This window comes from Pseudomonas sp. MF6751 (assembly GCF_016613265.1).
Lineage (GTDB): Bacteria > Pseudomonadota > Gammaproteobacteria > Pseudomonadales > Pseudomonadaceae > Aquipseudomonas > Aquipseudomonas fluorescens_BV.
Map to the genome: position 1 here is coordinate 1 of NZ_JAENSV010000010.1, position 114,189 is coordinate 114,189.

111 protein-coding genes and 2 pseudogenes (1 of these 113 only partly in view) are annotated in these 114,189 nt (G+C 58.2%); 54 read left to right on the forward strand and 59 right to left on the reverse strand.

The features are described 5' to 3' along the window. The first annotated feature begins 148 nt into the window (after positions 1–148). Positions 149–1,420, forward strand: coding sequence for a Gldg family protein (locus tag JJD66_RS10975; RefSeq protein WP_200648201.1), 1,272 nt, complete (start codon positions 149–151; stop codon positions 1,418–1,420). On the opposite strand, the gene JJD66_RS10980 is transcribed toward JJD66_RS10975, so the two are convergent. The 3 genes from JJD66_RS10980 to JJD66_RS10990 form a co-directional block, all read right to left on the reverse strand. Beyond that, on the reverse strand, positions 1,407–1,715 hold the full coding sequence (locus JJD66_RS10980) for a class I SAM-dependent methyltransferase (protein ID WP_198716447.1): 309 nt from the start codon (positions 1,713–1,715) through the stop codon (positions 1,407–1,409). The genes JJD66_RS10975 and JJD66_RS10980 overlap by 14 nt on opposite strands. 259 nt (positions 1,716–1,974) lie before the next feature. Then, the gene (locus JJD66_RS10985) at positions 1,975–2,409 is read right to left on the reverse strand and encodes a DoxX family protein (RefSeq protein ID WP_003189852.1); all 435 of its coding nucleotides are present in this window, start codon (positions 2,407–2,409) and stop codon (positions 1,975–1,977) included. Positions 2,410–2,512: 103 nt separating this feature from the next. Further along, positions 2,513–3,934 carry a transglycosylase SLT domain-containing protein gene (locus JJD66_RS10990; RefSeq protein WP_105226243.1) on the reverse strand — a complete coding sequence of 474 codons (1,422 nt, stop codon included), beginning with the start codon at positions 3,932–3,934 and terminating at the stop codon, positions 2,513–2,515. 236 nt (positions 3,935–4,170) lie between these two features. Here JJD66_RS10990 and JJD66_RS10995 point away from each other — a divergent pair, with 236 nt between their 5' ends. From JJD66_RS10995 to JJD66_RS11025, 7 genes are all read left to right on the forward strand, one after another. Then, positions 4,171–4,977, forward strand: coding sequence for a TatD family hydrolase (locus tag JJD66_RS10995; protein ID WP_054897912.1), 807 nt, complete (start codon positions 4,171–4,173; stop codon positions 4,975–4,977). 96 nt (positions 4,978–5,073) lie between these two features. Next, positions 5,074–6,543, forward strand: a complete 1,470-nt coding sequence (locus JJD66_RS11000; protein WP_200648137.1) for a methyl-accepting chemotaxis protein — start codon at positions 5,074–5,076, stop codon at positions 6,541–6,543. A 198-nt stretch (positions 6,544–6,741) separates the two neighbouring features. Beyond that, the gene (locus tag JJD66_RS11005; protein WP_200648138.1) at positions 6,742–11,442 is read left to right on the forward strand and encodes an RHS repeat-associated core domain-containing protein; all 4,701 of its coding nucleotides are present in this window, start codon (positions 6,742–6,744) and stop codon (positions 11,440–11,442) included. After that, positions 11,439–11,849 carry a DUF6896 domain-containing protein gene (locus JJD66_RS11010; RefSeq protein ID WP_105226239.1) on the forward strand — a complete coding sequence of 137 codons (411 nt, stop codon included), beginning with the start codon at positions 11,439–11,441 and terminating at the stop codon, positions 11,847–11,849. Before JJD66_RS11005 ends, JJD66_RS11010 begins: the two co-directional genes overlap by 4 nt. 291 nt (positions 11,850–12,140) lie before the next feature. Then, positions 12,141–12,482, forward strand: coding sequence for a polymorphic toxin type 47 domain-containing protein (locus JJD66_RS28480; protein ID WP_442800175.1), 342 nt, complete (start codon positions 12,141–12,143; stop codon positions 12,480–12,482). After that, positions 12,482–12,871, forward strand: coding sequence for a hypothetical protein (locus tag JJD66_RS11020; protein WP_200648140.1), 390 nt, complete (start codon positions 12,482–12,484; stop codon positions 12,869–12,871). The genes JJD66_RS28480 and JJD66_RS11020 overlap by 1 nt, the downstream gene beginning before the upstream one ends. Before the next feature lie 117 nt (positions 12,872–12,988). Continuing rightward, a complete protein-coding gene (locus JJD66_RS11025) occupies positions 12,989–13,351 on the forward strand; it encodes an Mpo1-like protein (RefSeq protein ID WP_003189844.1) in 363 nt (120 codons plus the stop codon). Between the two features lie 9 nt (positions 13,352–13,360). Here JJD66_RS11025 and JJD66_RS11030 read toward each other — a convergent pair whose 3' ends face one another. The 3 genes from JJD66_RS11030 to JJD66_RS11040 form a co-directional block, all read right to left on the reverse strand. Then, positions 13,361–14,158 (reverse strand): acyl-CoA thioesterase, encoded by a 798-nt coding sequence (locus tag JJD66_RS11030; protein ID WP_200648141.1) that lies wholly within the window; start codon positions 14,156–14,158, stop codon positions 13,361–13,363. 89 nt (positions 14,159–14,247) lie between these two features. Continuing rightward, complete coding sequence (locus JJD66_RS11035) at positions 14,248–15,009, reverse strand: CHAD domain-containing protein (protein ID WP_105226236.1); 762 nt, start codon at positions 15,007–15,009, stop codon at positions 14,248–14,250. Positions 15,010–15,050: 41 nt separating this feature from the next. Beyond that, on the reverse strand, positions 15,051–15,329 hold the full coding sequence (locus tag JJD66_RS11040) for a hypothetical protein (protein WP_200648142.1): 279 nt from the start codon (positions 15,327–15,329) through the stop codon (positions 15,051–15,053). A 216-nt stretch (positions 15,330–15,545) separates the two neighbouring features. Between JJD66_RS11040 and JJD66_RS11045 the strand changes: the two genes are divergently transcribed. Beyond that, the gene (locus tag JJD66_RS11045; RefSeq protein ID WP_003189836.1) at positions 15,546–16,583 is read left to right on the forward strand and encodes a patatin-like phospholipase family protein; all 1,038 of its coding nucleotides are present in this window, start codon (positions 15,546–15,548) and stop codon (positions 16,581–16,583) included. Between the two features lie 115 nt (positions 16,584–16,698). Here the strand turns inward: JJD66_RS11045 and JJD66_RS11050 are convergent, their stop codons facing one another. From JJD66_RS11050 to kdpF, 6 genes are all read right to left on the reverse strand, one after another. Beyond that, complete coding sequence (locus JJD66_RS11050) at positions 16,699–17,388, reverse strand: response regulator (protein ID WP_003189833.1); 690 nt, start codon at positions 17,386–17,388, stop codon at positions 16,699–16,701. 140 nt (positions 17,389–17,528) lie between these two features. Continuing rightward, positions 17,529–20,171, reverse strand: coding sequence for a sensor histidine kinase (locus JJD66_RS11055; RefSeq protein WP_127882127.1), 2,643 nt, complete (start codon positions 20,169–20,171; stop codon positions 17,529–17,531). Positions 20,172–20,298: 127 nt separating this feature from the next. Next, the gene (gene kdpC / locus JJD66_RS11060) at positions 20,299–20,844 is read right to left on the reverse strand and encodes a potassium-transporting ATPase subunit KdpC (RefSeq protein ID WP_198715176.1); all 546 of its coding nucleotides are present in this window, start codon (positions 20,842–20,844) and stop codon (positions 20,299–20,301) included. 27 nt (positions 20,845–20,871) lie between these two features. Then, complete coding sequence (gene kdpB / locus JJD66_RS11065) at positions 20,872–22,935, reverse strand: potassium-transporting ATPase subunit KdpB (protein ID WP_096144402.1); 2,064 nt, start codon at positions 22,933–22,935, stop codon at positions 20,872–20,874. A gap of 9 nt (positions 22,936–22,944) precedes the next feature. Then, positions 22,945–24,639, reverse strand: coding sequence for a potassium-transporting ATPase subunit KdpA (kdpA, locus tag JJD66_RS11070; RefSeq protein ID WP_105226232.1), 1,695 nt, complete (start codon positions 24,637–24,639; stop codon positions 22,945–22,947). A gap of 9 nt (positions 24,640–24,648) precedes the next feature. Then, positions 24,649–24,738: a K(+)-transporting ATPase subunit F gene (kdpF, locus tag JJD66_RS11075; RefSeq protein WP_003218754.1), complete on the reverse strand. Its 90-nt coding sequence runs from the start codon at positions 24,736–24,738 to the stop codon at positions 24,649–24,651. A 400-nt stretch (positions 24,739–25,138) separates the two neighbouring features. Between kdpF and eat the strand changes: the two genes are divergently transcribed. Both eat and JJD66_RS11085 read left to right on the forward strand, forming a co-directional pair. Then, positions 25,139–26,503: an ethanolamine permease gene (eat, locus tag JJD66_RS11080; protein WP_200648143.1), complete on the forward strand. Its 1,365-nt coding sequence runs from the start codon at positions 25,139–25,141 to the stop codon at positions 26,501–26,503. Positions 26,504–26,613: 110 nt separating this feature from the next. Next, positions 26,614–26,781 (forward strand): DUF2897 family protein, encoded by a 168-nt coding sequence (locus JJD66_RS11085; RefSeq protein ID WP_003172675.1) that lies wholly within the window; start codon positions 26,614–26,616, stop codon positions 26,779–26,781. Positions 26,782–26,840: 59 nt separating this feature from the next. On the opposite strand, the gene JJD66_RS11090 is transcribed toward JJD66_RS11085, so the two are convergent. The 26 genes from JJD66_RS11090 to mtnA form a co-directional block, all read right to left on the reverse strand. Continuing rightward, positions 26,841–27,689, reverse strand: a complete 849-nt coding sequence (locus JJD66_RS11090; protein WP_198715172.1) for an urea carboxylase-associated family protein — start codon at positions 27,687–27,689, stop codon at positions 26,841–26,843. Between the two features lie 14 nt (positions 27,690–27,703). Further along, positions 27,704–28,348 carry a GntR family transcriptional regulator gene (locus JJD66_RS11095; protein ID WP_200648144.1) on the reverse strand — a complete coding sequence of 215 codons (645 nt, stop codon included), beginning with the start codon at positions 28,346–28,348 and terminating at the stop codon, positions 27,704–27,706. A gap of 143 nt (positions 28,349–28,491) precedes the next feature. Next, positions 28,492–28,824 carry a ComEA family DNA-binding protein gene (locus JJD66_RS11100; RefSeq protein WP_120247699.1) on the reverse strand — a complete coding sequence of 111 codons (333 nt, stop codon included), beginning with the start codon at positions 28,822–28,824 and terminating at the stop codon, positions 28,492–28,494. Positions 28,825–28,937: 113 nt separating this feature from the next. Continuing rightward, positions 28,938–30,932 (reverse strand): polysaccharide biosynthesis protein, encoded by a 1,995-nt coding sequence (locus tag JJD66_RS11105; protein WP_198715181.1) that lies wholly within the window; start codon positions 30,930–30,932, stop codon positions 28,938–28,940. A gap of 97 nt (positions 30,933–31,029) precedes the next feature. Then, a complete protein-coding gene (locus tag JJD66_RS11110; RefSeq protein ID WP_198715170.1) occupies positions 31,030–32,049 on the reverse strand; it encodes an MraY family glycosyltransferase in 1,020 nt (339 codons plus the stop codon). Then, complete coding sequence (locus JJD66_RS11115; RefSeq protein ID WP_198715169.1) at positions 32,046–33,008, reverse strand: UDP-glucose 4-epimerase family protein; 963 nt, start codon at positions 33,006–33,008, stop codon at positions 32,046–32,048. Before JJD66_RS11115 ends, JJD66_RS11110 begins: the two co-directional genes overlap by 4 nt. Before the next feature lie 15 nt (positions 33,009–33,023). Then, positions 33,024–33,944, reverse strand: coding sequence for a glycosyltransferase (locus tag JJD66_RS11120; RefSeq protein WP_198715168.1), 921 nt, complete (start codon positions 33,942–33,944; stop codon positions 33,024–33,026). After that, on the reverse strand, positions 33,944–34,531 hold the full coding sequence (locus JJD66_RS11125) for an acyltransferase (protein WP_325167104.1): 588 nt from the start codon (positions 34,529–34,531) through the stop codon (positions 33,944–33,946). Before JJD66_RS11125 ends, JJD66_RS11120 begins: the two co-directional genes overlap by 1 nt. A gap of 13 nt (positions 34,532–34,544) precedes the next feature. Continuing rightward, positions 34,545–35,549 carry a glycosyltransferase family 2 protein gene (locus JJD66_RS11130; protein WP_198719323.1) on the reverse strand — a complete coding sequence of 335 codons (1,005 nt, stop codon included), beginning with the start codon at positions 35,547–35,549 and terminating at the stop codon, positions 34,545–34,547. Continuing rightward, a complete protein-coding gene (locus JJD66_RS11135; RefSeq protein ID WP_200648145.1) occupies positions 35,549–36,580 on the reverse strand; it encodes an EpsG family protein in 1,032 nt (343 codons plus the stop codon). The genes JJD66_RS11130 and JJD66_RS11135 overlap by 1 nt, the downstream gene beginning before the upstream one ends. Positions 36,581–36,744: 164 nt before the next feature. Then, positions 36,745–37,767: a polysaccharide biosynthesis protein gene (locus tag JJD66_RS11140; RefSeq protein WP_198716879.1), complete on the reverse strand. Its 1,023-nt coding sequence runs from the start codon at positions 37,765–37,767 to the stop codon at positions 36,745–36,747. 23 nt (positions 37,768–37,790) lie between these two features. Continuing rightward, positions 37,791–38,648, reverse strand: coding sequence for a dTDP-4-dehydrorhamnose reductase family protein (locus JJD66_RS11145; RefSeq protein ID WP_198716878.1), 858 nt, complete (start codon positions 38,646–38,648; stop codon positions 37,791–37,793). Positions 38,649–38,688: 40 nt separating this feature from the next. Further along, the gene (locus tag JJD66_RS11150) at positions 38,689–40,209 is read right to left on the reverse strand and encodes a hypothetical protein (RefSeq protein ID WP_198719296.1); all 1,521 of its coding nucleotides are present in this window, start codon (positions 40,207–40,209) and stop codon (positions 38,689–38,691) included. Between the two features lie 2 nt (positions 40,210–40,211). Further along, the gene (locus JJD66_RS11155) at positions 40,212–41,423 is read right to left on the reverse strand and encodes a glycosyltransferase (protein ID WP_198719299.1); all 1,212 of its coding nucleotides are present in this window, start codon (positions 41,421–41,423) and stop codon (positions 40,212–40,214) included. Between the two features lie 346 nt (positions 41,424–41,769). Beyond that, a complete protein-coding gene (locus JJD66_RS11160; RefSeq protein ID WP_198714838.1) occupies positions 41,770–43,074 on the reverse strand; it encodes a Wzz/FepE/Etk N-terminal domain-containing protein in 1,305 nt (434 codons plus the stop codon). Between the two features lie 408 nt (positions 43,075–43,482). Beyond that, on the reverse strand, positions 43,483–43,725 hold the full coding sequence (locus JJD66_RS11165) for a LapA family protein (RefSeq protein WP_200648146.1): 243 nt from the start codon (positions 43,723–43,725) through the stop codon (positions 43,483–43,485). Positions 43,726–43,749: 24 nt separating this feature from the next. Further along, positions 43,750–44,046, reverse strand: coding sequence for an integration host factor subunit beta (ihfB, locus tag JJD66_RS11170; protein ID WP_003189779.1), 297 nt, complete (start codon positions 44,044–44,046; stop codon positions 43,750–43,752). A 130-nt stretch (positions 44,047–44,176) separates the two neighbouring features. Continuing rightward, positions 44,177–44,461: a hypothetical protein gene (locus JJD66_RS11175; protein ID WP_197882956.1), complete on the reverse strand. Its 285-nt coding sequence runs from the start codon at positions 44,459–44,461 to the stop codon at positions 44,177–44,179. A 160-nt stretch (positions 44,462–44,621) separates the two neighbouring features. Further along, positions 44,622–46,307, reverse strand: coding sequence for a 30S ribosomal protein S1 (gene rpsA, locus JJD66_RS11180; protein ID WP_003189774.1), 1,686 nt, complete (start codon positions 46,305–46,307; stop codon positions 44,622–44,624). A gap of 120 nt (positions 46,308–46,427) precedes the next feature. Beyond that, complete coding sequence (cmk, locus tag JJD66_RS11185) at positions 46,428–47,117, reverse strand: (d)CMP kinase (RefSeq protein WP_003189772.1); 690 nt, start codon at positions 47,115–47,117, stop codon at positions 46,428–46,430. Continuing rightward, positions 47,114–49,324, reverse strand: coding sequence for a bifunctional prephenate dehydrogenase/3-phosphoshikimate 1-carboxyvinyltransferase (locus tag JJD66_RS11190; RefSeq protein WP_234452214.1), 2,211 nt, complete (start codon positions 49,322–49,324; stop codon positions 47,114–47,116). The genes cmk and JJD66_RS11190 overlap by 4 nt, the downstream gene beginning before the upstream one ends. Before the next feature lie 28 nt (positions 49,325–49,352). Then, entirely contained in the window at positions 49,353–50,465 is a 1,113-nt protein-coding gene (gene hisC / locus JJD66_RS11195; RefSeq protein ID WP_200648148.1) for a histidinol-phosphate transaminase, read from the reverse strand. 9 nt (positions 50,466–50,474) lie between these two features. Continuing rightward, the gene (gene pheA, locus JJD66_RS11200) at positions 50,475–51,569 is read right to left on the reverse strand and encodes a prephenate dehydratase (protein WP_200648149.1); all 1,095 of its coding nucleotides are present in this window, start codon (positions 51,567–51,569) and stop codon (positions 50,475–50,477) included. Then, a complete protein-coding gene (gene serC / locus JJD66_RS11205) occupies positions 51,569–52,654 on the reverse strand; it encodes a 3-phosphoserine/phosphohydroxythreonine transaminase (RefSeq protein ID WP_200648150.1) in 1,086 nt (361 codons plus the stop codon). Before serC ends, pheA begins: the two co-directional genes overlap by 1 nt. Before the next feature lie 242 nt (positions 52,655–52,896). Next, positions 52,897–55,551, reverse strand: a complete 2,655-nt coding sequence (gene gyrA / locus JJD66_RS11210; RefSeq protein WP_010211963.1) for a DNA gyrase subunit A — start codon at positions 55,549–55,551, stop codon at positions 52,897–52,899. Between the two features lie 423 nt (positions 55,552–55,974). Then, entirely contained in the window at positions 55,975–57,045 is a 1,071-nt protein-coding gene (gene mtnA / locus JJD66_RS11215; protein WP_198714833.1) for an S-methyl-5-thioribose-1-phosphate isomerase, read from the reverse strand. Positions 57,046–57,154: 109 nt separating this feature from the next. Between mtnA and JJD66_RS11220 the strand changes: the two genes are divergently transcribed. The 4 genes from JJD66_RS11220 to JJD66_RS11235 all read left to right on the forward strand — a co-directional run bounded on the left by JJD66_RS11220 (position 57,155) and on the right by JJD66_RS11235 (position 60,843). Further along, positions 57,155–58,486 carry a TRZ/ATZ family hydrolase gene (locus tag JJD66_RS11220; RefSeq protein WP_200648151.1) on the forward strand — a complete coding sequence of 444 codons (1,332 nt, stop codon included), beginning with the start codon at positions 57,155–57,157 and terminating at the stop codon, positions 58,484–58,486. Between the two features lie 64 nt (positions 58,487–58,550). Further along, positions 58,551–59,249 carry a bifunctional 2-polyprenyl-6-hydroxyphenol methylase/3-demethylubiquinol 3-O-methyltransferase UbiG gene (gene ubiG, locus JJD66_RS11225; protein WP_003189760.1) on the forward strand — a complete coding sequence of 233 codons (699 nt, stop codon included), beginning with the start codon at positions 58,551–58,553 and terminating at the stop codon, positions 59,247–59,249. Between the two features lie 4 nt (positions 59,250–59,253). Continuing rightward, positions 59,254–59,925, forward strand: coding sequence for an N-acetylmuramic acid 6-phosphate phosphatase MupP (gene mupP / locus JJD66_RS11230; RefSeq protein ID WP_034135125.1), 672 nt, complete (start codon positions 59,254–59,256; stop codon positions 59,923–59,925). A gap of 177 nt (positions 59,926–60,102) precedes the next feature. Then, positions 60,103–60,843, forward strand: a complete 741-nt coding sequence (locus JJD66_RS11235) for a YciK family oxidoreductase (protein WP_014717613.1) — start codon at positions 60,103–60,105, stop codon at positions 60,841–60,843. Between the two features lie 134 nt (positions 60,844–60,977). Here JJD66_RS11235 and JJD66_RS11240 read toward each other — a convergent pair whose 3' ends face one another. Genes JJD66_RS11240 through JJD66_RS11265 form a run of 6 tightly spaced genes read right to left on the reverse strand, consistent with a single transcriptional unit; the run spans position 60,978 to position 67,138 of the window. Continuing rightward, complete coding sequence (locus tag JJD66_RS11240) at positions 60,978–62,492, reverse strand: ABC transporter substrate-binding protein (RefSeq protein WP_014717612.1); 1,515 nt, start codon at positions 62,490–62,492, stop codon at positions 60,978–60,980. A 32-nt stretch (positions 62,493–62,524) separates the two neighbouring features. Continuing rightward, positions 62,525–63,496, reverse strand: coding sequence for an ABC transporter ATP-binding protein (locus JJD66_RS11245; RefSeq protein ID WP_200648152.1), 972 nt, complete (start codon positions 63,494–63,496; stop codon positions 62,525–62,527). Then, the gene (locus JJD66_RS11250) at positions 63,493–64,449 is read right to left on the reverse strand and encodes an ABC transporter ATP-binding protein (RefSeq protein ID WP_200648153.1); all 957 of its coding nucleotides are present in this window, start codon (positions 64,447–64,449) and stop codon (positions 63,493–63,495) included. Before JJD66_RS11250 ends, JJD66_RS11245 begins: the two co-directional genes overlap by 4 nt. After that, positions 64,446–65,303, reverse strand: coding sequence for an ABC transporter permease (locus JJD66_RS11255; protein WP_054898622.1), 858 nt, complete (start codon positions 65,301–65,303; stop codon positions 64,446–64,448). The genes JJD66_RS11250 and JJD66_RS11255 overlap by 4 nt, the downstream gene beginning before the upstream one ends. Beyond that, positions 65,300–66,247, reverse strand: coding sequence for an ABC transporter permease (locus JJD66_RS11260; protein ID WP_105226200.1), 948 nt, complete (start codon positions 66,245–66,247; stop codon positions 65,300–65,302). Before JJD66_RS11260 ends, JJD66_RS11255 begins: the two co-directional genes overlap by 4 nt. 3 nt (positions 66,248–66,250) lie before the next feature. Continuing rightward, a complete protein-coding gene (locus JJD66_RS11265; protein ID WP_200648154.1) occupies positions 66,251–67,138 on the reverse strand; it encodes a proline iminopeptidase-family hydrolase in 888 nt (295 codons plus the stop codon). A gap of 183 nt (positions 67,139–67,321) precedes the next feature. Here JJD66_RS11265 and JJD66_RS11270 point away from each other — a divergent pair, with 183 nt between their 5' ends. Together JJD66_RS11270 and JJD66_RS11275 are read left to right on the forward strand one after the other, a co-directional pair. Then, the gene (locus JJD66_RS11270; RefSeq protein WP_200648155.1) at positions 67,322–68,086 is read left to right on the forward strand and encodes a LuxR family transcriptional regulator; all 765 of its coding nucleotides are present in this window, start codon (positions 67,322–67,324) and stop codon (positions 68,084–68,086) included. Between the two features lie 94 nt (positions 68,087–68,180). Next, complete coding sequence (locus JJD66_RS11275) at positions 68,181–69,113, forward strand: proline iminopeptidase-family hydrolase (protein WP_200648156.1); 933 nt, start codon at positions 68,181–68,183, stop codon at positions 69,111–69,113. Between the two features lie 92 nt (positions 69,114–69,205). On the opposite strand, the gene JJD66_RS11280 is transcribed toward JJD66_RS11275, so the two are convergent. Then, positions 69,206–70,708: a nucleobase:cation symporter-2 family protein gene (locus JJD66_RS11280; protein ID WP_105226197.1), complete on the reverse strand. Its 1,503-nt coding sequence runs from the start codon at positions 70,706–70,708 to the stop codon at positions 69,206–69,208. 158 nt (positions 70,709–70,866) lie between these two features. Between JJD66_RS11280 and JJD66_RS11285 the strand changes: the two genes are divergently transcribed. Further along, complete coding sequence (locus tag JJD66_RS11285; RefSeq protein WP_057975712.1) at positions 70,867–71,700, forward strand: hypothetical protein; 834 nt, start codon at positions 70,867–70,869, stop codon at positions 71,698–71,700. Positions 71,701–71,828: 128 nt separating this feature from the next. On the opposite strand, the gene punC is transcribed toward JJD66_RS11285, so the two are convergent. Next, the gene (gene punC, locus JJD66_RS11290) at positions 71,829–73,013 is read right to left on the reverse strand and encodes a purine nucleoside transporter PunC (RefSeq protein WP_200648157.1); all 1,185 of its coding nucleotides are present in this window, start codon (positions 73,011–73,013) and stop codon (positions 71,829–71,831) included. A gap of 122 nt (positions 73,014–73,135) precedes the next feature. On the opposite strand from punC, the gene punR reads away from it, so the two are divergent. Beyond that, the gene (gene punR / locus JJD66_RS11295) at positions 73,136–74,050 is read left to right on the forward strand and encodes a DNA-binding transcriptional activator PunR (RefSeq protein ID WP_198714827.1); all 915 of its coding nucleotides are present in this window, start codon (positions 73,136–73,138) and stop codon (positions 74,048–74,050) included. A 34-nt stretch (positions 74,051–74,084) separates the two neighbouring features. Here punR and JJD66_RS11300 read toward each other — a convergent pair whose 3' ends face one another. Further along, entirely contained in the window at positions 74,085–75,254 is a 1,170-nt protein-coding gene (locus tag JJD66_RS11300; RefSeq protein ID WP_200648158.1) for an aspartate aminotransferase family protein, read from the reverse strand. Between the two features lie 102 nt (positions 75,255–75,356). Here JJD66_RS11300 and JJD66_RS11305 point away from each other — a divergent pair, with 102 nt between their 5' ends. After that, positions 75,357–76,262, forward strand: a complete 906-nt coding sequence (locus JJD66_RS11305; RefSeq protein WP_200648159.1) for a LysR family transcriptional regulator — start codon at positions 75,357–75,359, stop codon at positions 76,260–76,262. Here the strand turns inward: JJD66_RS11305 and JJD66_RS11310 are convergent. After that, entirely contained in the window at positions 76,259–76,882 is a 624-nt protein-coding gene (locus tag JJD66_RS11310) for an HAD family hydrolase (protein ID WP_200648160.1), read from the reverse strand. The two genes, JJD66_RS11305 and JJD66_RS11310, sit on opposite strands and share 4 nt — an antisense overlap. Positions 76,883–77,187: 305 nt before the next feature. Next, positions 77,188–78,381, reverse strand: a complete 1,194-nt coding sequence (gene fabV, locus JJD66_RS11315; protein WP_200648161.1) for an enoyl-ACP reductase FabV — start codon at positions 78,379–78,381, stop codon at positions 77,188–77,190. A gap of 276 nt (positions 78,382–78,657) precedes the next feature. On the opposite strand from fabV, the gene JJD66_RS11320 reads away from it, so the two are divergent. The 4 genes from JJD66_RS11320 to JJD66_RS11335 all read left to right on the forward strand — a co-directional run bounded on the left by JJD66_RS11320 (position 78,658) and on the right by JJD66_RS11335 (position 81,827). After that, entirely contained in the window at positions 78,658–79,482 is an 825-nt protein-coding gene (locus JJD66_RS11320; RefSeq protein WP_032900476.1) for an aspartyl/asparaginyl beta-hydroxylase domain-containing protein, read from the forward strand. 148 nt (positions 79,483–79,630) lie between these two features. Then, on the forward strand, positions 79,631–81,004 hold the full coding sequence (gene ppnN, locus JJD66_RS11325) for a nucleotide 5'-monophosphate nucleosidase PpnN (protein ID WP_032892811.1): 1,374 nt from the start codon (positions 79,631–79,633) through the stop codon (positions 81,002–81,004). 173 nt (positions 81,005–81,177) lie between these two features. Further along, the gene (locus JJD66_RS11330; protein ID WP_014717595.1) at positions 81,178–81,435 is read left to right on the forward strand and encodes an AbrB/MazE/SpoVT family DNA-binding domain-containing protein; all 258 of its coding nucleotides are present in this window, start codon (positions 81,178–81,180) and stop codon (positions 81,433–81,435) included. Next, positions 81,432–81,827: a PIN domain-containing protein gene (locus tag JJD66_RS11335; protein ID WP_032892813.1), complete on the forward strand. Its 396-nt coding sequence runs from the start codon at positions 81,432–81,434 to the stop codon at positions 81,825–81,827. Before JJD66_RS11330 ends, JJD66_RS11335 begins: the two co-directional genes overlap by 4 nt. A gap of 130 nt (positions 81,828–81,957) precedes the next feature. Here JJD66_RS11335 and JJD66_RS11340 read toward each other — a convergent pair whose 3' ends face one another. Both JJD66_RS11340 and mqo read right to left on the reverse strand, forming a co-directional pair. Further along, on the reverse strand, positions 81,958–82,287 hold the full coding sequence (locus JJD66_RS11340) for a YXWGXW repeat-containing protein (RefSeq protein WP_200648162.1): 330 nt from the start codon (positions 82,285–82,287) through the stop codon (positions 81,958–81,960). 189 nt (positions 82,288–82,476) lie between these two features. Continuing rightward, on the reverse strand, positions 82,477–84,123 hold the full coding sequence (mqo, locus tag JJD66_RS11345) for a malate dehydrogenase (quinone) (RefSeq protein WP_200648163.1): 1,647 nt from the start codon (positions 84,121–84,123) through the stop codon (positions 82,477–82,479). 481 nt (positions 84,124–84,604) lie between these two features. On the opposite strand from mqo, the gene JJD66_RS11350 reads away from it, so the two are divergent. Then, positions 84,605–85,792, forward strand: coding sequence for an MFS transporter (locus tag JJD66_RS11350; protein WP_198714824.1), 1,188 nt, complete (start codon positions 84,605–84,607; stop codon positions 85,790–85,792). 591 nt (positions 85,793–86,383) lie between these two features. On the opposite strand, the gene JJD66_RS11355 is transcribed toward JJD66_RS11350, so the two are convergent. The 4 genes from JJD66_RS11355 to JJD66_RS11370 all read right to left on the reverse strand — a co-directional run bounded on the left by JJD66_RS11355 (position 86,384) and on the right by JJD66_RS11370 (position 89,125). Continuing rightward, on the reverse strand, positions 86,384–86,602 hold the full coding sequence (locus JJD66_RS11355; RefSeq protein WP_200648164.1) for a hypothetical protein: 219 nt from the start codon (positions 86,600–86,602) through the stop codon (positions 86,384–86,386). A 146-nt stretch (positions 86,603–86,748) separates the two neighbouring features. Continuing rightward, complete coding sequence (locus JJD66_RS11360; RefSeq protein WP_200648165.1) at positions 86,749–87,114, reverse strand: DUF6124 family protein; 366 nt, start codon at positions 87,112–87,114, stop codon at positions 86,749–86,751. 194 nt (positions 87,115–87,308) lie between these two features. Continuing rightward, positions 87,309–88,358 carry a DUF262 domain-containing protein gene (locus tag JJD66_RS11365; protein WP_198844913.1) on the reverse strand — a complete coding sequence of 350 codons (1,050 nt, stop codon included), beginning with the start codon at positions 88,356–88,358 and terminating at the stop codon, positions 87,309–87,311. A 2-nt stretch (positions 88,359–88,360) separates the two neighbouring features. Continuing rightward, complete coding sequence (locus JJD66_RS11370; protein ID WP_200648166.1) at positions 88,361–89,125, reverse strand: FRG domain-containing protein; 765 nt, start codon at positions 89,123–89,125, stop codon at positions 88,361–88,363. Between the two features lie 236 nt (positions 89,126–89,361). Here JJD66_RS11370 and JJD66_RS11375 point away from each other — a divergent pair, with 236 nt between their 5' ends. The 4 genes and pseudogenes from JJD66_RS11375 to JJD66_RS11390 all read left to right on the forward strand — a co-directional run bounded on the left by JJD66_RS11375 (position 89,362) and on the right by JJD66_RS11390 (position 92,016). Beyond that, a complete protein-coding gene (locus JJD66_RS11375) occupies positions 89,362–89,604 on the forward strand; it encodes a CopG family ribbon-helix-helix protein (protein ID WP_200648167.1) in 243 nt (80 codons plus the stop codon). Next, positions 89,594–89,857: pseudogene (locus JJD66_RS11380) on the forward strand (type II toxin-antitoxin system RelE/ParE family toxin). The gene JJD66_RS11375 and the pseudogene JJD66_RS11380 overlap by 11 nt, the downstream one beginning before the upstream one ends. A 331-nt stretch (positions 89,858–90,188) precedes the next feature. Continuing rightward, on the forward strand, positions 90,189–90,395 hold the full coding sequence (locus tag JJD66_RS11385) for a hypothetical protein (RefSeq protein ID WP_122484446.1): 207 nt from the start codon (positions 90,189–90,191) through the stop codon (positions 90,393–90,395). An 895-nt stretch (positions 90,396–91,290) separates the two neighbouring features. Beyond that, complete coding sequence (locus tag JJD66_RS11390) at positions 91,291–92,016, forward strand: hypothetical protein (protein ID WP_200648168.1); 726 nt, start codon at positions 91,291–91,293, stop codon at positions 92,014–92,016. Here JJD66_RS11390 and JJD66_RS11395 read toward each other — a convergent pair. Next, entirely contained in the window at positions 91,995–92,201 is a 207-nt protein-coding gene (locus tag JJD66_RS11395; protein ID WP_200648169.1) for a hypothetical protein, read from the reverse strand. The two genes, JJD66_RS11390 and JJD66_RS11395, sit on opposite strands and share 22 nt — an antisense overlap. An 82-nt stretch (positions 92,202–92,283) precedes the next feature. Between JJD66_RS11395 and JJD66_RS11400 the strand changes: the two genes are divergently transcribed. Continuing rightward, positions 92,284–92,964: an SOS response-associated peptidase family protein gene (locus tag JJD66_RS11400; protein ID WP_200648170.1), complete on the forward strand. Its 681-nt coding sequence runs from the start codon at positions 92,284–92,286 to the stop codon at positions 92,962–92,964. Here JJD66_RS11400 and JJD66_RS11405 read toward each other — a convergent pair. From JJD66_RS11405 to JJD66_RS11415, 3 genes and pseudogenes are all read right to left on the reverse strand, one after another. After that, positions 92,961–93,188: pseudogene (locus JJD66_RS11405) on the reverse strand (DNA adenine methylase); the annotation flags it as partial. The gene JJD66_RS11400 and the pseudogene JJD66_RS11405 overlap by 4 nt on opposite strands. 659 nt (positions 93,189–93,847) lie before the next feature. Continuing rightward, on the reverse strand, positions 93,848–94,900 hold the full coding sequence (locus JJD66_RS11410; RefSeq protein ID WP_200648171.1) for a phage portal protein: 1,053 nt from the start codon (positions 94,898–94,900) through the stop codon (positions 93,848–93,850). Next, complete coding sequence (locus JJD66_RS11415; protein WP_124357565.1) at positions 94,900–96,657, reverse strand: terminase ATPase subunit family protein; 1,758 nt, start codon at positions 96,655–96,657, stop codon at positions 94,900–94,902. Before JJD66_RS11415 ends, JJD66_RS11410 begins: the two co-directional genes overlap by 1 nt. A gap of 152 nt (positions 96,658–96,809) precedes the next feature. Between JJD66_RS11415 and JJD66_RS11420 the strand changes: the two genes are divergently transcribed. The 24 genes from JJD66_RS11420 to JJD66_RS11530 form a co-directional block, all read left to right on the forward strand. After that, positions 96,810–97,688, forward strand: a complete 879-nt coding sequence (locus JJD66_RS11420) for a GPO family capsid scaffolding protein (RefSeq protein WP_080520522.1) — start codon at positions 96,810–96,812, stop codon at positions 97,686–97,688. Between the two features lie 45 nt (positions 97,689–97,733). Then, complete coding sequence (locus JJD66_RS11425; protein WP_200648172.1) at positions 97,734–98,741, forward strand: phage major capsid protein, P2 family; 1,008 nt, start codon at positions 97,734–97,736, stop codon at positions 98,739–98,741. A gap of 11 nt (positions 98,742–98,752) precedes the next feature. Then, entirely contained in the window at positions 98,753–99,472 is a 720-nt protein-coding gene (gpM, locus tag JJD66_RS11430; RefSeq protein WP_200648173.1) for a phage terminase small subunit, read from the forward strand. 100 nt (positions 99,473–99,572) lie between these two features. Continuing rightward, on the forward strand, positions 99,573–100,034 hold the full coding sequence (locus tag JJD66_RS11435; protein ID WP_169867512.1) for a head completion/stabilization protein: 462 nt from the start codon (positions 99,573–99,575) through the stop codon (positions 100,032–100,034). After that, entirely contained in the window at positions 100,034–100,246 is a 213-nt protein-coding gene (locus JJD66_RS11440; RefSeq protein ID WP_169867511.1) for a tail protein X, read from the forward strand. The genes JJD66_RS11435 and JJD66_RS11440 overlap by 1 nt, the downstream gene beginning before the upstream one ends. Positions 100,247–100,273: 27 nt before the next feature. Then, a complete protein-coding gene (locus JJD66_RS11445; RefSeq protein WP_019818195.1) occupies positions 100,274–100,627 on the forward strand; it encodes a putative holin in 354 nt (117 codons plus the stop codon). A 1-nt stretch (position 100,628) separates the two neighbouring features. After that, positions 100,629–100,907, forward strand: coding sequence for a phage holin family protein (locus tag JJD66_RS11450; protein WP_065932284.1), 279 nt, complete (start codon positions 100,629–100,631; stop codon positions 100,905–100,907). Beyond that, positions 100,904–101,749 carry an N-acetylmuramidase domain-containing protein gene (locus JJD66_RS11455; RefSeq protein ID WP_200648174.1) on the forward strand — a complete coding sequence of 282 codons (846 nt, stop codon included), beginning with the start codon at positions 100,904–100,906 and terminating at the stop codon, positions 101,747–101,749. Before JJD66_RS11450 ends, JJD66_RS11455 begins: the two co-directional genes overlap by 4 nt. Continuing rightward, positions 101,746–101,949, forward strand: a complete 204-nt coding sequence (locus JJD66_RS11460; RefSeq protein WP_200648175.1) for a hypothetical protein — start codon at positions 101,746–101,748, stop codon at positions 101,947–101,949. The genes JJD66_RS11455 and JJD66_RS11460 overlap by 4 nt, the downstream gene beginning before the upstream one ends. Further along, positions 101,946–102,389, forward strand: a complete 444-nt coding sequence (gene lysB, locus JJD66_RS11465) for an Rz-like lysis system protein LysB (RefSeq protein ID WP_200648176.1) — start codon at positions 101,946–101,948, stop codon at positions 102,387–102,389. The genes JJD66_RS11460 and lysB overlap by 4 nt, the downstream gene beginning before the upstream one ends. Beyond that, entirely contained in the window at positions 102,295–102,489 is a 195-nt protein-coding gene (gene lysC / locus JJD66_RS28010; RefSeq protein ID WP_303198959.1) for an Rz1-like lysis system protein LysC, read from the forward strand. The genes lysB and lysC overlap by 95 nt, the downstream gene beginning before the upstream one ends. Then, complete coding sequence (locus JJD66_RS11470; protein ID WP_200648177.1) at positions 102,486–102,968, forward strand: phage tail protein; 483 nt, start codon at positions 102,486–102,488, stop codon at positions 102,966–102,968. Before lysC ends, JJD66_RS11470 begins: the two co-directional genes overlap by 4 nt. Continuing rightward, a complete protein-coding gene (locus JJD66_RS11475; RefSeq protein ID WP_127882324.1) occupies positions 102,958–103,416 on the forward strand; it encodes a phage virion morphogenesis protein in 459 nt (152 codons plus the stop codon). Before JJD66_RS11470 ends, JJD66_RS11475 begins: the two co-directional genes overlap by 11 nt. A 61-nt stretch (positions 103,417–103,477) precedes the next feature. After that, on the forward strand, positions 103,478–104,056 hold the full coding sequence (locus tag JJD66_RS11480) for a phage baseplate assembly protein V (protein ID WP_200648178.1): 579 nt from the start codon (positions 103,478–103,480) through the stop codon (positions 104,054–104,056). Further along, the gene (locus tag JJD66_RS11485) at positions 104,053–104,397 is read left to right on the forward strand and encodes a GPW/gp25 family protein (RefSeq protein WP_014717558.1); all 345 of its coding nucleotides are present in this window, start codon (positions 104,053–104,055) and stop codon (positions 104,395–104,397) included. Before JJD66_RS11480 ends, JJD66_RS11485 begins: the two co-directional genes overlap by 4 nt. Next, positions 104,394–105,305, forward strand: a complete 912-nt coding sequence (locus JJD66_RS11490; RefSeq protein WP_200648179.1) for a baseplate assembly protein — start codon at positions 104,394–104,396, stop codon at positions 105,303–105,305. The genes JJD66_RS11485 and JJD66_RS11490 overlap by 4 nt, the downstream gene beginning before the upstream one ends. Beyond that, positions 105,305–106,006: a phage tail protein I gene (locus JJD66_RS11495; protein WP_200648180.1), complete on the forward strand. Its 702-nt coding sequence runs from the start codon at positions 105,305–105,307 to the stop codon at positions 106,004–106,006. The genes JJD66_RS11490 and JJD66_RS11495 overlap by 1 nt, the downstream gene beginning before the upstream one ends. Further along, complete coding sequence (locus JJD66_RS11500; RefSeq protein ID WP_200648181.1) at positions 106,003–107,889, forward strand: phage tail protein; 1,887 nt, start codon at positions 106,003–106,005, stop codon at positions 107,887–107,889. The genes JJD66_RS11495 and JJD66_RS11500 overlap by 4 nt, the downstream gene beginning before the upstream one ends. A gap of 10 nt (positions 107,890–107,899) precedes the next feature. Continuing rightward, on the forward strand, positions 107,900–108,289 hold the full coding sequence (locus JJD66_RS11505) for a phage tail assembly chaperone (RefSeq protein WP_234452210.1): 390 nt from the start codon (positions 107,900–107,902) through the stop codon (positions 108,287–108,289). Between the two features lie 105 nt (positions 108,290–108,394). Continuing rightward, the gene (locus JJD66_RS11510; protein ID WP_200648182.1) at positions 108,395–109,564 is read left to right on the forward strand and encodes a phage tail sheath protein; all 1,170 of its coding nucleotides are present in this window, start codon (positions 108,395–108,397) and stop codon (positions 109,562–109,564) included. 57 nt (positions 109,565–109,621) lie between these two features. Continuing rightward, the gene (locus JJD66_RS11515) at positions 109,622–110,137 is read left to right on the forward strand and encodes a phage major tail tube protein (RefSeq protein ID WP_122484427.1); all 516 of its coding nucleotides are present in this window, start codon (positions 109,622–109,624) and stop codon (positions 110,135–110,137) included. Positions 110,138–110,188: 51 nt separating this feature from the next. Next, positions 110,189–110,524: a phage tail assembly protein gene (locus JJD66_RS11520; protein ID WP_200648183.1), complete on the forward strand. Its 336-nt coding sequence runs from the start codon at positions 110,189–110,191 to the stop codon at positions 110,522–110,524. Between the two features lie 8 nt (positions 110,525–110,532). Further along, complete coding sequence (locus JJD66_RS11525; RefSeq protein WP_082430453.1) at positions 110,533–110,652, forward strand: GpE family phage tail protein; 120 nt, start codon at positions 110,533–110,535, stop codon at positions 110,650–110,652. Further along, positions 110,642–114,189: the 5' portion of a phage tail tape measure protein gene (locus JJD66_RS11530; protein ID WP_234452211.1), read on the forward strand. Its footprint extends 133 nt past the window's final position; the window shows 3,548 of its 3,681 coding nt (coding positions 1–3,548); the start codon lies at positions 110,642–110,644; the stop codon falls past the right edge of the window. Before JJD66_RS11525 ends, JJD66_RS11530 begins: the two co-directional genes overlap by 11 nt.

Sequence of the window (114,189 nt, forward strand, 5' to 3'; positions counted from 1 at the left end):
CAGGCTGAAGCCTTGAGCTTGACTGAGTTGAATGATGGCGCGCTCTTCGACGCTGAGTTCGGAATAGGACATAGGGGCAGCACCGTACCGGAAAGGTCAGGTGTTGCACTCAGTTTTCGCGGCCGCCAGCCACCTGATCTACAAGTTGATGCACCCTGACCGCCCCACTGTTGGCCTACTGTCGGGACTGCCCTTGGACAAATCGGCCGGCGGGTTACTGGAGTTGATGCGCGAGCAATTCAATGTGGTGGAGTTGGCAGCGAACATCACCCAAGTACCGCCCTCCGTGAACACACTGATGGTTGTACAGCCACACGCTCTATCTGGTCGAGCCCTATATGCCCTTGAGCAATGGGTACTCAAAGGCGGCAAGCTGATGATGTTCATCGACCCGGTGAGCGAGATAGGCGCCGACGCCGTATCGACAAACGCCAGGCTGGATGCGCTGCTGACCGCATGGGGCATCCAGATGCCTGCGGACAAGTTGCTGGTCGATAATCTTTATGCCTCATCAGCAACGCCCGGCACCGGAATGCCCGCGGTACTGCACCCGGCCAGGCTACATCTGCCAAGGCAGGCAATGACCAGGACGGATATCAGCACCTGGGGATTGCATTCGGTCATCGTATCGAGCAGCGGCGCGCTCTCCTTGGCCCCCAAAAGCCGCTCGCTGTTGACCCCGCTTCTGCTGAGCTCACGCCACTCGGCATTGGTGGACGCAGAACGCTTTGCTTCCGCTACTACGTTCGATTCACTCATAGATGAATCAGCGACTTCAGGGCAGCGTCATGTCATCGCCGCCCGCCTTGACGGGCCCGCTTATTCAGCGTTTCCCGACGGCCTGGGGGGCCAGCCGCCCGGGCTGCAGAGGGCAGAACAGATCCATATGGTGATCGTGGCCGACACGGACTTGCTCGCGGACACGCTCAACAATGCCCTACCCAACGGCAACGCGCAGTTTGTATTGAACATATTGGATAATCTGGCGGCGCCCGAGGCACTCAGAAGTATTCAATCTCGTGTCATGCGCCAACCACTGCACAGGCTAGAACACATGCGCGACGAAGCCGCACAGGCTTATCGCAAAAGTGCGACTGCGATGGAGCGACGACTTGAGCAGACAGAACAAGCATGGCGCAGGTTGAACCCACCCCACACCAGCCTCATGACCCAAGCCGTGGATACCACTACCCAGTTGCAGGCACTCAACAAAGAGCGCCTGCAATTGCCCATCGAGTTGCAGGCGCTCAAGACCCAGGCATACGCCCCGCTGCTGCGTTTCGAACGATATCTGCAATGGCTGATGGTCGCCACAATACCGCTGCTGCTGTGCCTGATTGCCTGGGTACTTTTCCTATACCAGCGCCGGCGTCGAACATTTACGTTGGCGGCCTATCACCACTCGCTCAGCGACGGGTAATCAGGCCTTGGCGGGCAATGCGTGTCAGTTGATGGATCACCTCAAAGGCGTTGCTGGCATTCGGTGCCTGTATCACTGCCAGGTCGAAACTATCGCTGGCAAAACGGGCCAGGGAATCGCCGTCTTCAACAAACTGGATCAGGAACGCCGAAGGCCGACCGGAACGGCGTGGCCAGCCATCCAGATAACGCAGCAGCGTCGGCTGGTGCTTACCGCCCAGGAGGATCTTCGGATTGCGTTGGGTCAGGTCCGCGGTGATCGGGGCCAGGCGTATGAGAGGGCGTAGTGCATTCATCGTGTCGTGTCTCTGCCTCAAAAGTCTGCGGGCAGGTGAGAGGCAACACCGAACCAGCGCTTTAGCGGTATTTCGAAGAACGCCCTGCGTGAGCAAGCGTGCTTCTGTCGGGCTGCATTGAGTCCCAGTGGCGCCCCGCAATTAGCTGTTTAAATCGGCGCATGAGCAGCATCCTAGAGAAGCCGGTGGGGCAGTGTCAAGAATCCCGGGCAACGAAAAGGCCCGCATCAGCGGGCCTCCTGTACAGCTTGCTAAACGATCAGTGAGTGATCGCGCGGTCGACAGACAATTTGCCCGCACCTTCCAACAACACCGCCAACGCGCCGCCGAGCAACGCCAGTGCGAACTCGTAACCGTTGTTGGCCATGAACAGCCCGTTGTGGATGTGTACAGAGAAAATCGCCACCAGTGTCAGGAAGGTCAGGCCCAACGCGGCAGGGCGAACCAACAAACCGATGATCAGGGCCAGGCCGGCGAAGAACTCGGTACCGCCCGACAGCAGCGCCATCAGCGTGCCCGGCGCCAGGCCAATGCTTTCCATCCATTGTGCGGTGCCCGCCAGGCCACCACCGCCAAACCAGCCGAAGAGTTTTTGCGAACCGTGGGCAGCGAAGATGATGCCGACGAAAATGCGCAGAATAGTCAGGCCATAACCGGCGCGGGTGGACAGGACACGGGTAATCATTGGGCTCATCGGGTAAATCCTTTTCCAGGTAGGGGTTGGTTGGCCGCTATATTAATCAGTTTAAGCAATGATAAAAGCCGAAATATTGCCTAATAAACACCCAAAAATTCGATTATTTGCGCGAGGCGACTTTAGCCGTTGGCGGCTCCAGGGTCTCCCGCTCTCGATCGAACGCCAGATAGTACTTGTTGACGCTATTAACATAGCTGACGCCGCCCATCCCTACCTGCTCCATGGCAATGCGTTCAACCTGGAAGAACCACTGATTGGGGTTAAGCCCACGGCGCTTGGCCTCGGTGCGCATGCCCTGTACTCGCTCCGGCCCCATGTTGTACGCCGCTAGCATAAAGGCCATGCGCTCACGCTCATTGAGCTTGGGGCTGGCGAAAAACTTGCGGCGGATCATCGCCAGGTAACGTGCCCCCGCTTGCACATTATTGTCGAGCGTCTCGATATTGTTGACCCCCACCCGTTGGGCCGCCGACGGCGTGATCTGCATCAGGCCGGTAGGGCCGCCGCTGTTGCGTGCGCCTGGGTCCAGGGAAGACTCCTTGAACGCCAACGCCGCCAGGTTCAGCCAGTCCATACCTTGCTCACGTGCATGTTTTTGCAGGACCGGGCGCAGTTTTTCCAGGCGCTGGCGGTCAGCCCGCGCCAACGGGTTACGGACCTGGTAGAGGCGTCGATAGATACGCTGGAATGCCACATCCTGGTCGGAAGGCGTGTGATAGGTCTTGAGGAACCGATCAATGCTGGCGCGCAGCATCGAGGCATCCTGGCGCACAAACCAGAACTCGTCGCCTGGCTCGCTGATCACCACCTGCTTGTCAAAGCGCAACCTGGGCAGGATTTTCGACCAGCGTTGGGCAATGGGTTTTTCCACGATCGTCAGGTGAAAAATCCCGGCCTGCACCATCTCCAGGACGTCTTCCACCGCCAGGCTGGGGTCAACCCATTCGACTTTCACGGGGGGGCGCTTGTGCAGGGCCAGTTTTTGATTGACCTGACTGATGGCATCCGCCGCCGCACTGCCCGTGGTCAGCGTCAGCGTGCGACCTGACAGTTGCTCCAGCCTGGTAAAGCGTCGTTCACCCTTGACGCCCACCAGCCACAACGGCACATCGCTGACAATCGGGTCGCTGGCGCTGACCTTGTGCACGCCCTTCACGTCCAGCAACTCACCGGGCGCCACCAGGTCGCCCTCGCCACGGGCCAGCGCGCCGAGTAACTGGTCCTTGGCCTTGGGGATGATCTTGAGGTTGATGGCCTGCCCATCACGGGCATGGCCATTGAGGTACTGCTCGAAGGCACGCAACCGATGGTATTCGACACCGATGGCCTGGCCCTGCACTTCACCGGAACTGTTGCGGCTCTGGTTGACCAATACGCGCAGGGTGCGGCTGGAGCGAATTTGCGCGAGGTCGCGGACCTTGCCGGGCTTGGCCACTTGCAGCGGCCCATCCAGACGTGCGACCGCCGCCATGGGCAGCAGCAACGTCAGGCACAACATAAGCAACGCCGAGGGTCGGATCATCCGCTCTCCGAAAAGAAAACTGGCCAGCACCTTCGCGAATAACGACGTGCTGGTGGTCAGAAACAGAGCGCTTTATGCGCTGGCAAGGCGTGCAACGGCGCCACGGTGGTAGGCAATCGGTCCACCACAATGTCGCTTGCGACGTTCAAAGACAGCGTTAACGTGTTGTAGTTCTTGGTTTTTCTTATCAATCTACAGCTCTGATATGCTTTCCGGCCGCAGGCGGAGATAGCACCATGCAACTCATTGATATTGGCGTCAACCTGACCAACCCCAGTTTCGACGAGAGGCACACGGCCGTTCTCGAACGCGCTTACGCCGCTGGCGTGCAGCAATTGGTGCTCACCGGCACCAGCGTCGAAGGCAGCGAACAGGCCCTGCAATTGTGTGTAAAACTCGACGAAAGCGGCCAGCGCCTGTTCAGCACCGCCGGCATTCACCCTCACTCTGCCAGCGACTGGAACAGCGACAGCGCCCAACGCCTGCGCAGCTTGCTGGGCGACAGCCGAGTGCGCGCCGTGGGTGAATGCGGGCTGGATTTCAACCGGGACTTCTCCCCTCGCCCCCAGCAGGAAAAAGTCCTCGAAGAACACCTCGCCCTGGCCGTCGAGCTGCAACTGCCGGTGTTTCTCCATGAGCGCGATGCCAACCAGCGTCTGCTGGAGATCCTCAAGGACTACCGTGACCACCTGCCAGCCGCCGTGGTGCACTGCTTCACTGGCGAACAGGCAGCGCTGTTCAGCTACCTGGACCTGGATTTACACATTGGCATCACGGGTTGGATCTGCGACGAACGCCGTGGCACCCACCTGCATTCACTGGTCAGGGACATTCCCCGAGGCCGTCTGATGCTGGAAAGCGATGCGCCCTACCTGCTGCCACGCACGTTGCGCCCCAAACCAAAGAACGGTCGCAATGAACCGGCTTACCTGCCCGAAGTACTGCGCGAAGTGGCCTTGCACCGTAACGAAACAATGGAAGACCTGGCGCTGCACAGCACCGCGTGCGCCCGGCGCTTTTTCGGCTTGCCTGCCATCGATTGATGCGGCGCATTGACCCATATCAAAAGCACTGTTCTGAATAGCGGCACAATAATGGCACCTTGCCAATACCGTTTCCGCTATCAGAGAAAACCTTCCATGGGTGCCTGGCTTAGCAATATCTCGCTCAAATACAAATTCTGGGCCGTCAATGCGGTCGCCTTCATCACCACCCTGCTGCTGGTGCTGTACGCGGTACAGCTGGAACAACAGGCGCGTAGCCAGGCGTCACAGGCATCGGCCCAGGCTCAGGGACGCTTGCTAAGCGCCTGGCCAGCCGACAGAGCCTTGCCCACTGGTGAGCACTGGCTCGCATTTTCCAAAGGCCAGATCCCCCAGGACCTGCCCGCCCTGAGCACTGCCAACGGCTGGACTGAACTCAACCCCATGCCGTTGTTCGGCGAAAACCCGCTGATCGGCGCCGAGGTGATCAGCCGGGCCGACGGCCAGCAGGTCGCAGTCCTCGCCTACGCGCCGAGCCTGAGCCAGGTGTTCAGTGAACGCTTCGCCAATTACGCCGTTGCCGTGGCAGTCCTGATGCTGGCCATGCTCGGCGCCTCGCAGTTGTTGATCCGCTTCCTGCTCAGTCAGCTCAACACCCTCAAGGACGTAATGCTGCACGTTGAAAAAACTGGTGACCTGTCGGCGCGGGTGCCGTTGGCCTGCAAGGATGAAGTCGGCCAGATGGCCAGCGCCTTCAACGCCATGCAAGCCGGTTACCAGCGCGTGGTCAATACCGTGGCACGCACCGCCCGGCAACTGGACGACGGCGCCGCACGCCTGGCCAGCAGCATGAACGAGGTGCAACACGGCATGCTGGGCCAGCAAAGCGAAACCGGCCAGGCCGCCACCGCCATCAACGAAATGACCGCCACCGTCTACCACATCGCCCAGCACGCGGGCGCCACCCGTGACTTGTCGCAGTCCGCCGACACCCTCGCCGGCAGCGGCCAGGCCGTGGTCACCCGGGTACAGCGTTCGATCGCCGGGCTGTCCAGTGGGGTACAGCAGACCGCCGAAATGATCCAGAAACTGGCCGAAGACAGCCAGAAAATCAACGGCGTGGTCGGTGTGATCCACAGCATCGCCGAACAGACCAACCTGCTTGCCCTCAACGCCGCCATCGAAGCCGCCCGCGCCGGGGAAATGGGTCGCGGTTTCGCGGTAGTCGCCGACGAAGTGCGTAACCTGGCCAAGCGTGTGCAAAGCTCCACCGACGAAATCACCCGCATGGTCTCGGCGCTGCAAGCCGGTACCCGCGACGCCGTGGACTTCATGCAGGAAAGCTCATTCAAGGCCGATGACTGCGTCCAGCAGGCCCAGGAAGCTGGTGTGGCCTTGGCTGAAATCACCGGGGCCGTGGCACAGATGCGCGAAAGCAACACCCAGATCGCCGTGGCCGCCGAGCAGCAAAGCCATGTTGCCGAAGAGATGAACCGCGCCGTGGTGAGCATTCGCGATGTGACCGAAAACACCGTACATCAAACCGTGGCGTCGGCGACTACCAGCAATGAACTGGCGACGCTGGCCGGGGAGTTGAGCAAGGCGATTGGGCAGTTGAAGCTGTAAGACTGTTCCAGCTGTAATCCGACTCCTACGACCAAGCCTCGGTTTACCTGAAGTTAAGACGAAATTTCCTCGCTATTTCCGCGCATAACGCCGACTTCTTTTACCTGACAACCGCTGCAAAGTCCCTCGCCTGATCAAACAGTGCGAGGGATTGCAGATGGTGGTGTTCGCTAGAGCCCTGATGAATGGGGCTGTCTCGTGATCTCGGTGCTGGCCAACCTGGTGCTGGTGCCCATGGATCCCGCAGCGCCGAACATCGAGCGCGTATTTGCGGATTTCCGCACCTGCCTGAATACCTTTGATAAGTGGGCCGACAGCTTTTCAAGTGGGTCGGCACTTAGCGTGGAGCAGGTGTTCAAGGTTGGGGAAGACGTCGCACTGGTCGCGCCAATTTCCTCCAAAAAACCCAGTCGCACGGTCGCTCAATGCAAAGCCCAGGGCGGGTTGACCCTGGTGCACCTGTTCGAAAGCACACAGTTCGTGCCTATCGGCAACACGCCCGTGATGCTGCAAGCCGTTGCACAGGACGGCAGCCCGGTAGGCGCGCCACTGCATCGGACCATTGGCCCCAGCGGCATTCTTGAAGTCAACGACTGTACCCGCGACCAACCGTACCAAATCACCTTTTACCCCACTGTTTCCAAGGCTCACGTCCAGGCGCTGTATGCGTCCTATGAGACCGTGATTGCCGGGCTGGAAGCGGATTTGCGCACGGCATGGGCCGAGCACTTCAAGCCTCGATGGGCAGACTTTGCCAAAGCGCCTGCTTACAAGCGCAGTGCGTTACAGGGCATGGCCTTTGCTACCGGGATCGGCAATGCGCTTTACAACCTGTGGGACAACATCACCGAGCTGTACGACCTGCTCGCCAACCTCAAGTCCAACAGCGAAACGTTGCTGAAATACCTGTCCGAGGCCGAGCTGAATGCGCTGCTCAAGCTGGGCAAAGACACGCTGGCCGAGGGGTTGCTGGTACTCAGTGATGAGCCGCTGTTGTTTATCTTTCTATCGGCACTGGTGGCCTGGATACGCATGCTGCCGCCGCCCGACATGTATGAACTGCTGGGTGAAATCACCGGCGAAGTGCTGATCAACTTGCTGCTGATCTGGGCCACGCGGGGCATTGGGGTGCAGCTGCGCCTGGGTGCTCAGATGCTTAGTGGCGTCAAGTCCGGGCGGGCGCGGGCGTTGTTGGAATTGCTGGCCAAGCAGGTGACGGGGCCTCGGCTGGAAACCCATGTGGAGGCCGCAAAGCCGGTGTTGCTGAGCAGTGCGGCGACGCCGGTCAAGGCGGTGCCAGTGGTGCCGTTGAAGGCAGGCGACACGCTGGTTTCGAACCCGGTGTCGATGGTGCGCGGCAAGACCCAGCGCACCACGTTGGTCCGTCAGGAGCCTGTCGATGATGTGCCGGCTGTGGCGTCGAACCCGAAGGGGGATGCGGCGGCGCCAGCGGACAAGACCGTTACCAATGGTTGCCCGGTGTCGATGGTCACCGGCGAGGAATTGCTGACCCTCACCGATGGCGCGCTGGATGGGATTTTGCCGTTTGAGTGGACGCGGTTGTACCGCACCAGTGCTGTGGATGTGGATTGTGGGTTGGGGTTTGGCTGGAGTCATGGGCTGGCTCATCGGCTGGTGGTGTCGGGCGATTCGGTGGTGTGGACTGACCATGAGAACCGCTCGACTACCCTGCCCTTGCCGACTTCAGCTCGACCGGCGATTACTAACAGCCTGGCCGAAGCGGCGATCTACTTGGGTTCGGCGCCTGATGAACTGGTGCTGGCCCAAGCCTCGCGTTTCTACCACTTTCGCGACGGTGTGCTGACAACCATCAGCGATGCGTATGACAACCGGCTGCGCCTTTGCCGGGATCGTTCAGGGCGGATTGAGCGGCTGGATAACGGTGCGGGTCGCTCGTTGCTGTTGCGTCATGAGCGGGATCGCATCGTTGCGGTGGATTACCAGGTGCATCGCGCCAAAGGGCGTGAGCCTTACGTGTGGGAAACCGAACAGAACCTCGTTTCCTACGCCTATGACGAAGCTGGACGACTGGTGTGTGCGACCAATGCCGTCGGTGAAAGCGAGCGTTATCGGTACGACGATCAGCACGTCATTGTCGAGCGGCAGTTAGCCGGTGGGGCGAGTTTCTTTTGGGAGTGGGAACGCGCGGGCAAGGCGGCGCGCTGCGTGCGGCATTGGGCGAGTTTTTCGCAGATGGACACGCGCTATGCCTGGGGGGATGACGGGCGTGTCACCGTGCATAACGCCGATGGTAGCCAGGAAGTGTATGTCCATGACCAGCGGGCGCGGCTGGTGCAGAGGATTGATCCGGACGGCGCCACGCACTTTAAATCCTACGACGACCAGGGCCGGCTGACCGTCGAGCAAGACCCGATGGGCGCGGTGACGGCCTATCAATATGACGACGCCGGACGCTTGGTGGCGCTGTTTCCGGGGGATGATGAGCCAACGTCCTACGAGCATGACAACGGTTTTGTACGGGTTGTCAGGCGTGGGGAGGCGGTCTGGAAATACGAGCGTAATGAGCAAGGCGATGTTACGCGTAGGACCGATCCCGATGGTGAGGTTACTGACTACAGTTACACCAAGCACGGGCAACTGACTGGGATTTGGTACCCGGATCACAGTTGCCATCGACTGGTGTGGAACGAACGTGGGCAACTGCTTGAAGAGCAATTGCCCCATGGTGGGATCAAGCGTTATCGCTATGACGATCTGGGGCGGCAAGTTGCCTGTGAGGATGAGCACGGCGCGCAGACAGCCTATGAATGGGACAGCGTCGGCAGGTTGATTCGCCTCGTCTTGCCAGGCGGCGCCACACGAGAATTTAGCTACAACCCCTACGGCAAAATCATCGCCGAACGCGACGAACTCGGCCACGTCACCCGCTACGAATATGCCGACGGCCTGCACCTGATCAGTCGCCGCATCAACGCCGACGGCACCCAGGTCAAGTACCGCTACGACAACGCCCGGCTGCTGCTCACCGAGATCGAAAACGAAGCCGGCGAAACCTACCAACTCGACTACCACCCCAACGGCCTGATCCGCCAGGAAACCGGCTTCGACGGCCAGCGCACCGCCTATGCCTACGACCTCAACGGCAACCTGCTGGAGAAGACCGAATACGGCGACGATAACAGTCAGCTAATCACCCGCTACGAGCGCGACCACGCTGGGCGCCTCGTCCGAAAAACCCTGCCCGATGCCAGCGTTGTCGACTATGCCTACGACCGCCAAGGCAACCTCCTCAGCGTCGAAGACGGTCACTGGGCGCTGGCCTACGAATACGACCGCCAAAACCGCCTCACCGCCGAACACCAGGGCTGGGGCACCCTGCGCTACGGCTACGACGCCTGCGGCCAGCTGAAAAACCTGTGCCTGCCGGACAATAACCGCGTCACCTTCACCCACGATAAAGGCGGCCACCTCGCTACCGTCGAACTGAATGGCACGCTGCTGACCTCCCACCTTTTCCGTGCCGGTCGCGAGCACCAACGCCAACAAGGCCAACTGCTCAGCCACTACCACTACGACGACCAACACCGCCTGCACGCCCATGCGGTAACGCAGCAACAAAACCACCTCTACCAACGCCAATACGACTACGACAAAACCGGCAACCTCACCCGCCTGCTCGACACCCGCAAAGGCGAACACCTTTACCGCTACGACCCGCTAAACCGCCTGACCCACGCCGATCACTCCCAGGACGTACAAGAACGCTTCGCCCACAACCCGGCCGGCAACCTGCTGATGCAAGACCGCCCCGGCCCGGACATCGTCGCGGCCAACCGCCTGATGATCCAAGGCGACCGCCATTACGACTACGACGCCTTCGGCAACCTCATCCGCGAACGCCGCGGCAAGGGCCAGCAACTCGTCACTGAGTACCGCTACGACTGCCAGCATCGGTTGGTCGGGGTTACAACGCCCAACGGCCAAACCGCCAGCTATCGCTATGACCCATTTGGACGCCGCATCAGCAAAACCGTGGACGACAAAACCACAGAGTTTTTCTGGCAAGGCGACAAGCTGATTGCCGAACACCATGCAGAGCGCCATCGCAGCTACCTCTACGAGCCCGACAGCTTCCGCCCATTGGCACTATTGGACGGTTTCGGCCCAAAAGAAACCAAGCCCTACCACTACCAACTCGACCACCTCGGCACCCCGCAGGAACTGACCAACCCCGAAGGCGAAATCATCTGGTCCGCCCACTACCGCGCCTACGGCCAGATCGCCCGGCTCGACGTAAGCAACATCGACAACCCGCTGCGCTTTCAGGGTCAGTATTTCGATGCGGAAAGCGGCCTGCACTACAATCGCCATCGCTACTACAATACGGATATTGGTCGCTATCTGACGCCGGATCCGGTGAAGTTGGCGGGTGGGATCAATGGGTACCGGTATGTGCCCAATCCGACGGGATGGGTAGACCCGCTAGGCTTGAATTCATGCCCAGGCGATGATGGGTGTAAAAAGCAAACGAGTGCTGACGATCCATCCTACAAGTCGAGCGTGGATGATGGACAGCCTTCAGCTCCTCTTGTTCACGGAGTAGACGCAACCTTCTTAAATAGAACACACAGCATTGAAGGGAAGCGGTCAACCAAGCGTGTGGAAGAAATTGCTCGCAGTATGCGAAACGACGGATACGATAAAAATACGCCAATAGACGTTTTTGAGTATAACGAGCAACGCTATATTGTTGATGGGCACCACCGAGCTGCCGCTGCAAGACAAACAAAGACGCCAGTCACCATAAAACTAATCCAGAATATAGGTGACCATAACAGCTCGTTCAACAGCACCCAGGACGTAATAGACGCTTCAAATGCAGTAGGACTGGATAGACTGGAAAGGCCTAGACGATGAGAGTTCAGACGCTAGAACATTTGATCACAGAATACTTGGAACAAGTAAAAAAGGCTACCGACTTACTTGAGCAAGTGTTTGGAACCAAAAATATCATTGGTCTGTGGCGATCCAAAAAAATCCCGCAGCGTGGGACGGTCGCTGCAAATGTCACCTACGAGCTGCACGGTATTGGTTGCAGTGTTTACTTATCTGAAATATGTGTCGACTTTGATTACGGCCCGGACGATAGGGTCGACGGTTTCGACTCGTGGAGGCTGTATATGTACGCATGCGAAACACCCAGCAAGTATAAAAAATATACAGATAAACAAGCCTTGGAACGTGAGTTCAATGCGTACCTAAAAAAGGGCAAAGCCAAGAAAATCGAAGGGTCCACATCTAATTTGTACTTCATACAGTCTTGATGCCGTTCAGGTAAATCTCCTTACCCTAGACACTCTGAATATCGAATATGGGATGGGACTTGACCTCGATAACTGTGAACCAGCCAATGCATATGCAAACTGACCCAACAACATCGGAGGTAAGCCTTGGTGCCGATCAGTCAAGCGAACGCAATACTCAAAGCAACGAAGATCAAAAGTGGGAGCTGGCTTGCCTGCGAAAGCGGTAGTGCAGTAACAGAGGCAGTGACTGACACACCGCCTTCGCGGGCAAGCCCGCTCCCACAGGGGATCTGCGCTTAACAGACTGGAATCCTTCCCACATTCACACCCACGGCGCCACTCTTTCCCACCGATGGTTTGGATGAGGCTTTTCGCAGAACGGGTATACCCAGGTCCGAATACAGCGTATCGAAATGGGGCAAAGACCAATATGGCAAATCATTTCCAACAGAATGGCGAGTACAAACCGGTCCCAATAGAGGAGCGGAAGTGAATATTGACGATCCTATGCTCGTGCCAAGTAAAGAAGGCCCGAAATCACCTCATATTGGCTATCAAACACCTGGAAAGAGAGGCGACGGAGGAGCCAAAAGAGGCCATATACTGCTCCAACTGGTTCCTGTCAGCCGGTCCAGAATAGATGTCCCCTGATGAGTTACCTGGAAGACGAAATAGACGAAGCCTGTAATGCGCTGAACCTCGACGCTGGAAAGCTTGATTCGAGCGAACTCAACTTGTTGATAAGCTCTCTGACGAGAGAATTCTTCAAAGCGCAGAGCAATGTGCTTGATCCCATCGAACTGAACGAGAAAAGCACCGAACACAACCCTGACTTTTGGAAGGAGATGCCGCATCGCATTAGCGGGAATGGCCTGGTTCTGCTGGTATTTGACTCAGCGTATAGCGCCTGGAGAATGGAAAACGCTCGAGTGCTAGCCTCTGTGTTAGGCGAAACCACCGGATATCCGTTTTGGATAACCGATAAAGAGCTGACGTTCTTGGTACACATGGATGATCATGACTGTGTCATTTGGGCATGAGGGTCACTCCGCCTAAATTGCAGCCTATGACCCCCATAGCCAGCCCCAATTCGCCACCCTGCCCACCTCAACCTAGACTCTGTTCAAGTTGTTTCAACGGACAGAGGATTCACCACCATGGGCAAACGTCACCCCAATCTCCCCGCCTGGCAATGGCGTCAGTACCCACAGAACCATCAGCACCCAACCAACCTGGCGTTGCACCTGATTGCCGTGCCGCTGTTTATCGTCGGTTTCCTGCTGATCGTGTCGGGCGTGTTCAGCCTTAGTCTGGCCAGCTTCGCCGTCGGCGTGATTGGTATTGTCGCGGGCCTGGCGTTGCAGCGTCACGGCCATAGCCTGGAAGCCCAGGCCAGTGAGCCGTTCAGTGATCGCAAAGATGCGGTGCAGCGCCTGGTGGTCGAGCAGTTCGTGACCTTCCCCCGCTTTGTGCTCAGCGGTGGCTGGTGGCGCGCCTGGCGGCAGCGGCACCACCACTGACCGGCGGGTTCAGGCGAACACCACCACAGTCTGACGGCTGAGGGCGATCAACTCGCCGGTCGGGCTCCACAAGGCAGCGGCAGCGTGGCCATAGCCGTCGCGGGCGTGTTCGATATTGACGTGGTACTTGCACCAGTCGAGCGTGGTCAGGTCTTGCAGCGGCTGGATGAACTCGATGGTCCAGGTCAGGGTGCTGCCCGGCGCGGGCTTTTTCAGGTGTGGCAGCAACGCCGGTGGCCAGGCGTCGACCAGGGCGAGGATATGCGCCTCGGTCAGTGGTTCTTCTTTCACATCCCCCCGCAACCGTACCCAGCCACCCATGTCGCGGGATTTATTGCCGGTAAACGGCAGGCCGCCGACACTCCAGCGCATTGCCAAATGACGCATGAATTCGGGGGTAACACCCTTGATATAGGGCAGTTCATGGCACTCATCCCAATGTTTGAATACCGGTGGCGGCTCACTTGCCACGTCAATTTCGGAGGGGCGAGAGGCGCCAAAACTGGCCTGGACCAGGGTCGCCACTTCACCGTTCTGCACCACGCGCCCGAGCAACTGGCTGACCGCCTTGCCTTCGCGCAGCACTTCGACTTGATAACTGGCAGGTACATCCGGCGCTACCGGGCCGACAAAGGTGATGGCCAGCGAGCGCAGCGGTCGATCCGCCGGCACCTGGGCGCGCAGCGCCTCGTACTGCAAGGCAGCGACCAAGCCGCCAAAGGTGGCCCGGCCCTGGGCCCATTCGGCAGGAATGGTGACATCCAGCGGATTGCTACGGGCAGCGTCGAGCAAATCACTAAAGCGCATGGCGACCTCACATCAAGAAAATCCTGGAGGAATCTTAACCATCGAATTGCGCAGGCACAGCGCCCATTCCGGCCAAAAACCGGACCGGTTTAAAAACACTCGGCGCTGAGCGTGTCCAGCACGCGGTCGGCCTTGCCTTGCGCCTTGAGCATGGTGCGCTGCCACACCGCTACGCAGGGTTGCAGGTCCGGCTCGTGCCCGGCCTGGGCCAGCCACTGCCAACAGTCATGCCAGTCACCCAGCGCGCTCTGGGCTTTCTTCAAGTGCGACAGGGCCTTGGTGGGTAATTTGTCCAGCTCGGGATACGCCTCGGCGGCATAGCGCACGCGCTTGATCAGCAACCGTAGTCGATGACGGTCATGATCGGGATCCTTCAGCGCCTCATCGAGTCTCTGCGATTGCTTGGCCAGGCGCTTCTGGATGCGCGGGCGCAAGCCCTTGAGCAGTTTCTGATGCTGGGACGCGCGGATAAACCGTGGGAACGCATCCAGGATCAGCAGCAAGTGCGCCAGCTCCGGGCTTTGCGCCACCTGGCGATAAGCCTCGGGCTGCAGACGCAGGCGACGATCAGCCGCGTCGTGATAGCCGTGCTGATGCAAATACGCCGCCAGCACCTCTCGGTCGCGTAGCGGCGTAGTCAGTTGGCCAACCGTGCTGGCGGCCAATTCAAGCTGTTCGACACCGGGCAGCCCGCGCAAAGGGCGCAACAGGCTGCGCAGGCGGCGTACCGTGGTGCGCAAATCATGCAAGGCTTCATCGTCAGTGACGGCGGCGAGGCGAGCCTGGCAGCTCAGTAACCCTACTTCCAGGCCAATGACCTGAGCGACTAACTGATTGACCAATGCTGACATCCTGCCCTCACTTTCCGATGAAAAATCCTATCCGCCCTGGGTTATCGCCCGGCGCGAGACTCACGAATGTAGAACCGCGCCTTTTCGGCCTTGTTGGAGCAACCCTCGAACGCCTCGAACTGCTGCTGAGTCTTGGCGCCAGTCAACAGCGACAACGCCTTCGAATAGCTGACAGTGCCGGCAAAACCTTCGGCCTTGGCCAGGTCCAGCTCTTTCCAGGCGGCGTCCAATTGCGAGCCACAGCTGTCGCGATACGCGGTTTTCCCGGCACAGCCAGCCAAGGCCAACATGATCACAGGCACACAGATCCAGGCTTTCATTGATGACACCTCAAATATACAAATTCAGTCGTAGCCTGTAGACGTTGCCTACAGGGAAAAGTGCCTTGTCCTTAGCCTGAAATCAGTAGTACCTATTGCCAGAGCATACCCGAGCCTGATCGCCAGCCTGGAAAAATATTGCGCGCTGTCAGCAAGGATTGAAGCAGGCCCCTTGATGGGTGCATTGTGGGCCCCTGTTTTGCGAAGGATCTGGCCATGAAGAAACGTGTTGCCTTAGTGCTGGGCTCCGGTGGTGCCAGGGGCTACGCCCATATCGGGGTGATCGAGGAAATCGAACGACGCGGCTATGACATCGCCTGTATCGCCGGCTGTTCCATGGGCGCCGTGGTGGGTGGGATCTACGCCGCAGGCAAGCTCGACGAGTACCGCAACTGGATCGAAAGCCTGGACTACCTCGACGTATTGCGCCTGGTAGATGTGAGCTTTCGCCTGGGAGCGATTCGCGGTGAGAAGGTGTTCGGGCAAATCCGCAAGATTGTCGGCGATATCAATATCGAGGAGCTGCGCATCCCCTACACTGCCGTCGCCACCGACCTCACCAACCAACAGGAGATCTGGTTCCAGGAAGGCTGCCTGCACCAGGCCATGCGCGCCTCGGCGGCCATCCCCAGTTTGTTCACACCGGTGATGCAGGGCAACCGCATGCTGGTGGACGGCGGCCTGCTCAACCCGCTGCCCATCGTTCCGGTGGTGTCGAGCCATTGCGACTTGATCATTGCGGTCAACCTCAATGCCACCAACCAGAAACACTACCAATTGCCGGTGATCCAGCGCCCGCCGGCGTTCAAGAGCCGCTTCAACAGCCTGGCCAAGTCACTGGGCTCCCACCTGCCATTTCGCCGCAAGCAGGCCGAGCAGTTGATGAAGCTGGAACAAGAAGCCTTGCAGGCCCAGGCCGCCGAAATCAACCCGTGGCTGGAGTCTGCCGAACCCGAAGCCCAGCAACCTGCCGCGGCGCCGGAGAAAGCCGGCGCACCGAAGTCGGCCACCGGCTCGTTCATCATCGACAACGTCGGGCCTGCCTCGTTGCTGGACCTGATCAACCAGAGTTTCGAGGTGATGCAAACCTCATTGGCACAATACAAGATCGCCGGGTATCCGCCCGATGTGCTGATCAACGTGCCGAAGCGGGTGTGCCGGTTTTTCGAGTTCTATAAAGCGCCGGAGTTGATCGCTTTGGGAAGGGAGATTGCCAGTGATACGTTGGATCGGTATGAGAGTGAGCAGAGTTGAGCGTGCGGGTGTTGCTGATGGCCTCATCGCGGGCAAGCCCGGCTCCCACAGGGGAATGCATTTCAACTGTGGGAGCTGGCTTGCCTGCGATGGCGCCAGCACAGGCACCAAAGGTTCAGGCACCTAGCAACCGATACCCCACCCCCGCCTCAGTCACGATAAACCGTGGCTGGGTAGGGTCATCCGCCAGCTTCTGGCGCAGGTGCCCCACCACGATACGCAGGTAGTGGCTGTCCTCGGTATGGGTTGGCCCCCAGATGTCCTTGAGCAACTGCTGTTGGGTAATCACCCGCCCCGGGTGGCGTGCCAACTGCGCCAGCACTGCGTATTCCTTGCGGGTCAGCGCCACTTCAGCACCGTCCAGCAAAACGCGGCGATAGGCCAGGTCGACCGTCAGCGGGCCAAAACTCAAGGCGGCTTCCTGGGCCTCTCCGGCCGGTGCCTGGCGCAACAGCGCACGCACACGGGCAAGAAACTCCTGGATGCCGAACGGTTTGGTCACGTAGTCATTGGCGCCACCGTCGAGGGCCTCGACCTTCTGACCTTCGCTGGCCCGCACCGACAGCACCAGCACCGGCACGCTCGACCACTCGCGAAACTCGCGCAGCACCTGTTGGCCGTCCATGTCGGGCAGGCCCAGGTCGAGTACCAGCAGATCCGGTTTGCTCAAGGCCGCTTGGGCCAGGCCTTCGTTGCCGGTGCCGGCTTCGATCACCTTATAGCCCTGGGAGGCCAGGCTGATGCGCAAGAATTTGCGGATCTGCGGTTCGTCATCAATGACAAGAATCGTCGCGGTCTGGCTCATGGTGTCTCATTAAAACCCATTAAAAAATCACCCCCCTGTAGGAGCGAGCTTGCTCGCGAAAAACCTCTAGGCACCGCGTACATTCAGGACGCCATCTTTATCGTTAACGACCTTCGCGAGCAAGCTCGCTCCTACAAGGTTTACTCCAGGGCGGGTTGTGTGGGTAGCGGTAAAAACAAAGTGATGCAGGTGCCCCGCCCGTCAATGCCATCGGCCACGCTGATATGCCCACCGTGCGCACCGACCATGCCCTGGCAGATCGCCAAGCCGAGGCCGGTGCCCTGCCCGCCTCGATCACCGCGGGCAGCGGTGTAGAACATGTCGAAGATCTTCGCACGCTCCTCCTCGGGAATCCCCGGCCCTTCATCCGCTACGGCAAAAAACAACTGCTCATCCTGCACGCCCGCGCGCAACTGCAAGCGGCCCTGGGGCGGCGAAAACCGTGCAGCGTTTTCCAGCACATTGACCAGGGCCTGCTCAATCAGCGCCGCATGCACATACAACAAGGGCAGTTCCGGCGGCACATCGGTGCTCATCTGCAACGGCGCCAGCACGGCGCGCAATCGCCCAAGGGCACTGCCGACAATATCGCCGGGCGACACCCAATCGCGTGCCAGTTTCAGCGCACCGTGGCCCAGGCGTGTCATGTCCAGCAGGTTCTGGATATAACGGTCCAGGCGCTCGGCCTCATCGCGAGTGCCTTCGAGCAATTCGCGGCGATCCTCCAGGGGGATGGCTTCACCAAGGGCCAGCAGGCTGTCGATGCTGCCGCGCATGGAGGTCAATGGCGTGCGCAAGTCGTGGGACACCGAAGCGAGCAAAGCGCTACGCAGTTGTTCGGTTTCGCCGTGCAGGCGCGCCGATTCCAACTCCTGCCCCAATTGTGCCCGCGCCAGCGCCTGGGCCAGCGGTTGACTCAACGCGGTGAGCAAGCGACGACGTTGCCCGCTCAATTCCAGGCCAGGCTTGGCACTGACACCCAGCAACCCCAAAGGCCCCTCTTCACCCGACAGCGGCCACCACCACCAACGCCCAAACGGCAAGGTGCCGGTGCCCATGCCGGCCGGCTGATCATGCTGCCAGGCCCAATCGGCGGCGGCGCGTTCGGCTTCGGTGAGGGTCAACGGGCCACCGGTCTCAACCTTCCAGCCGCCCTGTCCGTCGCGATTGACCAGGCACAGGTCGAGCTCGTTCCAACCTTGCAGATGGTGGGCGGCGGCGCTGATGACGGCTTGGCGGTCGGTGGCAGCGGTGAGCTTGCGCGACAGGTCGAGCAGCTCGCTGGTTTCTTCCTGGGTATCGCGCAACGCCTGCAACTGACGGCGCTGGCGTGCGGCGAGGTTGCCGGTCAACGCTGCCATCAATAGAAAGAACAACAGGGTCAGCACGTCTTCTTCGCGCTGGATGGCGAAGGAAAAATTCGGCGGAATAAATAGAAAATCGTAAGTCAAAAACGACAGTGCCGCGCACACCAGGGACGGGCCCAGGCTGCTGCGCACCGCCACCAACAGCACGGCGGCAAGAAACACCAACGAGATGTTCGGCAGCGCCAACGCGCTGGACACGGCCCAGGCCACTGCGGCAGCGACAAAGGTGGCCACCACCGCCAAGGCGTAATCGAACCACACCAACCCGCGTACCTCCGGCAGGCGTGGCGGTGCAGGCATGTCATCGCTGTCGAGGACGTTGATTTCCAAGCCGCGGGCATTGCGCAACAGGCGTGCCGCCAAGCCGCCACCGAACAGGCGCCGCCGCCAGCGCATCCGTGACTGCCCCACCAGCACTAAACTGGCACGGCGTTCGGCGGCGTGCTGGATCAGGGTCTTGGCCACTTCCCCGGCGCGCAGCAACACCACTTCCCCGCCCAGCCGCTCTGCCAGTTGCTGGGCGTTTTGCAGGCGCAGGCGCGATTGCTCATCCCGCGCACGGCCGTTGTCGATGTGCACCAGGCTCCAGGGCAAATGCCGACGCTGGGCCACGCGGCTGGCATGGCGCACCAGGCGTTCGGCTTGGGCATCGCCATCCACACCGACCAACAGGCGCCCACGCACCGCCGGCGCAGCCTGGCCGAGTTGGCGGTAGCCTTGGGCCAGGTCGTCGTCGACGTGGGCGGCGGCGGTTTGCATGGCCAGTTCGCGCAGGGCCATGAGGTTGGTCTGGGTGAAAAACGCATCGATGGCCGCACGCGCCTGTTCGGGCACATACACCTTGCCGTCACGCAGGCGCTCGAGCAGCTCGCGAGACGGAAGGTCGATCAGCAGCAGTTCGTCGGCCTCTTGCAGCACCCAGTCCGGCAGGGTTTCGCGCACTTGCACGCCGGTGATGCCACGCACTTGGTCGTTGAGGCTTTCCAGGTGCTGGACGTTGACCGTAGTGAACACGTTGATGCCGGCGGCGAGCAGTTCCTGGATGTCTTGCCAGCGTTTTTCATGACGACTGCCGGGAGCGTTGCTGTGGGCCAGTTCGTCCACCAGCACCAGCTTTGGCTTGGCGGCGAGCAGGCCGTCGAGGTCCATTTCTTCGAGCATCACGCCACGGTATTCGCTACGCAACAGCGGTTGTTGCGGCAGGCCGCTGAGCAAGGCTTCGGTCTCGGCGCGGCCGTGGGTTTCAACCACCCCAGCGATCAGGCGCACGCCCTGGCGCAGTTGGGTATGGGCCGCCTGGAGCATGGCGTAGGTCTTGCCCACACCGGGCGCGGCGCCAAGGAAGACTTTGAGCCGGCCACGGCCGTCCCGGGGCAGATCGGCTAACAGGGCATCGGCGCGGCCGGCGTCGCTCATGCTCGGGGGTTCCTTCAGGTATTGATAGAGAGTCTTCAAGGCCGCCATCGCGGGCAAGCCCGGCTCCCACAGTGGAATGCATTCCAAATGTGGGAGCCGGGCTTGCCCGCGATGGCAATCGTCTTGCTTACAACGCTTCCAAAGCCATGTTCAAGGCCAATACGTTTACTACGGGCGGGCCTACCAGAGGGCTTTGGATGTGTTCATCCAGCAACCGCTGCAAGGTCGACACCGGCATATTTCGCGCCGCCGCCACTCGCGCCAGTTGATAGGCAATCGCCTGCGGTGGCAAGTGTGGATCAAGGCCGCTGCCGGAGGTTGTCAGCGAGGCCAGTGGCACCGGGCCCTGGCCAGGCACTGACTGTTTGCCGGCATCCTCGATTATGCGGGTCGCCAGGGCAGGATTGCTGGGGCCCAGGTTACTGGCACTGCTGGACACCGTCGCAAAAGCACCGGCTGACGGGCGTGGGTGAAACCAGCGGTCACCGGTAAAGTCCTGGGCGATCAGGCTGGAGCCGCGCACCTTGCCGCTGGCGTCGCGCACCAGGCTGCCATTGGCCTGGTCGGGGAACGCGACCTGTGCCACGCCAGTGACCACCAGCGGGTAGGCGACGCCGGTGATCAGAGTCATGAGCAACAGCAGACTCAGGGCCGGGCGAATGATGTTTGTCATGGTCAAATCCTCAATAAATCAGACAGGTCAAACCAGGTGCAGCGCCGTCAGCAGCATGTCGATGGCCTTGATGCCTACGAACGGCACCAACAGCCCGCCCAGCCCGTAAATCAGCAGATTGCGCCGCAACAACGCCGCCGCACTCGCCGCCTGTACGCGCACACCGCGCAGGGCCAGCGGGATCAACACCACGATAATCAGCGCGTTGAACACGATGGCCGAAAGGATCGCGCTCTGCGGGCTCTGCAAGTGCATGATGTTGAGCACGCCCAGTTGCGGGTAGATCGAGGCGAACAGCGCCGGCAGGATCGCGAAGTACTTGGCCACGTCGTTGGCGATGGAAAAGGTCGTCAGCGCGCCACGGGTCACCAGCAGTTCCTTGCCGATCTGCACCACGTCCAGCAGCTTGGTCGGGTCGCTGTCGAGGTCGACCATGTTGGCGGCTTCGCGCGCGGCCTGGGTGCCGTCGTTCATCGCCATGCCGACGTCAGCCTGGGCCAGCGCCGGGGCGTCGTTGGCGCCGTCGCCGCACATCGCAACCAGACGACCATCGTTCTGCTCATGGCGAATACGCGCGAGTTTCTTCTCTGGCGTGGCTTCGGCCAGCACATCGTCCACCCCTGCTTCAGCGGCAATCGCGGCGGCGGTCAGCGGGTTGTCGCCAGTGACCATCACGGTGCGAATCCCCAACTTGCGCAACTCGGCAAAACGCTCACGGATACCTGGCTTGACCACATCTTTGAGATGGATCGCCCCCAGTAACTTGCCATCGGCGCACACCAGCAAGGGCGTGCCGCCGCTTTGGGCGATCTTGTCGATTTCCCGCGACAACGCAGGCAGCAGGTCGCTGCGTTGCTGGCCGATAAACGCCAGCAGCGAGTCCACCGCGCCTTTACGGAACACACGGCCCTGATAGTCGACACCGGACAAACGGGTCTCGGCGCTGAAGGGCACGGCGGTCAACGCATCCAGGCTCGGCTCGGCCTGGGGGTGCAAGGCGCGCAGGTATTCAACGATGGATTTGCCTTCCGCCGTATCATCGGCCAGGGACGCCAGCAACGCGCCTTCGGCCAATTCGCGGCCACTGACGCCAGGTGCAGCGACCACGGCCGAGCAACGACGGTTGCCGAAGGTGATGGTGCCGGTCTTGTCCAGCAGCAACACATGCACGTCCCCCGCCGCTTCCACCGCGCGTCCAGACTTGGCGATCACGTTGAGACGCACCAGGCGGTCCATGCCGGCAATACCGATGGCCGACAACAAGCCGCCAATGGTGGTAGGAATCAGTGTCACCAGCAGTGCGACCAGGAACACCAAAGGCAAGCTGCCATTGGCGAAGTGGGCGAACGGCTGCAAGGTCACCACCACCAGCAGGAAGATCAGGGTCAGGCCGATCAGCAGGATATCCAGCGCGACTTCGTTGGGGGTCTTCTGGCGTTTGGCGCCCTCCACCAGCGCGATCATGCGGTCCAGGGTGGACTCGCCCGGGTTGGCGGTGATGCGGATCAGCAGCCAATCCGAGACCAACCGCGTGTTGCCGGTAACGGCCGAGCGGTCGCCGCCGGACTCGCGGATGACCGGGGCGGACTCGCCGGTGATCGCTGCTTCGTTGACCGCCGCAATACCTTCGACGACTTCACCATCACCGGGGATCATTTCCCCAGCAGCCACACGCACCACATCACCCTTGCGCAGGCTGGTGGCCGGCACCACCTTGAAGCTGCCATCAGCTTCCTGGCGACGGGCACTCAAGCCTTCGCTGCCAGCCTTGAGGCTGTCGGCGCGGGCCTTGCCACGGCCTTCGGCCAAGGCTTCGGCGAAGTTGGCGAACAGCACGGTGAACCACAGCCACACCGCGATTTGCACCGCAACAAAGGTGGGCACGGTGGTATCGGGCACAAAGCACAACACGGTGGTGAGGATGGCGGTCAGCTCCACCACCAGCATCACTGGCGAGCGTTGCAGTTGGCGTGGGTCCAGCTTGACGAACGCCTGGACCAGTGCCGGGCGCCACAGGGCCGAGATAGCGGTTTTGGCGGGCTCCTGGGGTTTGACCGGGGCCGCGTTTTTTACAGGCATATTCATTTTCATATCCCTTAACTAGAAGCCCATGCTCAAGTGTTCAGCGATGGGGCCCAACGCCAGCGTCGGCAGGAAAGTCAGGCCGCCCACCAACAAAATGGTCACGGTCAACAAGGTCACGAACAGCGCGCCATGGGTGGGGAAGCTGTTCTGGCCAATCGGCGCGGTCTTCTTCATCGCCAGGCTGCCGGCCAGGGCCAGTACCGGGAGGATGTAGCCAAAGCGGCCGATCAACATGCCCAGGCCGAGCATCAGGTTATGGAATGGGGTATTGGCGCCGAGGCCGGCAAACGCCGAACCGTTGTTGGCACTGGCCGAGGTATAGGCGTAGAGCAACTGACTGAAGCCGTGTGGGCCAGGGTTACTGATAGCGCCCGCCGGGCCCGGGAGGCTGGCAGCGATGGAACTCAGCACCAGCACGCCGACCGGCATCACCAGCAGGGTCACTACCAGCAATTGCACTTCCTTGGCCTGGAGTTTCTTGCCCAGGTATTCCGGGGTGCGGCCGATCATCAGGCCGGCGAGGAACACCGCGATCAACACGTTGAGCAACATGCCGTACATGCCGGCACCCACGCCGCCGAAGATCACTTCGCCGACCATCATGTTGACCAGCGCCACCATCCCACTCAGGGGACTGAGGCTGTCCTGCATGCCATTGACCGAACCGTTGGACGCCGCGGTGGTGGTCACCGACCACAGCACGGTACCGGTGGTGCCGAAGCGTGTTTCCTTGCCCTCCAGCGGCGCGGTCTGTTCCACGGCCGGGTGGTTCAGGGTCGGATTGGGCTGGTATTCGGACCAAAGCGACGTCGCGCCGCCGATCAAGAACAACGCCAGCATGCACGCGAGGATCGCCCGGCTCTGACGCAGGTCCTTGACGTAATGGCCAAAGGTAAACACCAACGCCACCGGGATCAGGATGATCGAGGCCACTTCAAACAGATTGGCCCAGGCTGTCGGGTCTTCAAACGGATGCGCCGAGTTCACGCCGAAGAAGCCACCGCCGTTGGTGCCCAGTTGCTTGATCGCAATCTGGCTGGCGGCCGGCCCCAGCGGAATCACCTGGTCCACGCCCTGCAGCGTGATGGCATCCACATAGTGAGCGAAGGTTTGCGGCACGCCCTGCCATACCAGGAACAGCGCGAGCACCAGGCACAACGGCAGCAGGCCGTAGAGGGTGGCGCGGGTCATGTCGACCCAGAAGTTGCCCAGGGTCTGGGCAGATTTGCGCCCGATCCCACGGCATAAAGCGACCAGCACGGCTAGGCCAGTCGCGGCACTGACGAAGTTCTGCACCGTGAGGCCGGCCATCTGACTTAGATAACTTAGGGACGCTTCGCCGCTGTAGTTCTGCCAGTTGGTATTGGTCATGAAACTGACGGCGGTGTTGAACGCCAGGGTCCATTCCTGGCCCGGCAGTTTCTGCGGGTTCAGTGGCAGGGAGCCCTGGAATAACAGGATCGAGAACAACAACAAGAAGCCCGCCAGGTTGAATGCGAGCAAGGCCAGCATGTATTTCTGCCAGCTCTGTTCCTGCTGCGCATCCACGCCCGAGAGGCGATAACAGGCTTTCTCGACAGGCCCCAATACGGGCGTGAGCCAGGTGCGCTGGCCTTCCATCACCTTGTAGTAGAACCGCCCCAAAAAGGGTGCTGGCACCAGTACCACGGCAAAGAAGGCGATGATCAGCCAATAGTCATAACTGTGCATAGCCCGCTCCTAGTTCCGATCCGCGCGTAACAGCGCAACCAGCAGATAAATGAACAGCGCCACGGCCAATAGCAGTGACACTCCGTCCAGAACGCTCATGGAAATTTCCCCGTCTTGCGGCGATTGCCGCGTGTGGGGGCATTGTCCGCAGGAGCGGTGTAAAGGAACGAGAGCGAGGCGCCGGGTGGGGCGTAAAGATGGCGTAAAGAGTGGGTTTATGCGGGGTTTGCCGTGGCTGGGAGGGCCTCTTCGCGGGCAAGCCCGGCTCCCACATTCGACTGCGTTCTTTCAGTTAACACTGGTCAAGTGTGGGAGCGGGCTTGCCCGCGAAAGCGCCCGCCAAGTCACCACCGCACTTATGTGGTGCAACTCATGCCGCATTCAAACGCCAAACCGTCCCTTCGGCGACATAGGCATTGCTTTACGACATAGTTCTGAGGCTTGGCATAGCCACTGCAACACCTTGAATCATTCCAAACAGTTCAAGGAGCGCAGCACAATGAACACACAACTCAAGCCCACCTTGGGCACCTTGCATCTATGGGGCATCGCCGTGGGGCTGGTGATCTCCGGCGAGTATTTCGGCTGGAGCTACGGCTGGGGCGTCGCCGGTACCTTGGGCTTTCTGGTGACCTCGTTGATGGTCGCCGCGATGTACACCTGCTTTATCTTCAGCTTCACCGAACTGACCACTGCGATTCCCCACGCAGGAGGCCCCTTTGCCTACAGCCGTCGCGCCTTCGGTGAGAAAGGTGGCTTGATTGCCGGCCTGGCCACCTTGATCGAATTTGTCTTCGCCCCGCCCGCGATAGCCCTGGCCATTGGTGCGTACCTGAACGTGCAGTTCCCGGCACTCGACCCCAAACACGCCGCCGTCGGCGCCTATATCGTGTTCATGGGCCTGAATATCCTCGGGGTAAAGCTCGCCGCCACCTTTGAGTTGGTGGTCTGCGTGCTGGCCGTCGCCGAACTGTTGGTGTTCATGGGCGTCGTCGCCCCGGCGTTCAGCTTCAGCAATTTTGCCCTCAATGGCTGGGCCGGTTCCGACACCTTCGGCGCCCCGGCGATTGCCGGGATGTTTGCAGCCATCCCCTTCGCCATCTGGTTCTTCCTCGCCATCGAAGGCGCTGCCATGGCCGCCGAAGAAGCCAAGGACCCCAAGCGCACCATTCCGAAGGCCTACATCAGCGGTATCCTCACCCTGGTGATCCTGGCCATGGGCGTGATGTTCTTCGCTGGCGGCGTAGGTGACTGGCGCGCGTTGTCGAACATCAACGACCCACTGCCCCAGGCGATGAAAACCGTGGTGGGCGACAGCTCCGGCTGGCTGCACATGCTGGTATGGATTGGCCTGTTCGGTTTGGTAGCAAGCTTCCACGGCATCATCCTCGGCTACTCGCGCCAGTTCTTCGCCCTGGCCCGCGCCGGTTACCTGCCGTCTTTCCTGGCCAAACTCTCACGTTTCCAGACACCGCACCGGGCCATCCTCGCCGGCGGCGTGGTGGGTATCGCCGCTATCTACAGCGACGGCCTGATCAACCTGGGCGGCATGACCCTGACCGCCGCGATGATCACCATGGCGGTGTTCGGTGCCATCGTCATGTACATCATGAGCATGCTCAGCCTGTTCAAACTGCGTAAGACCGAGCCGTTGCTGGAACGCACCTTCCGCGCGCCGGGCTACCCCATCGTGCCAGGCATTGCGCTGGTGCTGGCGGTGGTATGCCTGGTGGCGATGGCCTGGTTCAATGCCTTGATCGGGCTGATCTTCCTGGGTTTTATGGCAGTGGGCTTCATCTACTTCCAGCTGACCGCACAAGACCGTGTCGATGCGCCGGCAGATGCGATGTTGACCGGACAATAGCGCCTATGAGGCAGAACGGGCCTACACTGAACTACTCAGAAAGCCCGTGACTCAAAGCAGTCATTACCGTGGGAAGCTTTCCCACGGACATCTGCCTCAAGGAGAGCCTTATGCCGTGGTATGCGTGGTTGATTATGGTAGTCGCGATCGGGTCGATCGTCGGAGGGCTGATGATGCTGCGCGACAGCGCCAACAAAGTCGAACTCACCGACGAACAACGCAAACGCGTGGCCGAGCGAAATGCGCAGGCGGATGCCAAGGATGCACAAGACAGATAAATCGCGTGTAACCCCGTGGCGAGGGAGCTTGCTCCCGCTGGGCTGCGAAGCAGCCCCCCCTACTCCCAATCCGCCTTGGCAATATGCAACCCATGTTGCCCCTTATAGGCCGCACGCTCGGGCTGGCTCCAGCCACTGAGCAACTCATCCTCCAGCCTATAGATCTCCACCCCCAACGGCCGACACACCGTCAACGGGTCCTGCGCCTCCGGCCCCCACATCGGTAGCGACAAATCCCCGCCTGGGCACGTCGACAACGCACACAGCAAATCAATCTCGGCAAAGAACTCCAGGTAATCGCCCTTCTGCGCCGGACAGGCCTTCATAAAGTACATGTCATCGTGATTGAGCCCGGTGCACTGGAAAATATTCAACACGTCATGCACATCGAACTCCGTCAGCCCATGGGGCAATACCGCACGGGTCAGGTTCGAGTGGCAATGGTGATGAAAGTCCTCCCCCGTCAGCATACGGTTCACATAGGGGTCGCACCGCGTGCCCAACAAGTCATGCAAACGCCCACCGTGCTCATCAATGCCGTAGCTGGCCAGGCTGTCATCGGTGATCGTGACCAAGGGCCTTAAAAAGGGCAGGTTCGACCACAACCGATCATGGGTGCTGACATGAGCGCCTTGCAGCTGACGAGTGCGCGCAGCCCACAAACGTTCGCGCGGATCATTGGCGCTCCAGACATTAAAGTCCCCCACCTGCGGCCCCACCGGCGTGGTCACACGAAACACATGCCCGGCCGGCACCTTCCACGCCCTCCCCGTACGGATCGGCACCTCGAACTGTTCGATCAACGTGCGCTGGGTTTTCTGATCACGAATACGCTCATAGAACGCCGTATCCACCTGCAACGCCGAACCTTTGCTGACCTGGTAAGCGGCGGGATAGTCTTTGTACATGGGGCAATCCTCCATCAAGGGTGATCAAACAAAGCAAGGGAAAGGTGTTCTGAATAGTCCAGATACAGGCTCATCGCATCGCTGGCGGCCTGGGTTTGGTTGCGGGTTAGCAATGTGTATATCTCATGGTCACGCTCCAGCCAGGGTGACTGGAAACGCTGCTCGTCAGGCGCGGCGCAGAACGCCAGGCGCAACTGGGCAATCACCTGGGCGAAGAACTCGTCGAACAACGGGCTGCCCATCAACGCGACGATCTGTTGGTGAAACGCCAGGCTGTGAGTCGCCACAGCCCGCCAGTCTTCGCGCTCCCGGGCCAAGTGTGTGGCGTCAATGGCGTTTTGCATATGTGTCGATTGAGCGTCCGTCAGCGGGCCGCTTTGGGCTATGGCCTGCAATTCCAGGGTGCGGCGGACGACGAAAAGGTCGCGCACTTCTGCTCGCTCCAATCGCCGAACCATGACGCCCTTGTTGCGGACATAGCGAGTCAGACCCTCCTGGCCCAGACGATGCAGCGCCTCGCGAATCGTATTGCGTGATGCGTTGTAGGCCTTGACCAGATCGACCTCGATCAACGGCATGCCAGGTAACAGCCGGCCGCCGATGATGTCGGCGCGCAGTTCCAGAGCGATCTGGTCGGCTAAAGATAAAGTGAGTGGCATTGTTACCTCGAGATTGTTGAACAATCACTGAGGAAGAGGTAACCACGTTTCGTGCCAATGCTGCGTCAGTGAGGAAATCGCAAGGTCGGTTAGTTAAAGGAAAGGCCGGTGTATGACCGGCCCTCCGCGCTGTTTTCAGATCCTCAATTAATAACCAGCCTGTCGCGATTCTTTTCCAGCAATGCCTTGCCGATGCCTTTCACTTCCAGTAACTCATCCACCGCCGTGAACGGGCCGTTGCTCTCGCGATAGGCGATGATTGCCTTCGCCTTGGAAGCACCAATGCCGAACAGATCGCGACGCAGGGTTTCGGCGTCGGCGGCGTTGAGGTTGACCTTGGAAGATTGTTCGGTCTTGGTCATCTGAGTGGAGATGGGGGTTGGGGGCTCTGGCTTGATGGACGGCGCAGCGGTGGTGGCGATGGAGAAGCTGGTGAGGAAGGCGAAGATGAGGGATGAGAGGTAGAGGTTTTGCATTGGTGACGCTCCATGACATCGGTAAGAGAAAAAAGCAGCTTTTCCGAAGCTGCTTTTCTACGTTAGGCGATGGGTGGAGGGTGTCAAAAAGGGGTGAGTAACAGGGTGTTAACTCAAGGTTCCAGGCGACGTTGTTGGTAGATCCAGTCGACGATTTCGCCATCGGGGGAATAGCCGCTGACGGTGTCGCGCAGGAGCTGGCGAACACGGGTGTAGTCATCTTCCTCAACCGCAGCAAGCAACTCGGTGAGCTTGCCTTTAAGTACTTCCCATGACAGATGATCTTCGTTGGCACTCATGATCATCGGGTGCAGGGTAGCAACGACGTTGTCACCAATCAGCAGCTCTTCGTAAAGCTTCTCGCCAGGACGCAGGCCGGAAAACTCGATGGCAATATCGCCGTGGGGATTTTTGTCCGAACGAACACTCAAGCCTGAGAGATGCACCATCTTCTCAGCAAGCTCTACTATCTTGACTGGCTCTCCCATATCCAGCACGAACACATCGCCGCCAAGCCCCATGGACCCGGCTTGAATAACCAGTTGTGCTGCTTCTGGGATAGTCATGAAGTACCGAGTGATCTTCGGATGCGTCACCGTGAGCGGGCCGCCCGATTTGATCTGCTTATAGAATAGCGGAATAACTGAGCCGGACGAACCCAACACATTGCCGAAACGCACCATCGTGAAGCGAGTTTTATTAACCCGCGAAACGTTAAATGTATCACCGAATAATACAGGCGCCAATTCACGGCTCAATGCTTGGAGCGTTAACTCAGCGAGACGCTTGGTACTACCCATGACATTGGTCGGGCGGACGGCCTTGTCGGTGGAAATCAATACGAAGTTAGACACGCCTGCCTGAAGTGCAGCCTGCGCAGTGTTCAGCGTACCGATAACATTGTTCAATACGCCTTCGGCAATGTTGTGCTCAACCATGGGTACATGCTTGTAAGCGGCCGCATGATAAACAGTGTCGACACGCCATGTGTTCATCACGTCCATCAACTTCGACTGGTCGCGCACGGAGCCTAGCATCGGCAATATTTTAACCGACAACGACTCGCGTACAACTCGCTGCTCAAGCTCCGAAAGAATGCTATAAAGATTGAACTCACTATGTTCAAACAGCAGCAAAGTGGTCGGACGTAACGCCAGAATCTGTCGGCAAAGCTCAGAGCCGATTGATCCCCCGGCACCCGTCACCAGAACAGTCTGCCCTTTGATACAGTGTTCCAGCAAATCTTCCTGCGCGGGTATCGTATCTCGCCCAAGGAGGTCTGCAATGTCAACTTCCTGAATGTCATCAACCTTGACCCGTCCGCTGGCCAAGTCCATGAATCCCGGAACGCTGCGCACATGGAGTGAATACCTTTCTAAAAAACCGAGGATTTCACGGCGACGGCCACGGTTGGAAGAAGGAATGGCCAAGAGGATTTCGTCGGCGCCTGTCACGTCAATCATGCGTTGAATGTGCTTGGGCTTATAAACCTGAAGCCCGGAAATAACTCGATCAGAAATAGTCGGGTCATCGTCTATGAATGCGACCGGACGCATGACCCGTCCCATTCTCAACGCAGCAACCAATTGGTTACCCGCCGCACCCGCTCCATAGATGGCTACTCTCGGCAGACCATTTTCACGACTTGTGAAAGGTACATGCTGAGCCGCCGCGAACCAATCGCCCAGAAAAAATTGACGCATCGCCAAACGCAGGCCGCCCACCATAATCAGGCTGAGCCACCAGTAATTGAAAATAATAGAGCGGGGGACGACATTCTGGTGATTACTGTACCAGTACACCAATACACCCAGAATGAGAGACGAAAGACTGACCGCCTTTATAATCGCAATAAGCGCATCATTTCCGAAGTAGCGCATCACAGCCCTGTACATCCCAAAACGGACGAACAAGGGAATGGCAACTATTGGCGCGGCGATGAATAACCAGAGATGGTCCCGCAGTGGATTGACCCATTCCTCCAAACCGAGCCTTACGACAAATGCCAGCCAAAGCGCCGCCCATACCACCAGTATGTCGGTGGATACTTGAATAAGCCGTTTCTTGCGGCGTGGAAGCCCTACAAGTACCGCCCTTAATCGTTCCATAAGCCCTTCGTCCACCAAGACTGCTCCTGCTATCAACGCGCGCCAGCGCACATTCTACGTCTATCGGACAGCTCCGTCTGAAAAATCGCGAAAAAAATCAATCGACCTTCTCAAGCATCCCTGCACGAAACTTGATAGCCAGCGCAATCAATGGGAAATAGGCCAATAACAGACACATGAGTCCGTCCAGCTGAAGCAACGTAACCGCCAGTGCCCACGGCAACAACCAGAATAGGCAGATGGCTCCCACGGCAAGTGTCACCGGACGATGCGTCCCCACCGATCTTGAAGCGTATTGATAGGCATGACTGCGATGTGCCTCGTAAACCTTGTCACCGCGCAGCAGTCGTCGAAACAACGTGTATGTCGCGTCAACGATAAAAACACCCAGCAGAATTAACCAGGCCCAAAGTAACTGAGATGACGCCCATGCGGCTTGAATAGAGATAATCCCGAGCACTATGCCCAGAAACCCACTGCCAGCGTCCCCCATAAAAATACGAGCAGGAGGAAAGTTCCAAAATAGAAAACCAGCGACGGCCATCGCGAGAATAAATGGAACCCATATCAGATAGGCGGCACCCACCAACCAATAAATCAGGCACGCGCCTAAGCAAGCGCAGATTGCCTGAACGCTGGCGATACCGTCTATTCCGTCCATGAAATTATATAAATTGAGCATCCATACTAAGTAAAATACTGCAAGTATATGCCCGAACCAACCAAAATTAACATCGACGCCTACAACGTGAAACGTCGGTAGCCCGCCTAGCCAGAAGAGAGCCCAAACCGCAGCGGAAAAATGACCAAGCAACCGCCAACGTGCTGCGATATGACCGTGATCGTCCATAAAACCGACAATAGCAATTAACGCACCCGCGCCGCCCAGACCAAGCGGAACGGCCAAAGGCAAAATCTGGGTATAGCCTAATATACCCAGAGACAGCAAGAACGTCAGCACAATTGCAACCCCGCCTCCGCGAGGCGTCGGGACCGAGTGTGAACTCCTCCCGTTTGGAACATCAATAATATTGCGAGACAAGGCGTAACGGCGTAATGCCCAAGTAAGGCTAAGAGACAGTAAAAAAACTATGATAGCCCAAAAACCGTAAGTCATGACTTTTTAAGTTCCTTGTAATGAACCGCCGTTGCCTTCAAAGCCGCATCAACTGATAACGGCGGTTCCCACTGCAATAATTTTTTGGTTTTGGAAATATCAACTTGCAGTGAACCTAACAACCGTTGAGAAATATTACTTTTCCCTAGTAACGCTGCCGCCCCTTGTAATAAATAAGCCGGAACGGGAAAAAGACGCGCACGTTTGTTTAACGCCTGAGCCATTCTGGCAAGTAGGCCAGCCGTTGACAAATCATCACCATCACTTACCAAAAATATCTGATTAGACGCACTCGGATGGCCTATGCATGTGATGATCAAATCGACCAAGTTATCTAGAGCCACTAAACTCCTGCGATTATCGATGGCTGCGAACGGCAACGGTACGCCTTTATCCATCCATCGCATCATACTTTGAAAGTTAGCCTTCACCCCAGGCCCATAGACTAACACCGGTCGAATAATTACGACTTCCATCCCGGTCTCTGCAGCTAACGCCAGCAAACCTTTTTCGGCTTCCATTTTCGAGACACCATAAGGGTCACGTGGCGAAGGTGCGTCATCCGCTCTGAATGGCGCTCCCTTCTGAGTTGACTCGCCATTTACCTTGATAGAACTGATAAAAATAAACCGCCTGACGCCGGCAGCTGCGGCCTGAGCAGCTAAATGTAACGTTCCCAAGACATTTACTTTGCGGTACTCAACAAGCGGATCAGCAGACGTATCGTTCATGACGTGAACGCGCGCGGCGCAATGCACGACCACCTCCTGACCCGCCAGCGCATGCGACCAATCGAGAGCATCATCCAGCGAGTCGAACTTTACGGTCTGGACAGCTGGCGGCAAATTCGCGACCGACCGACGCAGGGCAGCAGTACATGAAAAGCCCTGAGCAGCCAAGCACTCTATTAGCGCCGCTCCCAGAAATCCAGAAGCGCCAGTTACAAATACCTTAGTCATCGTCCTAAGCCCTCACTAGTAAATACCCAAGACAATAACAATCGCTAAAAACATACGGTCTCTAAATCGACGACGAGTGCTATGGAGATTTTTTATCAAAAATGACAGCGGTACCTTGCCCCGTTTGATCAAGACAGCGGGTAACCGAGGAAGATGCGCAGATAATAAACCTGAAATTTTGGAAATTTCATTTCTGTACCAACCAGAACGCATCAACGCTAAGCGACCGAGCAATGGCTTAAAACCTAAATTAGCACCGACTTGATTGTGACTATGTTGGCGGTACAAAATTTTTGACGAGGGGTCAATAAACCAGGCGAAGTTATTTGCGCGATACCACGCATAGACGAGCCAGTCATGCAACGAAACCTCATTTACCTGCACCCAATTTTCCTGCAGAAACTGCTTGAAGCGAAGTGCGTGAGGCACGCTGAAAACATAGCCACAACCGGGCCCAGCCGCTTCAAAAACAAAATCGTATTTCCGTTGTTTTTGTGATTTATCGAGAAGTGCTTGACGACCATCAGCCCAAAAAGCCGTAACATTACACGAGTACGCCAAACAGTCGGACATGGAGAGTTTCTGGTGAGCGGAAACCAGTTTGTCGGCAATCCAGATATCATCTTGATCAGAAAACGAAACGTAATCGAAGCTGCTGAAATCGACATCACGAATCAATCTAAAAAAATTCTTGGCTGCGCCGCCAAATTTTAAGCCTAACGGCAATACACGAACTCTGGCGTCGCGACGACTCAAATCCTCAAACCACTGTTCGGTCCCGTCGGAAGATACATCAACACTGACGAAAAGAGTAACCTCAACGCCTTGCTGATTCAAAATCGAGTCGACCTGCTCTTCCAGCCACTGAGTACCATTGTAAGCAGCCAATAAAACTGCAACTCGCGCATTGCCTGTTGACGCGTTACTCGCTCCCATCACACATTCACCCAAGCTGAACTTTCGACATCATATACTTTTATAACTTTCGCAGGCGAACCCACAGCAATACTCATCGGTGGAACGTCGTGTGTTACGACTGACATGGCGCCGACAATACTGCCCTTGCCAATAGTCACTCCAGGTAACACGCAGACGAATTCGCCCAACCAAACATCGTCCTCAACAACAACAGGCGCAGACACAATCTCACGAACTGCCGGATTTTCAAAAGGAGACGAGTGTTTACCGCTCCCCTTGTAAACGCCATGGTTGTGATCACTGATAAAGACTTTACTCGCGATCAAGACTCGATTGCCGATCTTGATTGACAGGGCACTACCAATATGAACATAGTCATTGATCTGTACGTCTTCACCGATTTCCAGACAATACCCAGGCGTGGAAGGAAATGCGTCAACTCTGCACCCTACACCGGTTGTAAAATTCTTACCCAACTTGACGTAGCGCCGACCACGGATATAAAAAGGCCTGCGCACGATCCTCGCAACGGGGTAAAACAATCGAGTATAGATGACATCAAGCATCAACTTTATAAAACCCCAAAAACCGTAAACTTTTAGCACGACTGTAAACCTATTAATAAGGGGAATATCCGCATAAGCCTATACCGTTGGCTATCGCGCGTAAAATCAAAGGTGAGCCGCTCAATGTAAGAACAGCTCTATGCTTTAACCCGAGCAAACCGCGCACATCCGTACGATTAGCACTTTTCATAATTGACGACCCACGCAATGCCCGAAGGGTACGTGAATAGTTCGAATAGGCTGGCATACGAAACGCTGCCAATACTATCGCATGAGCGATCTGTTTGGCTGAATGGGCAAAATACAATGTGCTGTATTTTTCCCAAGCACCATTAGTTGTCAGAAACTGCCTCTCAAATTCGAGCGTTTGCATGAGCGAAGTAAAAAATGCCTCCCCGATCGAACGGCTTGTGCTGCCATCTCGTACCAACGCATGATAATAGACTTTTGAGACAAACGCAGTTTTGCTGGAAAAAAACGAGATAGCTCTTGAAAAAAACATATCTTCACAGGCGCGTACCGGAGGAAAATTGATTTGGTGCTTATTGATAAACGATCGACGGTACAACTTATTCACAGGGCTTGAGAGAACGGCGTCGTCCATCATCGCGGCAGTAAAAATCGCCTCCCCCGTAAGATGTGTAAATCGAAAACTGTCAATTTTATGCACCACCCGCTCATTCTGGTCAATGAAGTCTAAGCCGTAGTTTATAAAATCCAGCTGCTCATCGTCCATGCGCTTAATCAAGTCAGAACACAGGTCTGGGTCAATCCAATCATCCGCATCGACAAAAAGCAAATAATCTCCAGACGCCGCACTCATACCCAAATTTCGCGCAACGCCCTGCCCGCTATTTTGCTGTTTTAATATTATAAAATTGTCCGCGTCTTCAAAATATTGTTCACAAATAGCAACAGACCCATCCGTGGAGCCGTCATCCACAATAATAATTTCCACATTTGAAAACGTCTGCGCACTTAAACTTTTTAAACACCGCAGAATATAGCTTTCAACATTATACATCGGCACAATTATGGAACACAGTGAGGGTGACATCATGCTTCCTCCCAAAAAAACAAATAAGGAACAAACGGAGACGCACCTTCGCCTGCACTGTCAGCAAAATTTTTCATCTTCAAAACGAACGCCAAAATAGCCAAACCAACCAGTGAAATCTTAGTTATTTTGCTCAATGTGACACGCCCTGCCGACATCGACACGATAAAGAATAAGATAACCGCAAAATTTATCAACTGCAGAAACCGCAAACCCGCATAAGAGTACTGGGCCAGTCCAAACATCAAAACGGCCAAACTCAACAGAATCAAGCAGGCGGGTAATGTATTTTTACGAGTCCCCGGATCCAGCATCCATATAAATAAAGATACCGCGGTTACGACCAGTGTCGACGCACCCGAAAACAGAGAAGTTGTATACAGCCCAGAATAGTTTTCGAGTTTCGCAAGGAAATATTTATACGTAAATAACAGAACCAAGGAAAAGAGCGCGGAACATGCTATTAGCACTTTCCAACGGCGACTGTACAACACGTAAAGAATAATGCCCAGCAGCCCACCTGAACTTTGAACTAGCCCTGCTACCAACACCCAAAATATAAATTTCAAATCCTTGCGATCTCGTAAGTACGGCAATGCAAAATACACGATAGAGAAGGACAACCCGTAACGCACACCGTTCATGACCATATCAAAGTAATATGCAGGAATCAAAAACGCACAAAAAATAAATGGCGATTGAAATTTATCAATTTTTCCGCAGATCAAAAACAATGTCGTGAACAGTCCGAGTGTCGCCAAAATTGCTCTCGGACTGTCAAAAAAGATCGACAGTAAGAGGACCAGAGCCTCGAAAAAAGGCTCAAACGTATGCGTATACTCACCAACGGTAATAATTTTTTGAATTTCTTGAAGATAAACAGCTGTGTCAACGCCCACGTCACCTCGAAGTAACGCCAGCATTGCCATCGGCAACAAACCGAGCACTAAAAAAAAACGTGGAAACCGAGTGTAAGCACCAAAGATACTGGAAGTGACAAAAATTAATACGCTAACTACATAGTAAGGCATGTGCGAACCCATGAACTCTTAAATTGGCATCAGGCAAAGTCTATCTTTCAAACACTTTCCCGTTTTGCCATTCCCTCAGGACATTAGCGTCCTCACAGAGGGAATGACTCTGCGCCTGGTCACGGCAGCAGCTGTCGCCGCTACCGATGACTACCCCGTTTGCCTTACTTAGCGTGCTGGGCAAGTTCATCCTGGATATAATCAAGCTTTAATAGCACTTCTTTGATCTGCTCAACAGTCAAGCGATGAGTATTATGCGAAGTGTAGTCTTCTGTGAGGGAAACCTCCTGCTCGCCACTCAAAGAATATTTTTCGTAATTGAGATCTCGGTTATCTGCCGGAATGCGGTAGTAACGCCCCATGTCTTCTGATTTAGCCATTTCTTCGCGCGAAATTAGCGACTCGTACAGTTTTTCACCGTGACGGGTACCGATAACTTTTACTTCTCCTGACTTTGAAAACAGCTCTTTCAGCGCTTGCGCCAGATTTTCAACCGTCGAAGCAGGAGCTTTCTGAACAAAAATATCGCCTTGCTCAGAGTGTTCAAACGCATGCAGCACCAAATCAACCGAGTCTTCCAAGGACATTAGAAATCTTGTCATATTCGGATCAGTTACAGTTAGCGCCTGATCATTTTTCAATTGGTTAACGAACAGCGGAATTACCGATCCTCGTGAAGCCATAACATTGCCGTACCGAGTAGCGCAAATTACTGTCTCAGAGTCAGACGGGATCATCCGAGACTTGGCAATTACCAATTTCTCAGCCATCGCCTTGGATATACCCATAGCGTTAATTGGATAAACCGCTTTATCCGTACTCAACACAACGACTCGCTTAACATTACATGCGATAGCTGCATTAAGTAGATTTTCTGTCCCGAGAACGTTGGTTTTAACTGCTTCCATCGGAAAAAACTCACACGATGGCACTTGTTTGAGGGCCGCCGCGTGGAACACATAATCCACGCCGACCATAGCCTGAGAAATACTCGCGTAATCTCGAATATCGCCGATGTGGAATTTAACTTTGTCGTTGGACAAAGCAATACGCATATCTTCCTGTTTCTTTTCATCTCGACTGAATATGCGGATCTCTTTAACTTCCGTATCTAGAAAACGTTTGAGCACCGTATTTCCGAAGGAGCCTGTCCCGCCGGTGATCATCAAAACTTTATTGTCAAACATGTGAATACCTAAATTGAGTGAGCTTAAGATGCCGCGTGCATGTTTGCTATCAGCACATTCCAGGGTGAGGGATTATAGCCTACCGCTGAGCGAAATCGTGATGAGTCTAGTGAACGGTCAATCTTCAGCGTCTCATCCGCTACTATCACCGTTTCTTTCTTGTATTCACGCTTGACGAGCCCCAATAACGAGAATTTGTCAATCGGATCAGCTGAAACGTGATAAAGACCGAATATGTCAGTACGCGGAAGCACGTAATCAGCGATGACGTTTGCAAGTTCATCGGTTGGAAGACCCGAAAAAATAGCTCTCGAATAACCCTTCACGCTACCAGACTGGCTCAAAAACCAGTCAACCAGAGAATTAGTCGAGTTCAACTCACGACCAATAATAGACGTACGCAGCGTTATGGCGTTTTTCGAATCTATTACCTCACCTATATATTTCGACTTTCCATAAAGATCTTCAGCATCTGAAATATCAGACTCCACGTAACCGCCCTTGGTGCCAGAGAAAACGCAATCAGTGCTGATCTGTACGAACCGAGCGCCTACCAAGTCGCAAAGCTTAGCCAAACGATGAGGAAGTAAAGCGTTGATCGGTAGCGTAGCAAGCGGATCTTTTGCGCTGGAGAATTGCTTGATTAAACCAACGCAGTTGATAACCGCATCCGGTCGTTCGTTCACGAACAGCGTTGTTAGCTCATCAGCATTCAACACGTCCAAATTAGAAATAAGCTTGGCTTGTTGCCCTTCGTTGAAATACTTCAGTCCGGAAGGGCTACGCATTGTGCCTCGCACTTCGTAGCGAGCATCAAGGTCCATTCTCTTGAACACTGCACTGCCAAGCATTCCCGTAACACCCAATACCAATACTTTCATCGCGACCTCCTCTCAACTCCGCCAGTGCTTACGCGCAAACCTATCTAAAATGCACTAATTTTTTTCTGAAAATATACCCTCCTACCAAGACAATTACCAGTACGCACACCGTCTCAAAGGCAAGCGCAGCGTAAGTATCCAAAAAGGCAGCAGCTACAGCTTTTGCCGTATAGCAGATAACCACAGATGATATTAGCGTTACTGCAAAAATGCGCAGTAATTCGGCATTGACTGCCTTTAGGAAAGAAAACCTCCTGGCTACCAAAATAAATGTCAATGCCGTAGAGAATACATTATAAATAAGCCAAGCGTAGGCGCCTCCCATGACACCAAACTTGTGCACCAATGCCGGTAACAACAGCAACACAATTGGGATCCAGAATAAATTAAGGCGCAAAGCTAAACTCGTCCACTTCGCCGCCAACTGTAAGGCGAACGGCACAATCAAAACAGACTGCAGCGCTGTGCCGATTAACAGAATAGGCAAAATCAGGCCTATACTGGCTGCAAGGTCAGAGGTAAAAAACAGCGCGAGCAGGTGTCCGCAAAAAAAATACACCGCCACACACAACACAACCATCAAGAATGTAATGGCAGCACAGGATACCCCGAATAAGCTCGCCACTTTAGACTCATCTGCGACGTCAAGATTTATGGAGAATCTCGGAAAAAGCACCGAATTCAACGCTGTCGAAAATATATAAGGAAATCCAGCCAATGTACTGGCCAGGGAGTAAGCCGCATAATCTGCGAGTGATGAGTTACCACTCAGATACAATTTATCAATTTGCACGACAAAAATTGAAGTAATCGATATCAACAGAACGCCACGACTAAACTTCCATCCTCTTTTGAGATACAAAAACCGAAAGGATAGGGCGCCTAGCACGGCCGCAAACTCTTTTGATAAAACTACGATCAACAAAAACAAATAAGTGATTTGAATAAATACCTGAATCAGGAAATACTCTTCGACACTGCGCCAGTCCGGAAACGCCAGCATGACCAATAGCACACCGATAGTCCTTGCCAACGAATAAGGTATATAGAGAGCATTGAGCTTTACCTGTTGCTCTCGACCTACGAATACTCCTTGCAGGATCATCACTGGCAAATTGAGTCCAACGAACACTCCCATGCATTTTACAGAGTATTCCACCTGTGCATTCGAAAGTTCTGAAAACTTTAACCATTGCTGAACGATGGCATCCGAAAGCCCAATGATTATAAAAGCTAAAACAGCCCCAACAGCCGCAAAAAAACCTACATACGTCAGTATCAAAGAACCCGACGAAGCCGAAAAGCGCCTCGGCGCGCGCTCCTCCCTTACTCGACGCCACGCCAGCTGCTGTATTACGTTACTGGTCAAGCCTCCTTCGAACACCATCATAACCATAACGATGGTTGAAAAAAATCCAACGAGCCCTACTGCTTCAGCGCCTAACAACTTCGACAGAAGTGGCAGTGCCACCAAACTCGCTATTGCATAGATCATCCTTCCGGAAAGACTGGCAAACAATAACGCTCTGAGGTTGCTTCGCTTGATCACATACTGACCCATGATTACTTACGCAACACGGGCAGATCCGTTAACCGAGTATGCAAGTCACTGCCCGCAAGTTTTTTGAATAGGCGCTCATCAAGCCTCTTTCGAGCCAACGCAACATTTTCTACAACGGCGATAACCTCTGAGCCATTGCTAGGAGCCGGCTTTAAAACTCTTTTTAACTTCGCTAGGACGTACTTTCCAGCCACCGAAACAATCTCACGACACACGGCCAATGTGCCGACGTTCGGCAATCCAGACTGCTTAGCGTTGAGCCAAGCCTGATAGGTTTCACGCGCATAGTCAGGATGATGAAAAAAGCACAATGCATAGAGGCGAGAAAGATTGTAACCGGTGACTGATTTACGATGTTCCAAAGTATCCCAAGCCGCATGTCCCCATACGGTTTCCACACTGAAAAAGCGAGGAATAAATGTTGACCAATTGAGATTTTTGAACGGTGTCAAATGCGGATCCTTGTCCAAACCTCCCTTATGTTTACCTGTTGCGCTACGACCGCTGTTACTGCCGCCGCCTCCTCCTGGCATAGTGAAGGGAAAATCAATCAGGTAGTATTCGCCGCCGGTCAAACAAAGCGAAACGGAGGCCGACATATCAGGGCTTGTACCATATAACAAGGTACCATTTAAGGCTCTGATATCATCCAACAATGAGCGTAAAACCAAACCGTGATAAAGCTTCGGCATTCCATCAGTGCCCTGGCAAGCTAACGATAGCGCTTCGTCGAGCCTTTCTTTAACGCCATACTTGGTCAGCGAATAATCAAAGTGTGACAGATAGATACGCCCCGCGTGGGCCGCACCGTAGTTTTTAGTTCTAAAATCAGGCCAGTAATATGCAGCTTTAACTTTCGGCGTAAGCATTTTAATATTTTGTTTTTTTGCATAGTTTGCGATATCAATAATGTAACTCGAGACAGTATCATCATCACCAATTAAACAGATATACTCACCCGTAGCTAGCTTGAGCGCACGCTCATGATTTTCGGTCATGGATAACCGGTCCGCCCAGTGGACATAAATCAATCGACTATCGGCGCTTTGGCCAGCCCAGGCAGCCAGCTCACAAACATCATTGCTAGTGTCATGAACAACTACTTGAATTTCGCTGGAACCAATACTTAGCAAACTTTCAATACAAGGAATCGCGTATTTAGACCGATTATGGGTAGCAATCACAATGGAAACCAAATAATCAACATTACTCATTTAAATACCCATCAATACAATTGTGCGACGTTAGAAAAACACCACCCCTCCAAAATTTTTTGGCGGGTGCCGTACACGGACTCCCGCCTGACGAGGGCCCGTCGAGAAATCTCTTTCACTAATATCAAAGCCAGTCAACATCGGTGCGTTTTTTTGAGAATATTTTTGTAGCCCAGCAACAAGCCATATCGCTCAATGGTCAGCAATCCAGCCTCCGGATCGCTGATCGCAAAATACAAATGTGGAAAAATAACATTGTACCAAGCTCAAGGCTTCGACAGCTAAGCGCCACCTGAGTTTCACGCAGTGGGAGCGCATCCAAGACGTCCCCGAGCGTGATCTTCGGTCAGCACCGCTTAGGCATATTCACCTGAGTCGCTAAGGCCGAATTTCTAGAGGCCACATACCGGCAGACCACCAACAGGAGTGCGAGCACACCGCCCAACAAAACACCGAGTAGGACGATGAGTATCTTTTTTGGCTTGATAGGTGCCAATGGCTCGAGCGCGAGCTTATCGACATTTACCAGCCTAATCCTGCTCATATCTATATTCAGCGCCTGAAGACGAGCCATTTCGGAACGAAGCGGCTGGACGCCTACCAAAAAAATATCCTCTTTTTTACGCTGATTCAGCACTTCCACCTCGCGATTCGCCTGAAGCAGTTGAAGCTCTTTAGCAATTTGCGCTATTCGACCCTCTGTAAAATCATCGGATTTCCGCTTAGCAAGAGCAGTCCGCTCTGCCTCCAGCGCGTCAACTCCCATGAAGTAAAGTGGTGTTTGCTGATTGTTGATCTCGGTGCGCATCATGGTTGCAGAAGCAAGCTTTTCGACGTCACCCATGGCTGAAGGCGTTGTAGGCTTTTTGATTCCCAGCGATTTAGCTATTCCGATAGCTTCGCTCAGTTGAGCTATTCGGTCGGCACGCTGAGCTTTCAGCTGATTGCGTAATGCCTTGAGCTCATCTTGCAGTTGAGCACGCTTCAAATTATCAGCCTCGCGGAGCGATTCAATTCGAGCCTCTTTTTCAATATCATAATTCGCTCGCGCGGCGGTTAGCTTACCGTTGAGTTCAGCTAACCGGTTTTTGACAATCACGTCCATATCGGCAGCTATCTGATGACGCTCCTCCTCAATAGCATAATCGACAAAACCGTTGAGAATACTTACGCCATCCACCCCTTTGGAATAGATCATTTCGATTCGGATATTCGCACTGAGCAAGCCCATTTTATTAGGGTCCGGCGGGATCAATTCAATCGAATCACGATTGAATTCTTCAAAGCTCTGCTCAAGGGTTTGGCCCGGTCGTACGAATCGTTCAAATAGCTTCTGATTAGCTCGAAAAAAGCCCAACCGAGTATCGTAAGACTCAAGAGATGCCCCTACTTTGATCAACGCTTCACTGGGAGGAAGCTTGTACACCTCTGAGCGATTAAGCGCATCGAGTTCGTTAAGCGCGGCAGGCCTCAATACGCTGCTGACTTGGTACTGAGGAGTTATCAGAAATGCATAGCATGCAGCTACCAGGCCGAAACCAATCGCGGCGAGCATGATGATTTTCTTTTTTTGCCATACGGCGCTTAGAAGCGCGGCGAGATCGATTTCACCAGACGAAAGTACCGGAGGGACGCGGAAGCTACTACTCACAACAAAGGCCTGCCTTCAAAGAGAAACTGCGGGCTCGTTATGCAGACATGATTGCGTGTTTTTATTTTAATTGCATGCCCGTCAAAATCAGCGTCTCTGCTAAATTTTGAGCGCACAAGATGCCTGTTATCGAGAACAGATTCCATTCTGCCATCTCTCTGGCATATTACAAGCCTTCACTTGCATGTAGGACGAATCCTACTCTGTCAACGAAACCGCCTTATCCCTGTGAGGCTAGTAGTGAATCTCGAAAGAGCGACGATGGCACATAAACTAATTGATGGTTGCGGCCTCATACAGGCTAATAGCTATACCTACGCAAACGGGGAGACGGCGGACAGGAGCACTATCCCTGACAATGGTCACGTAGGGATAACGTCGACAGCCTTGACAGGAGAGAACGTCAGCTTAAATTCGACTACTCACGGCTGTCCTTTGCGGCCGCCTACGAGCAACCACCCCCAACACCGGCCCAATCAACATCCCCACAATCAAAGCCACCACCACAAACACCGCCACCGGCATCTGCGCAGTACTCCACCCCAGGAACGACAGTGCCACGCCCTGCTGGTTCTCCAGCACAAACGCCAGAACCACCAAAGCCGCAAGCACCGCAATCAACACCGCAACAACGCGCTTAAACCCACGCATACCCTTCTCCTTCCCCAAAAACACTCAGACGCCTTCTTCCTCTTCTTCGTTCACCCGATCGCGCAATTCCTTGCCCGGTTTGAAGTGGGGAACGAATTTGCCGTCAAGGCTGACGGATTGGCCGGTTTTTGGGTTGCGGCCTACGCGCGGTGCGCGGTAGTGCAGGGAGAAGCTGCCGAAGCCGCGGATTTCGATGCGATCTCCGGTGGCGAGGCATTGGGACATTTGCTCAAGCATGGTCTTGATAGCCAGCTCCACATCCTTGGATGAGAGCAGCCCTTGATGGGTGACAATTCGTTCGATCAACTCCGACTTCGTCATATTTTTCCCTTCTTTTTCAAGCAGCTAGGAAAAGCGCTCCGAAGGTTTTAGCATGAGTTGATGAATTTGAACAGCCCATGTGTCAACTTATGTGGGGCTGAATAAACACGCTCAGCGAGCGGTCAACCCCTTACTTACAGATTACCAACATGGTCCGCGTCACCGCGCCAGCAGGGTTCCAGCCGAACAGGTAGTCGCCCTCTTCGTCCTCCGCATCACTGGAGCGGGTAATGACCTTGTAGCCCTGCATCTTGCACTCACGGGCGGCGCGTTTTTCGCACTTTTCCCACTTGTTGCCCAGGCCAGAGCAGTCGATCTCGATGCCGCTGACGCCGCGCTTGGCGTGGGTCTTGGCGCTGGTAGAGGAGCAGCCTGCAAGCGCCAGCAAAGCGAGTACTACGATAATTCTGTTCATTCAAACCCTTATTGAGTCAGCAACGCGAAATAGCCGTTTTTAAAACTATAGTCAGTTCTGACATTGGGCTGAACACCTTCGTTCGGTGCAGTTGCTTCATCAAATTTCAGGCACAAAAAAGGGCGACCGAGGTCGCCCTTTTTCTACAGCTTTACAGAACTTAGTTCTGCTTAGCCATTGCCTGGCGCAGCAGTGCCGCCATGGTGGTGTCAGCAGCAGCTTCCGGAGCAGCTTCTTTCAGGCTCTGGATAGCTTCTTTCTCTTCCACTTCGTCTTTCGACTTGATGGAGAGCTGAATCACGCGGCTCTTGCGGTCAACGCTGATGATCTTGGCTTCTACTTCCTGGCCTTCTTTCAGAACGTTGCGCGCGTCTTCAACGCGGTCACGGCTGATTTCGGAGGCTTTCAGAGTCGCTTCGATATCGTCGGCCAGAACGATGATGGCGCCTTTGGCGTCAACTTCTTTCACAGTGCCTTTAACGATGGCGCCTTTGTCGTTCTCTTGAACGTACTCGGAGAACGGATCGCTTTCCAGTTGCTTGATACCCAGGGAGATGCGCTCGCGCTCTGGGTCAACCGACAGGATAACGGTGTCCAGCTCGTCGCCCTTCTTGAAACGACGAACAGCTTCTTCGCCAACTTCGTTCCAGGAGATGTCGGACAGGTGAACCAGGCCGTCGATGCCGCCGTCCAGACCAATGAAGATACCGAAATCGGTGATCGACTTGATGGTGCCGGAGATTTTATCGCCCTTGTTGAACTGGCCAGAGAAATCTTCCCATGGGTTAGATTTGCACTGCTTGATGCCCAGGGAGATACGACGACGCTCTTCGTCGATGTCCAGAACCATAACTTCCACTTCGTCGCCGACTTGTACGACTTTCGAAGGGTGGATGTTCTTGTTGGTCCAGTCCATTTCGGAAACGTGTACCAGGCCTTCCACGCCTTCTTCCAGCTCTGCGAAGCAGCCGTAGTCGGTCAGGTTGGTAACACGCGCAGTTACGCGAGTGCTTTCTGGGTAACGAGCCTTGATAGCAACCCATGGATCTTCGCCCAGCTGCTTCAAGCCCAGGGAAACGCGGTTACGCTCACGATCGTACTTCAGAACCTTGACATCGATCTCGTCGCCAACGTTGACGATTTCGGAAGGATGCTTGATACGCTTCCAAGCCATGTCGGTAATGTGCAGCAGGCCATCGACGCCACCCAGATCGACGAATGCGCCGTAATCGGTGAGGTTCTTGACGATACCTTTGACTTGTTGGCCTTCCTGCAGGGATTCCAGCAGAGCTTCACGCTCGGCGGAGTTCTCTGCTTCCAGCACGCTGCGACGGGAAACGACAACGTTGTTGCGCTTCTGGTCGAGCTTGATGACTTTGAATTCGAGTTCTTTGCCTTCCAGGTGCGTGGTGTCGCGCACTGGACGAACGTCGACCAAAGAACCTGGCAGGAACGCACGGATGCCGTTAACGTCGACAGTGAAGCCGCCTTTAACCTTACCGTTGATAACGCCCTTGACCACTTCTTCAGCTGCGAAGGCTGCTTCGAGAACAATCCAGCATTCAGCGCGCTTGGCTTTTTCACGGGACAGCTTGGTTTCACCGAAACCGTCTTCAACCGAGTCCAGAGCAACGTGAACTTCGTCACCGACATTGATAGTCAGGTCACCAGCATCGTTGTAGAACTGTTCCAGCGGGATCAGAGCTTCAGACTTCAGACCAGCGTGAACGGTTACCCAGCGAGCTTGGTAATCGATATCAACGATAACACCGGTGATGATGGAGCCTGCCTGAAGGTTCAGGGTTTTTAGGCTTTCTTCAAAGAGTTCCGCAAAGCTTTCGCTCATTTTAATTCCTGTTGATAAGGGCGAAGAATACGCCCATCTCCACACCCCAGACGGTGTGGGTCAGTTTCAGTTAAAAGAAGCCACCGCAGGACTATGACTGGTCCCCTGCGGCCTTCTTGATCACCCGGCGATATCGCGAATGGCGATTTCACTCATGATGCGTTCCAGCACCTGCTCGATGGACAGCTCCGTGGAATCCAGCTGTATGGCGTCAGCCGCCGGTTTGAGCGGGGCTACCGCACGCTGGGTATCACGCTCATCGCGTGCACGGATCTCATCTAGCAGACTCGACAGACTAACACCATCGACTTTGCCCTTCAACTGCAAGTAACGGCGGCGTGCCCGCTCCTCGGCGCTGGCGGTCAGGAAAATCTTCAGCGGCGCCTCGGGAAACACCACCGTGCCCATGTCGCGGCCATCAGCCACCAGGCCCGGCGCCTCCTGGAATGCGCGCTGGCGCTGCAGCAGCGCCTCGCGCACCGCGGGCAGCGCAGCCACTTGGGAGGCGCCCGCGCCGATACTCTCGGTGCGAATCACATCACTGACTTCATCACCTTCCAGAATAATGCGCTGCAACTGACCCTCGGTCGCCGCAATGAACTGCACATCCAGATGGGCGGCAAGCTTCGTCAGCAACTCTTCGTTGGTCAGGTCCACACCATGGTTGTGCGCAGCGAACGCCAGCAGGCGGTACAGCGCGCCAGAATCCAGCAGGCACCAACCCAGGCGCTTGGCCAGAATGCCAGCGATTGTGCCTTTGCCCGAGCCGCTTGGCCCGTCGATGGTAATCACCGGTGCTTTGATATTCACAATTGAGCCTCTTGGGCAACACGGATGCCGACTTGGGCACACAGTGTCAGAAAGTTCGGAAAAGACGTAGCAACATTGGCGCAGTCAAGGATACGAATAGGCGCCATCGCCCGCAGGGAAGCCACACTGAACGCCATGGCAATCCGGTGATCGCCATGGGCATGCACTTCACCGCCGCCCATCGGGCCACCGTCAATGATAATCCCATCAGGCGTGGGTTCACACTTCACGCCCAGGGCCAACAGACCGTCGGCCATCACCTGGATACGATCGGACTCCTTGAGCCGCAGCTCCTCGGCACCGCGCAAAACGGTGCGACCTTGAGCGCAGGCTGCGGCAATAAACAGCACAGGGAACTCATCAATCGCCAACGGCACCAGGGCCTCTGGAATTTCGATGCCCTTGAGCGCGGCGGCACGCACACGTAGATCCGCAACCGGCTCGCCGCCCACCTCGCGCTGATTTTCAAGGGTGATATCAGCCCCCATCAGCCGCAGGATATCGATTACCCCGGTGCGGGTCGGGTTGATACCGACATGCTCCAGCAACAGCTCGGAGCCCTCGGCAATCGAGGCCGCCACCAGGAAGAACGCCGAAGACGAAATATCCCCCGGCACTTCAATACGCGTAGCGGTCAACCCATGCCCCGACGCCAGCGACGCCGTCGCGCCCTGCACCGCCACCGGGTAACCAAAGCCGCGCAGCATGCGCTCGGTGTGGTCGCGGGTCGGTGCGGGCTCGGTCACCGAGGTTTTACCCTCAGCGTACAACCCCGCCAACAACAGGCAAGATTTCACCTGGGCACTGGCCATGGGCAGTACATAGTTCAAGCCTTTGAGCGATTGCCCGCCACGAATGCTCAGTGGCGGACGCCCGTCCGGTCCGGTTTCGATGATCGCGCCCATTTCCCGCAGCGGCTTGGCTACGCGGTTCATCGGGCGCTTGGACAGCGAGGCATCGCCGGTCAGCACGCTGTCAAAGCTCTGCGCAGCCAATACACCGGCCAACAGGCGCATCGATGTGCCGGAATTACCCACATAGATCGGCCCCGGCGCAGCCTTCAGGCCCTGCAGGCCGACACCGTGAATGGTCACTCGTCCATGGTGTGGCCCCTCGATCACCACGCCCATGTCACGAAAAGCCTGCAAGGTCGCCAGGGCGTCTTCACCCTCAAGGAAGCCTTCCACCTCGGTCACACCCTCGGCCAACGACCCCAGCATGATCGAACGATGAGAGATCGACTTGTCACCCGGCACGCGGATGCGCCCGCTCAAGCGGCCACCCGGGCTGGCGATGAAGGTCAAGTCATCGGTGCTCACTGCGGTTTCCATGTAGGCCCGGCGCGCGAGGATCTTGCTGAAATGTTCACGCGCCACCCGCGCACGGGTGAACACGCCCAGCAGTTGATGGCCGTCTCCCGCATCCACGGCGTCGCGCAAGGCGTCGAGATCACTGCGGAAGGTGTCCAGGGTACGCAACACCGCTTCGCGATTGGCGAGAAAGATGTCGTGCCACATCACCGGTTCGCTGCCGGCAATCCGCGTGAAATCGCGAAAACCACCCGCCGCGTAACGGAAAATCTCGAGGTTCTCGTTGCGCTTGGCCAGCGAATCCACCAAGCCAAATGCCAACAGATGCGGCAAGTGACTGGTCGCTGCCAACACTTCGTCGTGACGCTCGACCTGCATATGCTCCACATCCGCGCCCAACTCGCGCCAGAGACGATCCACCACTGCCAACGCCGTTGGATCGGTTTGCGCAAGCGGCGTCAGGATCACCTTATGCCGACGGAACAACTGCGCATTGGATGCCTCCACCCCGCTCTGCTCGGAGCCAGCAATTGGATGGCCCGGCACAAAGCGCGGCGGCATGCCACCAAACGCCAATCGTGCCGCGCGCACCACGTTGCCTTTGGCGCTGCCCACATCGGTAAGGATCGCTTGCCCGAGGTCCATGCCTGCCAGTACCGCCAGCAATTTCTCCATGGCCAGGATCGGCACAGCGAGCTGGATCACATCCGCGCCCTGGCACGCAACGGCCAGGTCCGCTTCACAGCGGTCCACCACGCCCAACTCCACCGCCAACTTGCGCGACTGCGGGTCGAGGTCCACGCCCACCACTTCGCCACACAGCCCGCTTTCACGCAGGCCCTTGGCGAAGGAGCCACCGATCAACCCCAGGCCGACCACCACCAGGCGACCGATCATAGGCACAGCAGGTTGCAATGCAGTGACATCAACCACGGGCCAGAACCTTGGCCAGCGCCTCAAGGAAGCGGCTGTTCTCAGCCGGCAGACCGATGGTGATACGCAGATGGTTCGGCATGCCGTAGTTCGCCACGGGGCGCACGATCACGCCCTCGCGCAGCAAGCCCTGGAACACCGGCGCAGCCACCTGGCCGAGGTCGACGCAGATGAAGTTGCCCTTGGACGGAATCCAGCCCAGGCCCAACTCACGAAAGCCTTCCTGCAATTGCAGCATGCCGCTTTCGTTGAGGCGACGGCCTTCTTCCAGGTATTCGGTATCCTGCACCGCTGCACAGGCGGCCACCAGGGCCAGGCTGTTGACGTTGAACGGCTGGCGCACGCGGTTCAGCACATCGGCTACCACGGGCGTGGACAAGCCATAACCGACCCGCAACGACGCCAGGCCATAAGCCTTGGAGAACGTACGCGACACCAGCAGGTTCGGGTAGGCCGCGAGGAAATCCAGGCCATCGGGCAGGTCGCTGCCTTCGGCGTACTCGATGTAGGCTTCGTCCAGCACGACCAGCACATGCCCCGGCACGTCCTGCAGGAATTCGTTCAGTGCCTGCTCGTCAAACCAGGTGCCGGTCGGGTTGTTCGGGTTGGCGATAAACACCACGCGAGTCTGGGCATCGATGGCCGCCAGCATCGCCGGCAAGTCATGGCCCCAGTCTTTGGCAGGAATCACCCGAGCATCCGCCCCCACCGCCTGAGTCACGATCGGGTAGACCGCAAACGCGTGCTCGCTGAACACCGCATTCAAGCCTGGCGCCAGGTAAGCACGGGCGACCAGCTCAAGGATGTCGTTGGAGCCATTGCCCAGGGTCACCTGGTTCAGCTCGACCCGGCATTTGTCCGCCAGCAAAGACTTGAGCGCAAAACCGTTGCCATCGGGATAACGGGTCAGTTCGGCCAGCTCTTCACGAATCGCCGCCAACACTTTGGGGCTCGGGCCCAGCGGGTTTTCGTTACTCGCCAGCTTGACGATTTTGGACGGGTCCAGATTCAACTCGCGGGCCAGTTCGTCCACAGGCTTGCCTGGAACGTAAGGCGAGAGTTGTTGCACGCCCGGCTGCGCCAGGGCGAGGAAGTTGCCACTCATGTCAAAGCCTCACAAAACCGCTTTCGGGTAAGAGCCCAGCACCTTGAGTGCCACGGCTTCCTGACTGATTTTCTCCAGCACGCCCTTGACCAGCGGGTCGCGGTGATGGCCCATGAAATCGATAAAGAATACGTAGGTCCACTTACCGCTGCGCGAAGGACGAGTCTCGATGCGCGTCAGGTCAATCCCGTTGTCGTGGAATGGCACCAGCAGCTCATGCAGCGCGCCGGGCTTGTTGCTCATGGAGACGATGATCGAGGTCTTGTCGTCGCCGGTGGGCGGCACTTCCTGGCTGCCGATCATCAAAAAGCGCGTGGAGTTATCCGGGCGATCTTCGATCTTCTCGGCCAGGCGCGTCAGGCCGTACAGGCCCGCGGCCATATCGCCAGCAATCGCCGCCGAGTTCCACTCACCCTTGACCCGCTTGGCCGCCTCGGCGTTGCTGGACACCGCCACGCGCTCGACATTCGGGTAATGGGCGTCCAGCCACTTGCGGCACTGGGCCAGGGACTGGGCGTGGGAATAGATACGGCTGATGCTGTCGGTCTTGGTGTTTTCACCCACCAGCAGGTGGTGGTGGATACGCAACTCCACCTCACCGCAGATCACCATGTCGTGTTCGAGGAAGCTGTCCAGCGTGTGGTTGACCGCGCCTTCGGTGGAGTTTTCCACCGGCACCACGCCAAAATTCACCGCACCGGCCGCGACTTCACGGAAGACTTCGTCGATAGCCGCCATCGGCTTGCTGATTACCGCATGGCCGAAGTGCTTCATGGCTGCTGCCTGGGTGAAGGTGCCTTCAGGGCCGAGGTAAGCCACTTTCAGCGGCTGCTCCAGCGCCAGGCACGAGGACATGATTTCACGGAACAACCGCGCCATCTCTTCGTTGCCCAACGGGCCCTTGTTGCGTTCCATCACACGCTTGAGCACCTGTGCTTCACGCTCGGGCCGGTAGAACACCGGCACTTCGCCTTCCGCCAGGGACGCCATTTTCACCCGGGCCACTTCCTGGGCACAGCGCGCGCGCTCACTGATCAGCTCCAGGACCTTCTCGTCCAGGCCGTCAATGCGTACGCGCAGGGCCTTGAGTTCTTGCTCAGACATTAGCCGTGTTCCTTCTCGAACTCTGCCATGTAGGCAACCAGCGCATTGATGGCGTGGATGTCGACGGCGTTATAAATGGAGGCGCGCATGCCACCCACCGAGCGGTGGCCCTTGAGGTTCAGCAGGCCGCGCGCGTCGGCGCCGGCCAGGAACGGCTTGTCCAGACGATCATCAGCCAGGCGGAACGGCACGTTCATCCACGAGCGGTCGCTGAGGTTGATCGGGTTGCTGTACAGGCCGCTGGCGTCGATGAAGTCGTACAGGACGCGCTTCTTCTCTTCGTTGAGCTTGCCCATCGCAGCCACACCGCCCTGCTCCTTGAGCCACTCGAAGACCAGGCCGGAGAGGTACCAGGCAAACGCCGGCGGGGTGTTGTACATCGAGCCGTTATCGGCCGCGACCTTGTAGTTGAGCATGGTCGGGCACAGCGAGCGGGCACGGCCCAGCAGGTCTTCGCGAATGATATTGACCAGGATGCCGCTCGGGCCGATGTTCTTCTGCGCGCCGGCGTAGATCATGCCGTACCGGGACACGTCGATCGGGCGCGAGAGGATGTCCGAGGACATGTCGCACACCAGTGGCACGTCACCTACTTGTGGCACCCAATCAAATTCCAGGCCACCGATGGTTTCGTTGGCGACGTAGTGAACGTAGGCCGCGTCCTTGGTCAGCTTCCACTCGTTCTGACCGGGAATGGCGAAGTAGTCGTAGGGCTTGGCGGTGCCTGCCACGTTGACATGGCCGTAGCGCGAGGCCTCTTCAATGGCCTTCTGCCCCCAGATACCGGTGTCGATATAGTCGGCAGTGCCGCCTTCGGGCATCAGGTTCAGTGGTAACTGGGCGAACTGCTGGCTCGCACCACCTTGCAGGAACAGCACCTTGTAATTGGATGGGATGTCCAGCAAGTCGCGCAGGTCCTGCTCGGCCTTGTTGGCGATGGACACGAACTCATCGCTGCGATGGCTCATTTCCATCACGGAGAGGCCTTTTCCATGCCAGTCGAGGAGTTCACCCTGCGCACGCTGCAGGACTGCTTCAGGAAGCGCCGCGGGACCGGCACAGAAGTTATAGGCTCTCTTGCTCACATCCAATCTCACTCTGATCTGGTGGGGCTGCAATCATGTCAGCAACGCCCTCGTTCTGGAGCGGACATCTGTGGGAGCTGGCTTGCCTGCGATAGCAGCGCCGCGGTATCACTGAATGACCGAGGCGCCTGTATCGCAGGCAAGCCAGCTCCCACATGGACCGCGTCCAGGCAAAGGGCGCTGTATTTCATACGGGACAAACAACAAGGGGGCGAATCTTCATCCGCCCCCTGTGTGTCCGCTTATTCCTGCGGTTCTTCTTCGTCTGCGGCAGCATCGAGGGTTGGCTCGTCGACGTTGTCATCGCCAGCTGCGATCACCTCGCCTTCAAATTCCTCACCTTCGAGCTCTTCACCTTCGACTTCCGAAGGCTCCTGCACACGCTCCAGGCCGACCAGTTTTTCGTCCTTGGCCAGCTTGATCAGGGTCACGCCCTGGGTGTTACGGCCCAGGCTCGACACTTCCGCCACACGGGTACGCACCAGGGTGCCTTGGTCGGAAATCAGCATGATCTCCTCGCCATCGAGCACCTGCACCGCGCCGACCAGACGGCCGTTGCGGTCGTTGCTGACCATGGCGATCACGCCCTGGCCGCCGCGCTTGTACTCCGGGAACTCGCTGATGGCGGTGCGCTTGCCATAACCACGCTCGGAAGCGGTGAGGATCTGGCTGCCTTCTTCCGGGATCAACATCGAAATCAGCTTCTGCCCTTCTGGCAGGCGCATGCCGCGTACACCGCGGGCGGTACGGCCCATGGCACGTACGTCGGATTCCTTGAAGCGTGTGACCTTGCCGCCATCGGAGAACAGCATGACTTCGCGTTCGCCGTCAGTGATGGCTGCGGAAATCAGCACGTCGCCTTCATCCAGCTCCAGGGCGATCAGGCCCACGCTGCGTTGACGGCTGAAGGATTCCAGCGGGGTCTTCTTCACGGTGCCTTTGGCGGTAGCCATGAAGATGAAGTGGCCTTCGGTGTATTCCTCGACCGGCAGCATGGTGGTGATGTATTCATCACTGTCCAGCGGCAGCAGGTTGACCAACGGACGGCCACGGGCAGCGCGGGAGGCTTCCGGGATTTCGTAAGTCTTGAGCCAGTACACCTTGCCCTTGCTGGAGAACAGCAGCAGCGTGGTGTGGCTGTTGGCGACCAGCAGGTGAGCGATGTAGTCCTCATCCTTCACGCCGGTAGCCGATTTACCCTTACCACCACGACGCTGGGCCTGGTAGGCCGCCAGCGGCTGGGTCTTGGCATAGCCGCCGTGGGAGATGGTCACCACGCGCTCTTCTTCCGGGATCATGTCACCCAGAGTCAAGTCCAGGCGCGCATCGAGGATTTCGGTGCGGCGCACGTCGCCGTATTCGGCGCGGATCACTTCCAGTTCTTCGCGGATCACTTCCATCAGGCGCACGGCGCTGCTGAGGATGCGGATCAACTCGCCGATCTGGTTGAGGATCTCCTGGTACTCGGCCAGCAGCTTCTCGTGCTCCAGGCCAGTCAGGCGGTGCAGGCGCAGTTCCAGGATGGCCTGGGCCTGTTCTGGCGACAGGAAGTACTTGCCTTCACGCAGACCGTATTGCGGGTCCAGGGTCTCGGGGCGGCACGAGTCGGCGCCAGCGCGCTCAACCATTGCGACCACGGCGCTGGATTCCCAAGGCGTGCTGATCAGCGCTTCCTTGGCTTCCGACGGGGTTGGCGAGGCCTTGATGAGGGCGATCACCGGGTCGATGTTCGACAACGCAACCGCCTGGCCTTCCAGGATATGGCCGCGCTCGCGGGCCTTGCGCAGTTCGAACACGGTACGGCGGGTGACCACTTCGCGACGGTGACGCACGAAGGCTTCCAGCAGGTCCTTGAGGTTCAGGATGCGCGGGCGGCCGTCGATCAGGGCAACCACGTTGATACCAAACACGCTTTGCAGCTGGGTCTGGGCGTAGAGGTTGTTGAGGATCACCTCGGGCACTTCGCCGCGGCGCAGCTCGATGACCACGCGCATACCGTCCTTGTCGGACTCGTCGCGCAGCTCGGTGATGCCTTCCAGCTTCTTCTCTTTAACCAGCTCGGCGATCTTCTCGATCAGGCGTGCCTTGTTCAACTGGTAAGGGAGTTCGGTGATGACGATCTGCTGGCGGCCACCGACCTTGTCGATGTCTTCGATGATCGAGCGGGCACGCATGTAAATGCGCCCGCGGCCAGTGCGGTAGGCTTCGATGATGCCGGCGCGACCGTTGATGATCGCGGCGGTCGGGAAGTCCGGGCCGGGGATGTATTGCATCAGCTCATCGACGGTCAGCTCAGGGTTGTCGATAAGGGCCAGGCAACCGTCGATGACTTCACCGAGGTTGTGCGGCGGGATATTGGTGGCCATGCCAACGGCGATACCGCTGGAACCGTTGACCAGCAGGTTGGGAATCTTGGTAGGCATGACAGCCGGGATCATTTCGGTGCCGTCGTAGTTCGGCACCCAGTCCACGGTTTCTTTATGCAGGTCGGCCAGCAGCTCGTGCGCCAGCTTGGTCATGCGCACTTCGGTGTATCGCATGGCCGCGGCGTTGTCGCCGTCCACCGAACCGAAGTTGCCCTGGCCGTCTACCAGCAGGTAGCGCAGGGAAAATGGCTGCGCCATCCGAACGATGGTGTCGTACACCGCAGTGTCGCCGTGAGGGTGATACTTACCGATCACGTCACCGACAACACGGGCAGATTTCTTGTACGGCTTGTTCCAGTCGTTACCCAGCTCGCTCATCGCGAACAGCACACGCCGGTGCACGGGCTTCAAGCCATCGCGCGCATCAGGCAGTGCCCGACCGACAATTACGCTCATCGCGTAGTCGAGGTAGGACTGTTTCAGCTCGTCTTCGATATTGACCGGGAGGATTTCTTTGGCCAGTTCGCCCATGAGAAGCCTGATTCCTTTTTCGGGTGAAACCTCGTCACATCCATTCGGGACGAACGAAGCTCGCCGCTGCCGGCACGGTGCCTGACAACGACTTACGACAAATCAACGAGTTATGACACGGATCTGCACGTTATAGGCAACCCCTCGGGGCAGCCCTGGAAACCGCCGGATGTTATCACAATCGCCGCCACGCACCTATCCCCCTGATGCGCATGGAGGCTAGTAATTTGACGGATGACAGGCTTGAAGGGGACGAGAGGGGCTCAGAGGCGCGGTGGTGGTATTTTTTGAGGATGGATCCAGCAGTTTTATTGACCTTAACGGCCAATCGCAGGCAAGCCAGCTCCCACCTTTGATTTGTGAATACAGTTAAAGGTGGGAGCTGGCTTGCCTGCGATGGCGCCCCCACAGGCACCCACACACTCAATGCAGCCGCTTACGACACATCAACTTGGCCAGTTTGGCAGTGTCTGGCCGCTCGACAATGCCTTTTTCGGTGACGATCACGTCAATCAGGTCCGCAGGCGTCACATCAAACACAGGGTTAAACGCCGCAATATCCAACCGCTGCCCATCAACCTCAAGCAACTCGCCACTATCGCGCTGCTCCAGCGCAACATCATCGCCAGTAGCCATCATCAAATCCAGGGTCGAACTCGACGCCACCACCATAAAACGCACGCCATGGTGCATGGCACAGACGGCCAGTTGATAAGTGCCGATCTTGCTGATCACATCGCCATTGGCGGCAATACAGTCAGCACCCACCACCACCCAGGTCACGCCTTTGGTCTTGAGGATATGCGCCCCGGCGGAGTCGGCATTCACCGCCACCGGGATGCCCTGGCCCGCCAACTCCCACGCCGTCAGACGCGAGCCTTGCAGCCAGGGGCGGGTTTCATTGACATAGACCTGCTCGACCAACCCCTCCAGATACGCCGCGTGAATCACCCCGAGGGCTGTGCCAACGCCACCGCAAGCCAGCGCGCCGGCATTGCCATGGGTAAGGATCGCCTGGGCATTGCCCTGGTGCTTGCGAATCCGCTCCATACCCAGCTGGGCCATGACCACATTGGCTTCCCGATCGCTCTCATGGATCGCGACGGCTTCGGCCTCCAGCACCACCAGCGGGTCGGCGTGCTGCTTGAGGCGGTCCAGACGGTCGCGCATGCGCTGCAAGGCCCAGAACAAAGCCGATGCGGTCGGTCGGGTATGGGCCAGCAAGGCGTAGTCTTCTTCCCACGCGGCCTGCCAGTCACCGCCCTCGGCGATGCGCTCGCGGGCGGCGAGCACCAAGCCATAGGCGGCGCAGATGCCGATGGCCGGTGCGCCCCGCACCACCATGGTGCGAATGGCGTCGGCCACCGCTTCAACGGTACCGCAGGCCACCCAGCGCTCCCGGGACGGCAAAACACGCTGGTCGAGCAGGTGCAGCGCGCCATCACGCCATTCGATGGCCTTCACTTTCTCTGCAGCCAACAGTCGGTCGCGCATCCCTTACCCCGCACTCATGAACAAAAGCCGCCGATTATAGCGATCCGCCAGCCGGGACGCTCGGGTATACTTCGCCCTTCTTTTATAGCTGCCTGGGAAGAAGCCTGCGATGACCTCCACTGCCGCCCCGCTCGACTTGTTGCTGCTGCCGACCTGGCTGGTACCCGTCGAGCCCGCTGGCGTGGTGCTCAAGGAGCACGGCCTGGGCATCCGCGATGGCTGCATTGCCTTCATCGGGCCACGGGACGCGGCGTTGAAGCTCGCGGCGCAAGAGGTGCGTGAACTGCCCGGCATGCTGCTCAGCCCCGGCTTGGTCAATGCCCACGGCCATGCAGCCATGACCCTGTTCCGCGGCCTGGCCGACGATTTGCCACTGATGACCTGGCTGGAAAAGCACATCTGGCCCGCCGAAGCCAAGTGGGTCGATGAAGCGTTCGTGCGCGACGGTACCAACCTGGCCATTGCCGAGCAGATCAAGGGCGGCATCACCTGCTTCTCGGACATGTATTTCTACCCAAAGGTCGCCAGTGACTGCGTGCACAACAGCGGTATGCGTGCGCAGATCGCGCTGCCGATCCTCGACTTTCCGATTCCCGGCGCCAGCAGTGCCGACGAGGCGATTCGCCAGGGTATCGAGCTGTTCGGCGACCTCAAGCACCACCCGCGCATCAAAATCACCTTCGGCCCCCACGCGCCCTACACCGTGTGCGATGCCAACCTGGAAAAGATCCGGGTGATCGCCGAAGAGCTGGACGCCGCGATCCATATGCACGTTCACGAAACCGCCTTTGAAGTGCAGCAAGCCGTCGAGCAGACCGGCGAGCGGCCATTGGCGCGCCTGGCTCGCCTTGGCCTGCTGGGCCCGCGCTTTCAGGCCGTGCACATGACCCAAATCAGCGAAGACGACCTGGCTTTACTGGTAGAAAGCAACACCAGCGTCATTCACTGCCCGGAATCGAACCTGAAACTGGCCAGCGGCTTTTGCCCGGTGGAGCGCTTGTGGCAGGCTGGCGTCAACGTGGCCATCGGCACCGACGGCGCTGCCAGCAACAATGACCTGGATTTGCTCGGCGAAACCCGCACGGCGGCGATGCTGGCCAAGGCCGTGGCCGGCTCGGCTACTGCGCTGGATGCCCACCGCGCCTTGCGCATGGCCACACTCAACGGCGCCAGGGCGATGGGCCTGGACAGCCAGATTGGCTCCCTGGAAGTCGGCAAGGCGGCAGACATCGTCGCTTTTGATCTTTCCGGGCTGGCGCAACAACCGATCTACGATCCGGTCTCACAGCTTATATATGCCACCGGGCGTGATTGCGTGAAACACCTTTGGGTTGCCGGCAAGCCATTGCTCGACGACCGGCAATTGACCCGCATGGATGAACAACAGTTGACCGCCACGGCCATTGCCTGGGGCCATCGCATCAGCGGGCACAGCGAATAACGACGCGGCTGAAGCCTCGGGTTCAGCCACGACACACCGACTTATCAGATTCAGAGGATTCACCATGAGCAACGTCGATCACGCCGAAATCGCCAAGTTTGAAGCCCTGGCTCACCGCTGGTGGGACCGCGAGAGCGAATTCAAACCCCTGCACGATATCAACCCACTGCGGGTCAACTGGATTGACGAGCGCGTCAACCTGGCCGGCAAGAAGGTGCTGGACGTCGGTTGCGGCGGCGGCATCCTCAGCGAAGCCATGGCCCAGCGAGGCGCCACCGTCATGGGCATCGACATGGGTGAAGCGCCGCTGGCCGTAGCGCAGTTGCACCAGCTCGAATCCGGCGTGAGCGTGGAGTACCGCCAGATCACCGCCGAAGCCCTGGCCGAAGAAATGCCCGAGCAGTTCGACGTGGTCACCTGCCTGGAAATGCTCGAACACGTGCCAGACCCGTCCTCGGTGATCCGTGCGTGTTTCCGTATGGTCAAGCCCGGCGGCCAAGTGTTCTTCTCCACCATCAACCGCAACCCCAAGGCTTACCTGTTCGCGATCATCGGCGCCGAATACATCATGAAGCTGCTGCCGCGCGGCACCCATGATTTCAAGAAATTCATCCGCCCTTCCGAGCTGGGTGCATGGAGCCGCCAGGCCGGGCTGACCGTCAAGGACATCATCGGCCTGACCTACAACCCGCTGACCAAGCACTACAAGCTGGCCAACGACGTTGACGTCAACTACATGATCCAGACCCTGCGCGAGGAGTAAGCCTGTGAAGTTGCGAGCGGTTCTCTTCGACATGGACGGTACCCTGCTGGACACCGCGCCGGACTTTATCGCCATCTGCCAGGCCATGCGCGCCGACCGCGGCCTGGAACCGATCAACCCGCAGCACATCCGCGATGAAATCTCCGGCGGTGCCCGGGCGATGGTTGCCGTGACCTTCTCGATGGATCCTGAATCCCCAGGCTTTGAAGAGCTGCGCCAGGAATTCCTGGAGCGCTACCTCAAGGACTGCGCGGTGCACAGCAAACTGTTCGACGGCATGGCCGAACTGCTGGAAGACATCGAGAAAGCCAAGCTGATCTGGGGCGTGGTCACCAATAAGCCGGTGCGCTTTGCCGAACCGATCATGCAGCGCCTGGGCCTGGCCGAACGCTCGGCCGTGCTGATCTGCCCGGACCATGTGAAAAACAGCAAGCCGGACCCGGAGCCGATGATACTGGCGTGCAAGATGCTCGACCTGGACCCGGCCAGCGTGCTGTTCGTGGGCGATGACCTGCGCGACATCGAATCCGGCCGCGACGCCGGTACGCGCACGGCGGCGGTAACTTATGGCTATATCCACCCGGATGACAACCCACGCCACTGGGGCGCGGATGTGGTGGTGGATCACCCGTTGGAATTGCGCAAGGTGCTGGATAACGCGCTGTGCAGTTGCTGATTGTTCGAAGATCTCAACAACACTGAGATCAATGTGGGAGCTGGCTTGCCTGCGATAGCGGTCTGCCAGCCAGCACATCTGCCGACAGGTACACCGCCATCGCAGGCAAGCCAGCTCCCACAGGAAATGGATTCCACTTTGAGTGGTGTATCACCTTGAATTTTGTCGAGGCTATTTATGTTTGATTATTCTGCCCCTCCAGAACTGCTCAAAGGCCGGATCATCCTGGTAACCGGCGCCGGTCGCGGGATTGGCGCGGCAGCGGCGAAGACCTATGCCGCCCATGGCGCCACCGTGCTGTTGCTGGGCAAGACCGAAGCCAACCTGGCCCAGGTGTATGACGAGATCGAAGCCGCCGGCCACCCGCAGCCCGTCGTGATCCCGTTCAACCTGGAGACCGCCCTGCCCCATCAATACGATGAGCTGGCAGCGATGATCGAAAAGGCATTCGGCCACCTCGACGGCCTGTTGCACAACGCCTCGATCATCGGCCCACGCACGCCCATCGAGCAGTTGTCTGGCGAGAACTTCATGCGGGTGATGCACGTCAACGTCAACGCGATGTTCATGCTGACCAGCACTTTACTGCCGTTGCTCAAGCTGTCCCAGGATGCGTCGGTGGTGTTCACCTCCAGCAGCGTCGGGCGCAAGGGCCGTGCTTATTGGGGTGCCTATGGCGTGTCCAAGTTCGCCACCGAGGGGCTGATGCAAACCCTGGCCGATGAGCTGGAAGATGTGGCCGCAGTGCGCGCCAACAGCATCAACCCGGGCGGCACCCGCACCAGCATGCGCGCCCAGGCGTACCCAGGGGAAAACCCGATGGAAAGGCCGGCGCCGGAAGAGATCATGCCGGTGTACCTGTACCTGATGGGGCCCGACAGTGCGGGCATCAATGGCCAGGCCTTCGATGCGCAATAAACCCTGACACACCGCAAAACAAAGGTGGGAGCTGGCTTGCCTGCGATGCAGACACCTCGGTGATTCAGTTACACCGCAGTGATGCTATCGCAGGCAAGCCAGCTCCCACATTGCTTTGTGGTGTACTCAAATACTCAGTTTTTGACCACTTCCTCCAAGGTGAAACGCCCCAACGGGTTCTGCAGGAAGTTGCTTACGTTCTTGCGTGAGATGTTGATGTACGGGCTGTAGTACAGGTCAATCCAGTTCACATCCTGTTTGGCCAGCTTCTGCAACTCCACATACATTTGCTCACGCTTGGCCGGGTCTGCCTCGATCCGCGCGGCCGCCACCAATGCCTTGACCTGGTCGTTCTTGTAGCGGGTCATGTAGTTCTGGTTGGTGTCGTGGCCCAGCACGAAGGTGGTTTTCTGGTCGGGATCGAGAATGTCGTTGGTCCAGTACATCACCGAAATATCGTATTCACCGTCCACCAGCATCTGCCAGCTTTGGGTCGGGTCGACTTTTTGCAGGTTGGCGGTCACACCGACCTTGGCTAGCTGGTCCTTGATGATCACCGCGATCTGCTCGTCGGCCTCGTTGCCGGCGTTGACCACGTAGTTGAGCTTCAAATCCTGGGCACCTGCAGCGGCCAGCAGCTTCTTGGCTTCGGCCGGGTCGTACGGGCGTTGCAGGTTGTTGGCGTAGTGGTACAGCGAGCCCTTTGGAATGTAGGAATAAGCCACGGTGCCTTGACCGTAAGTGACGGCTTTGACCAGCGATTGCTTGTCGATGGCCATGTCCAGGGCCTGGCGCACTTGCGGCTTGGCCAACAGGCCGTGCTCGTGGTTGATCAACAGGTGATCTTCACGGGTGGACGGGTCGGCGTGGATCACCACGTTCTGGTCTTTTTTCAGCTCTTCCACGCGGGAGAACGGCACAAATATCGCCGTGTCGAGTTCGTTGTTCTGCACCATGCGCATGCGCGTGTTGTCATCGGTCACCGACACCCATTCCACGCCGTCCAGGCTCACGCTGCCGGCCTGCCAGAAATTCGGGTTTTTCTTCAGGATCACGCGGTCGCCCTTGCGCCACTCGTCCACGGTAAACGCGCCGGACGTCACCGGGTTTTCCGAGTAGGCGTCTTCGCCCATCTTGGTCATGGCTTTTTCCGACAGGATCGACACCGTCGGCGACGCCAGTTGCGAGAGGAAGGCCACCGCCGGGGTTTTCAGGGTGACCACCAGGGTCTTGGCATCGCTGGCCGTGGCGGTGTTGATCAGGCTGAACGGGTCGCTCCACAACGAGGCCTTGTTGTCGCGGATTCGCAGCAGGCTGAACGCGGCGTCGGCGGCAGTGATTGGCGAGCCGTCAGAGAACTTCGCCTCGCGCAGCTTGAAGGTGTAGGTCAGGCCATCCTTGGAAATGTCCCAGCTTTCGGCCAGGCCCGGTTCCATCTTGGTGCCCAGGTTATCCACGCGCACCAGGGTGTCGTAGACGTTGGCAAATACCCAGGTGTCGCGGTTTTGCGCGCTTTTGATCGGGTCGAAAGTGGTGCTGTCTTCACGGCAGCCGATGGTGAGCACACCGGCGGCCTGGGCCAGGCCGGCGGTCAGCGACCAGGCCGTGAGGGTAGCGGCGGCGAGCAATTTCAAGTGGCGCGAGTGCATATCACAACTCCTTGTTAATGAATGGCAGAGGGTCAAAGCAAAGGGTCTTCAAGCACGCAACTGTACCGATGCTCGTGCAGGAAATGGGTGGGAGGCAATACCGAGGAACACATGGCTCGCGCATACCGGCAACGCGGGTGAAAGGCACAGCCTGTCGGCAGATTCAGCGGGCTCGGCGGCTCGCCGGGCAATGGCTGCGCAGGCAATGGTCGGTGCGGATCGATCTCCGGGATGGCCTGGATCAGCGCCGCCGTATACGGGTGACGCGGCGTGGTAAACACCGCTTCCACCGGGCCTTCCTCGACGATCTTGCCCAGGTACATCACGGCCACGCGGTCGCATAGGCGCCTTACGATGGCCAGGTCATGGGCGATAAACAGGATCGCCAGGTTCATACGCTGTTGCAGTTCCAGCAGCAGGTTGATGATCTGGCCCTGGATCGACACATCCAGCGCGGCCACGCATTCATCGGCAATGATCAGGCGCGGCTCCACCGCCAGCGCCCGGGCGATACCCACGCGCTGGCACTGGCCGCCACTGAGGGAGCCGGGCTTGCGTGAAGCCAGCTCAGGACGCAAGCCGACCAGTTCGAGCAACTCATTCACACGATCAGGAATCTGCTGCGCCGCCACCTTACGCTGCACACGCAGTACCTCGGCGATGGTTTCGCCAATGCTGTGCCGTGGATTGAGCGCGGCGTAGGGGTCCTGGAAAATCATCGCGGTCTCATGCCGCAGCCGGGCGATGTCGATGGCACTGCCATGGGCCATGTCGATACCGTCGAACAGCACCTGCCCGGCGCTGATCGGGTTGAGGTGCAGAATTGCCCGGCCCAGGGTGCTCTTGCCACTGCCGGACTCGCCCACCAAACCCAGGGTTTCACCGGCGGCGAGGTTCAGCGACACCCCGTTCACCGCCCTCACCCACTGGCGGTTGAGGCCAAACAGGCCGCTGCCGGACGCCGTAAAGCGCACTTCCAAATCCTTGACCTGTAACAGGCTCATGGGCGCGCTCCCAACGGGTAGTGACAGGCCACGCGTGCGCCTTGGGGCAGCAACTCGGCGCACAAGGCGCCGGCCTGTGGGCAGCGCGGGTGGAAGCGGCAGCCGTCGGGCAATGCATCGAGCAACGGCGGCTGGCCAGCAATGGTGCGTAACAACGCATGCCCACTGCTGTGGGCTGGCTGGCAGTCGATCAGGCCTGCGGTATACGGATGTTGCGGTTGGGCCAGCAGTTCGTATTTGCTGCCGTGCTCGCACAGGCGCCCGGCATACATCACGGCGATGGCATCGCAGGTTTGCGCCACCACGCCCAGGTCATGGGTGATCATGATGATCGACAGGCCACGCTGGTCGCGCAGGTCGAGCAACAGCCGCAGGATTTGCGCCTGCACCGTCACATCCAGGGCCGTGGTCGGTTCGTCGGCGATCAACACCTTCGGGTTGCAGCCCAGGGCCACGGCGATCATTGCGCGCTGGCGCATGCCACCGGAAAACTCATGGGGGTAGTTGTCGACCCGCGCCTGCGGGTCGGGAATCCCGACCTGACGCAATACCTCGATCGCCTGCAAGCGCGCGTCTTTTTTCGACGCGCCTTGGTGCAGGCGGATGCCCTCGGCGATCTGCTCACCGATGCGCATCAACGGGTCGAGGTGGCTGCTGGGGTTCTGGAAGACCATGCCCAACTGCCCGCCGCGCACGGCGCGCATACCGGCATCATCCAGTGCCAACAGGTCCTGGCCGGCCAACTGCACCGCGCCGCCCTGCACCCGCAGGTTGGGCGATGGCAACAGACGCATCAGGCCGCGACAGGCCATGGTCTTGCCGGAACCGCTCTCGCCCACCAGGCCAAGGATTTCACCTTCGGCCAGGTCTAAGGACACCCGATCCACCAAGGTGACCTCACGCCCGGCGTTGTTGGCGATCACACTGAGGTCGCGCACCTGCAACAGGCTCATGAGCGCTCTCCCAATACCTGCGCAACACCATCGGCCAACAGGCTGAAGCCCATGGCCAAGGTCACGATGGCCAGGCCCGGAAAGGTGCAGATCCACCAGGCGGTGGTGATAAAGGCTTGCCCCTCGGCCACCATCGTCCCCCATTCGGCGGTCGGTGGTTGCACCCCCAGGCCCAGGTAACTGACGGCGGCGCCGTTGAGCAGCACCAGCACCGCGTCAGACATGGAAAACACAATGGAGCCAAACAGCGCATTAGGCAGCAAATGCCGGAACAGAATGCGTCCATGGCCAAAGCCCAGGCTCTTGGCGGCCAGGGCGAACTCGCTTTCCTTGAGCACCAGGATCTGCGAGCGAATCAGGCGCGCGTACGACACCCAGCCCACCAGCGCCATGGCGATGTAAAAACTCTGCAAGCCCGGCCCGAGGATGGCCATGATCGCCAGCATCAGCACCAGGAACGGGAACGCCAGCACCACATCGATCACACGCATGCAGACACTGTCGAAACGCCCGCCGATATAACCCGAGACCGCACCGATAAAGGTGCCAATGATGAACGGGAAGATCACCCCGATAACCGCCAACTGCAGGTCGATGCGCGCCCCCCAGATCACCCTCGACAGGATGTCCCTGCCGTAATTGTCCGTACCCAACGGATGGGCAAGGCTGGGGGCCAGCAAACTCATGCTGGTGTCCTGCGCGATAGGGTCATAGGGCGCGACCCACGGCGCAAACAGCGCCAGGGCCAACCACGCGAACAGGATCAACAAACCCCACGCGGCGGTCAGTCGACCATTGCGAAAACCAAAGCGCAGGCGCAAGCGCCACGGGGCAATCAATGGGCGGCTGCTCATTGCATCTTTACCCGTGGGTCGAGAGCCACTGTCACCAGGTCGGCCAGGAAGTTGACCACCACCGTGGCACAGGCCAGCACCATCGCCACGCCCTGCACCACCATGTAGTCACGGGTGAAAATGCCGCGCACCAGCAACTGGCCGATACCTGGAATCGCGAACAGGCTTTCGATGACCACCGTGCCGCTGATCAGCCAACCGATGTTGACCGCCAGCAGGTTGACCGCCGGCACCAGGGCGTTGGGCAGTACATGCCGGCGAAACACCGCGCCTTCCGACAGCCCGCGTGCACGTGCGGCGGTGACGTGGTCCGCCTGCAACTCCATCAACATGCTCGCCCGCAGGTTGCGCACCAGCACCGCCGACAGCGCCAGGGCGATGGTCAGGCATGGCAAAAGCATGTGGTGCGCCTTGTCCAGCCAGGTGCGCCCGTAACCGGACACCGGGAACAAGCCCCATTTCACGCTGAGCAGCAGGATCAGCATCAACCCCAGCCAGAACGCCGGCATGCCCAGGCCGACCGTGGTGAACACGCGGATCAGCTTGTCCGCCCAACGGCCTTGCTGGCGCGCCGCAATCGTTGCCAGTGGCACCGCTATCAACAAAGCGAGCACCACGCTGCCTAGCACCAGCACCAGCGTCGGCTCGATCCGGGTGACGATCAGTTTCAGGGCGTCGACCTTGTACAGCAGCGATTGGCCGAGGTCGCCCTTGAGCAGGTTTTTCAGGAAGTAAAAGTATTGCAGCCACAAGGGCTGGTCGAGGCCGAACTGGGCGCGGATCTTCAGCAGCGCATCCGGCGTGCTGCGCGAACCCAGCAAGGCACGCGCCGGGTCGCCAGGAATCGAGCGCACCAACACGAAGGTGATCAGGCTGATGCCCAGCAGCACCGGCAGCAATTGCAGGGGCCGGGACAACACAAAACGGTAGCGCGCCAGGTTCATGCGTCAGCCTCGGTGGCGAGCGAGAAAGTCCAGCAGCACCGGGAAGTACGCCTGCGGCTCCTCGTAAAAAGGCATATGACTGCTGTTGGGGAACACATGCAACTCGGCGTGGGGGGCCGCGAGTTTCATGCGCATCGCACAGGCGGGGGTGAGTTCATCATGCTGGCCGGTGGTGATCAGGATCGGCATATTGAACTCGGCCATTTCCTTGAGGCGGTTCCAGTCCTTGAGGTTACCGATATAGAGGAACTCGTTGGGGCCTTGCATGGTTTCGTACGGCCCCATGTTCCAGTCGCCCAGGGACCGCTTGACGGGCTCTGGCCATTCGTCGAGCCGGCACACGTGGCGGTAGTTGAGCAAGGTGATGGCGGCCTGATACTGCGGGTGGTCGAGGGTGCCCATGGCTTCGTGGCGTTGCATCATGGCCACGGTTTCGCTGCCCAGAGCGCCGCGCAGACGCTCCAGTTCCTGGGACAGGTGGGGAATGTCGCCGACGGTGTTTTCCAGGATCAGGCTTTTGAGCGCACCGGGATAATGCACGGCATATTCGATCCCCAGCCAACCGCCCCAGGAGTGCCCGAGCAAATGCACGCGGCCCAGGCCCAGCGCCTGGCGCACGGTCTCGACTTCTTCGACATAACGGCGGATTTCCCACAGTGAGGCATCGGTTGGTCTGGCTGATGCGCCCGTGCCAAGCTGGTCGAATGCAACCACTCGCAGGTTATGTGCTTTGAGCCAGCCATGGGCGTCGCGCAGATAGTCACACGGCAGGCCCGGCCCGCCGTTGAGACACAGCAGCACCTCATCGCCTTCGCCAAAGCTGTAGACCACGAGGTTATGGCCGTCGACTTGCACGTTGTACTGCTGGTCGGGGGCAATTTCACGCCACATGCATACATTCCTTGTGTTGTATCGGCCTGGCGGGTAGCGGCCGTTTATCAGGTCAACACTACCGAGGATGCCGTGCGTCCATAACCTAGTATTTCTTATAGGTTTGGCCTGGCAGTCCTTCGCCGGGGCGTGGCATTCTACTTGCAGCAAGTCGAGATTCAAATGAATTCGGGAGCAGAACGGATGCTGGCCAAGCTGACCGCCTTCAATAATCGCCTCATACCGGGCAGGAGCCTGGATGAACAGATGGACAATACGTTTATCCTTGCCCAACAACTGGGCTTCGATGCCCTGGTGTATGACTACACCCCGGTGCCCATCGACCTCAACGGCGCACTGATCACGCCCTCGCTGTTGCAACTGCGCAACACACCGGCCGATTGGCACGCCTTATGGTGCAGCGAAGGGTTTTACCAGATCGACCCGGTGCAACACCTGGCGCTGAGCACAGTGTCGCCGTTTGTCTGGTCCTATGAGGCCAAGACTGAGACGGCCCTGCAAAAGATCATCGACCCCTGCCACGCCCCCGTTTCTTCTTATCTGCATGAGCGTCAGCTGACCTGCGGCGTCAGCGTGCCGATTCATCTGCCCCGGGGCGGCTTCGCCTCGCTGACCGGGTTGCGCACCGGCAAGGCGCGCACGGTATTGAAGGACGCCCAACATACGCTGGCCGATTTCAGCCTGATTACCCATGCCCTCCAGGAAGCGGCGTACCCGCTGTTCAGCAAGGAGGTGCGGGCTTATCCGCACATACGCCTGACCAAGCGCGAGCGCGAATGCCTGAAATGGGCGGCTGAAGGCCTGACCGCCGCCGAAATCGCCTCGCAATTGAGCCGCTCCCTGGCGGTGGTCACTCTGCACCTGGCCTCGGCCATGCACAAACTGGGCGCCAAGAACCGTGTTCAGGCCGTGGTTCGCGCCACCCACTACCGCTTGCTGGAAGGTTGAGCTTTCGGCAAAAACCTATCTGTTTTGCTAGTTACCTAAACTTTTTGTTCAGACTATCGTAACCCTGATCCTTTTTTTCAGAGCAGGGTACGAAATGGAATTCATCGAAAAAGTTCGCGAAGGCTACGCGCCCTTTGGCGCCTATCAGACCTGGTATCGCGTCACCGGCGACCTGACCACAGGCCGCACGCCCTTGGTGATCATCCATGGCGGGCCGGGCTGCACCCACGATTACGTCGACGCCTTCAAGGACGTCGCCGCCAGCGGCCACGCGGTCATCCACTACGACCAATTGGGCAACGGCCGCTCCACGCACTTACCGGAAAAAGACCCGTCGTTCTGGACCATCGGCCTGTTCCTCGACGAGTTGAACAACCTGCTGGACCACCTGCAAATCAGTGAGAACTACGCGATCCTCGGTCAGTCCTGGGGCGGCATGCTCGGCAGCGAACACGCGATCTTGCAACCCAAGGGCCTGCGCGCGTTTATCCCTGCCAACTCTCCCACCTGCATGCGCACCTGGGTCAGCGAAGCCAACCGCCTGCGCAAGCTGTTGCCTGAAGGCGTGCATGAAACCCTGCTCAAGCACGAGCAGGCCGGCACCTACCAAGACCCGGAATACCTGGCGGCCTCGCGGATTTTCTATGACCAGCATGTGTGCCGGGTCAACCCATGGCCCGAAGAAGTGGCACGCACCTTCGCCCAGGTGGATGCCGACCCGACGGTGTACCACGCCATGAGCGGCCCGACCGAATTTCACGTGATTGGCAGCTTGAAGGACTGGAATGTGATCGGCCGCCTGTCAGCCATCAAGGTGCCAACCCTGGTGATTTCCGGTCGACATGACGAAGCCACACCGTTGGTGGTCAAGCCGTTCCTGGATGAGATAGCGGATGTGCGCTGGGCACTGTTTGAAGACTCCAGCCACATGCCCCATGTGGAAGAACGCCAGGCGTGCATGGGGACGGTGGTGAAGTTTCTGGATGAGGCGTGTTCGTTGCCGCACAAAGCCCTCAAGGCCGGCTGAATCCCTGTGGGAGCTGGCTGGCCTGCGATAGCGCCGGTGAATTCACCATCGCTATCGCAGGCCAGCTCCCACAGGGTACGCGGGGTCGCTCGTTAAACCTCGCTGGTCTCAGGCTTGGATGTTTTCCTCAGGGCATCGGCCACCAACGGAATCTCCTTACCTTCGGCATCAAACAACTTCCCTCCCCGGTAGTAATCGCCGTCGCGCAACGCAGCCACGTCGCGAAAGCACAAGCTGCGCTCAGTCCCCGCCACAAACACTGACTGCTGGTCCGAGTTGCCGGCGGTGAAGTGGTTGAACGCCAGGTTCAGCAATATTGCCATGATTGCCGACGAGCTGATGCCCGAGTGGAAGATGGTCGCGAACCAGCTTGGAAACTGATCGTAGAAGCTCGGCGCGGCGATGGGGATCATGCCGAAGCCGATAGAGGTGGCAACGATGATCAGGTTCATGTTGTTGCGGTAATCCACCTTGGACAGCGTGCGAATCCCACTGGCCGCCACTGTGCCGAACAACACAATCCCGGCGCCGCCCAACACGGAGGTGGGCACGGCCGCGATCACCCGCCCCATGAATGGCAGCAGGCCGAGCACCACCAGGAACACCCCGCCAGTGGCCACCACAAACCGACTCTTGACCCCTGTCACCGCCACCAGGCCGACGTTCTGGGCGAACGCGCTCTGGGTAAACGAACCGAAGATCGGCGCGAACATGCTCGACAACATGTCGGCACGCAAGCCGTTGCCCAGGCGCTTGGAGTCCACCTTGGTGTCGATGATCTCACCCACCGCCAAGATATCCGCCGACGTTTCCACCAGCGTCACCATCACCACGATGCACATGGAAATGATCGCCGCCACATGGAAGGTGGGCATGCCGAAGTGAAAGGGTGTGGGGAAACCGAACATCGGCCCCTGCATCACACCGGAGAAGTCCGCCATGCCGAGCAGCACCGCGATCACCGTGCCGATCACCATGGCCAACAGGATCGACAAGCGAGAGATGGTTGCGCTGCCGATCTTGCTCAGCAGCAGCACCAGCACCAGGGTCAGCGCGGCCAGGCCGATGTTGGACATGCTGCCAAAATCTGCCGCCCGGCTGTTGCCACCCATGGCCCAGCGCGCCGCTACGGGCATCAGGGTCAGGCCGATGGTGGTAATCACAATGCCCGTCACCAGCGGTGGAAAAAACTTGGTGATCCTTGAGAACACCGGGGTAATCAATAAACCGATAAAGGACGCGGCCATCACCGCCCCGAGAATCGCTGGCACACCACCGGCACCGTCGCTGCCGACAATCGCCACCATGGTCGCCACACCCGCGAACGACACGCCCTGCACCAGCGGCAACTGACAGCCGAAGAACGGCAGGCCCAGGGTTTGCAACAGCGTGGCCAGGCCACCGGCAAACAGCGACGCAGCAATCAGCAAGCCGATATCCGCCGGCGACAAGCCGGCGGCCTGGCCGACGATTAACGGCACGGCGACGATGCCGCCATACATGGTGAGCACATGCTGCAGGCCGTAAGCCATGTTGGCGGCGACGCCCAGATTTTCATCTTCGGGCCGCTGCGGTGACGCCTTCGGGATAGTCATGGTGAGGGGGTTCTCTGTTTTTGTTGTGCGCTCACTGTATGCAATGTCCAGACTGTATGTCCATAGAGTTGTATACAATCAATCGAACAAGATACCCTCCAACGGCGTTACAAAAACAATCCGGCCGTCACGAGCCAGAACGCCAAAGGACAAAAATAATGAAAAAGGCACTACAGGGCGCCACCGTCGCATTGACCCTTCTCGGCGGCGGGGAGGCTGTTGCGGTGGAGTGGATGAACAACAGCGTCGGGTTTCGCTACGGACAGCACTTCACCAACCCGAACAACCCCGACGACTTCAGCAAGCGCATCTACAGTTTTACCCACGCCAGCGGCTATCGTTACGGCAGCAATTTCCTCAACCTCGACGTATTCCTGTCCGACAGCAGCGACCCGCGCAAGGGCACCGACCACGGTGGCAGCGAGGTGTACGCCGTGTACCGGCATCAGCTATATGCCTCACGTGTGTTCGACTTGCCGCCGGGCACGGGGCTGATCAAGGATTACGCGCTGACCCTGGGCTTCGACGCCAACCGTAACAACAACTTCGCCTCCGCCAAGAAGCGCGCCCTGGTGATTGGCCCCACGTTGAAGTTCAACACTGTCGGCGTGCTGGACCTGAGCCTGATGTACTACAAGGAAAAGAACCACACCGGAATTCCCGGCGCGCAAGAGTCGAACCACACCTTCGACGCTACCTACATGCTCAACCTGAGCTGGATGCGACCGTTCGAGGTGGGCAACCATGCGGCGAAATTCCAGGGGTTTATCAATTACGTCGGGGAGAAAGGCGAGGATTACCATGGCCGCGATACGGCAGCGGAGGCCTTGATGCGTACAGCGCTGATGGTGGCGGTGCGACCGGGTAAAAGCGTCAAGCCTAACCTGTACCTGGGGGTGGGGTATGAGTACTGGCATAACAAGTTCGGGGTGGACGGCGGCCGTGGTAGCCGCACCTCGACGCCTACGCTGAACATGGAAGTGACGTTCTGACTGAAGAACCTCACTTCAAATGTGGGAGCTGGCTTGCCTGCGATAGCGGCCTGTCTGTTGGCCCATCTGGCGCTGATACACCGCTATCGCAGGCAAGCCAGCTCCCACATTTTGACCGCATTGTCAGCTCAGGCGTTGGCCAGTTCGGAAGAGTTGCCCTTCGGCCGTGCCAGCCAATACCCCAACACCGCCAGTGGCGCCGTCGCCAGCATCACAATTACCGTAATCAACAGCGGCTGCTCGATCATCGACGACACCAACAGGCTGGCCACGAAGCACAGGCCCAACTGCAGGGTGTTTTGCAGGGCCGCCGCCTTGCCGGAATTTTCCGCAAAGGGCATCAGCGCATTCGCCACCACAATCGGGTAGCTGGCGCCGTTGCACAGCGCCATCAGGCAGAACGGGATCAACAAGGTGGTCAGGGTCGGCACACTCAAGGTAGCCACCAAGTACAACGCCACCATGCTCAAGCAATAGGCGACCAGCAACCACGGCAGCAGGGTTTTACCCGGCAGGCGCTGCAAGGCACTGCGGCAACTGTAGCCGCCAACGAGAAACGCCAGGGTCGGCAGTACGTAGCTGAGGCCAATGTCATTCGGGCTGTAGCCCATGCCACCGAGGATGAACGGCGAGGCGGTCAGCCAAGCGAAGAAGCTGGCCGAACAGGCGGCGAAGATCATCACATTGCCGGTAAACACCCTCGAGGTGAGTAATTGCCCGTACCCCAGACGCACCGGGCTGCCCTTGTGCTCCGAACGCTTGGGCACATTGCGCAGGAACAGGGTCGGCAACAACAGCAACAACGACACCACCAGCAACACGCCGAAGATCGCTTGCCAGCCAAAGTGATTCAGCACCATGGCGCCCAACAGCGGTGCCAGGGCCGGCGATAGCGACATCAACGGCATGATGCTGGCGAAGACGCGGTGGGCCTTGTCGGCCGGGTAGCGATCAATCACCAAGGCCTGCCAGCTGACGGCGGCGGCACACACACCAATCGCCTGCATAAAGCGCAGGGCCAGCAGTTGCGGCGCGCTCTGAACCCAGAACATGCCCAGGCAACCGAGCACAAACAGGCTCAGGCCGGCGAGCAGGATGGGCTTGCGCCCCAGGCGGTCCGAGAGCGGCCCCCACAGCAACTGCCCCACCGCAAACCCGGCAAGGAAAATACTCAAGCTGGCGCCCACCGCGCCAGCACCAATGTTCAACTGCTCGCCCATGGCGCCAAACGCCGGCAAGTACATGTCCATGGCGAGATAACCGAGCATGCTCAGCCCCGCCAGATACCAGGTAAAACCAAAAGAATTTTTCATCGAAGCCTTGTAGATACTGCCATCAAACTATTTGCTGACTGGCGCCCATTATGAAGCTGACAATATCTGTGTGAAGCGATAATAATTGGACACTCTCATCAATAATTTTGAAGGCAGCACCTATGTGGTCGGAATATTCCCTGGATGTGGTCGACGCCGTCGCCCGTCACGGCAGCTTCAGCGCCGCCGCCCAGGAACTGCACCGCGTACCGTCGGCCATCAGCTACACCGTGCGTCAGCTCGAAGAATGGTTGGCCGTGCCGCTGTTTGTGCGTCGGCATCGCGACGTGGAACTGACCCCTGCCGGCCGCCTGTTTATCGACGAAGCCCGCAGCGTGATGAAAAAAATGCTCGGCACACGGCGCCTGTGCCAACAGGTGGCCAATGGTTGGAGCGGCCAGTTGAAGGTGGCCGTGGACTCCATCGTCAAACCCCAGCGCTGCCGGCAGTTGGTGCTCGACTTCTATCGGCAGTTTCCCGAAGTGGAATTGCTGCTCGAATACGAGGTGTACAACGGCGTGTGGGATGCGTTGGCCGATGAACGCACCGACATCGTGATCGGCGCCACCAGCGCGGTGCCGGTGGCCAGCCACTTCAGCTTCCGCGACATGGGCCTGTTGAACTGGCTGTGCGTGGTCAGCGCCCGGCACCCGCTGGCGGCGGTGGAAGGTTTGCTCAGTGATGACCAACTGCGCCCCTTTGCCTCGCTGTGCATGACCGACACCTCCCGCAACCTGCCCAAGCGCGACACCTGGACCCTGGATAACCAGCGCCGCCTAGTGGTGCCCAACTGGGCGTCGGCCCTGGATTGCCTGCGCGATGGCCTGTGTGTAGGGATGGCGCCGGCCCATCAGGTGTTGCCATGGATCGAGCGCGGGGAATTGGTGGCGCTGCAATTGAGCCGGCCATTTCCGGCCAGCCCGTCGTGTGTGGCGTGGGCGCAGAACAAACTGTCGCCGGCCATGGCGTGGTTGTTGGAGTACTTGGGCGATACGGAGACCATGAACCAGGAATGGCTGAATGGTGGTGATCTCTAAAGGCATACAGGCTCCCAAATTTTCTGATCGTATTTCAATCCAGTAGGCGGGTGATGGCCCGTACGATCATCTCCACTTCCTTGCGCTCCAGCGTCAGCGGCGGCAACAGACGAATGATCTTGCCCCGCGTGACGTTGATCAACAGCCCGTGCTCCTGAGCCGCCCGTTGGGCCAGGTCTCGGTAAGGGCTGGCCAGTTCAATGCCGATCATCAAGCCCTTGCCACGAATCGCCCGCACCTGCGGATGTTCCTCCAACTCCATCCGCAACCGGGCCAGTAAGTGTTCTCCCTGGCACGCAGCGTTCTCGAGCAAGCCTTGCTCCTGGATAATCTCCAGCACCGTACACCCGACGCGACACGCCAGCGGGTTGCCGCCAAAGGTGCTGCCATGGCTGCCTGGGGTGAACAGTTCGGCGACAGCGGCGCGGGCCAGACAAGCGCCGATGGGCACGCCATTGCCCAGGCCTTTGGCCAGCGTCATCACGTCCGGCACGATGCCTTCGTGCTGGAAGGCAAACCAGGTGCCGGTGCGCCCGATGCCGGTCTGGATTTCGTCGAGCATCATCAGCCAGCCGTGGCGCGTGCAGTGATCGCGCATGGCTTTCAGGTAGCCTGGTGGCGCCACCAACACACCACTTTCACCTTGGATTGGTTCAAGCAGTACCGCCGCGATGCGTGTACCGAACTGCGCGGTGACCGCCTCCAGAGCAGCCATGTCGCCAAACCCAATCTTGATGAAATCGCCGGGCAGACGCTGGAAGCCCAGGCGCACCGACGGCCCGTCGCTGGCGGCCATAGTGCCTAGCGTGCGGCCGTGGAAGGCGTTCTCCATCACGACCACCAACGGCTGTTCGATGCCTTTTTTCCAGCCATGCAAACGCGCCAACTTCAGCGCTGTCTCGTTGGCCTCGGCGCCGGAATTGTTGAAGAACGCGCGGTCCAGCCCGGACAGTTGGGCCAGGCGCCGGGCCAATTGTTGTTGCCAGTCGATGCTGTAGAGGTTGGAAGTGTGCAGCAGCAAGCCGGCCTGTTCGCTGATGGCGGCCACTAACCTTGGGTGGGAATGGCCAACATTGGTCACCGCCACGCCGGCCACGGCGTCCAGGTATTCGCGGCCCTGTTGGTCCCACAGGCGCGTGCCCAGCCCGCGGGTGAAGCTCAGGGCCAGGGGTTGATAAGTGCTCATCAGGCAGGCGGCGGTCATGGTGGCGGCTCCAGTGCATCGTTGGGGTGGATCAAGTATGGTTAACCACCCTCGCTGGATAAACGCAGAATTACTGCAATAACTTTAAACCAGGGCTTGATAATGGATCTGTTCCAGGCAATGTCGGTGTACGTGAAAGTCGTCGAGACCGGCAGCATGACCGCCGCCGCGCAGGAATGCGGGATTTCGACCACCATGGTGGGCAACCATCTGCGAGCGCTGGAACAACGGCTTGGCGTCAGCTTGCTCAAACGCACCACGCGCAAACAAAACCTCACCGAATTTGGCGGGCAGTATTATCAGCGCTGCCTGGAAGTGCTGGGGCTGGTGGCCGACTCCGAGCTACTGGCCGAGCAGGTCCACAGCGAAACCCCCAAAGGCAGCCTGCGCATCACCGCGCCCCCGGTGTTCGGCACCGAACGCCTAGTGCCGGCCTTGAGTGAGTTTTCCCAGCGCTACCCACTTATCGACCTGTACGTGGTGATGAGCAATGAGCGCATGGACCTGGTCGACAGCGGTTTTGACGTGGCGATCCGTCTCGGCGAACTGGAAAGCTCCAGCCTGATCGCCCGGCCTCTGCAGGCCTATACCCTCACCCTTTGCGCCTCCCCTGCCTACCTGGCGAGACGCGGCACACCGCAAACCCCGGATGACCTGCAGCAGCATGACTGCCTGGCATTCGCCTACCCCGCGAACGACAACTGGCGCGATACCGATAAACTCTGGCGCATGACCGGCGATGAAGGTGAAGTGGAGGTGCCGGTGTCTGGCTCATTGACCATCAACAGCTCCCAAGGCTTGCGCCAGGCCGCCATCAACGGCATGGGCATCAGCATGTTGGCCGATGCCCTGGTGCAACCAGACCTGGAGAGCGGCAAGCTGGTGGCCTTGCTGACCACCTATAAACTGCCCAGCCGCCCCATGCACCTGATGTATCGCCAGGACCGCTATCGCCTGCCCAAGCTGCGGGCGTTCGTCGACTTTGTGATGGAGAAATGGACGCGCTAGAACGCCACGCCCAACTCACGCAAACGCGCGGCGGTGCGCTCGGCCGATACGTGGTGAATGCCCTGCCAGCCCAATGCGATGGCGGCCTCGATATTGCCGGCGACGTCGTCGATAAACACCACTTCACTGGCCTGTATGTCTGGCAAGTGTTCACGCACCTGAATGAGGCTGGCGTGGTAGATCGCCGGGTCAGGCTTGATCAACTTCACCTCGCCAGACACCAGAATATTGCGAAAACGCTTCAGAAATGGATAGTTGGCCCGGGCGTAAGGGAAGGTTTCAGATGACCAGTTGGTGAGCCCGAACAGCGGCATCTCAACCTGATGCAACGCTTCGAGAATCGCCACGCCCTCGGGTAATTCAGCCCGCAGCATTTCGGGCCAGCGCTCGTAATAAGCCTGGATCAGGGTCGTGTGTTCGGGGTATTGGGCAACCAGGGTGCGGGTGGCTTCGGCCAGGGAGCGACCGGCATCTTGCTCGGTGTTCCAGTCCTGGGTACAGATGGTGTCGAGGAACCACTGGCGCTCGACGTCGTCGGCAATCAGCTTGCGGTACAGGTGTTGCGGGCTCCAGTCGAACAGGACACCGCCGAAATCAAAAACTACTGCACGAATCGTCATCAGATCCTCCGTTAGCGTGGCTTGATAGCTGCTGGAGTCTGACAGATCTGAAAGAGGGAGGCGCCCGCCGAGGTGTAAGAAGTGTCTGAAAAGACAGGTGGGAGGAGGCATGGCCTCATTGAGCGAACGCAATGCTCTAAACAACGAAGATCAAATGTGGGAGCTGGCTTGCCTGCGAAAGCGGTCGTACAGCCTCAGATGCTGCGACTGACACACCGCCTTCGCGGGCAAGCCCGCTCCCACAGGGGATTTGCGTTAACTGACTGGCATCAGGGCAAGCCAGTTCCCACCTTATTGACCGCGTTTTAAGCTTGAATCAGGCCGTTGATTTTGACGGTCGGGTTCACATCCGCGTCGTAATCCACGCCGTCGACCTCAAAACCAAACAAGCGCAGGAACTCGGCCTTGTAACCGGCAAAATCGCTGATCTCGTTGACGTTGTCGTCGGTCACCTGGTTCCACAGCGCGTCCACGGCGTCCTGGACCTTCGGCTCCAGCTCGGCCAGGTCGGCACGCAGGCGGCCATCGGCGTCGAGTTTCGGCTCGCTGCCGTACAGGCTGTCCTTGAACAGGCCGTAGATCTGCTCGATGCAGCCTTCATGGGTGCCCTGCTCTTTCATCACCTTGAACAGCAGCGACAGGTACAGCGGCATGATCGGGATCGCCGAGCTGGCCTGGGTGACCACGGCCTTGAGCACCGACACACGGGCGTCGCCCTTGAGCGCAGCGAGGTTTTCGCGCAGGGTCAAAACTTTCTTGTCCAGGTCTTTCTTGGCTTCGCCGATGGAGCCGTTCCAGTAGATGTCCTGGGTCAGCTTCTCACCGAGGTAGGTGAAGGCGGTGGTCTTGGCGCCTTCGGCCAATACATCGGCGTCACGCAGGGCGTCGATCCACAGCTGCCAGTCTTCGCCGCCCATGACCTTCACGGTACCGTCGATTTCTTCCTGGGTCGCAGGCTCAAGCGTGGTGTCGACTACCACGCCCTTGTCGGTGTTGATCCCGCGCAGGGTCACGGCCTTGCCGATTGGCTTGAGAGTGGAGTTGTGCACCACGCCTTGCGGGTCGGTACGGCGTGGGGCGGCCAGGCTGTAGACCACCAGGTCGATCTTGCCCAGGTCTTTCTTGATGGTCTCGATGGTCAGGCGCTTGATCTCGTCGGAGAACGCGTCGCCGTTGATGCTCTTGGCGTACAGGCCTTTTTCCACGGCAAACTTCTCGAACGCCGCGCTGTTGTACCAGCCGGCGGAGCTCAGTTTGCCTTCTTCGCCTTCTTTCTCAAAAAACACGCCCAAGGTGTCGGCGCCGCAGCCAAACGCAGCACTGATGCGCGCGGCCAGGCCGTAGCCGGTGGAGGCACCGAGGACCAAGACCTTTTTAGGGCCGCCCTCGATGACGCCGTTTTTGGTTACGTAGTCGATCTGCTCTTTGACGTTCGCTTCACAGCCAACAGGGTGAGCGGTCACACAGATAAAGCCACGAACCCGCGGTTTGATGATCATAAAAATGTCTGCCTCTTCCAAGGTGCCGAAGGCCAATAGTGGCCATTCAACTTCAATCGTACCGGTCTATGACGCCTGAAAAACCGAAGCGTCACGATAGTCGCAAATCTTCTGTTCTCAAAATTCAATCCACAAAACGTCGGAGCCTGCACGGCAACGGTTACAAATTGTGCAGCAGCTTCACAATTTCACCCTATTTAAAAACGCCTGCCGGCGCCAGAAACCCCTATGATGACGATATTGTTTCAATATGTTTCGGCTTTGGAGCCTCGTTTCATGAGCAAAAATGCTGTCGGCAAGAAGCTGGTGTCCCTGGCGTGGGTACTCGGCGTTCTGCTGTTGATCTATTGTTTCCCGCGCAGTTGCCTGGTGTTTCTGCTGTTGGTGGTGTGCTGCGGCGTTTATGACTTCCTGCGTAACGGCCTATACGACCGCGACACCATCAAAAAGTATTTTATCGGCAACGGTCGTAATACCTGGGTGCTGGCACCGTTCAACACCCTGCTCGACCTGCTCAGCAGCCGCAACCGGCATGTCTACACCATGAACGACCTGCCACCGGCCTGGCGCGAAGACCTGCAACAGGTGATCGACGACGCCATGGCCCGCAAGGATGAAATCATCAGCTATCTGGACGAGCGCATGGCCGAGAAGAAACGCGGCATGTTGTTCTTCCAGTGGTACGGTCGCCCGATCGAAACCACCCTGGATATCCCGCAACTGCGCAAGAAACTGCCGTTCGTGAAAACCATCGGCGTCTCGGTGTTCAACGAGAACCGCTCGACGTCTTTCCACTTCGGCCCCCTGCGCATGATGTTCCGTGTGCTCTACAACATGGCGCCGGCACCGCACCATGAGGGGGTGTACATCCAGGTGGGCAAGCACAAGCACTACTGGCACGACGACCCACTGTTTATCTTCGATGACACGCTGATGCACGCGTCCTTCAACAAAAACGACGCCAAACGCTACTGCCTGTTCATTGATATTGTGCGCCCGACCCTACTGCCCTCGGTGCTCAACGCCGTGATCGCAGGGTTTGCCGGCCTGGTCTTTACCCTGCGTCGGGTTTTCTACAAAAACTGGAAGCTGATTCAGTAAGTTCTGCGGCATGATGGTGTTGGACGGCATTTGCGCTGGGCCTTGCGCCTGAGGTAAATAACCGTCTCGTGCGACCTTAATTGGCGCTCACCATTCTCAAGCCATCGCCCCCAAACGGGCGCGGTGGCTGTGCTTTCAAGGAATCAGAATGCCCCAACGTCAAGTCATCAACGCCTCCGTCAGCCCCAAGGGCAGCCTCGAAACCCTGTCCCAGCGTGAAGTGCAGCAACTGAGCGAAGCCGGTACCGGCAGCATCTACACCCTGTTCCGCCAATGTGCCCTGGCGATTCTCAACACCGGCGCGCATATCGACAACGCCAAGACCATCCTCGACGCCTACAAAGACTTTGAAGTGCGGATTCACCAGCAGGACCGCGGCGTACGCCTGGAACTGCTCAACGCCCCGGCCGATGCCTTCGTCGATGGCGAAATGATTGCCAGCACCCGCGAAATGCTGTTCAGCGCCCTTCGCGACATCGTCTACACCGAGAACGAGCTGGATAGCCAGCGTATCGACCTGAGCAACTCCCAAGGCATCACCGATTACGTGTTCCACCTGCTGCGTAACGCCCGTACGCTGCGCCCGGGTGTGGAGCCGAAGATCGTGGTGTGCTGGGGCGGCCATTCGATCAACACCGAAGAATACAAATACACCAAGAAAGTCGGGCACGAACTGGGCCTGCGCAGCCTCGACGTGTGCACCGGTTGCGGCCCCGGCGTGATGAAAGGCCCGATGAAGGGCGCAACCATTTCCCACGCCAAGCAGCGCATCACCAATGGCCGTTACCTGGGCTTGACCGAACCAGGCATCATCGCTGCCGAAGCGCCGAACCCCATCGTTAACGAGCTGGTGATTTTGCCGGACATCGAAAAGCGCCTGGAAGCCTTCGTGCGTGTCGGCCACGGCATCATCATCTTCCCCGGCGGCGCCGGCACGGCAGAGGAATTCCTGTACCTGCTCGGCATCCTCATGCACCCGGACAACCGCGACCTGCCGTTCCCGGTGGTGCTCACCGGGCCGAAACATGCCGCGCCTTACCTGGAACAATTGCACGCGTTCGTCGGCGCCACTCTGGGCGAAGCGGCGCAGAAGCATTACCAGATCATCATCGACGACCCGGCTGAAGTGGCCCGCCAGATGACCACCGGCCTCAAGGCGGTGAAGCAATTCCGCCGCGAGCGTAACGACGCGTTCCACTTCAACTGGCTGCTGAAGATCGACGAAGGCTTCCAGCGCCCGTTCGACCCCACCCACGAAAACATGGCCAGCCTGCAACTCAACCACGCGCTGCCGGCCCATGAACTGGCGGCCAACCTGCGCCGGGCGTTCTCGGGGATCGTGGCGGGTAACGTCAAAGACAAGGGTATTCGCCTGATCGAAGAAAACGGCCCGTATGAGATTCACGGCGACCCGGCCATCATGAAACCGCTGGATGAGCTGCTGAAGGCCTTCGTGGCCCAGCACCGCATGAAGTTGCCAGGCGGCGCGGCCTATGTGCCGTGCTATCGCGTGGTGCAATAAGGCCGTGGCGGTCAGTCATAGTTTGTATCCGTTTGGGGCATGGCCCGGCGTGTGAGGCTCGAGAGTTCGGACTAGGGTTTTACTATTCCCAACTCACCTACCTCAACGAGCGACCTATGGACCAACGGATATTGTCCTCTGTCATTCCTTACCCTAAGGTAAGGAATATCACGATGGAGATCTTCACTATGGCCACCGCCACACTCACTTCAAAAGGGCAAATTACCATCCCTGTCCAGGTCAGGACGGCCCTGGGCCTGGAAACAGGCGACCGGGTGGAATTCGTCGAAATGGAAGACGGCAAGTTTTCCATGATTGCCGCCAGCAAAACCGTCAAGGACCTCAAGGGTTTGATCCGCAAGCCTGCCCATGCCGTGTCTATCGAAGACATGAACCGCGCCATCGCGGCCCAGGGAGCAAGCGCTGGATGATCGGCCTGGATACCAACGTATTGGTGCGTTATGTAACCCAGGATGACCCGGTCCAATCCGCAAAGGCGTCCCAACTCATCGAATCACTTACCGCCGCCTCGCCAGGCTTTGTCAGCCTGGTGACGCTTACGGAGCTGGTGTGGGTGCTGCAGTCCTGCTACCAGTCGGCCAAAAGCGACGTGGTGATGGTGCTGGAAACCTTATTGCACACGCGGGAGCTGACCGTCGAGCACGCCGATATCATCTGGCAGGCATTGCGCAAGTTCACCGCAGGCAAAGCCGACTTTGCCGACTGCCTGGTTGAACGCTGCGGCCATGCGGCGGGCTGCGAGTACACCGCCACCTTTGATCTGAACGCGGCCAAGGCAGCGGGGATGAAACGGCTCGGCTAGCCCGTATTTTTTGTAGGAGCAAGCTTGCTCGCGAAGAACGTCGACGATAACGCGAGCAGTCAGGTTGCAAGCGGTGTCTGTGAGTTTTTCGCGAGCAAGCTCGCTCCTACAGAAGAGAGAGGAGGTTTGGTCAGCGTATCCAGCCACCGACCTGCCAATGGTAGCCATCACTACGCTGCACCCAGTGCGGATGCACGTAGCGATAGCCCTGGCGCACCGGCTCCCAATGGCCATGCACTGCCACATAACGCCCGCCTTCCCAACGCCAGTAACCGCGTGACCAGATATAACCTTCGCGCACCGCAGGCTCTACTTCGATCACCTGCACCGGCGGCGGTTGCGGCGCCACCACCTCAACGTACTCGTGTTGTACCGGCCTGCGCTCATGCACAACACGCTCTTGCACACACCCGGAAGCGGCGACCACCACGGCGGCCAATGCTGCATAACGTAGCAACATACAAAACCCTCGGGCGCGAACGCCCCACACCTGCATCAGAAAGAAATCCTTCCTTTGTTGCAGCCGGGCCCTGCTTGGGCCTGGGTTATTTCTAACAGGATATGTCTGTCAAATTGCTGAACTGTTCTCGTAGCCACAAAAAAGCCCGCTGACCGTCACCGGTTCAGCGGGCTTTTTCGTGGGTGAGGCTTACAGCGCCAGGTCAGAAACCGGCTTGCTTGGCTCAGCCGCAGGCTTGGCAGCCTCGGTGGCCTGTGGAGCAGCCAGTTGCGGGATCGCTGGCGGTGGTGTCAGTTGCAGCACACCGGCAGTGTAGGCCCATTCCTTGGCAACAGCTTCAGGGCTGTCGTTCAGCTTGGTGCCGTAGCTTGGCACGATTTGGTGCAGTTTTTCCTGCCAGGCCGGGCTGGCTACTTTGTCCTTGAACACCTTTTGCAGCACGGTCAGCATGATCGGAGCCGCGGTGGACGCGCCTGGCGATGCGCCCAACAGGCCGGCTATGGTGTTGTCGGCAGAGCTGACCACTTCGGTACCGAGCTTCAGCACGCCGCCTTGCTCTTCGTCACGCTTGATGATCTGCACGCGCTGGCCGGCTTGCCACAGGCGCCAGTCCGATTGCTTGGCGTTCGGGAAGTACTCTTGCAGCGCCTTGAAGCGGTCGTCGTCCGACAGCATCAGTTGGCCGGCGAGGTACTCGACCAGTGGGTATTCACGAATACCGACTTTGGTCATAGGCCAGATGTTGTGGGTGGTGGTGCTGGTCAGCAGGTCCAGGTACGAGCCTTCCTTCAGGAACTTGGTCGAGAAGGTTGCGAATGGGCCAAACAGAATCACGCGCTTGCCATCCAGCACACGGGTGTCCAGGTGCGGAACCGACATCGGTGGCGAACCTACCGAAGCCTTGCCGTAGGCCTTGGCCAGGTGCTGCTCGGCGATGGTCGGGTTCTCGGTCACCAGGAACGAACCACCGACTGGGAAGCCTGCGTATTCCTTGCCTTCAGGAATGCCCGACTTCTGCAGCAAGTGCAGGGCACCGCCGCCGGCGCCGATGAACACGAACTTGGCGTCGGTTTCAGTCTTGGTGCCGTCTTTGAGGTTTTTGTAGCTCACGCGCCACGAACCGTCGGCGTTCTTGGTGATGTCCTGCACTTCGCTCGACAGCTTCAAGTCAAACTTCGGCGTGGTTTGCAGGTGAGCGACGAACTGGCGGGTGATCTCGCCGAAGTTAACGTCGGTACCGATCGGGCTCCAGGTGGCCGCGATTTTCTGGTTGGGGTCACGCCCTTCCATCATCAACGGAACCCACTTGGCGATTTGCGCCGGGTCTTCGGAGTACTGCATGCCAGCGAACAGAGGGCTGGCTTTCAGGGCTTCGTAGCGCTTTTTCAGGAACTTGATGTTGTCATCGCCCCACACAAAGCTCATGTGCGGAGTGGAGTTGATGAACGAACGCGGGTTCTTCAACACGCCCTGCTGAACCTGCCAGGACCAGAACTGACGGGAGATCTGGAACGCTTCGTTGATCTCGACCGCTTTCGGGATCTCAACGTTGCCGTTCTTGTCTTCCGGGGTGTAGTTCAGCTCAGCCAGGGCCGAGTGACCGGTACCGGCGTTGTTCCAGCCGTTGGAGCTTTCTTCGGCCACGTCATCGAGGCGCTCGACCATCTCCATCGACCAATCCGGTTCCAGCTCATTGAGCCAGACACCCAGGGTTGCACTCATGATGCCGCCGCCGATCAGCAGCACATCGACTTTCTTTGCCTCTTCCGCGTGAACGGACGTGATCCCCATCGACAAAGCCAGCCCCAGCAGGGCAGTGTTTACTTTTTTAAACATCAGTAGCACCTATGATAAAACGCCATCCGCCCTACCGCCCCTGATCATGAGTAACCCTCCTTCACGCTACGTCAGGCAACGTACCGCGGGGTCTGCACAGTCACATAAAGGCTGCAGGGTGGGCACACAAGGCCGATGGATCGACCTCACTGTTATGTCCCTTCTGCGCTGACTTCTTATCATTATTGGCTTCAGCTACCTGGGCGACAGCCAACCGCTGGGACGTATACGGGTGTACGCACCAGGGAAAGACTAGCCCAAGACGGCGCGCAGAATATCACGCTAAACAGCGTTTATGCGCCGTTTGGCCAATTGACAGGCCTAAATCGCGGCTTTTAATGCGCCCCTGTCAAGCCTGGCAGCCGCGACCTGCGGTCACAGGCGTGGAACTCTGCCGCAAATGGCGGTTCTAGACACCCTCGTCGCGGCTTGCGTAGCATCGACGACGTCCTTCGTGCACACCCTCCACACAGAGTTACCCATGACAATCCAGCAAACACCCGGGCAGGTACTGCCCGCGCGCAGCGCCGCCAAAATGGAAGCGGCCATGGCCGTGGGCGCCTTCGCGATCGGCACCGGCGAATTCGCCATCATGGGCCTGATGCCCGACATCGCCCAGAACCTGGGCCTGAGCGAACCGCAAGTCGGCCACGCCATCAGCGCCTACGCCCTCGGCGTAATGGTCGGCGCCCCACTGCTGGCCATCCTCGGCGCCAAGCTGCTGCGCAAACACATGCTGCTGTTGCTGATGGGCCTGTACGCCCTGGGCAACTTCGCCACCGCGTTCACCCCCACCTTCGGCTCGCTGGTGGCCTTCCGCTTTATCAGCGGCCTGCCCCACGGCGCCTACTTCGGCATCGCCGCCGTGGTTGCCTCCAGCATGGTGCCCACCGACAAACGCGCCGGCGCCGTAGCCCGCGTGATGATGGGCCTGACCCTGGCCATGCTGCTCGGCAACCCCATCGCCACCTTCCTCGGCCAACACCTGGGCTGGCGCTCGGCCTTCGCCCTGGTCAGCGTGATCGCCCTGCTCACCATCGCCCTGGTCTGGCAATTCGTGCCCCACCGCCACGACGAACAACGCAGCGACCCACGCAAAGAACTGCGCGCCTTCACCAAACCCCAGGTCTGGATGGCCCTGTCCATCGGCGCGATTGGCTTTGCCGGGATGTTCTGCGTATTCAGCTATCTGGCGCCGACCATGCTTGAAGTCACCAAGGTTTCACCGCAGTGGATCCCCTTCGGTCTCGCCGCGTTTGGCGTGGGCGGCATCATCGGCAACATTGCCGGCGGCAAGCTGTTTGATCGTATGCAGTTCCGGGCGGTGGGCTTGATATTGGTGTGGTCGATGGCGGTGTTGTTGTTCTTCCCCTTCGCCGCCTCGTCGCTGTGGGGCGTACTGGTGAGCATGGGGCTGGTGGGAACCATGGTCGCGTTGGCGGCACCGTTGCAGATTCGGTTGATGGACATCGCTCACGAAGCGCCGAGCCTGGCAGCGGCGTCCAACCATGCGGCGTTTAACCTGGCGAATGCGCTGGGGCCGTGGTTTGGGGGGATGGCTATTACGGCGGGGTTGGGGTGGACCAGTACCGGCTACATCGGCGCCGCGACAGCGCTGGTGGGCCTGGGCCTCTACCTGATCGCCCGCCGCATGAAAGGCGGCCATTAACGGCTCACCTAATACCGATCAGCTAAGCGAACACACTACCAATGTGTGGAGCTGGCTTGCCTGGGAAAGCAGTGGTTCAGTTATAGATTCAGTGACTGACACGCCGCCTTCGCGAGCAAGCCCGCTCCCACAGGGATCTGGGCCGGGCGCTGATTTTGTGGGCGATACATGGCCACTGTGGGAGCTGGCTTGCCTGCGATAGCGGTGTATCAGTGACAGATGCATTAACTGACCCACCACCATCGCGAGCAAGCCCTCCCCCACAGCGATCCGAGTCGGGCGCTAATTCTGCGAGCGATACATGGCCAATGTGGGAGCTGGCTTGCCTGCGATGGCGGTGTACCAGTGACAGATGAGTTAACTGACCCACCGCCATCGCACCCGACAGCCGACGCCTATAGACCTGGCACCCTGCGATCCAACTGTGGGAGCGGGCTTGCTCGCGAAGACGGCCCGACAGCCGACGAAAATGTGGGATCAGACCGCGTACCTACCCGTCATTCAAGCAACGGCAACTTAGGACTCCGCCCCAACGGCTGATCACTTTGCAAAGCGGCAAAGCAAGCAAAACGCTCTTGCCCCACCACCCCATCAATCATCATGCAACAACCCCGAACCATACTCCCCATAACTACTCCCCAGCCCACTGCCACCAAAACTCATCTTGGCGGCTTTGCTGGGGCTATGGTCACCAAATGCCTGGCATCCGCCTGAAAAGCACGGGTCACTGTTCACGCTCGATGAAGATGAACAAGCGCTCAACAGCAACGTGCCGGTGATCATCACAAGTTTGACGAGGTTCGAGATCATGGTTTCAACTCCCGGTGGGCTGGAGGCGCTGAGGTCCTCTCTTGCAAGGAATCGTAGACCTCAACGGCGCAGGGAATTATGAAACTTTGCTGGAAGACAGCATAAGTTCAGGTTGCCGCCTTAGGGCAAGGCGGCAGGGTTGGTTGTCAGGCTTTGACTGAGGCGGTTACAGGCGCAACCTGCTCCTGGGCTCGGTCAACCAGCAGCGAGCTCAACTCGATTAACTGCTGAATGCCTAGGGCGATGGCGCGCTGGGAATCGTCGAGGTCGAACGCCAAAGTGGCAGCCATTTCGTTGGCAGATGCGAGGTTTTCGGCGGCGTTGGTCAGGAGGGTTTCGGGGTCGATGGTTGGGTTTACGAGGAATAGGTTGTCGCTTGGGCGCTCGGTGGGCGCAGCGTCGTCGGATGGGGGCAAGTGATGGTTGATTGCGCGCTGGGCTGCGGCTTGAAGCTTGGGGTCGACGGGCGACACGCTTTGATCAAGTGAAGAACTGCGTGTGTTGTTGTGCATGGGCGAAGCTCCAAAGATTTTCGGGAGTTAAAAACGCCTTAGCAATACGGACTTCCACCTCCGGCCGCTGGATTTGCAGCGGCTTGAGGAGGTTAGCTATTGGAGGGCTGAGGGGCAAGCCGAGAAAAGCGTGGGAAATTTCTCAAGCAATATCGTCATCAGCCCTCAAGACCGTTCATAAGCTAGTGCAAATTCTATAAAACCGAAAAGGTCTGCGCATCAATGTAGCCATCACCGGTGATAAACTCTCTCAAGACATAATGGCGAACATGATAGCTAAATTCATCATTCGTGCTTCGACTAACAGAATTGAACGCAATCACAGCGGGATGAGACTTTTGATCACTTCTAAAAATCTCAAAGTCACGCAGCCTACGTACAAAATCTGGATGACGGCCAAACTCTCGAGTTAACCAGTAATAAACCGGAAGCATTCCTGAAGACTTAAGCAGAGAATTTCCATGACCAAAAACCTTATACATCAAATCAAGATTATTCATCACTCTATCTGCCGTTTCAGCAAATCCACTCTCCGTAAGTATCGCCTCAGAAACAAATCGATCAAGATTAGTCTTCTTCGTCTCCACAAAGGAACCACGATGCTCAATAATTAGTAACTTTGCAGCTACGTTCTCATGTTGTTTTCGCTGATTTGTGAATCCTACCCCTGCTGCGAAAAAAACGTGCCCAGCAATCGCTCTTATATATTTCGGCACATCCCCAGCCATAGCACTACGCACTTCCGCACCTGTCAAAGGCTTGCTTTTATTAAGCCTCACAAACAAATCATTAATCCGATCGGCTTGATTTGTTATTACAGACATAACTGACAAATTAAAACTTTCTATTCTTCGAATTATTCTTGGATGCTCACTCTCCATATCTCGAACGGTCATACCGGCGAGACGAACCGACTTGTCGGCCAAATACTTCATATCCGAATTTAACGATATGCGCCCATCCAAAAAATCGAAAATCGCCTCAAACCTTTGCCGCCCATCAATCACAGCATAAGGCCTACCGGCGGTATTCAAATCACTACTAGAATAGCTAAAATCCGCAATATAAAACTTAGGAACATCGTACCCATTAATAATTGAGTCGATCAAATAAGCCTTATCTTTAGGAGCCCACACCCCAGACTTCCGCTGATATGACGGAGACAGATCAATTTGGTCTCTTTCTGCATACCACCAACTAATACTAGTGGTGGAAAACGGACGAACTACAAAAATATTATCCATAATTAAAATCCGTACGAAGTCTTAATTTCAGCACCAAGCCCAGAAAGATCTGGATACACTACCGAATGAGTATACCCGATTGCGAGTAGCGTCTCATACATTACCGCCTTCAAAGCAGCTGGTATTTTAAAGCACGTCAAGCAGTCATCTGCATACCTTTTATGTTCCATAGGTTCGGATGACTTGCAAAACATGACGAACGTCCCTCGCTGCGCAGTTATCCGTGGATTTGTATGGTTTCCGAAAATAGCTATGGGATCATTTGGCGAAAAGTCATCACCAGGATCCTTTAGAAACTGTGTAGCTTGCGACATTGTAGGGTCAGGTATACGATCCAATTGCGCATTATTCAACGCGAGCTTATTCCATTTGATAGGATCCAACATCCAAATACAAGCATCATCTTCCTTAGCGCTACTTGACAAAGCAAAGTATAGCGCAATAAACGGATTTTCCGTCCAATCCAACAAACGAGTCGGCACTCCATAGTGCTGCTGCAAAAATAGCCAATCAAAATCTGTAGTAGGTGTCACAGACAAGAATGGGGCACTCGTCTGAAGGAATCGCATCTTAAGTTGCTGCTCCAACTTCAAGGGATCCTTCGTTGCAGCTAGCACTTCTTTATGCCTAAGCAGCGTGGGCTCAAGTCTATATAGTGGATACTTGCCACTACCACGAAACCAACGGGGGCTTTTTGAATCTTCTAATGACGCCTCTATAAACCGCATGATTTCATGCAGCTTGCCAACTTCAACTGGATCCTTCATGTACCGTCGTCCATTACCATCAGTGCGATTTCATTAATGAATGCCATTTGCCATCATGAGACTCAATCAATGATCGCCTCAAGTCAACATGAATCAGGTGTCGAGATCAAAATATCGTATGTAAACCATCTTCACCGAAGCATGGTCGAGCGTTGCCCCCATCCTCATAGGCTACTGAGTCAACCAAGCACACCAAGGTGTAAGATGCCCCACAACCGTCCATCATCGAGGCCGCCATGACTGGGATATCCCTAAACCTGCCGGAAGACCTATCCAACTCTCTCGCCGACCTGGCCAAAACCAATGGCCAAACAGCGAGCTACCTGGCGATGGACGTTCTTCGAGACTACATCGAGCACGAAAAAACACTGACCGCTCAGATCGAGCTGGCGGTAAAAGACGCCGACGAAGGCAAATTCGCCACTGATGACCAAGTAGCAGCCATGCACGCTAGGCGCTGGAGCAGGAATGCGGGTTGAGTGGCTTGAAAAAGCACTCAAAAATCTGGAAGACGAAGCGAGCTACATCGCTCTCGAAAATCCAAAAGCCGCTGACGACTTCTCGAATGCCATTTTCGCCAGCGTCGACAGGCTGGCTCAGTTTCCTTCCATGGGCCGCGAAGGTCGGGTGAAACATACCCGCGAATGGGCAGTTCCCAACTAGTCCTATCTGATCCCGTATAGAGTGCGGGGTGATCGACTGCAGATCCTTGGCGTATTCCACACACGGTAACGTCCTCGCTCGAAGTGGTAATGCGCGTAAAACTTGCCTCTCCGACACCCAAGATCCGTTCCTGATAAACTGCGCCCCATTCGCCTCGCTAACTCAGATCCCCATGTCCCTACAAACCGCCCCACTCTCCCGCCGCTTCTCCGTCGCCCCCATGATGGATTGGAACTGCTAACTCCACAGGCCACGTAATACCTGGCCTGTACCGACACTCAAAAATCTCCGTACCACTTTCGTACCACCTATTCCTCGCGCGGTGTGGCGATCCCCCCTTCAAGTAATGCCGACCATGTCCCCTGCTATGCTCAAATCTTTTCGATTTAGGACAATGGCGATGGCAAGCGAATACTCATTGGCGGATGTATTGGGTAGGATTTACGAGAACCAGCTGGCTCTAGAGGCGGCAGTCATGGAGCTGACGTTATGGGCCGAGCAGCAAGACACGGCAGAGTTGGGAGGGAATATTCGCGGCGCTCTCCAGACAATTGGGGAGAATGCGGGCCACATCAAACAAGGCTTAGCTCGACTTCATAACCGCTGATGGCGAACCCTTCCATGAAGGCAGGCACGGGTGATTCATAGGCCGCTCATCGCCCGTGGCTGTCGCTCCAATCCAAATCCCCTGCAATGCCAACATCGGACGCTGTGTAGTTGAAAGTGCGGGCACATGGACGTAAAGGTTGTGAGTACTGCGCAATACAGCACGCAGCTTCAAAAGCGGTCCGCCCTAGGCACATCTCGCGTTTTCATGTTGACCCACGGGAAAGAGGTTAGGAGGGTTAGTTTTTGGCCGGGTGCCCTGGAAGCCCTATTTATTATGGCTTTTCGAAGGGTTGGCAAGGTTAGCTTTTCGGTTAGGTCTGGTTATTTCCTAACCTTTATTAGTGTTAAATATTCAATATATTAATTCCTTTAAAAACAGACAGTTACGAATTACTAACCTTCAACCTAACCTCAACTAACCCATCAAAGTTAGGTCTCAGGCCCAACAAATACGGGCCTTCCAACCCAATTACACCCCCTCAAAAAAAAACTAACCTTTTTCCCGAGGCACCTACGGAATCAGCCTCCCATGCGTACTTATCAGCGTTGCGCAAAACATCCACCCTCGCAGGGTTCCGCAGGCTTTTGACCACCCCATAACACCGAGCAGCCCCCCGGCCAGTACCGCGTTGGGCTGTCTGCAGGGGCGCGGAAAAAACGACCCATTTAGCCCGCAGGCGAGGTGGGGGGACGACGGCGCGCGCCAGGTGCAGACCATCCTACCGACCGCCTGTAGCACGTCACCTCCCCGGAAACATGTGGCACGCCACACCCCCGAACCGTGGGCGTGCTCATCGGGCCGCCTCGCCGACTACAGCTCGTCGCCTCAAATCGCGTACGTCGCAAACCTCGATTACTGTATGCGCATACAGTACAAATAAGCAGTCAATCGCATGACCCCCTTAGAACTCAAAACGGCTTGGCTCGCCAAATGGCGCCTGATCCTTGACGACGGTTTGAGCCGAATGAATAACCCCGAGGCTCATAGATCCATGTGCCGGTGGGAAACCCACGACATGCTGGAGGCAGGGGTGATTGATCAAATGGAAAAGATGGAAATGGACGAGTTGGCTGACGCGGCCTATTGGCATGCCGTCGAAGAACTGGCTACCGACGCTGAGGGATACATGTTTGGTGGACACTACGATGTAGTGCCCAGAGCCGGATCGGAGTGCATTGGGCGGATAATGTCCAACACGTACTATTCAGTCACTGGCCCAGGTGCGTGTGGGTTTGATGGAAAGGTGATTGGCACCAACCGTGACCGTCGCCTGGAGTTCCGTAATAGCAATAAGGCCTGGGCTTTAGAAGGGCTGCTGCTGATCGCACCATCCGGTGAGCTGTACGACTTGGTGCAGACTGCACAAGTTATCAATGGGAAGATTTATCCAATCATCAGCGACAAGGACACCTATCGGGCGCTAGTAGATTGCGCCCAGGTCGCCTTGGAGGAGCATGATTTTGAAAGTTACCGCAAGGCCAGGCCCCTACTGCAATGCGCCCAATTCACCAAGTGCACCGCTTGTCTAGACCACTTCGGGCTGCGGGAAGACTGCCTGAAGTGTTCAGGTCAGGGCTTTGTCCCTAAATCTGGCGGTCAACCAACGTCATCCGCGTAAGCCGAAACCGCCTCGTCGACCAGCTCCCATTCCCCGCAATCAATCACCTTGCGCTCAAGCATGCTGTCAGCCAAGGCCAGGCGCGTTTCATACCGGTACTCTGGCGACCCAGCTTCAAACTCCGCACCAGTGAGAAGCGCAAACCACGCTTCCATCTCGTTAACCTGCTGTATATCGGTGGTCATAACGAATCTCCCGCCCAGGTGTCTATTGGATAGAGACCGGCCGGGGTGCGGCTGTTCACCAGGACCGACGGGCGGAAAAGATATGTGCGGAAGGCTCTCGCAGTACAGCGGCATCCACGACTTCGTTGCGGCGTTGAGCATGCCCAACGCGCTGGTTAATTCCGTAGGGGATCTGCCGCTTGACCGCTATAACGTCGCTCCTACGACCCAGGTTGCACTACTGCATTTGCAGGGCGAGCTGCTGCGCGCTGACCCAGTGCGCTGGGGCTGGCGACCGCACTGGGCAAAGGACCGAGCCGCGCCAATCAATGCCCGAGTTGAGAAGGTCGCTCATGGGTCGTTCTTCCGCTCGATCTGGCCGCATCGCGCAATCGCGCCCATAGATAACTGGTTTGAATGGGTCGACGAAGGCGGACCAAAAAAACAGCCCTACCTGATCCGTAGACGGGACGGCGCGCCGGTGCTATGTGCATCCATCGGCCAGCTACCTGACTCCGATGAGGGGCCAGGCGAGCATGACGGGTTCGTGATCATCACCGCCGACAGTGCCGGCGGCATGGTGGACATTCACGACCGGAGGCCCGTGGTGTTGACCCCGGACCTGGCCCGTGAATGGCTGGACCCGGCAACGCCCAAGGAGCGTGCCGAGCAGATGGTGTTACACCAGGGCGAGCCGTCCGAGTCCTTTGAATGGTTCAAGGTTGACGTCGCGGTGGGCAACGTGAAGAACAAACAGGCCGGTTTGATCCAGCCCTTGAGTTAGAAAAGTCCGCCGAAGGCGTTCGGCTCCCAGTTCATGATCACCAGCTCGCCGGTAACTTCGGCCTTCGCCTGGCGTTGGTTGGCTGCGCCGTATCGAATATCCACCGTTTCGAAGTGGAACCCCTCAAACACCCGCCTGATATCGGGGGGATAGTTGATGCTCACCATCACCTTGCCCTTGCAAACCCGCATGTAGTCGGCAATTCGCTCATGGTTTTCAAAGGGTAGTCCCGGTGTTTCATCAAAAAAAAATTTTCGAGTACATCGCCGTCTAGGTTTAACCCCCCAAAAAAAATGCAGATGCAACGAAGCCGGCCCCACATGCTGGCGGGCCGGCTCCGAGGTGTTACTTGGTAGCTGTCTTGTAGATCAGGACCATCAGGTATGTGGCTTTCAGCACATAGCAAGCTTGGACCAGTATCGCAGTTTCGATTATCAACATCGTCGAGAACTCCTCTTCCAGTGGATGAACCTGCGCCGTAGCCCAGGACCTCTGGTGGAAACCGAACTCCCCGACGGATCATCTGATCACCAAAAATCTTGTCAATTGAGTTGACATAGTGACTGTCCGTGTCTATTATTTGTTTGCGAAGACTAAATAACAGAGTGGGTTAATTCGCTCTACACACATTGATACCAGTATGACACTACATTCCTTGTTTTGTCAATAGACGTCCGCTTTATTTTCAATAAAGTCAATACCGTTTGTCGCTTAGCAAAAAAAGCCGCCCTTGAGGCGGCTTTTGCATTTCTCTCGCTGCTCTGGTCTCACTGCTGAGCCTGGACTTCATAGGTCAAGCTGGAGCACTCGGCGTGTTCGAGTGAGTCAGCGTCGAGCGGGTGTTAGCGCACCATCTCGTCGCCTCGTTTACTGCGCGGGGGTACTACTTTCCCCCCGCTGGAAGCTCAAATTCTTTGAAGCTGACAACCTCTTCACCCAGCCACTCGTTTACCTGGGCCAACCTGGCCTGCAACGGCTCCAGCTCGTTGACCGCCCAAACTTCAGCAGCCTCCCGTAACGACCCGAAACCGCCCGCGTTCTGCGGCACGATGCCCATCAACTGGGGTGGAATGCGCAACGCCGCGAGCAGATCGTCGCGGCTGATGTTCTTGATCGAGCTGAATTCGTCCTTTGCGGCCACCTCGCTCACCGGAATGAGCTGGATGCCATCCTTCTTGCCAGCGGGCGCGTACACGAACAGGTTTCGGAAGTTACCAGGCCCTTTTGAGTTCTTCAGCGCGGTGCGCAATGAGTCGATGTCCTCTTCCTTCTGCGCCGCGTCGGTCATGTACAGGATGAATCCGGCGTGACTGCCGTTGTTGTAGTACTTGCGACGGAATAGCGTGGCGCTTTCGTTGAGCAGCGCGCTCTGCAGCGCCGCCAGCCACTCCGGCAACCCATAAATCTCTTGATTGATATCCGCCTCACGTAGGTGGCAAATCGAACCAGGTGCAAACTCGTGCTCATCCTTCCAGCCGCGCACCTGGTAATAGGTTTCCATGTCGACGCCTCGACGCATGTACTTCGCCAAAGGTGGAAGCAAGCCCATGGTGTTGCGCAGCATGTTGTTGCGCTTTTCCAGGTAGCAGTTACCGCACCAGAGCCAGTCCAGGGCGAACTGCTCAAAGGCCTGACGGCTCAGCAGCCGGTGAGGAACGAATGTGCGGGCCAGCATGTTGCGCTTGAAGTTAAGACCGGACTGCAGGTACACACTCGCGCGAGTCGTTTTGGCCAGGCCGTCCATCGACATCGGTGTTTCGAACCAACGGCCATTGGCCCAGCACTCCAGATAGTCGAGGATCTCCCTGCTATCGAGCACAGGCGCTGGATCACCAAAGGTGAAAGCCTCGACCGGCCCGGATTCGGGAGGGAGTACTTCCCCCTCTACGGCTGGCAGAACGGTGGTTAGTTGGGTTGCGCGCTTACGTCTGCTCATCAGTAGGACTCCATAAATCCGGTATTCGCCGTGGTCTGCCCTTCAAGAGGCTCGTTGTGCAGGGCGTGGAAGGTCGCCCACGCCAAGTCGGCATGGCCTGTCTCGTCGGTGCGACCGGCCGTATAAGTGAACTGGCGCCCGGAGGCGGTGACTGTTTTGCGGATAGCCATCAACGACTGCGCCATATCCGTCCAACCGGCATCAAACTCCAGACGGCCGTTCTTGATGACGTCGTACGCCTTCAACACCAGGCGCGTTTTGACTTCGGGCGAGTAGCTGAACGTGGTGATGTTCGGGAAGAACTGCTTCACCAGCTGCGCCACGCCGGACCCCATACCCGTGATGTCAATACCGATGTAGGTCACCCAGTAACGCCTGGTGACCTGGCGGATGGACTCTGCCTGGGCGGCAAAGTCCATCCCTCGAAACTGGTGCCTCTCCAAAATTCGGAACTTGCCGCCGGGAACCGTTGGTGGAGCGATTACCACCAGTGCGGCGCTGTCACCGTTCTCGGCCGGGTCATAGCCAACCCAGACCTGGCGATCCCCAAAAGGACGCGCTGCAAATGGTTTGTAGTCCTCGGCCCAAAGATCCCAACTGTCCACCATGCAAGGCTGCAGCATCGCAAGCGGGAAAATACTGGCCCCGTCGTCGATGAACTGGCACATCAGCAGGTTCTGGAAAGCCTCGGCATCGTATTCCTGGCGCAGTTCGTCCAGGTCGAACAAGTCGCAGCCACGGTCCTCCGCGTCCAGGATGGTGACGATCTGTCGCCATACCCGGTCTTCACAGAGTCGGCCCTGCTGCAGGACATCATGAGAGACGTCGATTTTGACCCGTTGCGCCGCCGGCTTGCCTTTGTTGAACCGCTCACCGGTCCAGAACGTATAGGCCTCATGGGCCATGCTGGAAGGCGTCGAAAAGTACGTTCGGCGGTATTGCTTCTGCATCGCCATGCCACTGGCGACCTTGTTCAGTTCCTTGAACTTGAACGTCCAGAAAAACTCGTCGAAGTAGAAGTTGCCGTGATAGCCCTGGGCCGTCCGGGCGTTGGTACCCAAGAAGTGCAGCTCGGCGCCATTGCCCAGAATGATGGGATCTCCCGTCAGCTCAACGCCGACTACCTCACGGGCAAAGGCCTGAATGTAGGCCTTGAAAATGTGTGCCTGATTTTTTGAGGCCGACAGGAAAATCTGGTTACGGCCTGTCGTCAGCGCATCGATCAGCGCTTCACGGGCGAAATAGTAAGTCGCGCCGATCTGCCGTGACTTGAGGATTGCGCGGGTTCGCTGATTGCCGGCTTTGTACCAATCCAACTGGTAGCCGAAACAGCCGTCGATGAACGCTTCCGTCAGTTTTTCAATGTGTTCTTCGTCGAACTCGTTGCGTTTCGGTGCTTTTTTCGGTCCCTCGTTGCGCTTCGCCAAGTTCGGATTCAACTCGGTTTCGGTACCGCCGTCGTTGAAGCGCTGGATACGGGCTTGCCGCTCCAGCTGGCGGTGCAAGAGGTCAATTTCCTTGTAGTCGGACCCTGACTTCGGGTCTTTCAGGATCAGTTGAACCAAGCGGGCTTCGGTCGCCGCCTGGATACGCTCTAGCGGTGTCGCGCGGTCCCATTCGTCCCGGGCCTTCCAGCTGTGCAGCGTTTTTTCCTTCTCCCCGATCAGCTCAGCTATCTCGCACACGCGATAGCCCTGCCAATACAGGTGCTTGGCGTGGCGGCGGTGATCGGTAGGTAGTTCGACGATGGCATTCATGGCGCAGATGCTGCCGCCCGCGCGCGAACAGTTCCCCCTCCGCCCCTTGTAGATCAACGATCTACAACAGCGCCTCGTTGCCCGTCGCGCCCGCGCTCAACAACATGCGCTCATCGCCAAGGCAGACTGCCACCGCACTGAGGGATTCACGCATGGCCGGCAAAACCGACAACCCAGCCAAGAAACAACGCTCCAAGTTCTTCCGCGTCGCCGTTGAAGGCGCCACCACCGATGGTCGCCAGATCGAGCGCCAATGGCTGGTCGACGCTGCCGAAACCTACAGCCAGAACACCTACGGTGCGCGGGTTTGGATTGAGCACATGCGCAGCTTGCTGCCGGATAGCCCTTTCCGCGCTTACGGCGATGTTGTCGCACTGAAGACGGAAGAGGTCGAGATTGCCGGGGCCAAGAAATTGGCCTTGTTCGCGCAAATCGAACCGACCTCCGACCTGATCGCCATGAACAAAGCACGGCAGAAGCTGTACACCAGCATCGAGATTCGGCCGAAATTCGCCGACACCGGCCGCGCCTATTTGGACGGTATCGCCGTTACCGATACCCCGGCCAGCTTGGGCACTGAGATGCTGACGTTCAGCGCCCAGCACCCGGACATGAACCCGCTGACCAGTCGCAAACGCGATCCCGGCAACCTCTTTTCAGAGGTCGTCGAGATTGAACTTGAATTCGAAGAAGTTGAGGACGAAAGCGGCAAAGTCGCAGGCCTGTTTAGCCGCGTCCTCGACCTACTCGGCAAGAGCAAGGACAAGGAAGGCAAGGACGCCGCTCTATTCACTGAACTCGGCGAGGCCGTTGAAGCCATGGCCGAGCATGTGGCCGGTCAGGGCGAAGCCTTTACCGCCGAAAAAACCGCCCGCGAAAAGCTGCAGACCGCTCACGAAAAGCTGTCTGCCGACTTCACTGCGTTGGTTCAACAGCTCGAAAAAACCCCGGACACCACCGGCCAGAAACCGCAGTACTCCGTTCGCCCGCCGGCTACGGGCGGTGACGGCGCACTCGTCACCGACTGCTAATCCAGATCACGGACAACACCCAGCCAAGGAACACCGGAGAACACCATGCGTAACGATACTCGCGTTCTTTTCAACGCTTACCTGCAACAACTCGCCCAATTGCACGGTGTGAGCGACGTCACCACCAAATTCACAGCTGCTCCATCCGTTGCACAGACGTTGGAAACCCGGATGCAGGAGTCGAGCGCGTTTCTCAGCTCGATCAACGTCTACGGCGTGGCTGAGCAGTCGGGCGAAAAAATCGGCATCGGTATCGACGGTACTATTGCCGGCACCACCGATACCACCCAGCAAGACCGCGAGCCACGCGACCCTACCGGCCTCGACAACCGTAGCTACACCTGCACCCAAACCAACTTCGATACGGGCCTGCGTTACCAGAAGCTGGATCAATGGGCTAAGTTCAAAGACTTCCAGGCGCGTATCCGTGACGCCATCATCCGGGCCCAGGCGCTCAACCGGATCATGATTGGCTGGAACGGTACCAGCCGTGCGGCGACCTCTAAACCGGACATCAACAAGCTGCTGCAGGACGTTAACGTCGGATGGCTGCAAAAGATGCGCTTGGAGAACCCTGCGCGCGTTATGAAAGAAGTGGTCGACGGCAGCGGCAAGATCCAGATCGGCGCGGGCAAAGACTTCGAAAACATCGACGCCCTGGTCGCGAGCATGGTCAACGAGTTCATCGAGCCTTGGTACCAGGAAGACACTGACCTGGTGGTGATTTGCGGTCGCCAGCTGCTGGCCGACAAGTACTTTCCGATCATCAACAAAACCCAAGCGCCGACCGAAATGCTTGCGGCCGATATCGTCACCAGCCAGAAGCGCATCGGCAACCTGCCGGCGGTGCGAGTGCCTCACTTCCCGCCGAACGGTCTGCTGGTTACCCGCCTCGACAACCTGTCGATCTACTGGCAGGAAGGCACCCGCCGCCGCACGGTGGTGGATAACGCCAAACGCGACCGTATTGAAAACTACGAGTCGGTCAATGAAGCCTACGTGATCGAAGACCTTGGCTGCGCTGCCATGGCCGAAAACATCACCCTGAGCTAAGGCGAGCAACCATGACCAACCCTTGCCGTCGTCACTTCCAGCGCGTCACAGCCGCCGTTGCAGCGGCTGCTGTGGCCGGCCCAGCCATGACCATGGAAGGTTCCACTGTTTACGAACTGCACCTGGCGAAGCTCCAGCAGGACTACTTGCGCCTGAAACAGGTGCAGTCCACCGAGGGCAAAGCAGAGCTGAAAAAGCAACTGCTGCCCGAATACGTCCCATACGTGGAAGGCGTTCTGGCAGGCGGCAAAGGCGCGCAGGACCAGGTGCTAACCACTTTGATGGTTTGGCGAATGGATGCCGGCGACTTTGCCGGCGCCCTCGACATTGCCGAGTACGTCATTCAGCACGCATTGCTCATGCCTGACCGCTTCGAACGCACTACAGGCACCATCGTTGCCGAAGAAATTGCCGAAGTCGCCCTGAAGGCGCAGAAGGCCGGTGGCACGTTCGACGTGGATCTGCTGCTGCGCACTGAGCAAATCGCGGGTGAAGAAGACATGCCCGACCAGGCTAAAGCCAAGCTGCATCTGGCCCTGGGCAAGGCTTTCGCGGAGATGGTTTCGGACGACGACACGTCGGAAAGCAAGGTGGCCGCCCTGTGTCACCTGGAGTCCTCGAAAAAATATCTGTCTCGGGCCATCGAGCTGAACACCAACTGCGGTGGCAAGAAGGATTTGGAGCGCGTCGAGCGTCTCCTCAAAAAATACGCTGCTCCAGCAGCTAACTGAGCGTCCCCACGCACCCCGCCGGCTCGGGGCGGATCGGCCAGGCCGCTCCTCCTGAACGTGAAGCCCCGACCACCGGCGATCTTTTTTTGAGTGCAGTCTCATGAGCGCATTTGTAGCCAGCGGCACCGTCGCCAGCGGCCACATCAACACCGACCCGTTCTGGCCGTCGATTGACCTGGATAGCCTGCGCGCCACCCTGCGCATCGACTCCAGCGTCACCCCGGCCCGCTTGGAAACCGCCGTGATCTCTGCCGCTATCAACCTCAACCGCGAGCTGAGTGACTGGCGAGCAGCTCAACAGGCAGCTGGTTACGCCACGTTGGACGCTGTACCAGGTGATCGGATCAAAGACGTATCGGTAAAGGCACACCTCTACCGCCGCGCGATCGAGGCCGGTACCGGCGCCGAGGTCTGCGAACGCTTTCGCGACTACAGCGCCACCAACACCGGCAACAACAAGGCCGAAGAGGTCGCACCTACCATTGATGACTACCGCCGCGATCTGCGTTGGGCGGTGCGTGACTTTCTCGAAAAAAGCCGCACCACCGTGGAGCTGATCTGATGGCGGTCGCCGTCCGCGCCAATCAAAACGACACCGTCGACGCCCTGTGCTGGCGGTATTACGGCCGAACCGCGGGCGTCACCGAAGCGGTGCTGCAGGCGAACCCCGGCCTGGCCGACCACGGCCCCGTCCTGCCACAAGGCCTCGTTATCAACATGCCCGAAGCCCAGACCAGCGCGCCACAACGGCAGATGGTGAACCTATGGGACTGACCCACTGCTACCAAGGAAACCCACACCATGGCTGATCCGACTTCCAGCGTTGTGTCCGGCCTGCTCATTGGCTTGGGCTTGGCGAGCGTTACGCCAGTCATCGACGACGGGGCGCTATTCGGCGCCATCCTCGGCGCTTGGCTGGTCACCAGCACCAAGCGCGACCTCAAGGTCTGGCAGCGCCTGGGCTCTCTGTTCCTATCGGCCGGGGTGGGCTACCTGTTCGCACCCATGGCCTTGCAAGCAATCCCGTTCATCACCAGCGGCGGTAGCGCTTTCCTCTGTGCCCTGGTGGTCATCCCGATCAGCATCAAACTGATGGTGTGGGTGGAAAAGGCGGATATCTGGGACATCTGGCGTCGCATCCGAGGGGGCACCTGATATGCCGAACATCGAACTGGCCGTGCAGTTGATCGCGGCAATCGCCTACTTGCTGAGCGCTCTGCGCCTGGCCTGTTACACCCGAGGGGATGCGCGGTACCGGCGCAGCATCTCCCTTCTGGCAAGCCTATTTGGCGGAGTGCTCTGCATCTGCGGTCTGGAAATCCTACTGGACCGTCAGCCGACGAGCTTCGGCCAGGCCGCAGCCATCGTGCTGCTCTGCATCCTGATTTTCCGTTCACGCGGCAACGTCGCCGCCCTGTTGAGGCCCAGTGCATGACCACCACCCTTCGCCACGGCGACCGCTCGCAGGCGGTGCTTATTCTGCAAAAGAACCTCAACAGGTACGGTGCCAACCTGGTGCCGGACGGTCACTACGGTGACGCCACCGAGATCGCCGTACGCGCGTACCAGTTGAAAGTTGGTTTGGTAGCCGATGGCGTTGCCGGTACCAAGACCCAATCCAGCCTGGCAGGCGGCGACTGTGCCCAACTGCTGCGCAACCACGACCTGGTAACCGCTGCTGAACGCCTCGGCGTGCCACTGGCGACTATCTACGCCGTCAACGAAGTGGAATCGAAAGGCAGAGGCTTCCTGGAAAACGGTAAGCCGGTGATCCTGTTCGAACGACACATCATGTACCGACAGCTCGCGAAGGTTCGACACCCTGGCGACGATCCGGCGGAAGTCAAGCGCCATGCCGATGAACTCGCCGCGACCAATCCCGCCCTGGTCAACCCGAAGGCCGGTGGTTACATCGGCGGTACCGCCGAGCACCAACGCCTGGCCATGGCCCGACAGATCGACGACACGGCCGCACTGGAATCGGCGTCCTGGGGCGCCTTTCAAATCATGGGCTACCACTGGCAACGTCTTGGCTACGCCAGCGTGCAGGACTTCGTGGCGGCAATGAGCGGCGGCGAATCGCAGCAATTCGACGCCTTCACCCGCTTCATCGAGACGGACCCGGTGCTGCACAAGGCCTTGAAGGCCCGCAAATGGGCCGAGTTTGCTCGGCTCTACAACGGGCCGGACTATCTGCGCAATCTCTACGACACCAAGCTTCAGCGAGCCTATGAGCGGCACGCCAGCTGCGAGTGCGGGAAAGGAGTGGCGGCATGATCGACTTCGAAGCGGTTCAAAAACTGAGAGTGCAGGACGGTGACCTTTTGGTGGTACCGGAATCGACCGAACAGGAAGACATGGTGCGGCTAGCCGAGTGCATCCAGCTGATGAACAACGCAAGGGCGGTAATCGTGCGCGGCCCGATTAAACAGCTCGACACCGCTGCCATGAACAAACATGGCTGGTACCGCGCTTGAGCACCCTGCGCCAGGCTCTGTACGGCATCGCGCTGCTCGGCGCCCTGGCGCTGCTGATCTGGGGCCAGCAACAGCGCATAGACGCCGCCGAGGGCAAAGCCGCACGGGCGAATGACGCCGCCAAAACGGCCCGCGAAGACGCGAACCGCAACCTGGCGACCGTCAACACTCTCGCCACCACCCTGCAGCAGGAGCGCGAAAGCCAGTCCGCTCTGCGCGCCCAGCAGGATCAACTGCGCCAGGCCCTGGCAAAGCGCGCACGAACCATAGAGGAACTCAAACGTGAAAACGACGAACTACGCGACTGGGCTGCTCGGCCTTTGCCTGACGCTGCTCGCCGGCTGCGTGAACGCCCCGCCCTCACCGGCGCCGCAGCTTACCGTGACTGGCTGTCCGGCCGTGGTGCCGTGCCAGCTGCCGGCGACAAGCCCAGCCAATAACGGCGACCTACTCAACGACGAAGACCGCGCCGAAGCCGCCTGGGCCGATTGCGCAGCACAGGTCGACATGGTCTACGAACACCAGCAGGCCCACCCATGAACAAGCCCGAAAGCCTGCGCGCCCACCTGCTGGCCACCGTTGCCGACTTGCAGCACAACCCTGACCTGTTGCTGATTTTCATCGACAACGGCAAGGTGCGCTGCACCGCTGCCGCAACCCTTTCTTTTGAGTACAGCTACGATCTGCAGATCATCCTTACCGCCTTCGCGGGTCACCCTGACAGCGTGATGCTGCCCGTACTGGGGTGGATCAGCATCAACCAACCTGAGCTGCTGGAAAACTACGAAAAAATGCAGACCGGTATTCAGTTCGAAGCCGACATCCTTGATAAAGAAAAAGTAGATCTGGGCCTTACATTGCGTCTGACGGAACGCGTGGTGGTGGGCAAAGACGCTGAAGGCAATACCACCGTTAAACATGCCGGCGAGCCGCAACGTGTAGCGGGCTACCTCGATCCGAAGTGGGTACCAGGCTCCGAAGGCAACGCCAGCGAATGGATGGTTCCCGATGACAAATAAGCTTGAGGCGCTGGAGACCTGGGCGTCCGGGCTGCTGGAGCAACTGCAGCCAGCAGCCCGCAATCAACTCGCCCGCTCCATCGGCCAGGAACTGCGGCGCAGCCAACAAAAGCGCGTACTGACACAGCAAAACCCGGATGGCAGCAAGTTCGCACCACGGAAAAAACGGGACTTGCGCGGCAAGCAAGGCCGCATTCGGCGTAAGGTTGAGATGTTCAAAAAGCTGCGTACCGCGACCTATATGAAGGCCCGAGGCGATAGCAACGCCGTGACGGTGGGATTTACCGGGCGGATCTCCCGCATCGCCAGGGTTCACCAGTTCGGATTGAAGGACCGCGCGGAGCGAGACGCGCCCGAAGTGCGCTATGAACAGCGTGAAGTATTGGGCTTTACGGATGAAGACCTCGATTTGATACGCGACAGCTTATTGGCCCACCTGACACTGTAAGCCCCCTTCCTACAAGGCGCCGAAGCTGCGCCCGCACGCGCGTGGCGCCACCATCGGCGCCATGAACGACTTAGCCGCCCTCGCCCGCCTGCTCGAAAACCTCATCCGCTTCGGCGTCATCGCCGCCGTCCAGATGGAGCCGCCGCGCGTGCAGGTAACAACCGGAAAGCTGACCACCGCCTGGCTTCCTTGGCTCGCTTTGCGCGCCGGGGCTGATCGCGAGTGGGACCCGCCCACCATCGGGGAGCAAGTGATGCTGGTCAGCCCATCCGGCCAGCTCGCCAATGGGATAGCCGTGACAGGCGTATTCAGTGACCACATCCCCGCCAACGGCAACCGCCCAGGCCTGCACCGTCGTACCTACGCGGACGGCACGGTGATCGAGTACGACAGCGTGGCCCACCACCTCAACGCCACACTGGCAGACGGTGGCACCACCAATCTAATCTGCACCGGCGGCATCAACCTGGTCGGCGACATCACGCACCAGGGCGACTACATCCAAACCGGGAATCAGATCGTCACCGGCCGAGTCGACGTTTCTGAAGACGTCGTCGCGGCAAAGGTGAGTCTGGTCAATCACCTGACCTATGGCGTTAAGCAAGGCAGCGATCAGTCCGGGGTGCCCATCCCATCATGAACCGACATACCGGCGGCGCCATCAGCGAGCGCGAGCACATCAGTCAGGCGATCACCGACATCCTGACCACCCGCATTGGCACGCGTGTAATGCGCCGCGAATACGGCAGCTTGGTGCCCGAGCTGGTAGATCACCCCTTCAACGACGTCAACCGTCTGCGCGTTTATGCAGCCACGGTCATGGCCCTTATGCGCTGGGAAACCCGCATCAGCCTGAGCCGTGTGCAGTTCGCGGGAGCAAACATGCAGGGCCAGGCTTCGATCGATCTGGAGGGCACTGTGGTGGATACCAATGAGCCATTGAGCCTCAGCGTGCCGCTGCAGCTGGGAGGCAGTGTATGAACAGTTTCGCCGCCATCGACCTCAGCCAGCTGCCGCCGCCGCAGATCGTCGAGCAGATCGACTTCGAACAGATCCTGGCCGAGCGAAAGGCGTACATGATCAGCCTCTGGCCGGCCGACGAGCAGCCCCAGATCGCGGCACGCCTGGAGATAGAGTCGGAGCCGCTCACCAAGCTGCTGCAGGAAAACACCTACCGCGAGACCGTATGGCGTCAGCGAGTCAACGAAGCATCGCTTGCCAACCTGCTTGCCACCGCGCGTGGCACTGACCTGGAACAGCTGGCCGGCAACTTCAACGTCAAGCGCCTGGTGATTCAGCAAGGCAAAGCCAATGCCGTGCCGCCCATCCCTACGTTGATGGAAAGCGATGACAGCCTGCGCGAACGTGCGCAGATGGCCTGGGAAGGCTTGAGTACCGCAGGCCCGCGCAACAGCTACATCTTCCACGCCAGGGCAGCGGACGGCCGGGTAGCCGACGCCACCGCCGAAAGCCCCTCGCCTGCCGTCGCCGTGGTCACGGTTCAGTCATTGCTGGGCGATGGCACGGCGCCCCCCGAGCTGCTTGCCGTCGTCAACGCTTACCTGAGCGACGATGACCGCCGGCCGGTGGCCGACCGTCTCACTGTCCAGGGTGCGCAGATCCTGAATTACCAGGTCAACGCCAAGCTCTATTTGCTGTCGAGCGGCCCCGAGTCTGAACCTATCCTGGCTGCTGCAGAACAGCGGCTGCTGGCCTACGTTCATCAACGGCGGCGCCTGGGCATGGAGGTCTCGGAATCGGCCCTCCATGCTGCGCTCCACGTCGAAGGTGTGCGCAAAGTCGAACTGGAAGACTGGGTAGACATCGTCGCGAACAAGGCTCAAGCGCCCTATTGCACCGGCATCACATTAAGCCGAGGCGTTGAGTGATGGCTGTGCAGCAGCTGCTACCGGGAAACGCTACGCCGCTGGAACGTCAGGCGGCGCAGGCGCTCGCGCAGATCCAGCGCGTCCCTATTCCTTTGCGACAGCTCTGCAACCCGGACGAATGCCCCGTCGACCTGTTGCCCTATCTGGCCTGGGCTTTCTCGGTTGATCGCTGGGACAGCAAGTGGACCGAAGCAGCGAAACGCGCAGCTATCCGTTCATCACACTACGTCCACTCGCGCAAAGGCACCATCGGCGCTTTGCGCCGCGTTGTGGAACCGCTCGGTTACCTGATTGAAGTGCTGGAGTGGTGGCAAACCACGCCGAACGGCGTACCGGGCACGTTTGCCATCAAGGTGGGCGTGCTGGAAACCGGCATCACCGAGGAGATGTATCAGGAGCTGACCTGGCTGATCGACGACGCGAGGCCCGTTACGCGCCACCTGACTGGCCTGGCTATCAGTCTTGAAACCACCGGTGGCATCAACATTTTCGCGAGCACATACGACGGCGATGAAATCGACGTTTATCCGCCGGTCCTCCGAGACATCGTTACCACAGGCGTAATCGGCGCACCTGGGCGCGAACACACCATCGACACCCTCGACATTTACCCGCCAGTACCGGGGGTTATCAACCTCAAGTGCTACATAGGCGCCGCTGGCCGGGAACACTCCATCGACACACTGGACATCTACCCATGATTGATCCCAACTCTCAGTTCTTTGCGATTCTCACCGCTGTCGGTGAAGCCAAGCAGGCCAACGCGGACGCGCTGGGCATCCCCTGGAAACTCACCGAAATGGGCGTGGGTGATGCGAATGGCACCGATCCGATTCCCGACCGTAACCAAAAGAAGTTGATCAACGAGCGCCGCCGTCGGCAGTTGAACAAACTGTCGATCGATCCTGCCAACGCCAACATCCTCATCGCCGAACAGATCATTCCGGCCGACGAGGGCGGGTGGTGGATTCGGGAGATTGGACTGTACGACGGTGACGGCGATCTGGTCGCTGTGGCGAACTGCGCCCCCAGCTACAAGCCGCTGATGTCCCAAGGCTCGGGCCGCACACAAGTTGTGCGCATGAACTTCATCGTTTCCAGCGCGGCAAACGTGGTGCTGATGATTGATCCGGCAGTGGTGCTCGCCACTCGCAAGTTCGTGACGGACTCCATCACTGACGCCATCAATCAGCAGGATGTGAAGCAGTCGGTGCTGGTAGCGACCACCGGCCCAGTAGTCCTGGCCGGTGCGCAGACCATCGACGGCGTGGCAGTGCCGGTGGGTTCGCGGGTGCTGGTGAAAGACCAGGCGCAGGGCAAAGACAATGGCTTATACCTCACCACCGCCGAAATCTGGACCCGTACTGCTGATGCCGATATCGGCGCGGAGGTGACGCCCGGTTTGTTGATTCACGTTGAGCGCGGCGCCGCCAATGGCGACACGCTCTGGCAGTTGATCACTGACGCGCCGATTGTGTTCGGCACCACGCCTCTTTCGTTTCAATGGGCAGGTGGGCAGAACGCCCCGACCCCACCGGTTAATGACCGATCGAAGCGGGTGTCGAACACCGAGACAGTACGCAATCAGATCGAGAGCCCACTCCAGCAGTTCCCGGTGCACGTATTCCGCAAGAACCGGTTGATCAACGGTGCATTCCAGATTTGGCAGCGGGGCAAGTCAGGCGTCGTCGGAAAAGCCAACGGCGACCCCGAAAGCACGTTCGGCCCGGACCGCTGGATGATTTACAGCCCGAAAAACGCCACATGCAACTGGAGCCAACTGCCGCTCGAGCAGGACGCCAATATCAACGAGGCAAAATTTGCCCTGAGACTTTCGCGCCAGGGTGAAGGCCAGGGCTGGAACCTGAGTCAGCGCATCGAGAACGTCGAAACGCTGGCTGGCGGGAAGGTGACCGTCTCGTTCTATATGAAAACCAGCGTTCCACATACGTGCGCAGTGATTCTTCGTCAAAATTTTGGGGTGAATTCAACCGAGCCGAACGTGGATGTGGGCACCTCGGTGGAGCTGACAACGGTATACAAAAAGTACGTCGTCACCCTCGATCTGGGTGGGGTGGTGAACAAGAACAAAGGCGTCGCCAACGACTTCCTGGAAGTTATCTTTGCCAGCTGGGGGACTGGTGCCCACTACACGGACATTACCAACGTTCAGATCGAGCCTGGCAGCGTGGCGACGCCGTACGATTACAGGACGCACCAGGAGGAGTACCGCGCATGCCTGCGATACTTCGAAAAGTCATTCCTGCAGGATCACCCTCTTAAGTCGAACAACGGGCCGTCCACCTGTATCGCCAGCTTCACGCAATCCGCAGCAGCGCAGGCCTCACAGTCGGCTTTGCGTATGGACTTCCGGGAAGTGAAACGCGTTGTGCCTACGCTGAGATTGTTTTCCCCTGGTGAGCAGACCTCTGAAGTGTGGGCGCAATCGCTCGGCAGGCCCTGCACGCAGACCAATATCCAGAGCTTATGGGCCACAGGCTTCGCATTGTCTTGCGTGCCGCCAAGCGGCTCTGTTCCCGGCTTCACCCTTCAGATCGAGTGGACCGCCGACGCGGAACTTTGAGGTAATGACAATGAATGATCTTGCGTACAAATTTACGGTAGCCGGCGTTCAGCGAATGACAGACCTGGTGTTTGTCCCGGACGACATGGGCAACAAGGACTGGGTGTCCTACTTAGAATGGGTTGCCGATGGCGGGCAGACGCTACCTAAATCGACTGTTGAAGAAGCGGCCAATGAAGAGCGGCGCTGGCGAGACTCAGAACTACTAGACCTCGCCTGGCTGCGAGATCGCCACCGTGATCAGGCGGAGATGGGCGCCGACACAACGCTCACTACCGAGCAATACGCTGAATTGCTGAGCTACATGCAGCTGCTGCGCGACTGGCCTCAATCGGACAGCTTCCCCGATATCAGCAAACGTCCAGTGCCGCCAGCCTGGATCAAAGACCAGGCTCGATAACACTCCCCCTGTAAACGCGGCCCCTACAAGGTGCCGCGCTCGCCCAGCCGGCGCGCGCGCGGCAACCTCTGCACTGTCATTCCATCACAGCGCAGGCACCAACCCATGGCCGATTATCTCCACGGCGTGCGGGTCATCGAACTCAACGACGGCACCCGCCCCATTCGCACTATTCCCACCGCAGTTATCGGCATGGTTTGCACGGCTGAAGATGCGGACCCACTCGTTTTCCCTCTGGACACGCCCGTCCTTATCACCAACGTGCAGACTGCCGTCGGCAAAGCCGGCGTAAAGGGCACCCTGGCCGCGAGCCTGCAAGGCATCGCCGACCAGACCAAGCCCTATGTCATCGTCGTGCGGGTCAAAGAAGGTGCCGACGAAGCGGCCACTACCAGCGCCCTGATCGGCGGCACCACACCGACCGGCCAGTACACCGGCATGAAAGCCCTGCTCGCCTCCAAGTCTCGCGTGGGCATGGCCCCGCGCATCCTCGGCGTGCCTGGCCTGGACAGTTTGCCGGTGGCCACCGCACTCGGCGCCATCGCCAAAGACCTTCGGGCCTTTGCCTACGTCAGCGCCTGGGGCTGCAAGACCAAGGAAGAGGTGGTCGCTTACCGCGCGAACTTCGGCGCCCGCGAAATGATGGTGATTTGGCCGGACTTCCAGAACTGGGACACCGTCGCCAACAAGACCACCACCGCCTCGGCTGTGGCCCGTGCGCTTGGCCTGCGCGCCAAGATCGATCAGGAGACAGGCTGGCATAAAACCCTGTCCAACGTGGCCGTCAGCGGCGTGACCGGTATCAGCGCCGACGTGTTCTGGGATCTGCAAAACCCGGCCACGGACGCCAACTACCTGAACAGCAACGACGTCACCACCCTGATCAACGCCAACGGCTTCCGCTTCTGGGGTAGCCGCACCTGCAGCGATGACCCGTTGTTCGCCTTCGAAAACTACACCCGCACCGCGCAAATCATCGCCGACACCATGGGCGAAGCGCACATGTGGGCTATCGACAGGCCTATGCACGCCTCCCTGGTACGCGACCTGGTCGAAGGCGTGAACGCCAAAATGCGCGAGCTGAAGTCCCAGGGCTATCTGATCGGCGGCAGCTGCTGGTATCCCGACGACGTCAACACCAAGGACACCCTCAAGGCCGGCAAACTGTGGGTCGATTACGACTACACCCCTGTGCCCCCGCTTGAAGACCTCACCTTCCGCCAGCGAATCACCGACCGTTACCTGATCGACTTCGCCAAAGGCATCAACAGCTAAACCGGGCCTCCCCGCAAGGGGAGTTCACCCTGACCCCGTATCCCGGAGAACACCGCCATGGCAATGCCTCGCAAACTCAAAAACCTCAACCTGTTCAATGACGGCAACAGCTACCTCGGCTTAGTGAAGTCCCTCACCCTGCCCTCCCTCGGCCGCAAGATGGAAGGCTATCGCGGCGGCGGCATGAATGGCCCGGTCAAAGCTGACCTGGGCATGTCCGACGACGGCATCCAGTTCGAATGGAAGACCGGCGGCCTCGATCTGATCTCTCTGCGCCAGTTCGGCGCGGTCAACGCCTCCAGCGTGGCCCTGCGATTCTCTGGCCCGTATCAGCAGGACGACACGGGCGAAGTCAGCAACGTGGAAGTGGTCGTGCGCGGTCGACACGAAACCATCGAGATGGGTGACGCCCAGCCCGGTGAAGACACTGAGCACTCCATGACCACCACCTGCAGCTACTACAAGCTGACCGTGGATGGCGAAGAAATTATCGAAATCGACCTGCTCAACTTTGTCGAGAAGGTCAACGGTGTGGACATGCTGGAAAAGCATCGCACCGCCATGGGCATCTGACCCGCCCCCCCTTGATCAAGCCGCACCCTTTAATCACCAGGAGCAAATCCAATGAAGAACGAAACTACCGAACAGCCCGACGTGCAGCAGCTGGCCGACGACAACACCGTCACCCTCGACACACCGATCCGTCGCGGCACCACCAGCATCGAGACCATCACCCTGCGCAAGCCAAACTCCGGCGAATTGCGCGGCGTGAGCCTGGTGGAGCTGCTGCAGATGGACGTCGGCAGTCTGATCAAGGTTCTGCCGCGCATCAGCTCTCCGAGCCTCACCGCCATCGAAGTCGCCGGAATGGACCCAGCCGACCTGCTGGCCCTGAGCAGCAAAATCTCTGGTTTTTTGTTGCAGAAGTCGGCGAAGACGGATGCATCCCTCGTCGCGTAGAAGACGCCATGGCCGATCTGGCCGTGGTTTTTCACTGGGCGCCGGCTGATATGGATCAGTTGGGCCTGCAAGACCTGATGGACTGGCGCGAGCGCGCCAGGGTGCGGAGTTCCAACGATGGCGAATGATCTGAGACTTCAGGTGCTGCTCAGCGCCATCGACAAAGCCACAGGTCCGCTGAACAAAATCACGGGCGGTAGCAAGGAAACCGCCCGCGCCCTCAAAGCCGCTCGCGACCGCCTGAAAGAACTCAACACCCAGCAACGCGACGTCGGCGCATGGCGTGAACTGCAGGCCGCAACACGCGCGACATCCGAGGCGCTCGCCGCCAACAACACCAAGGTAGGCGAACTCGCCCGCGAAACGGCCAAAGTCCGGCAGCAGCTCGCTCCGACTCAGGCGCTGTTCGACAAGTCCCGGCAGAAGGTCGACGCGCTCAAAACGAGTCAGACCGACCTCAAGCGCGAACTCACCGGAACACGCAACGCCCTGGGGTTGATGAGCGACGAACATCGCCAATCAGCCAGCCAGATCGCTGCCCTCAATACCGTGATGCAAAAGGGCAATGCCCTGACCCGAGCGCAGCACGACGAATACACCCGCCTCACGGCCGCACAGCGGGAGCGCAAGACCCAGCTGGACCAGCTCGCAGCCAAGGAAAAGGCCCTGGCTGACCGGTTCACACTCAACAACGCGCAGTTGCGCACCAGTCGTGCGGGCCATGCCAGTCTGCGCGACGAGATCCGCCGCCTGGAAAGCCCGTTCAAGGACCAGCTCGCGCTGCTGAAACAGCACACCGCCGAGTCGAAACGCTTGGGCGAGCAGTACGGCCAGCAGCAGGTAAAGCTTGCCAACCTCGGCGAGCAGCTCAAAAACGCCGGCATAAACACCAATGCCCTGGGCGCGCACGAGCTGAAGCTCAAGCGCGATATCGACACCGCCACCCAGGCCATGAAGTTGCAGATGGACCAACTGGATGCGTTGAAGCGCAAGCAGGATAGCTTGGCGAAGGCCCGCGCCACCTACGATAAAACCCAGAGCCTGGCTGGCAGTGTTGCTGTGTCCGGCGCAGCCAGCCTTGGCGCGGGCTATGCCGCCAGCCGCCCTGTGGTATCGGCAATCAAAGCCTTTGCCCCGAATGAAGACTCGGCCACACAGCTAAAAGTGTCGATGATGGACGACACCGGGAAGGTTTCCGCCGACTTCCAGAAGATCACCGACCTGGCCACCAAGCTTGGCGACCGACTGCCAGGTACCACGGCAGACTTCCAGAACATGATGACGATGCTTCGTCGCCAGGGCATCAGTGCGCAGAGCATCTTGGGCGGCACAGGGGAAGCGGCTGCGTATCTCGGTGTGCAAATGAAGATGGAAGCCACAGAAGCGGCCGAGTTCGCCGCCAAAATGCAGGACGCCACCAGAACCACTGAAAAAGACATGATGGGGCTGATGGACACCATCCAGCGTGGCTTCTACGCCGGTATGGATCCGAGCAACATGATGCAGGGCTTCAGCAAAATTTCACCTGTCATGGATGTCATCAAGAAGTCGGGCATCGACGCGGCCAAAGAACTCGCACCGCTGCTCATCATGATGGACCAGGCCAGCATGGACGGCAGCTCGGCGGGTAATGCTTTCCGTAAAATTTTTCAGGCAGGTTTGAATCAGGACAAAGTGGACAAAGCGAATGGAGTGCTCGCGACAAAAGGGATGTCGCTCAAATTCACTGATGACAAAGGCAATTTTTCCGGCCTGGAAAATTTGTATGCGCAAATTGAGAAGCTAAAAGCGCTGAATGATGTCGATCGTACGGAAGTTAAACGGACGTTGTTCGGGGACGATGCAGAGACGATGTCCACGCTCGACGTAATGATGAACAAGGGGCTGGCCGGTTATCGGGAGGTGCAACAGAAGCTGAAAACCCAGGCCGACCTGCGTACCCGCGTCAACGAACAGCTCGGCACCCTCACCAACGTCATGGAAGCCGCAGAGGGTAGCTTCACCAACGCCATGGCCGAGTTCGGCGCTGCAGTCGCTCCCGACCTGAAGAGCCTCATCAACACCCTGGGCGAGCTTGCCAACGGGGTTGGAACTTGGGCGAGAGAAAATCCGAAGTTGGCCGCAGGCCTGGTGAAAGTTGTGGCGGCTGTAGCAGCTGCCGCCGTGGTATTCGGCACACTGGCCTTGACCATGGCAAGCATGCTCGGCCCCTTCGCGGTGCTTCGTTACGGCATGGCGATGTTTGGCATTCGCTTGGGCAGTATCAAAGCGCAGCTAATCGGAACCCGCATCGCAGCTGCAGGCGCCGGTGTAGAGGTGGGCCGGATGGGACGAATCTGGAAGACGGTCACGGTCAGTCGCGCCGCCGGCAGCATGGTGAGTGTAATTCCAACCCTAATCAATTCTGCGCGGCTTGCGGCAGTCAGCGTGTTTCCAATGCTCGGCAGCGCCATCAGCGCGGTCGGTGCGGCCATCCTGGCAACCCCGGTCGGGTGGCTGATCGCCGCTGTCGCGGGTCTGGTCGCCGCCGCGTTGCTGATTTACAAGTATTGGAAGCCGATTAAAGGGTTCTTCCTCGGCTTCTGGCAGGGGCTCAATGAGACCCTGCAGCCGGTCCTTGCCGGGTTCGGCAAGTTCGGCGGTTTGCTGGTCAGCCTGGCCAAAGCGGCCTACTCCATTCCGGTTATCGGTTTCGCACTGCGTCTGCTGGGCAGAATCGTCCGCCCTCTGTTCAACATGATCTCTTCCGGTATCAGTGGTGTGATCAGTTGGTTCAGCGACCTATTGAAGCCGGTCGACGACGTTGGCGGTGCTGCGCAGTCGATGGGCCAGCGCTTCGGTGCAGCCGTCGGCAACATGCTCATGACACTGCTGCAGAGCATTGGCTCTATCGCAACCGGCGCAGCCTACGTGTGGACCACCATCAAAGCCAGCTTTGACCAGGGCCTGAAGGGCATCCTGCAGCTGATCATCAACTTCAGTCCATTGGGGATGTTCTACCAGGCCTTCGCTGGGGTGATGAGTTACTTCGGAGTGGAGCTGCCCGGGAAATTCACAGAGTTCGCCGGCATGATCATCAACGGCCTGGTCAACGGTCTGACCGCTGGCTTTGGCGCTCTCAAAAGCGCCATCGGGTCAATCGCGACCGGCGTAGTCAATGTGTGGTCCACAATCAAAGCGAGCTTTGACCTGGGCCTGAAAGGCATCCTGCAACTTATCACTGGCTTCAACCCGCTCGGGCTGTTCTACCAGGCGTTCGCTGGTGTGATGAATTACTTCGGCGCGGAGCTGCCCGGCAAATTCACTGATTTCGGCGGCATGATCGTCAACGGTCTGGTAAGAGGCTTGACCGCCGGGCTCGGCGCCGTGAAGGGTGCTATCAGTTCCATCGGTGATTCCAGCATTGGATGGTTCAAGGAAAAGCTCGGCATTCACAGCCCGTCGCGCGTTTTCGCTGAGCTGGGCGGTTTCACCATGGAAGGGCTGACAAAGGGCCTGGAAGGCGGACGAAAGGGGCCGCTGAACGCGTTGTCAAACATGGGCAAGCAACTGACTGCGGCCGGCACCCTGGCCCTCACCGCGACAGCCATGCCGGCGTTAGCGGTCGATGATTGTCCTCCGATCAGTAGCGCGGGCACTTCGACGGTTTACGACAGCCACGACAC

Bases quoted from the DNA above. Each gene is read 5' to 3' on its own strand.
- JJD66_RS10975 (WP_200648201.1), top strand. From the start codon at position 149: ATGCACCCTGACCGCCCCACTGTTGGCCTACTGTCGGGACTGCCCTTG.
- JJD66_RS10980 (WP_198716447.1), bottom strand. From the start codon at position 1,715: ATGAATGCACTACGCCCTCTCATACGCCTGGCCCCGATCACCGCGGAC.
- JJD66_RS10985 (WP_003189852.1), bottom strand. From the start codon at position 2,409: ATGAGCCCAATGATTACCCGTGTCCTGTCCACCCGCGCCGGTTATGGC.
- JJD66_RS10990 (WP_105226243.1), bottom strand. From the start codon at position 3,934: ATGATCCGACCCTCGGCGTTGCTTATGTTGTGCCTGACGTTGCTGCTG.
- JJD66_RS10995 (WP_054897912.1), top strand. From the start codon at position 4,171: ATGCAACTCATTGATATTGGCGTCAACCTGACCAACCCCAGTTTCGAC.
- JJD66_RS11000 (WP_200648137.1), top strand. From the start codon at position 5,074: ATGGGTGCCTGGCTTAGCAATATCTCGCTCAAATACAAATTCTGGGCC.
- JJD66_RS11010 (WP_105226239.1), top strand. From the start codon at position 11,439: ATGAGAGTTCAGACGCTAGAACATTTGATCACAGAATACTTGGAACAA.
- JJD66_RS11020 (WP_200648140.1), top strand. From the start codon at position 12,482: ATGAGTTACCTGGAAGACGAAATAGACGAAGCCTGTAATGCGCTGAAC.
- JJD66_RS11025 (WP_003189844.1), top strand. From the start codon at position 12,989: ATGGGCAAACGTCACCCCAATCTCCCCGCCTGGCAATGGCGTCAGTAC.
- JJD66_RS11030 (WP_200648141.1), bottom strand. From the start codon at position 14,158: ATGCGCTTTAGTGATTTGCTCGACGCTGCCCGTAGCAATCCGCTGGAT.
- JJD66_RS11035 (WP_105226236.1), bottom strand. From the start codon at position 15,009: ATGTCAGCATTGGTCAATCAGTTAGTCGCTCAGGTCATTGGCCTGGAA.
- JJD66_RS11040 (WP_200648142.1), bottom strand. From the start codon at position 15,329: ATGAAAGCCTGGATCTGTGTGCCTGTGATCATGTTGGCCTTGGCTGGC.
- JJD66_RS11045 (WP_003189836.1), top strand. From the start codon at position 15,546: ATGAAGAAACGTGTTGCCTTAGTGCTGGGCTCCGGTGGTGCCAGGGGC.
- JJD66_RS11050 (WP_003189833.1), bottom strand. From the start codon at position 17,388: ATGAGCCAGACCGCGACGATTCTTGTCATTGATGACGAACCGCAGATC.
- JJD66_RS11055 (WP_127882127.1), bottom strand. From the start codon at position 20,171: ATGAGCGACGCCGGCCGCGCCGATGCCCTGTTAGCCGATCTGCCCCGG.
- kdpC (WP_198715176.1), bottom strand. From the start codon at position 20,844: ATGACAAACATCATTCGCCCGGCCCTGAGTCTGCTGTTGCTCATGACT.
- kdpB (WP_096144402.1), bottom strand. From the start codon at position 22,935: ATGAAAATGAATATGCCTGTAAAAAACGCGGCCCCGGTCAAACCCCAG.
- kdpA (WP_105226232.1), bottom strand. From the start codon at position 24,639: ATGCACAGTTATGACTATTGGCTGATCATCGCCTTCTTTGCCGTGGTA.
- kdpF (WP_003218754.1), bottom strand. From the start codon at position 24,738: ATGAGCGTTCTGGACGGAGTGTCACTGCTATTGGCCGTGGCGCTGTTC.
- eat (WP_200648143.1), top strand. From the start codon at position 25,139: ATGAACACACAACTCAAGCCCACCTTGGGCACCTTGCATCTATGGGGC.
- JJD66_RS11085 (WP_003172675.1), top strand. From the start codon at position 26,614: ATGCCGTGGTATGCGTGGTTGATTATGGTAGTCGCGATCGGGTCGATC.
- JJD66_RS11090 (WP_198715172.1), bottom strand. From the start codon at position 27,689: ATGTACAAAGACTATCCCGCCGCTTACCAGGTCAGCAAAGGTTCGGCG.
- JJD66_RS11095 (WP_200648144.1), bottom strand. From the start codon at position 28,348: ATGCCACTCACTTTATCTTTAGCCGACCAGATCGCTCTGGAACTGCGC.
- JJD66_RS11100 (WP_120247699.1), bottom strand. From the start codon at position 28,824: ATGCAAAACCTCTACCTCTCATCCCTCATCTTCGCCTTCCTCACCAGC.
- JJD66_RS11105 (WP_198715181.1), bottom strand. From the start codon at position 30,932: ATGGAACGATTAAGGGCGGTACTTGTAGGGCTTCCACGCCGCAAGAAA.
- JJD66_RS11110 (WP_198715170.1), bottom strand. From the start codon at position 32,049: ATGACTTACGGTTTTTGGGCTATCATAGTTTTTTTACTGTCTCTTAGC.
- JJD66_RS11115 (WP_198715169.1), bottom strand. From the start codon at position 33,008: ATGACTAAGGTATTTGTAACTGGCGCTTCTGGATTTCTGGGAGCGGCG.
- JJD66_RS11120 (WP_198715168.1), bottom strand. From the start codon at position 33,944: ATGGGAGCGAGTAACGCGTCAACAGGCAATGCGCGAGTTGCAGTTTTA.
- JJD66_RS11130 (WP_198719323.1), bottom strand. From the start codon at position 35,549: ATGTCACCCTCACTGTGTTCCATAATTGTGCCGATGTATAATGTTGAA.
- JJD66_RS11135 (WP_200648145.1), bottom strand. From the start codon at position 36,580: ATGCCTTACTATGTAGTTAGCGTATTAATTTTTGTCACTTCCAGTATC.
- JJD66_RS11140 (WP_198716879.1), bottom strand. From the start codon at position 37,767: ATGTTTGACAATAAAGTTTTGATGATCACCGGCGGGACAGGCTCCTTC.
- JJD66_RS11145 (WP_198716878.1), bottom strand. From the start codon at position 38,648: ATGAAAGTATTGGTATTGGGTGTTACGGGAATGCTTGGCAGTGCAGTG.
- JJD66_RS11150 (WP_198719296.1), bottom strand. From the start codon at position 40,209: ATGGGTCAGTATGTGATCAAGCGAAGCAACCTCAGAGCGTTATTGTTT.
- JJD66_RS11155 (WP_198719299.1), bottom strand. From the start codon at position 41,423: ATGAGTAATGTTGATTATTTGGTTTCCATTGTGATTGCTACCCATAAT.
- JJD66_RS11165 (WP_200648146.1), bottom strand. From the start codon at position 43,725: ATGCGTGGGTTTAAGCGCGTTGTTGCGGTGTTGATTGCGGTGCTTGCG.
- ihfB (WP_003189779.1), bottom strand. From the start codon at position 44,046: ATGACGAAGTCGGAGTTGATCGAACGAATTGTCACCCATCAAGGGCTG.
- JJD66_RS11175 (WP_197882956.1), bottom strand. From the start codon at position 44,461: ATGAACAGAATTATCGTAGTACTCGCTTTGCTGGCGCTTGCAGGCTGC.
- rpsA (WP_003189774.1), bottom strand. From the start codon at position 46,307: ATGAGCGAAAGCTTTGCGGAACTCTTTGAAGAAAGCCTAAAAACCCTG.
- JJD66_RS11190 (WP_234452214.1), bottom strand. From the start codon at position 49,324: ATGATCGGTCGCCTGGTGGTGGTCGGCCTGGGGTTGATCGGTGGCTCC.
- hisC (WP_200648148.1), bottom strand. From the start codon at position 50,465: ATGAGTGGCAACTTCCTCGCCCTGGCGCAGCCGGGCGTGCAACAACTC.
- pheA (WP_200648149.1), bottom strand. From the start codon at position 51,569: ATGTCTGAGCAAGAACTCAAGGCCCTGCGCGTACGCATTGACGGCCTG.
- gyrA (WP_010211963.1), bottom strand. From the start codon at position 55,551: ATGGGCGAACTGGCCAAAGAAATCCTCCCGGTCAATATCGAAGACGAG.
- mtnA (WP_198714833.1), bottom strand. From the start codon at position 57,045: ATGCGCGACCGACTGTTGGCTGCAGAGAAAGTGAAGGCCATCGAATGG.
- JJD66_RS11220 (WP_200648151.1), top strand. From the start codon at position 57,155: ATGACCTCCACTGCCGCCCCGCTCGACTTGTTGCTGCTGCCGACCTGG.
- ubiG (WP_003189760.1), top strand. From the start codon at position 58,551: ATGAGCAACGTCGATCACGCCGAAATCGCCAAGTTTGAAGCCCTGGCT.
- JJD66_RS11235 (WP_014717613.1), top strand. From the start codon at position 60,103: ATGTTTGATTATTCTGCCCCTCCAGAACTGCTCAAAGGCCGGATCATC.
- JJD66_RS11240 (WP_014717612.1), bottom strand. From the start codon at position 62,492: ATGCACTCGCGCCACTTGAAATTGCTCGCCGCCGCTACCCTCACGGCC.
- JJD66_RS11245 (WP_200648152.1), bottom strand. From the start codon at position 63,496: ATGAGCCTGTTACAGGTCAAGGATTTGGAAGTGCGCTTTACGGCGTCC.
- JJD66_RS11250 (WP_200648153.1), bottom strand. From the start codon at position 64,449: ATGAGCCTGTTGCAGGTGCGCGACCTCAGTGTGATCGCCAACAACGCC.
- JJD66_RS11255 (WP_054898622.1), bottom strand. From the start codon at position 65,303: ATGAGCAGCCGCCCATTGATTGCCCCGTGGCGCTTGCGCCTGCGCTTT.
- JJD66_RS11260 (WP_105226200.1), bottom strand. From the start codon at position 66,247: ATGAACCTGGCGCGCTACCGTTTTGTGTTGTCCCGGCCCCTGCAATTG.
- JJD66_RS11265 (WP_200648154.1), bottom strand. From the start codon at position 67,138: ATGTGGCGTGAAATTGCCCCCGACCAGCAGTACAACGTGCAAGTCGAC.
- JJD66_RS11270 (WP_200648155.1), top strand. From the start codon at position 67,322: ATGCTGGCCAAGCTGACCGCCTTCAATAATCGCCTCATACCGGGCAGG.
- JJD66_RS11275 (WP_200648156.1), top strand. From the start codon at position 68,181: ATGGAATTCATCGAAAAAGTTCGCGAAGGCTACGCGCCCTTTGGCGCC.
- JJD66_RS11280 (WP_105226197.1), bottom strand. From the start codon at position 70,708: ATGACTATCCCGAAGGCGTCACCGCAGCGGCCCGAAGATGAAAATCTG.
- JJD66_RS11285 (WP_057975712.1), top strand. From the start codon at position 70,867: ATGAAAAAGGCACTACAGGGCGCCACCGTCGCATTGACCCTTCTCGGC.
- punC (WP_200648157.1), bottom strand. From the start codon at position 73,013: ATGAAAAATTCTTTTGGTTTTACCTGGTATCTGGCGGGGCTGAGCATG.
- punR (WP_198714827.1), top strand. From the start codon at position 73,136: ATGTGGTCGGAATATTCCCTGGATGTGGTCGACGCCGTCGCCCGTCAC.
- JJD66_RS11300 (WP_200648158.1), bottom strand. From the start codon at position 75,254: ATGACCGCCGCCTGCCTGATGAGCACTTATCAACCCCTGGCCCTGAGC.
- JJD66_RS11305 (WP_200648159.1), top strand. From the start codon at position 75,357: ATGGATCTGTTCCAGGCAATGTCGGTGTACGTGAAAGTCGTCGAGACC.
- JJD66_RS11310 (WP_200648160.1), bottom strand. From the start codon at position 76,882: ATGACGATTCGTGCAGTAGTTTTTGATTTCGGCGGTGTCCTGTTCGAC.
- fabV (WP_200648161.1), bottom strand. From the start codon at position 78,381: ATGATCATCAAACCGCGGGTTCGTGGCTTTATCTGTGTGACCGCTCAC.
- JJD66_RS11320 (WP_032900476.1), top strand. From the start codon at position 78,658: ATGAGCAAAAATGCTGTCGGCAAGAAGCTGGTGTCCCTGGCGTGGGTA.
- ppnN (WP_032892811.1), top strand. From the start codon at position 79,631: ATGCCCCAACGTCAAGTCATCAACGCCTCCGTCAGCCCCAAGGGCAGC.
- JJD66_RS11330 (WP_014717595.1), top strand. From the start codon at position 81,178: ATGGAGATCTTCACTATGGCCACCGCCACACTCACTTCAAAAGGGCAA.
- JJD66_RS11335 (WP_032892813.1), top strand. From the start codon at position 81,432: ATGATCGGCCTGGATACCAACGTATTGGTGCGTTATGTAACCCAGGAT.
- JJD66_RS11340 (WP_200648162.1), bottom strand. From the start codon at position 82,287: ATGTTGCTACGTTATGCAGCATTGGCCGCCGTGGTGGTCGCCGCTTCC.
- mqo (WP_200648163.1), bottom strand. From the start codon at position 84,123: ATGTTTAAAAAAGTAAACACTGCCCTGCTGGGGCTGGCTTTGTCGATG.
- JJD66_RS11350 (WP_198714824.1), top strand. From the start codon at position 84,605: ATGACAATCCAGCAAACACCCGGGCAGGTACTGCCCGCGCGCAGCGCC.
- JJD66_RS11355 (WP_200648164.1), bottom strand. From the start codon at position 86,602: ATGATCTCGAACCTCGTCAAACTTGTGATGATCACCGGCACGTTGCTG.
- JJD66_RS11360 (WP_200648165.1), bottom strand. From the start codon at position 87,114: ATGCACAACAACACACGCAGTTCTTCACTTGATCAAAGCGTGTCGCCC.
- JJD66_RS11365 (WP_198844913.1), bottom strand. From the start codon at position 88,358: ATGGATAATATTTTTGTAGTTCGTCCGTTTTCCACCACTAGTATTAGT.
- JJD66_RS11370 (WP_200648166.1), bottom strand. From the start codon at position 89,125: ATGAAGGATCCAGTTGAAGTTGGCAAGCTGCATGAAATCATGCGGTTT.
- JJD66_RS11375 (WP_200648167.1), top strand. From the start codon at position 89,362: ATGACTGGGATATCCCTAAACCTGCCGGAAGACCTATCCAACTCTCTC.
- JJD66_RS11385 (WP_122484446.1), top strand. From the start codon at position 90,189: ATGGCAAGCGAATACTCATTGGCGGATGTATTGGGTAGGATTTACGAG.
- JJD66_RS11390 (WP_200648168.1), top strand. From the start codon at position 91,291: ATGACCCCCTTAGAACTCAAAACGGCTTGGCTCGCCAAATGGCGCCTG.
- JJD66_RS11395 (WP_200648169.1), bottom strand. From the start codon at position 92,201: ATGACCACCGATATACAGCAGGTTAACGAGATGGAAGCGTGGTTTGCG.
- JJD66_RS11400 (WP_200648170.1), top strand. From the start codon at position 92,284: ATGTGCGGAAGGCTCTCGCAGTACAGCGGCATCCACGACTTCGTTGCG.
- JJD66_RS11410 (WP_200648171.1), bottom strand. From the start codon at position 94,900: ATGAGCAGACGTAAGCGCGCAACCCAACTAACCACCGTTCTGCCAGCC.
- JJD66_RS11415 (WP_124357565.1), bottom strand. From the start codon at position 96,657: ATGAATGCCATCGTCGAACTACCTACCGATCACCGCCGCCACGCCAAG.
- JJD66_RS11420 (WP_080520522.1), top strand. From the start codon at position 96,810: ATGGCCGGCAAAACCGACAACCCAGCCAAGAAACAACGCTCCAAGTTC.
- JJD66_RS11425 (WP_200648172.1), top strand. From the start codon at position 97,734: ATGCGTAACGATACTCGCGTTCTTTTCAACGCTTACCTGCAACAACTC.
- gpM (WP_200648173.1), top strand. From the start codon at position 98,753: ATGACCAACCCTTGCCGTCGTCACTTCCAGCGCGTCACAGCCGCCGTT.
- JJD66_RS11435 (WP_169867512.1), top strand. From the start codon at position 99,573: ATGAGCGCATTTGTAGCCAGCGGCACCGTCGCCAGCGGCCACATCAAC.
- JJD66_RS11440 (WP_169867511.1), top strand. From the start codon at position 100,034: ATGGCGGTCGCCGTCCGCGCCAATCAAAACGACACCGTCGACGCCCTG.
- JJD66_RS11445 (WP_019818195.1), top strand. From the start codon at position 100,274: ATGGCTGATCCGACTTCCAGCGTTGTGTCCGGCCTGCTCATTGGCTTG.
- JJD66_RS11450 (WP_065932284.1), top strand. From the start codon at position 100,629: ATGCCGAACATCGAACTGGCCGTGCAGTTGATCGCGGCAATCGCCTAC.
- JJD66_RS11455 (WP_200648174.1), top strand. From the start codon at position 100,904: ATGACCACCACCCTTCGCCACGGCGACCGCTCGCAGGCGGTGCTTATT.
- JJD66_RS11460 (WP_200648175.1), top strand. From the start codon at position 101,746: ATGATCGACTTCGAAGCGGTTCAAAAACTGAGAGTGCAGGACGGTGAC.
- JJD66_RS11470 (WP_200648177.1), top strand. From the start codon at position 102,486: ATGAACAAGCCCGAAAGCCTGCGCGCCCACCTGCTGGCCACCGTTGCC.
- JJD66_RS11475 (WP_127882324.1), top strand. From the start codon at position 102,958: ATGACAAATAAGCTTGAGGCGCTGGAGACCTGGGCGTCCGGGCTGCTG.
- JJD66_RS11480 (WP_200648178.1), top strand. From the start codon at position 103,478: ATGAACGACTTAGCCGCCCTCGCCCGCCTGCTCGAAAACCTCATCCGC.
- JJD66_RS11485 (WP_014717558.1), top strand. From the start codon at position 104,053: ATGAACCGACATACCGGCGGCGCCATCAGCGAGCGCGAGCACATCAGT.
- JJD66_RS11490 (WP_200648179.1), top strand. From the start codon at position 104,394: ATGAACAGTTTCGCCGCCATCGACCTCAGCCAGCTGCCGCCGCCGCAG.
- JJD66_RS11495 (WP_200648180.1), top strand. From the start codon at position 105,305: ATGGCTGTGCAGCAGCTGCTACCGGGAAACGCTACGCCGCTGGAACGT.
- JJD66_RS11500 (WP_200648181.1), top strand. From the start codon at position 106,003: ATGATTGATCCCAACTCTCAGTTCTTTGCGATTCTCACCGCTGTCGGT.
- JJD66_RS11505 (WP_234452210.1), top strand. From the start codon at position 107,900: ATGAATGATCTTGCGTACAAATTTACGGTAGCCGGCGTTCAGCGAATG.
- JJD66_RS11510 (WP_200648182.1), top strand. From the start codon at position 108,395: ATGGCCGATTATCTCCACGGCGTGCGGGTCATCGAACTCAACGACGGC.
- JJD66_RS11515 (WP_122484427.1), top strand. From the start codon at position 109,622: ATGGCAATGCCTCGCAAACTCAAAAACCTCAACCTGTTCAATGACGGC.
- JJD66_RS11520 (WP_200648183.1), top strand. From the start codon at position 110,189: ATGAAGAACGAAACTACCGAACAGCCCGACGTGCAGCAGCTGGCCGAC.
- JJD66_RS11525 (WP_082430453.1), top strand. From the start codon at position 110,533: ATGGCCGATCTGGCCGTGGTTTTTCACTGGGCGCCGGCTGATATGGAT.